The 115,343-nt window shown below is 49.5% G+C and carries 102 protein-coding genes, 1 other RNA gene and 1 riboswitch (1 of these 104 running past the window's edge); of the genes, 68 read left to right on the forward strand and 35 right to left on the reverse strand.

Annotated features, from left to right (window positions below; genetic code table 11):
• Positions 1-273 precede the first annotated feature (273 nt).
• Positions 274-1,215 carry a homoserine O-acetyltransferase MetA gene (gene metA / locus C942_RS07490; protein ID WP_007464248.1) on the forward strand — a complete coding sequence of 314 codons (942 nt, stop codon included), beginning with the start codon at positions 274-276 and terminating at the stop codon, positions 1,213-1,215.
• A gap of 76 nt (positions 1,216-1,291) precedes the next feature.
• On the opposite strand, the gene C942_RS07495 is transcribed toward metA, so the two are convergent.
• The gene (locus tag C942_RS07495; RefSeq protein WP_007464251.1) at positions 1,292-2,572 is read right to left on the reverse strand and encodes a cation:proton antiporter; all 1,281 of its coding nucleotides are present in this window, start codon (positions 2,570-2,572) and stop codon (positions 1,292-1,294) included.
• Between the two features lie 184 nt (positions 2,573-2,756).
• Here C942_RS07495 and metH point away from each other — a divergent pair, with 184 nt between their 5' ends.
• Positions 2,757-6,431, forward strand: a complete 3,675-nt coding sequence (gene metH / locus C942_RS07500) for a methionine synthase (RefSeq protein ID WP_007464253.1) — start codon at positions 2,757-2,759, stop codon at positions 6,429-6,431.
• 59 nt (positions 6,432-6,490) lie between these two features.
• On the opposite strand, the gene lysC is transcribed toward metH, so the two are convergent.
• A complete protein-coding gene (lysC, locus tag C942_RS07505; protein ID WP_007464254.1) occupies positions 6,491-7,873 on the reverse strand; it encodes a lysine-sensitive aspartokinase 3 in 1,383 nt (460 codons plus the stop codon).
• A 114-nt stretch (positions 7,874-7,987) separates the two neighbouring features.
• A riboswitch (Lysine riboswitch) is annotated at positions 7,988-8,178 on the reverse strand.
• A 294-nt stretch (positions 8,179-8,472) separates the two neighbouring features.
• On the opposite strand from lysC, the gene C942_RS07510 reads away from it, so the two are divergent.
• On the forward strand, positions 8,473-9,591 hold the full coding sequence (locus C942_RS07510; RefSeq protein ID WP_007464257.1) for a pyridoxal-phosphate-dependent aminotransferase family protein: 1,119 nt from the start codon (positions 8,473-8,475) through the stop codon (positions 9,589-9,591).
• A 64-nt stretch (positions 9,592-9,655) separates the two neighbouring features.
• On the opposite strand, the gene C942_RS07515 is transcribed toward C942_RS07510, so the two are convergent.
• Together C942_RS07515 and uvrA are read right to left on the reverse strand one after the other, a co-directional pair.
• Entirely contained in the window at positions 9,656-11,419 is a 1,764-nt protein-coding gene (locus tag C942_RS07515; protein ID WP_036799260.1) for a PglL family O-oligosaccharyltransferase, read from the reverse strand.
• 84 nt (positions 11,420-11,503) lie between these two features.
• Positions 11,504-14,341: an excinuclease ABC subunit UvrA gene (gene uvrA, locus C942_RS07520; RefSeq protein ID WP_007464262.1), complete on the reverse strand. Its 2,838-nt coding sequence runs from the start codon at positions 14,339-14,341 to the stop codon at positions 11,504-11,506.
• A 331-nt stretch (positions 14,342-14,672) separates the two neighbouring features.
• Here uvrA and C942_RS07525 point away from each other — a divergent pair, with 331 nt between their 5' ends.
• Positions 14,673-15,218: a single-stranded DNA-binding protein gene (locus tag C942_RS07525; RefSeq protein WP_007464264.1), complete on the forward strand. Its 546-nt coding sequence runs from the start codon at positions 14,673-14,675 to the stop codon at positions 15,216-15,218.
• Positions 15,219-15,290: 72 nt separating this feature from the next.
• On the opposite strand, the gene C942_RS07530 is transcribed toward C942_RS07525, so the two are convergent.
• The gene (locus C942_RS07530) at positions 15,291-16,172 is read right to left on the reverse strand and encodes a LysR family transcriptional regulator (RefSeq protein WP_007464266.1); all 882 of its coding nucleotides are present in this window, start codon (positions 16,170-16,172) and stop codon (positions 15,291-15,293) included.
• A 261-nt stretch (positions 16,173-16,433) separates the two neighbouring features.
• Here C942_RS07530 and csrD point away from each other — a divergent pair, with 261 nt between their 5' ends.
• From csrD to tldD, 26 genes are all read left to right on the forward strand, one after another.
• Entirely contained in the window at positions 16,434-18,365 is a 1,932-nt protein-coding gene (gene csrD / locus C942_RS07535; RefSeq protein WP_007464267.1) for an RNase E specificity factor CsrD, read from the forward strand.
• Between the two features lie 184 nt (positions 18,366-18,549).
• Complete coding sequence (locus C942_RS07540; protein ID WP_232428148.1) at positions 18,550-20,022, forward strand: PilN domain-containing protein; 1,473 nt, start codon at positions 18,550-18,552, stop codon at positions 20,020-20,022.
• On the forward strand, positions 20,019-20,654 hold the full coding sequence (locus tag C942_RS07545; RefSeq protein ID WP_007464269.1) for a hypothetical protein: 636 nt from the start codon (positions 20,019-20,021) through the stop codon (positions 20,652-20,654). The genes C942_RS07540 and C942_RS07545 overlap by 4 nt, the downstream gene beginning before the upstream one ends.
• Positions 20,647-20,970, forward strand: coding sequence for a hypothetical protein (locus C942_RS07550; RefSeq protein ID WP_007464271.1), 324 nt, complete (start codon positions 20,647-20,649; stop codon positions 20,968-20,970). Before C942_RS07545 ends, C942_RS07550 begins: the two co-directional genes overlap by 8 nt.
• 26 nt (positions 20,971-20,996) lie before the next feature.
• Entirely contained in the window at positions 20,997-22,685 is a 1,689-nt protein-coding gene (gene mshL / locus C942_RS07555; protein ID WP_036799223.1) for a pilus (MSHA type) biogenesis protein MshL, read from the forward strand.
• A gap of 3 nt (positions 22,686-22,688) precedes the next feature.
• Positions 22,689-23,531: an ExeA family protein gene (locus tag C942_RS07560; protein WP_007464275.1), complete on the forward strand. Its 843-nt coding sequence runs from the start codon at positions 22,689-22,691 to the stop codon at positions 23,529-23,531.
• 2 nt (positions 23,532-23,533) lie between these two features.
• Positions 23,534-24,772: a tetratricopeptide repeat protein gene (locus tag C942_RS07565; RefSeq protein WP_007464277.1), complete on the forward strand. Its 1,239-nt coding sequence runs from the start codon at positions 23,534-23,536 to the stop codon at positions 24,770-24,772.
• Positions 24,773-24,777: 5 nt separating this feature from the next.
• A complete protein-coding gene (locus tag C942_RS07570) occupies positions 24,778-26,493 on the forward strand; it encodes a GspE/PulE family protein (protein ID WP_007464278.1) in 1,716 nt (571 codons plus the stop codon).
• Positions 26,494-26,509: 16 nt separating this feature from the next.
• Complete coding sequence (locus C942_RS07575; RefSeq protein WP_007464280.1) at positions 26,510-27,730, forward strand: type II secretion system F family protein; 1,221 nt, start codon at positions 26,510-26,512, stop codon at positions 27,728-27,730.
• Positions 27,731-27,776: 46 nt separating this feature from the next.
• Positions 27,777-28,187: a hypothetical protein gene (locus tag C942_RS07580; RefSeq protein WP_157372587.1), complete on the forward strand. Its 411-nt coding sequence runs from the start codon at positions 27,777-27,779 to the stop codon at positions 28,185-28,187.
• A 28-nt stretch (positions 28,188-28,215) separates the two neighbouring features.
• On the forward strand, positions 28,216-28,806 hold the full coding sequence (locus C942_RS07585; RefSeq protein WP_269744763.1) for a prepilin-type N-terminal cleavage/methylation domain-containing protein: 591 nt from the start codon (positions 28,216-28,218) through the stop codon (positions 28,804-28,806).
• A gap of 13 nt (positions 28,807-28,819) precedes the next feature.
• A complete protein-coding gene (locus C942_RS07590; protein WP_007464286.1) occupies positions 28,820-29,317 on the forward strand; it encodes a type II secretion system protein in 498 nt (165 codons plus the stop codon).
• Positions 29,318-29,356: 39 nt separating this feature from the next.
• Positions 29,357-29,830 (forward strand): type II secretion system protein, encoded by a 474-nt coding sequence (locus tag C942_RS07595; protein ID WP_007464288.1) that lies wholly within the window; start codon positions 29,357-29,359, stop codon positions 29,828-29,830.
• Positions 29,831-29,939: 109 nt separating this feature from the next.
• Entirely contained in the window at positions 29,940-30,449 is a 510-nt protein-coding gene (locus C942_RS07600; RefSeq protein ID WP_007464289.1) for a prepilin-type N-terminal cleavage/methylation domain-containing protein, read from the forward strand.
• A complete protein-coding gene (locus C942_RS07605) occupies positions 30,446-31,069 on the forward strand; it encodes a type IV pilus modification PilV family protein (RefSeq protein WP_232428149.1) in 624 nt (207 codons plus the stop codon). Before C942_RS07600 ends, C942_RS07605 begins: the two co-directional genes overlap by 4 nt.
• Complete coding sequence (locus tag C942_RS07610) at positions 31,069-31,836, forward strand: PilW family protein (RefSeq protein ID WP_007464294.1); 768 nt, start codon at positions 31,069-31,071, stop codon at positions 31,834-31,836. Before C942_RS07605 ends, C942_RS07610 begins: the two co-directional genes overlap by 1 nt.
• Complete coding sequence (locus C942_RS07615) at positions 31,826-32,227, forward strand: hypothetical protein (protein ID WP_007464297.1); 402 nt, start codon at positions 31,826-31,828, stop codon at positions 32,225-32,227. Before C942_RS07610 ends, C942_RS07615 begins: the two co-directional genes overlap by 11 nt.
• The gene (locus tag C942_RS07620) at positions 32,203-35,721 is read left to right on the forward strand and encodes a DUF6701 domain-containing protein (RefSeq protein ID WP_232428150.1); all 3,519 of its coding nucleotides are present in this window, start codon (positions 32,203-32,205) and stop codon (positions 35,719-35,721) included. The genes C942_RS07615 and C942_RS07620 overlap by 25 nt, the downstream gene beginning before the upstream one ends.
• Before the next feature lie 125 nt (positions 35,722-35,846).
• The gene (locus tag C942_RS07625; RefSeq protein ID WP_007464301.1) at positions 35,847-36,890 is read left to right on the forward strand and encodes a rod shape-determining protein; all 1,044 of its coding nucleotides are present in this window, start codon (positions 35,847-35,849) and stop codon (positions 36,888-36,890) included.
• 40 nt (positions 36,891-36,930) lie between these two features.
• Positions 36,931-37,791 carry a rod shape-determining protein MreC gene (gene mreC / locus C942_RS07630; protein ID WP_036799228.1) on the forward strand — a complete coding sequence of 287 codons (861 nt, stop codon included), beginning with the start codon at positions 36,931-36,933 and terminating at the stop codon, positions 37,789-37,791.
• On the forward strand, positions 37,781-38,269 hold the full coding sequence (mreD, locus tag C942_RS07635; protein ID WP_007464305.1) for a rod shape-determining protein MreD: 489 nt from the start codon (positions 37,781-37,783) through the stop codon (positions 38,267-38,269). The genes mreC and mreD overlap by 11 nt, the downstream gene beginning before the upstream one ends.
• A gap of 98 nt (positions 38,270-38,367) precedes the next feature.
• Positions 38,368-38,940, forward strand: a complete 573-nt coding sequence (locus C942_RS07640; protein ID WP_007464307.1) for a Maf family protein — start codon at positions 38,368-38,370, stop codon at positions 38,938-38,940.
• 14 nt (positions 38,941-38,954) lie between these two features.
• Positions 38,955-40,424 carry a ribonuclease G gene (rng, locus tag C942_RS07645; RefSeq protein ID WP_007464309.1) on the forward strand — a complete coding sequence of 490 codons (1,470 nt, stop codon included), beginning with the start codon at positions 38,955-38,957 and terminating at the stop codon, positions 40,422-40,424.
• A gap of 21 nt (positions 40,425-40,445) precedes the next feature.
• The gene (locus C942_RS07650) at positions 40,446-44,336 is read left to right on the forward strand and encodes a YhdP family protein (protein WP_007464312.1); all 3,891 of its coding nucleotides are present in this window, start codon (positions 40,446-40,448) and stop codon (positions 44,334-44,336) included.
• 64 nt (positions 44,337-44,400) lie between these two features.
• The gene (locus C942_RS07655; protein ID WP_007464314.1) at positions 44,401-45,219 is read left to right on the forward strand and encodes a carbon-nitrogen hydrolase family protein; all 819 of its coding nucleotides are present in this window, start codon (positions 44,401-44,403) and stop codon (positions 45,217-45,219) included.
• Positions 45,220-45,241: 22 nt separating this feature from the next.
• The gene (gene tldD, locus C942_RS07660; RefSeq protein WP_007464316.1) at positions 45,242-46,687 is read left to right on the forward strand and encodes a metalloprotease TldD; all 1,446 of its coding nucleotides are present in this window, start codon (positions 45,242-45,244) and stop codon (positions 46,685-46,687) included.
• A gap of 88 nt (positions 46,688-46,775) precedes the next feature.
• Here tldD and yjgA read toward each other — a convergent pair whose 3' ends face one another.
• Complete coding sequence (gene yjgA / locus C942_RS07665) at positions 46,776-47,300, reverse strand: ribosome biogenesis factor YjgA (protein WP_007464318.1); 525 nt, start codon at positions 47,298-47,300, stop codon at positions 46,776-46,778.
• A gap of 234 nt (positions 47,301-47,534) precedes the next feature.
• Between yjgA and pmbA the strand changes: the two genes are divergently transcribed.
• A complete protein-coding gene (gene pmbA, locus C942_RS07670; protein ID WP_007464320.1) occupies positions 47,535-48,878 on the forward strand; it encodes a metalloprotease PmbA in 1,344 nt (447 codons plus the stop codon).
• Positions 48,879-48,958: 80 nt separating this feature from the next.
• On the opposite strand, the gene mgtE is transcribed toward pmbA, so the two are convergent.
• The 12 genes from mgtE to C942_RS07730 all read right to left on the reverse strand — a co-directional run bounded on the left by mgtE (position 48,959) and on the right by C942_RS07730 (position 58,429).
• Entirely contained in the window at positions 48,959-50,317 is a 1,359-nt protein-coding gene (gene mgtE / locus C942_RS07675) for a magnesium transporter (protein ID WP_007464322.1), read from the reverse strand.
• Positions 50,318-50,629: 312 nt separating this feature from the next.
• Positions 50,630-50,905: an HPr family phosphocarrier protein gene (locus C942_RS07680; protein WP_007464324.1), complete on the reverse strand. Its 276-nt coding sequence runs from the start codon at positions 50,903-50,905 to the stop codon at positions 50,630-50,632.
• A complete protein-coding gene (gene rapZ / locus C942_RS07685; protein ID WP_007464326.1) occupies positions 50,902-51,753 on the reverse strand; it encodes an RNase adapter RapZ in 852 nt (283 codons plus the stop codon). The genes C942_RS07680 and rapZ overlap by 4 nt, the downstream gene beginning before the upstream one ends.
• A 40-nt stretch (positions 51,754-51,793) precedes the next feature.
• A complete protein-coding gene (gene ptsN, locus C942_RS07690; protein WP_007464328.1) occupies positions 51,794-52,243 on the reverse strand; it encodes a PTS IIA-like nitrogen regulatory protein PtsN in 450 nt (149 codons plus the stop codon).
• 2 nt (positions 52,244-52,245) lie between these two features.
• Positions 52,246-52,533, reverse strand: a complete 288-nt coding sequence (hpf, locus tag C942_RS07695) for a ribosome hibernation promoting factor (RefSeq protein WP_007464329.1) — start codon at positions 52,531-52,533, stop codon at positions 52,246-52,248.
• A 27-nt stretch (positions 52,534-52,560) separates the two neighbouring features.
• A complete protein-coding gene (locus C942_RS07700) occupies positions 52,561-54,045 on the reverse strand; it encodes an RNA polymerase factor sigma-54 (RefSeq protein ID WP_007464331.1) in 1,485 nt (494 codons plus the stop codon).
• 103 nt (positions 54,046-54,148) lie between these two features.
• Complete coding sequence (lptB, locus tag C942_RS07705) at positions 54,149-54,874, reverse strand: LPS export ABC transporter ATP-binding protein (protein WP_007464333.1); 726 nt, start codon at positions 54,872-54,874, stop codon at positions 54,149-54,151.
• A 9-nt stretch (positions 54,875-54,883) separates the two neighbouring features.
• Positions 54,884-55,387 carry a lipopolysaccharide transport periplasmic protein LptA gene (lptA, locus tag C942_RS07710; RefSeq protein WP_007464336.1) on the reverse strand — a complete coding sequence of 168 codons (504 nt, stop codon included), beginning with the start codon at positions 55,385-55,387 and terminating at the stop codon, positions 54,884-54,886.
• Entirely contained in the window at positions 55,368-55,931 is a 564-nt protein-coding gene (gene lptC / locus C942_RS07715; RefSeq protein WP_007464338.1) for an LPS export ABC transporter periplasmic protein LptC, read from the reverse strand. Before lptC ends, lptA begins: the two co-directional genes overlap by 20 nt.
• The gene (gene kdsC / locus C942_RS07720; RefSeq protein WP_007464339.1) at positions 55,928-56,479 is read right to left on the reverse strand and encodes a 3-deoxy-manno-octulosonate-8-phosphatase KdsC; all 552 of its coding nucleotides are present in this window, start codon (positions 56,477-56,479) and stop codon (positions 55,928-55,930) included. The genes lptC and kdsC overlap by 4 nt, the downstream gene beginning before the upstream one ends.
• Complete coding sequence (gene kdsD, locus C942_RS07725) at positions 56,479-57,450, reverse strand: arabinose-5-phosphate isomerase KdsD (protein WP_007464341.1); 972 nt, start codon at positions 57,448-57,450, stop codon at positions 56,479-56,481. The genes kdsC and kdsD overlap by 1 nt, the downstream gene beginning before the upstream one ends.
• A 13-nt stretch (positions 57,451-57,463) precedes the next feature.
• Positions 57,464-58,429 (reverse strand): calcium/sodium antiporter, encoded by a 966-nt coding sequence (locus C942_RS07730; protein WP_007464343.1) that lies wholly within the window; start codon positions 58,427-58,429, stop codon positions 57,464-57,466.
• A 363-nt stretch (positions 58,430-58,792) separates the two neighbouring features.
• Between C942_RS07730 and mlaF the strand changes: the two genes are divergently transcribed.
• From mlaF to murA, 7 genes are read left to right on the forward strand one after another with little or no spacing between them, the layout of a single operon-like run.
• A complete protein-coding gene (gene mlaF / locus C942_RS07735; RefSeq protein ID WP_007464344.1) occupies positions 58,793-59,608 on the forward strand; it encodes a phospholipid ABC transporter ATP-binding protein MlaF in 816 nt (271 codons plus the stop codon).
• A 43-nt stretch (positions 59,609-59,651) separates the two neighbouring features.
• Positions 59,652-60,434 carry a lipid asymmetry maintenance ABC transporter permease subunit MlaE gene (mlaE, locus tag C942_RS07740; RefSeq protein WP_007464347.1) on the forward strand — a complete coding sequence of 261 codons (783 nt, stop codon included), beginning with the start codon at positions 59,652-59,654 and terminating at the stop codon, positions 60,432-60,434.
• Positions 60,435-60,474: 40 nt separating this feature from the next.
• The gene (gene mlaD, locus C942_RS07745; RefSeq protein ID WP_007464350.1) at positions 60,475-60,954 is read left to right on the forward strand and encodes an outer membrane lipid asymmetry maintenance protein MlaD; all 480 of its coding nucleotides are present in this window, start codon (positions 60,475-60,477) and stop codon (positions 60,952-60,954) included.
• An 8-nt stretch (positions 60,955-60,962) separates the two neighbouring features.
• Complete coding sequence (gene mlaC, locus C942_RS07750) at positions 60,963-61,607, forward strand: phospholipid-binding protein MlaC (RefSeq protein ID WP_007464352.1); 645 nt, start codon at positions 60,963-60,965, stop codon at positions 61,605-61,607.
• Entirely contained in the window at positions 61,600-61,911 is a 312-nt protein-coding gene (locus C942_RS07755; RefSeq protein ID WP_007464353.1) for an STAS domain-containing protein, read from the forward strand. The genes mlaC and C942_RS07755 overlap by 8 nt, the downstream gene beginning before the upstream one ends.
• Positions 61,912-61,931: 20 nt before the next feature.
• Positions 61,932-62,189 carry a BolA family iron metabolism protein IbaG gene (gene ibaG, locus C942_RS07760; protein WP_007464355.1) on the forward strand — a complete coding sequence of 86 codons (258 nt, stop codon included), beginning with the start codon at positions 61,932-61,934 and terminating at the stop codon, positions 62,187-62,189.
• 10 nt (positions 62,190-62,199) lie between these two features.
• On the forward strand, positions 62,200-63,456 hold the full coding sequence (gene murA, locus C942_RS07765) for a UDP-N-acetylglucosamine 1-carboxyvinyltransferase (protein WP_007464357.1): 1,257 nt from the start codon (positions 62,200-62,202) through the stop codon (positions 63,454-63,456).
• A gap of 59 nt (positions 63,457-63,515) precedes the next feature.
• Here murA and degS read toward each other — a convergent pair whose 3' ends face one another.
• From degS to zapG, 3 genes are all read right to left on the reverse strand, one after another.
• Positions 63,516-64,586 carry an outer membrane-stress sensor serine endopeptidase DegS gene (degS, locus tag C942_RS07770; protein WP_007464359.1) on the reverse strand — a complete coding sequence of 357 codons (1,071 nt, stop codon included), beginning with the start codon at positions 64,584-64,586 and terminating at the stop codon, positions 63,516-63,518.
• Between the two features lie 225 nt (positions 64,587-64,811).
• Positions 64,812-66,179, reverse strand: a complete 1,368-nt coding sequence (locus C942_RS07775; protein WP_007464360.1) for a Do family serine endopeptidase — start codon at positions 66,177-66,179, stop codon at positions 64,812-64,814.
• Positions 66,180-66,314: 135 nt separating this feature from the next.
• Positions 66,315-66,737, reverse strand: coding sequence for a Z-ring associated protein ZapG (zapG, locus tag C942_RS07780; protein WP_007464362.1), 423 nt, complete (start codon positions 66,735-66,737; stop codon positions 66,315-66,317).
• A 213-nt stretch (positions 66,738-66,950) separates the two neighbouring features.
• Between zapG and zapE the strand changes: the two genes are divergently transcribed.
• The 8 genes from zapE (at position 66,951) to sspB (ending at position 73,373) form a co-directional block, all read left to right on the forward strand.
• Positions 66,951-68,057: a cell division protein ZapE gene (gene zapE, locus C942_RS07785; protein ID WP_007464363.1), complete on the forward strand. Its 1,107-nt coding sequence runs from the start codon at positions 66,951-66,953 to the stop codon at positions 68,055-68,057.
• 275 nt (positions 68,058-68,332) lie between these two features.
• Positions 68,333-68,761 carry a 50S ribosomal protein L13 gene (gene rplM / locus C942_RS07790; RefSeq protein WP_007464365.1) on the forward strand — a complete coding sequence of 143 codons (429 nt, stop codon included), beginning with the start codon at positions 68,333-68,335 and terminating at the stop codon, positions 68,759-68,761.
• Between the two features lie 15 nt (positions 68,762-68,776).
• The gene (gene rpsI, locus C942_RS07795; protein WP_007464367.1) at positions 68,777-69,169 is read left to right on the forward strand and encodes a 30S ribosomal protein S9; all 393 of its coding nucleotides are present in this window, start codon (positions 68,777-68,779) and stop codon (positions 69,167-69,169) included.
• Positions 69,170-69,544: 375 nt separating this feature from the next.
• Complete coding sequence (gene petA, locus C942_RS07800) at positions 69,545-70,135, forward strand: ubiquinol-cytochrome c reductase iron-sulfur subunit (protein ID WP_007464369.1); 591 nt, start codon at positions 69,545-69,547, stop codon at positions 70,133-70,135.
• Positions 70,135-71,400 carry a cytochrome b gene (locus C942_RS07805; RefSeq protein ID WP_007464371.1) on the forward strand — a complete coding sequence of 422 codons (1,266 nt, stop codon included), beginning with the start codon at positions 70,135-70,137 and terminating at the stop codon, positions 71,398-71,400. The genes petA and C942_RS07805 overlap by 1 nt, the downstream gene beginning before the upstream one ends.
• Positions 71,397-72,134: a cytochrome c1 gene (locus tag C942_RS07810; RefSeq protein ID WP_007464373.1), complete on the forward strand. Its 738-nt coding sequence runs from the start codon at positions 71,397-71,399 to the stop codon at positions 72,132-72,134. Before C942_RS07805 ends, C942_RS07810 begins: the two co-directional genes overlap by 4 nt.
• A gap of 85 nt (positions 72,135-72,219) precedes the next feature.
• Positions 72,220-72,858 (forward strand): stringent starvation protein SspA, encoded by a 639-nt coding sequence (sspA, locus tag C942_RS07815; protein ID WP_007464375.1) that lies wholly within the window; start codon positions 72,220-72,222, stop codon positions 72,856-72,858.
• Between the two features lie 2 nt (positions 72,859-72,860).
• The gene (gene sspB, locus C942_RS07820; protein WP_007464377.1) at positions 72,861-73,373 is read left to right on the forward strand and encodes a ClpXP protease specificity-enhancing factor; all 513 of its coding nucleotides are present in this window, start codon (positions 72,861-72,863) and stop codon (positions 73,371-73,373) included.
• 81 nt (positions 73,374-73,454) lie between these two features.
• Here sspB and C942_RS07825 read toward each other — a convergent pair whose 3' ends face one another.
• Genes C942_RS07825 through C942_RS07840 form a run of 4 tightly spaced genes read right to left on the reverse strand, consistent with a single transcriptional unit; the run spans position 73,455 to position 76,667 of the window.
• Positions 73,455-73,997, reverse strand: coding sequence for a BON domain-containing protein (locus C942_RS07825; RefSeq protein ID WP_007464379.1), 543 nt, complete (start codon positions 73,995-73,997; stop codon positions 73,455-73,457).
• Positions 73,998-73,999: 2 nt separating this feature from the next.
• Entirely contained in the window at positions 74,000-74,590 is a 591-nt protein-coding gene (locus C942_RS07830; RefSeq protein WP_007464381.1) for a phosphoheptose isomerase, read from the reverse strand.
• Positions 74,591-74,593: 3 nt separating this feature from the next.
• A complete protein-coding gene (locus C942_RS07835) occupies positions 74,594-74,968 on the reverse strand; it encodes a YraN family protein (protein WP_036799235.1) in 375 nt (124 codons plus the stop codon).
• Positions 74,946-76,667: a penicillin-binding protein activator gene (locus tag C942_RS07840; protein WP_232428151.1), complete on the reverse strand. Its 1,722-nt coding sequence runs from the start codon at positions 76,665-76,667 to the stop codon at positions 74,946-74,948. Before C942_RS07840 ends, C942_RS07835 begins: the two co-directional genes overlap by 23 nt.
• A gap of 166 nt (positions 76,668-76,833) precedes the next feature.
• Between C942_RS07840 and rsmI the strand changes: the two genes are divergently transcribed.
• Together rsmI and rnpB are read left to right on the forward strand one after the other, a co-directional pair.
• The gene (rsmI, locus tag C942_RS07845; protein ID WP_007464387.1) at positions 76,834-77,694 is read left to right on the forward strand and encodes a 16S rRNA (cytidine(1402)-2'-O)-methyltransferase; all 861 of its coding nucleotides are present in this window, start codon (positions 76,834-76,836) and stop codon (positions 77,692-77,694) included.
• Positions 77,695-77,831: 137 nt separating this feature from the next.
• Positions 77,832-78,217: RNase P RNA component class A (rnpB, locus tag C942_RS24320), an RNA gene on the forward strand.
• A 78-nt stretch (positions 78,218-78,295) separates the two neighbouring features.
• On the opposite strand, the gene C942_RS07850 is transcribed toward rnpB, so the two are convergent.
• Entirely contained in the window at positions 78,296-80,206 is a 1,911-nt protein-coding gene (locus tag C942_RS07850; RefSeq protein ID WP_007464389.1) for a methyl-accepting chemotaxis protein, read from the reverse strand.
• 699 nt (positions 80,207-80,905) lie between these two features.
• On the opposite strand from C942_RS07850, the gene rsmH reads away from it, so the two are divergent.
• The 14 genes from rsmH to lpxC all read left to right on the forward strand — a co-directional run bounded on the left by rsmH (position 80,906) and on the right by lpxC (position 97,614).
• Complete coding sequence (rsmH, locus tag C942_RS07855; RefSeq protein WP_007464391.1) at positions 80,906-81,853, forward strand: 16S rRNA (cytosine(1402)-N(4))-methyltransferase RsmH; 948 nt, start codon at positions 80,906-80,908, stop codon at positions 81,851-81,853.
• The gene (gene ftsL / locus C942_RS07860; protein WP_007464393.1) at positions 81,850-82,170 is read left to right on the forward strand and encodes a cell division protein FtsL; all 321 of its coding nucleotides are present in this window, start codon (positions 81,850-81,852) and stop codon (positions 82,168-82,170) included. Before rsmH ends, ftsL begins: the two co-directional genes overlap by 4 nt.
• Positions 82,171-82,178: 8 nt before the next feature.
• Positions 82,179-83,948, forward strand: coding sequence for a peptidoglycan glycosyltransferase FtsI (locus tag C942_RS07865; RefSeq protein ID WP_007464395.1), 1,770 nt, complete (start codon positions 82,179-82,181; stop codon positions 83,946-83,948).
• Positions 83,935-85,452 carry a UDP-N-acetylmuramoyl-L-alanyl-D-glutamate--2,6-diaminopimelate ligase gene (murE, locus tag C942_RS07870; RefSeq protein ID WP_007464397.1) on the forward strand — a complete coding sequence of 506 codons (1,518 nt, stop codon included), beginning with the start codon at positions 83,935-83,937 and terminating at the stop codon, positions 85,450-85,452. The genes C942_RS07865 and murE overlap by 14 nt, the downstream gene beginning before the upstream one ends.
• Positions 85,449-86,840, forward strand: a complete 1,392-nt coding sequence (gene murF / locus C942_RS07875; RefSeq protein ID WP_007464400.1) for a UDP-N-acetylmuramoyl-tripeptide--D-alanyl-D-alanine ligase — start codon at positions 85,449-85,451, stop codon at positions 86,838-86,840. Before murE ends, murF begins: the two co-directional genes overlap by 4 nt.
• Entirely contained in the window at positions 86,837-87,919 is a 1,083-nt protein-coding gene (gene mraY, locus C942_RS07880) for a phospho-N-acetylmuramoyl-pentapeptide-transferase (RefSeq protein ID WP_007464402.1), read from the forward strand. Before murF ends, mraY begins: the two co-directional genes overlap by 4 nt.
• Entirely contained in the window at positions 87,920-89,257 is a 1,338-nt protein-coding gene (gene murD / locus C942_RS07885; RefSeq protein WP_007464404.1) for a UDP-N-acetylmuramoyl-L-alanine--D-glutamate ligase, read from the forward strand.
• Positions 89,257-90,468 (forward strand): cell division protein FtsW, encoded by a 1,212-nt coding sequence (ftsW, locus tag C942_RS07890; protein WP_007464406.1) that lies wholly within the window; start codon positions 89,257-89,259, stop codon positions 90,466-90,468. Before murD ends, ftsW begins: the two co-directional genes overlap by 1 nt.
• Positions 90,455-91,519 carry an undecaprenyldiphospho-muramoylpentapeptide beta-N-acetylglucosaminyltransferase gene (gene murG / locus C942_RS07895; protein ID WP_036799240.1) on the forward strand — a complete coding sequence of 355 codons (1,065 nt, stop codon included), beginning with the start codon at positions 90,455-90,457 and terminating at the stop codon, positions 91,517-91,519. Before ftsW ends, murG begins: the two co-directional genes overlap by 14 nt.
• A gap of 14 nt (positions 91,520-91,533) precedes the next feature.
• Positions 91,534-92,994, forward strand: a complete 1,461-nt coding sequence (gene murC, locus C942_RS07900) for a UDP-N-acetylmuramate--L-alanine ligase (protein WP_007464410.1) — start codon at positions 91,534-91,536, stop codon at positions 92,992-92,994.
• A gap of 265 nt (positions 92,995-93,259) precedes the next feature.
• Positions 93,260-94,015, forward strand: coding sequence for a cell division protein FtsQ/DivIB (locus C942_RS07905; protein ID WP_007464412.1), 756 nt, complete (start codon positions 93,260-93,262; stop codon positions 94,013-94,015).
• A gap of 70 nt (positions 94,016-94,085) precedes the next feature.
• Positions 94,086-95,342 carry a cell division protein FtsA gene (gene ftsA, locus C942_RS07910; protein WP_007464414.1) on the forward strand — a complete coding sequence of 419 codons (1,257 nt, stop codon included), beginning with the start codon at positions 94,086-94,088 and terminating at the stop codon, positions 95,340-95,342.
• 34 nt (positions 95,343-95,376) lie between these two features.
• Positions 95,377-96,576 (forward strand): cell division protein FtsZ, encoded by a 1,200-nt coding sequence (gene ftsZ, locus C942_RS07915; protein ID WP_007464415.1) that lies wholly within the window; start codon positions 95,377-95,379, stop codon positions 96,574-96,576.
• Positions 96,577-96,696: 120 nt separating this feature from the next.
• Entirely contained in the window at positions 96,697-97,614 is a 918-nt protein-coding gene (lpxC, locus tag C942_RS07920) for a UDP-3-O-acyl-N-acetylglucosamine deacetylase (RefSeq protein WP_036799242.1), read from the forward strand.
• A 142-nt stretch (positions 97,615-97,756) separates the two neighbouring features.
• Here lpxC and C942_RS07925 read toward each other — a convergent pair whose 3' ends face one another.
• Positions 97,757-98,227 carry a DUF721 domain-containing protein gene (locus tag C942_RS07925; protein ID WP_007464418.1) on the reverse strand — a complete coding sequence of 157 codons (471 nt, stop codon included), beginning with the start codon at positions 98,225-98,227 and terminating at the stop codon, positions 97,757-97,759.
• Positions 98,228-98,672: 445 nt separating this feature from the next.
• On the opposite strand from C942_RS07925, the gene secA reads away from it, so the two are divergent.
• The gene (secA, locus tag C942_RS07930; RefSeq protein ID WP_007464421.1) at positions 98,673-101,408 is read left to right on the forward strand and encodes a preprotein translocase subunit SecA; all 2,736 of its coding nucleotides are present in this window, start codon (positions 98,673-98,675) and stop codon (positions 101,406-101,408) included.
• Positions 101,409-101,526: 118 nt separating this feature from the next.
• Positions 101,527-101,928, forward strand: a complete 402-nt coding sequence (gene mutT / locus C942_RS07935; RefSeq protein WP_007464423.1) for an 8-oxo-dGTP diphosphatase MutT — start codon at positions 101,527-101,529, stop codon at positions 101,926-101,928.
• 72 nt (positions 101,929-102,000) lie between these two features.
• On the opposite strand, the gene yacG is transcribed toward mutT, so the two are convergent.
• From yacG to nadC, 8 genes are all read right to left on the reverse strand, one after another.
• The gene (yacG, locus tag C942_RS07940) at positions 102,001-102,222 is read right to left on the reverse strand and encodes a DNA gyrase inhibitor YacG (protein ID WP_007464426.1); all 222 of its coding nucleotides are present in this window, start codon (positions 102,220-102,222) and stop codon (positions 102,001-102,003) included.
• Positions 102,223-102,230: 8 nt separating this feature from the next.
• Positions 102,231-102,968, reverse strand: a complete 738-nt coding sequence (zapD, locus tag C942_RS07945) for a cell division protein ZapD (RefSeq protein WP_007464429.1) — start codon at positions 102,966-102,968, stop codon at positions 102,231-102,233.
• A gap of 25 nt (positions 102,969-102,993) precedes the next feature.
• Positions 102,994-103,599, reverse strand: a complete 606-nt coding sequence (gene coaE, locus C942_RS07950) for a dephospho-CoA kinase (protein WP_007464431.1) — start codon at positions 103,597-103,599, stop codon at positions 102,994-102,996.
• Positions 103,600-103,602: 3 nt separating this feature from the next.
• The gene (locus C942_RS07955) at positions 103,603-104,472 is read right to left on the reverse strand and encodes a prepilin peptidase (RefSeq protein WP_007464433.1); all 870 of its coding nucleotides are present in this window, start codon (positions 104,470-104,472) and stop codon (positions 103,603-103,605) included.
• Positions 104,473-104,563: 91 nt separating this feature from the next.
• Entirely contained in the window at positions 104,564-105,784 is a 1,221-nt protein-coding gene (locus C942_RS07960) for a type II secretion system F family protein (RefSeq protein ID WP_007464435.1), read from the reverse strand.
• A gap of 58 nt (positions 105,785-105,842) precedes the next feature.
• Positions 105,843-107,555, reverse strand: coding sequence for a type IV-A pilus assembly ATPase PilB (gene pilB, locus C942_RS07965; protein WP_007464437.1), 1,713 nt, complete (start codon positions 107,553-107,555; stop codon positions 105,843-105,845).
• A gap of 3 nt (positions 107,556-107,558) precedes the next feature.
• Positions 107,559-108,059, reverse strand: a complete 501-nt coding sequence (locus C942_RS07970) for a pilin (RefSeq protein ID WP_007464438.1) — start codon at positions 108,057-108,059, stop codon at positions 107,559-107,561.
• Between the two features lie 306 nt (positions 108,060-108,365).
• Positions 108,366-109,253: a carboxylating nicotinate-nucleotide diphosphorylase gene (gene nadC, locus C942_RS07975; RefSeq protein ID WP_036799265.1), complete on the reverse strand. Its 888-nt coding sequence runs from the start codon at positions 109,251-109,253 to the stop codon at positions 108,366-108,368.
• A 258-nt stretch (positions 109,254-109,511) separates the two neighbouring features.
• Here nadC and ampD point away from each other — a divergent pair, with 258 nt between their 5' ends.
• From ampD to aceF, 4 genes are all read left to right on the forward strand, one after another.
• Positions 109,512-110,066, forward strand: a complete 555-nt coding sequence (ampD, locus tag C942_RS07980; RefSeq protein ID WP_007464442.1) for a 1,6-anhydro-N-acetylmuramyl-L-alanine amidase AmpD — start codon at positions 109,512-109,514, stop codon at positions 110,064-110,066.
• A gap of 292 nt (positions 110,067-110,358) precedes the next feature.
• Positions 110,359-111,132: a pyruvate dehydrogenase complex transcriptional repressor PdhR gene (gene pdhR, locus C942_RS07985; RefSeq protein ID WP_007464444.1), complete on the forward strand. Its 774-nt coding sequence runs from the start codon at positions 110,359-110,361 to the stop codon at positions 111,130-111,132.
• An 82-nt stretch (positions 111,133-111,214) separates the two neighbouring features.
• Positions 111,215-113,878 carry a pyruvate dehydrogenase (acetyl-transferring), homodimeric type gene (gene aceE / locus C942_RS07990; protein WP_007464445.1) on the forward strand — a complete coding sequence of 888 codons (2,664 nt, stop codon included), beginning with the start codon at positions 111,215-111,217 and terminating at the stop codon, positions 113,876-113,878.
• A gap of 14 nt (positions 113,879-113,892) precedes the next feature.
• On the forward strand, positions 113,893-115,343 hold the 5' portion of the coding sequence (gene aceF / locus C942_RS07995; protein ID WP_007464448.1) for a pyruvate dehydrogenase complex dihydrolipoyllysine-residue acetyltransferase. 442 nt of this gene lie beyond the right edge of the window; 1,451 of the gene's 1,893 nt are visible here — the first part of the coding sequence; it begins with the start codon at positions 113,893-113,895; the stop codon falls past the right edge of the window.

A 115,343-nucleotide genomic window follows, 5' to 3' on the forward strand; every position in this document is an offset into this window, starting at 1 on the left:
CCTCCCCATGTGAGAGTAGGACATTGCTGAACTTCCATTCAAAAACCCAGCCTTCGGCTGGGTTTTTTCGTTTTTGCTTTATGAAAAACGATTTATCAAATTTTCTCATCTTTCCTATCTTGATTCTTAATTCTTTTTATCTTGTTTTTCTTGCGTGACTGACAAAACTTATATAGTTTTATTTAGAAATCTGGACGTCTAAACATCTTTTTGATTAGTTTAGCTTTCATTGAAGATGTTTCGTTCGGTATAACGTTTAAGGAGTAAACCAAGATGCCGATTAAAATTCCTGATCAATTACCTGCGACTGATATCTTGCGCCGAGAGAATATTTTTGTGATGTCGGAAGCCCGGGCTATCAGTCAGGAAATACGTCCGTTGAAAGTGCTGTTGTTAAATCTGATGCCAAAAAAAATTGAGACGGAAACTCAGTTCTTGCGGCTGCTTTCTAATACACCACTGCAGGTGGATGTTGAGCTGTTGCGGATTGATAACAGGCCGACAAAAAACACACCCATTGAGCATTTAGATACTTTTTACCGTCAGTTTGAGATGGTAAAAGAGCGTAATTTTGACGGCTTGATTGTAACCGGCGCACCGTTAGGTCTGGTTCAGTTTGAGGATGTGCTTTACTGGGAAGAAATTCAGGCCATTTTGAACTGGGCTAAGAAGCATGTGACATCAACAATGTTTGTTTGTTGGGCTGCTCAGGCTGGGCTGAAGCTGTTATATGATTTGCCTAAGCGCACCCGAAAAGAAAAGCTGTCCGGAGTGTATTCCCATAGGACACAAGATTGCTACCATCCTATCCTTCGCGGGTTTGATGATAGCTTTTGGGCTCCGCATTCGCGTTATGCAGATTTTTCTCCTGAATTTTTGGCTGAAAATACGGATCTGGATATTCTTGCGACCTCTGATGAGGCTGGAGTTTACTTAGCTGCCACTAAAGATATGCGTAATGTCTTTGTCACCGGTCATCCTGAGTATGATGTCAGTACTTTGCATAATGAATATGTGAGGGATTTGAGGGAAGGAATGGAGCCTAATTTGCCGGTTAACTATTATCCTGATGATAATCCTGATAATACCCCAATAGCCAGTTGGCGCAGTCATGGTCATTTATTATTTTCGAACTGGCTTAACTACTGTGTTTATCAGCAAACACCGTATGATCTGGAGCATTTCTCAGAAGAGAATTTTACCCGTGATGAGTAACCTCAATCACAATAAGAATATGTCATTTAAAAAGACCTGCAAATTGCAGGTCTTTTTACTTTCAGCAAAATGATCTTTAGCTGTTTTGAGCTTCCCAGGCTTTGGCTTTGTGGATTAATGGCGTGATTGTTGAACCCTGTACAAGGATTGAGAACACCACAACTGCGTAAGTCATTACCAAAATGATCTCTTTGACATCAATGCTTTTTTCCGGAATTACGATAACGCCAGCCGGGATTGCCATTGCCATCGCTAGTGCTAATCCTCCGCGCAGACCACCCCAGGTCAGAATTCTAACTGATAGAGGGTTGTAGTCGCGATAACGCTCGAAACCGAGATAGGAGAGCTTGATACTCAGGTAGCGGCTGAGTAAGACTAGAGGAACGGCAATTGCCATCAATACCCAGTCTTCCTGATGGAAGCTGAACTGAAGCATGCTCATACCGATCAGTAGGAACAGCACGCCATTTAGAAACTCATCAACCAGTTCCCAGAAGTGATCCAGATGGTCTTCACTCTCTTTTGAAAAGCCGATATAGCGTGTCCAGTTACCAATCATAATACCGGATACCACCATAGCCAGCGGACCGGAGACATGGATCAGATCGGCAAAGACATAACCTGCCGTTGGTATGCCGATAGTCAGTAGCAACTCCATTGAGTGGTCATTAGTCGAACTGATCAGATAATGAAATAGCAGGCCCAGTAGGAAGCCGTAAGCAATACCACCGATCGCTTCTTGAAGGAACAACTGGCCGACACCTAGGACTGTCGGGGTTTCATTGCCGAACGCAATCGTAAACAAGGTGACAAAAATTACCAGGTCGAAACCGTCGTTAAACAGGGATTCACCTTCGATTTGTGTTGAGATACGGCGTGGTGCATCAAGCTTTTTGACAATTGCGAGGACTGCGATAGGGTCGGTTGGCGATATCAGCGAGCCAAATAGCAGGCAGTAGATGAAATCGAACTGGATACCGATTAACTGGCATATCCCCCAAAGCGAAAAGCCGATAAAGAAAGTGGAAAACAGAGTAGCGGCCAGAGCCAAAACCGTGATTTCCCATTTCTGCTCTTCCAGATGAGGCAGTTTGATACCGAGCCCGCCGGCGAATAACAAAAAGCCTAAAATGCCTTTCAGCAAGAAATTCTCAAAGTTGATTTCACCAAGCTGCTCAGCAGCAATATCTTCAAGATGGAACCAGCCATTCTGACCTGCAATGACAATCCCCAGAGAAAGGACCAGTGCACCGGCTGTGATGGCAATGGTTGTCTGCATTTTTCCTATTTTGCTGTTTATAAAAGCAATAACCATTGCTGCGGCAGCAAGGAAGCAGAGGGTGCTATAGACCGACATGCGTCAACCTCGGTAATTGAAAAGAATCAGGGTTAAATTTGGTCAAAATATAAATGCATCTAGGGGAGAAAGGCTATAAAAAGTTTGAGGGAAAGCAAAAAAGAAAAGAGCTTTAGACGTCTAGATTTCCATTTGAGCTGTGGTAGGATGTAACTCAGCTGTAACATTATAGAAGGGAAGTGATGTGGTGTTAAAGGGCAAGGAATTACTACAGAAGCGGTTACAAGAGCAGATCCTGATCATTGATGGCGGGATGGGAACCATGATCCAGGGGTATAAGCTGGATGAGGGGGATTACCGTGGAAGTCGGTTTGCCGAGTGGCATAGCGATTTGAAAGGGAATAATGATTTGTTGGTGCTGACTCAGCCTCAGCTTATAAAAGAGATTCATGCGGCTTACCTTGAAGCCGGAGCGGATATTCTGGAAACCAACACGTTTAATGCCACGAACATTGCCATGGCTGACTATGATATGGAAAGTCTCAGCGCTGAAATTAATTTTGAAGCTGCCCGGCTGGCAAGAGAGGCGGCAGATGAGTGGTCTGCGAAGACACCAGAAAAGCCGCGCTTTGTTGCTGGAGTGTTAGGTCCGACTAACCGGACTTGTTCTATCTCTCCTGATGTTAACGACCCGGGATTTCGTAATATCACTTTTGACCTGTTGGTTGAGGCTTATTCTGAGTCAACTCGCGCCTTGATCCGTGGTGGTGTTGATATCATCCTGATTGAAACTATCTTCGATACCCTGAATGCCAAGGCCTGTGCTTTTGCGGTTGAGAGTGTGTTCGACGAGCTCGACATCACTTTACCGGTGATGATCTCCGGTACCATTACGGATGCATCAGGGCGAACGCTTTCCGGTCAGACGACAGAAGCTTTCTATAATTCACTACGTCACGTAAAGCCGATTTCCTTTGGTCTGAACTGTGCGCTCGGCCCTGATGAGCTGCGCCAGTATGTAGAAGAACTCTCCCGTATTTCTGAATGTGCAGTGTCGGCGCACCCTAATGCCGGTCTGCCGAATGCTTTCGGTGAATATGATCTCGGGCCGGAAGAGATGGCGGCTCATATTCAGGAATGGGCGCAAAGTGGTTTTCTAAATATGGTCGGGGGATGCTGCGGTACTACACCTGAACATATCCGTGCCATCGCGAATGTTACTCAGGACCTTATTCCCCGTCCGTTACCGGAAATTCCTGTGGTCTGTCGGCTTTCTGGCCTTGAGCCATTAATTATTGAGCCCGACACGTTGTTTCTCAATGTCGGGGAGCGGACCAATGTGACGGGCTCGGCTCGTTTTAAGCGACTGATCAAAGAAGATCTGTATGACGAGGCATTGGAAGTTGCCCGTCAGCAGGTTGAGGCTGGTGCTCAGATCATCGATATCAATATGGATGAAGGAATGATCGATGCCGAGGCGGCGATGGTTCGATTCCTTAATTTGTGTGCCAGTGAGCCAGAGATCTCGAAAGTGCCGTTCATGATCGACTCATCGAAATGGGAAGTCATGGAAGCGGGCCTGAAATGTGTGCAGGGTAAACCGATTGTTAACTCGATTTCGCTTAAGGAAGGAAAAGCGAAGTTCGTTGAGCAGGCAAGGTTGATCCGCAGGTATGGTGCTGCCGTGATCGTGATGGCATTCGATGAAACCGGGCAGGCTGATACCCGCGAGCGCAAAATTGAAATTTGTACCAATGCCTACCGTGTTTTGGTTGATGAGGTCGGTTTCCCGCCTGAAGACATCATTTTCGATCCGAACATCTTTGCTGTGGCGACGGGTATTGATGAGCATAATAACTATGCCGTTGATTTCATTGAGGCGGTTGGCGATATCAAGCGTACACTGCCACATGCGATGGTCTCCGGCGGAGTATCCAACGTATCATTCTCGTTTCGGGGTAATAACCCGGTTAGGGAAGCCATTCATGCCGTGTTTTTATATCACTGTATTAAACGGGGTATGGACATGGGGATCGTCAATGCCGGTCAGTTGGCTATCTATGATGACCTTCCGTCGGAGTTGCGTGATGCAGTAGAAGATGTTGTCCTGAACCGCCGTTCGGACAGTACTGAACGTCTGCTGGAAATTGCGGATAAGTACCGGGATAGCGGAAAAGCTGAAGAAGATACTTCAGCACAGGAGTGGCGGGGCTGGCCGGTAGAGAAACGACTTGAACACGCCTTGGTGAAAGGAATTACCGAGTTTATTGTCGAAGATACCGAACAGGCACGCCAGCAGGCAAGCAAGCCGCTTGAGGTGATTGAAGGCCCGTTGATGTCTGGCATGAATGTTGTCGGTGATTTGTTCGGTGAGGGCAAGATGTTCTTACCGCAGGTGGTGAAGTCGGCGCGGGTGATGAAACAGGCCGTGGCTTATTTGGAGCCTTTTATCAATGCCGAGAAAAAGGTGGGTAGCTCGAACGGAAAAATCCTGCTGGCTACGGTGAAGGGAGATGTTCATGACATCGGCAAGAATATTGTCGGTGTAGTACTGCAGTGTAATAACTACGAGATTATTGATCTTGGTGTGATGGTGCCGTGCGATAAGATCCTGAAAGTGGCCAAAGAGGAAAATGTCGACATCATTGGCCTGAGTGGCTTGATCACTCCGTCTCTTGATGAAATGGTGCATGTGGCTAAAGAGATGGAGCGACAGGGATTTGATATTCCTTTGCTGATTGGTGGTGCCACAACATCAAAAGCCCATACCGCAGTCAAGATTGAACAAAACTATCATGCGCCTGTGGTTTATGTTTCGAATGCGTCTCGTGCTGTTGGTGTTTGCAGTGCGTTGCTTTCTGATGAGCAGAAACCGGCGTTTGTTGCTCGCCTGGATCGGGAATACGAAATTGTCCGCGATCAGCATATGCGCAAGAAGCCACGAACCGAGCCCATATCATTGGAGGAGGCGAGGGCTAACAAAGTCAATCTTGATTGGGCGGCTTACACACCACCGGAGCCGGTTAAAGGTGGGGTTCATGCGTTCAGGGATTTTCCGGTTTCAACGCTTCGTCGTTATATCGACTGGACACCTTTCTTTATGACCTGGTCCCTTAGTGGTAAATATCCGGCGATTCTTGAGCATGAACTTGTCGGGGAAGAAGCGCGCCGGTTGTTTGAAGACGCAAATAACATGCTTGATGAGATTGAGCAGACCGGCATCATCCGAGCCAATGGAGTATGTGGCCTGTTTCCGGCCAATAATATTGGTGATGATATTGAAATCTATACCGATGATTCCCGCTCAGAGGTGAGGACTGTGCTGAGGGGGTTACGTCAGCAGAGCCGGAAACCCAAAGGTGCTAACTACTGCTTGTCTGATTATATAGCTCCGAAAGAGAGCGGTAAGGCGGATTGGATCGGCGCGTTTGCGGTGACCGGTGGTATCGGTGAGGCGGATCTGGCTGAGCAGTTCAAAGCCTGCGGTGATGATTACAATGCCATCATGATCCAGGCGGTGGCGGATCGCCTGGCAGAGGCTTTTGCTGAGTGTATGCACGAGATGGTGCGCAAGGAAATTTGGGGCTATGTGCCGGATGAAGCGCTGACTAACGAATCGCTGATCCGAGAAAAGTACCAAGGGATCCGGCCGGCTCCTGGTTATCCTGCTTGCCCTGAGCATACCGAGAAAGGTGAGATCTGGTCTTTGTTGGATGTGGAAGCGAATACCGGTATGACGCTGACCGAAAGCTATGCGATGTGGCCGGGGGCGGCGGTTTCCGGCTGGTATTTCTCTCATCCGGAGTCGCGCTATTTTGCGGTAGCACAAATTCAACCGGACCAGCGTGACAGTTATGCAGAGCGAAAAGGGTGGGATTTGGTTGAGGCAGAGAAGTGGCTTGGGCCGAATCTTCACTAATCATCCTGTGATATAAAAGGCGCTCATGGAGCGCCTTTATTTTTCCGGTCGTTTACTTGTTATTCAAACAGGGCGTGGTGGAGTGTTTTGACGGCTTCGCGTGATTCGTTGGTTTTGACCAAAAAGCACAGGTTATGTGTACTGGCTCCAAAGCAAATCATACGTGGGCTGTATTGCTCGAGCGTACCAAAGACTTGCGTTGCGGCTCCCGGAGCCTCACCCAGTTTGTTCCCAATCAGTGCTACCAGGCAAAGATCCTGTTCAACGTCGACCCGACATAATTGGTTGAGCTCTTCAATTGCTGCAACCGGTAGCGTCGGCGCACCACCGCCGGTGTCTGTTTGATCCAGAGTCAATGAAACGCTAACTTCGGAGGTGGTGATCAGATCAATCGATATTTTATACTTGGCTAGAATACGAAAGACTTCTGCCAGAAAGCCATAGGCATGGAACATATTCAGACTGGTCAGGGTTACCATTGTTTGGTTGCATCGCAATGCCAGAGCCCGGAATTTCGGAGGTTGCTCGACATGCTCGCGGATCCAGGTCCCGCCTTGTTCCGGTGCTTTTGATGAGCCGATAAAAACAGGGATCTGTTGGCGAATAGCTGGAACCAGGGTTGAAGGATGCAGTATTTTGGCTCCGAAATTGGCCATTTCGGAGGCTTCACAGAAGCTGATTTCCTTGATTGGCTGCGCGGTGGCGGCCAGTCGGGGATCGGTGGAATACATGCCCGGAACATCGGTCCATATTTCTAGGTTGTCGGCTTGAATGGCTTCTGCAATCAGGGCTGCACTATAATCACTGCCTCCGCGCCCCAGAGTTGTGGTTGTTCCATTGTCAGCTGAGCCGATAAAGCCCTGAGACACAATGATCTGATCGTTAGTCAGCAAGGGATTGAGTTGTGATTCGGCCTGCTGGCGGATCGCATCGGTGTCAGGTATGGCTTTACCAAACTGACTGTCGGTTTTCATTACTGAGCGAATATCAAAGCGCAGCGCACGGGCACCCATTTCATTAAGGATTTGGGCAAATAGGTAAGTCGACAGTAATTCGCCATGCGAAACAAGTTGATCGGTTAATTGTGCAGAAGGGTTGTGGACTGCTTGCGTAGCAAGGGCGGCAACATCGTTAAGCAAGCGTTGGATATCACCAGAAACCGTTTCCGGGTTGGAAAGTTGACTAAGAATGTTCTGGTGGATTGTCTGAAGTTGCTGTAGCCGTTGTGAGCGCTGTTCGCTATCGGCAATTCCATTTGCTAGCTCAACCAGCAGGTTAGTAACACCGGAACACGCACTGATCAGCACCACTTTGGCTGATGGATTTTCCTTAATAATCGACGCGCTACGGCTCATGGCGGCATGATCGGCTACGCTGGTACCGCCAAATTTCGCTACGGTGAGCGGAGGAGGAACAGTAAAGTTATTATCAACAAAGCTCAAAATGAGTCTCCCAGGATGAATAAATAAATTTCAATGCCCAGGGGGGAATATGCGGGAATAATCCCGACAAAAATGTCAGGAGAGCAACAAATAGTTAAGATATAAATCTGTACAACAACCAGAAGCCCTCCACCTACCGGAACCATTATGCCCGGTAAGGTGACAGCCAGAAGGATTCAACCTTCTAAGCCGATATGCCATGCCCCCTGTCATGTCATATCTCGGCGTTACACCCCCTCTCAAGGCTGCATTGGGGTGGGGCCCCGCAACCATAGATACCTGGGTAACGCACCTCTTCTGTTTTTCCCCTGATGTCAAACAAACATCAGGTTGAACAAAAAGTGTTCTTCATTGAAGCCGATTTTCCCGTGCATTGTCAATGTCTGTTTGAGAATTTATGCAAAGAAAATGCAATAGCTGATCTGAGCGTGATGTGATTGTTTGCTTAACATGAAGATTCTTCTGATACTCTTATGTTACGTCTATGAAAATGCAGGGGCCTTTGATTATTTGTCTTAGGTATCACTGTCTGAAAAAGCATTCCCGCCCTACCAGTATTTCTCAGGGAATCTCGAACTCTTACTCAGGGAGAAACAATAATGACTATCGGTAGTTTTTATCCGCCACAGCGAACTTTGATGGGGCCGGGCCCGTCAGATATCTATCCTCAGGTGCTTCAGGCATTAAGCCGTCCGACCATTGGCCATCTTGATCCTAAGTTCATCGGTATGATGGATGAGCTCAAACAGCTGTTGCAGTATGCATTCCAGACTTCCAATACTTTCACGATAGCGGTGTCTGCTCCGGGAAGTGCCGGCATGGAAGCTTGTTTCGTCAACCTGGTTGAGCCGGGGGATAAAGTCATTGTCTGCCGTAATGGTGTATTCGGTGATCGCATGCGTGAAAATGTTGAGCGTTGTGGCGGTGAAGCGGTCATGGTCGACAATGCCTGGGGTAAGCCGGTCGATCCTAAGCTGGTGGAGCAGGCATTGGATGATAACCCGGATGCGAAGATTGTTGCTTTCGTACATGCCGAAACATCGACCGGGGCATTGAGTGATGCCAAAGCGCTTTCTGAACTGGCCCGTCGGTACGATTGCCTGACGATTGTCGATGCGGTAACTTCGCTGGGCGGTGTGCCATTGCTGGTGGATGAGTGGCAATTGGATGCAGTGTATTCCGGTAGCCAAAAGTGCCTGTCGTGTGTGCCGGGCTTGTCACCACTGACGTTTTCCCAGCGTGCGGTTGATAAGATCCAAAGTCGTTCGACGCCGGTTCAGAGCTGGTTTCTGGATCAGAGCCTGGTACTGGGTTACTGGAGTGGAGAGGGTAAGCGAAGCTATCACCACACTGCGCCGGTTAACAGCTTGTATGCTCTGCATGAAGCTTTGGTTTTGCTGCAGAATGAAGGGCTGGAAAATGCGTGGCAACGCCATCGCGATGTCCATCTTGAACTCAGAGAAGGCCTCGAAAAACTGGGTATTGAATTTGTAGTTGATGAAGAACACCGTCTGCCGCAGCTAAATGCTGTGTACATTCCGGATGGTGTTGATGATGCGCTGGTTCGCCAGACTTTGCTGGAGCGATATAACCTGGAAATCGGAGCCGGATTAGGTGCGCTGGTCGGTAAGGCGTGGCGTATTGGTTTGATGGGTTATGCGGCCCGCAGTGAAAACGTAGCATTGTGCCTGAAAGCGCTGGAAACAACCCTGAAATAATTGGTAACAGGCTCGAACAGAATAAAAACGGCTACTTTTTGGTAGCCGTTTTTTTGATTCACCCTTACTGGGTTGCCAGTTTAGGTGTTGTGTCAGTGTTTGAGGCTTGGATGCTTTGCGCCTGGGTGGAGAAGCTAACGTCTGGAAACAGGAAGTTGGCTTCCTGTTTTATCTGCTCCGCCCGTTGTTCTTTCCCCAGAGCCTGATATGCAGTGATCAGGTTATGGTAAAGGGCCGGACGAGGCCATGTTGCTGCTTTCTTTGTTGCCCATTGGACATACTCATTAATCAGCGCCGGGTTATCTGTTGCTGTTCCCAGCTGAAGTTGGGTTAGATACAAATCCCACTCAAAACGGTTTTTCCAGGCCCATGGGTTATTGACCTGTTCAAGGTAATCAACATTAACCGGCACTGTCGTTTCATATTTGGTCAGCATGTGGCCGGAATAGAGAGTTGTCACCATAAAACCGGTGACGGCCAGTGGTAACGCCAGCACAAGCAGTCGGAAGTAACGGGCAAAGCCAAATTGTAGTTTGTAATATTTGGCTGACAGGTTATCTACCCAGTAGATGAGAATCATGAAGCCGGCCCAGTGTACCAGCGAGTGATAGAAAGGATATTCCAGCTGGGTATGCAGGGTAATTGGGAAGAATAGCCCGACCAGTGCTAACTGGGTTCCGGTACGCGCTTTTCTTACCCGTCCCAGAACAGCCCAGGCTGCAAGCAGCAGGGCAACAAGAGGGATGCAGCCACCTTCTGCAGCCCAGTAGGCAAGTTCGTTATGTGGGTGGTCTAAAGCCGCCATGCCATGAGGTTGCTCCGGATCGATTTGATGCCACTTAGCGGTCTGGGTTAGGTATGCTGATTCGAAAGTGCCGTAACCATAACCTGTCAGCGGCTCTTTCAGGAACATCCTGAATGCCTGGGGAATGTGGATGGAGCGAGCACTTTCCAGGCTGACTCTGTCTTCTTTCGGTGCCCAACCGGTTGTACTGCTGATGTTCCATGCTGTACTAAGGCCAAGGAAAACCATCAGCAGCCACATACGCATCTGTGCTTTGGCTGCAAAACGATGCAGGTATGGCAGCATCAGCAGAGTACCGATAACGGCACCCAGCCAACCTGTGCGCGAACTGACGACAACCAGCATGGGAACTGTCACAACAGGCGTGAGCAACGGTAGCAGTTGCAGCCAAGACCATTTGCCGCGGTACATCGGGATCCTCGCCAGCAGATAAGCTGACAGTATCAGACCGGTAGCCAGGAAGCTGGCCATCACATTCGGTTGCTGGAAAATACCGTAAGGACGGTTTTCTATAGTGTCATAGCCGATAGGGTTCCCCGGTTCCATCAGCAGGAATTGGTACCAGCCAAACAATGCCTGGATCCAGACGGCGAGCAGGATCAACCACAGCATGCGTTGGCGCTGTTTTACGGTAAACGAGAATTGCTGCAGGCCGACGAAAAACAAAAAGCCAGCCCAAAGCCCCAGCAGGCGGTTGGTTGTGTTTTCACCGTTCGCTTCCGGGTAGAAAACAGGCAGGGTCAGTAAGAGGCAGCAGGCAAGTAAGGTCAGGGTGAGACGTGAATAACGCCAGGTACGTTGACGGCAGATTTCCAGCAACCCGAAAGCAATAGCAAAGCTGAACGGGATCCAGCTCATGACATTGAAAGACAGCTCCAGTCCTGAACCGCCCGGGTTGTGCTGAAAGTAGTGCATTGCCAGCAGGAAAAGTACACCGAGCGAGATGAGGAAAGGCTTCACCATTGGTTTGCTTATCCTCTGTTTTTCTTCCAGCCTGGTGCCTTGTACGTATAACACTGTCATTATGGTTCCGAATTTACCCTGATCGTCCGATAACATTCAGGCCGGTTTCCCGGCCCAAAGCGATGTTTATACCTTATGAAAGTTTCACTTTTTTGTCGCTGGCAGTAACGGCTTGAGAAAGCGTGCTGTATGCGAACCTTCAACCTGTGCGACCTGCTCAGGTGTACCGGTTGCCACGATCTCACCGCCACCGCTGCCGCCTTCCGGACCCAGGTCAATAATCCAGTCTGCGGTTTTGATGACATCAAGATTATGTTCAATCACCACAATGGTATTGCCATGGTTACGCAGGCGATGGAGGACTGACAATAGCTGCTGAATGTCATGGAAATGCAGACCTGTTGTCGGTTCATCCAAAATATAAAGTGTCTTTCCGGTATCTCGCTTAGACAGTTCGCGGGCAAGTTTCACACGTTGCGCTTCACCACCTGACAGGGTTGTCGCCGCCTGGCCCAAGCGAATATACGATAAGCCGACATCCATCAATGTCTGCAATTTTCTTGCAATAGCGGGAACAGGGTCAAAAAATTCCCTCGCGTCCTCTACAGTCAGTTGCAGTACTTCATCGATCGTTTTGCCCTTGTAACGGATCTCCAGGGTTTCGCGGTTATAGCGCTTTCCTTTACATGAGTCACAAGGAACATAGACATCCGGCAGGAAGTGCATCTCCACTTTGATCACCCCGTCACCCTGGCAGGCTTCACAGCGACCGCCTTTTACGTTGAAGCTGAATCGGCCAGGTTTGTAGCCACGAGAGCGGGCTTCCTGGGTTCCGGCAAACAGCTCGCGGATCGGGGTGAAGATCCCGGTATAGGTGGCCGGGTTGGAACGTGGTGTTCGGCCGATCGGACTCTGGTCGATGTCGATCACCTTATCGCAATGTTCCAGATCCTGGATCTCACGGTATGGCGCCGCATCGGTAGCTGTGGCTCCGTTGAGGCGCTGGTGGGCAATGCGGAAGAAAGTATCGTTGATCAGGGTTGATTTACCTGAGCCGGAGACGCCGGTAATACAGGTAAACAGGCCGACCGGTATTTCGACATCCACATTTTTCAGGTTGTTACCGGTTGCGCCGAGCAGCTTGATAGTTTTTGCCGGATCATGTTCGATGCGTTGTTCCGGCACTGCTATGGACTTGGTGCCATTGAGGTATTGTCCGGTCAGCGACTCCGGTATTTTGATGATTTCTTCCAGCGGACCTTCGGCAATAACATTACCACCGTGGACACCAGCTCCCGGGCCGATATCAATAACATGGTCAGCGGTGCGGATGGCGTCTTCGTCGTGTTCGACGACCAGCACCGTATTGCCGAGATCACGCAGGTGGGTCAGGGTGTTCAGCAGGCGCTCGTTATCCCGCTGGTGGAGGCCGATCGATGGCTCATCCAACACATACATTACGCCGACCAGACCGGCACCGATCTGGCTGGCAAGGCGGATCCGCTGCGCTTCACCGCCGGAAAGAGTTTCAGCACTGCGTGACAGGTTCAGGTAGTTCAGGCCGACGTTCACCAGGAAGTTCAAGCGCTCACGGATCTCTTTGAGGATCTTATCGGCGATTTGTGCCCGTTGACCGGTTAGTTCGAGCTGATTGAAAAACTCAAGAGCTTCAATGATGCTCATTTCGCTGACTTGCGGCAGGGTGATATCGGTAATGAAAACATGACGCGCTTCAAGGCGAAGTCGGGATCCGTGACAGCTGCTACATGGTTTGTTGGAAATGTACTTGGCCAGTTCTTCGCGTACTGAGTTGGACTCGGTGTCGCGGTAGCGGCGTTCCATGTTGTTCAGGATCCCCTCGAAAGGGTGACGGCGGACGGTAATATCACCGCGGTCATTGATGTATTTGAACTCAATGTTGGTTTTGCCAGAGCCGTTCAGGATGACGTTCTGGATCTTTTTCGGCAGTGAGTCAAAGGGGGTATCAATATCAAAGTCGTAGTGTTCCGCCAGCGATGTCAGCATCTGGAAGTAATAGAAATTGCGGCGGTCCCAGCCGCGGATTGCACCGCCGGCCAGGCTCAGTTCCCCATTTTGTACCACGCGATCTGAGTCAAAGTACTGCTGGACGCCAAGCCCGTCACAGGTACCGCAGGCACCTGCCGGGTTGTTGAAAGAAAACAGGCGGGGTTCCAGCTCTTCCATGCTGTAGCCACAGTGCGGGCAGGCGAAGTTGGCTGAGAATACCAGCTCATCATGTTCGCCTGGTGTCATCGGGCTGACCACCACGTTACCACCAGTGAGTTCGAGAGCGGTTTCGAAGGATTCTGCCAGGCGCAGCTGGAGATCATCGCGGACCTTGAAGCGATCGACAATGACTTCAATGGTGTGCTTCTTGTGCAGTTCTAGTGTCGGTGGATCGGAAAGATCGCATACTTCCCCGTCAATCCGGGCACGGATATATCCCTGGGCAGCAAGGTTTGCCAGGGTTTTAACATGCTCGCCCTTACGCTCTTTTACGATAGGTGCCAGCAACATCATCTTGCTGCCTTCCGGTAGCTCAAGGACCTTGTCGACCATTTGGCTGACGGTTTGGGCCGCTAATTCGACATTGTGAGTTGGACAGCGGGGCTCACCAACCCTGGCATAGAGCAGACGCAGGTAATCGTACACTTCGGTAATGGTGCCGACGGTTGAGCGCGGGTTGTGGGAGGTGGATTTCTGCTCGATGGAAATGGCCGGTGAAAGTCCTTCGATATGGTCGACATCCGGTTTTTCCATCAGAGAAAGGAACTGACGAGCATAAGCTGACAGGGATTCGACGTAGCGTCGCTGCCCTTCGGCGTAAAGGGTATCGAAAGCCAGGGAAGATTTACCTGAGCCGGACAGGCCGGTGATCACGATCAGCTTGTCACGGGGAATGGTGAGATTAATGTTCTTGAGGTTATGGGTTCTGGCGCCCCTGACTTCGATTTTATCCATAGTGTGAGCTTATATGACTGACAAATTATTGGTCAGTCATTATGTCACAGCGAAGAAAAGCTGGAAAGATTTTTGCTGTATAAAGATACAGTGTTGTGTATATTAATTGAACGCGTTTTCTATGTGGCTGATGCTGAAAAATTTTGCATTGGGTCTCTGATGTCTGGAACTGGTATTCAGCCCGGGTGAAGGTTTATTTTGCATAGAATTACACAGTTTCAACCCTATTCCCCCGGGGGGAAAGCATGTTAGACTGCGCGATTAAGTATAAACTTTGAATATCGGTACTGGTGACTAAAAGCCATACCGTTATCTGAATCTGGAGTGAACTATGGCCAGTCGTGGCGTAAATAAAGTTATCCTGGTAGGTAACTTAGGTAATGACCCAGAAATCCGTTACATGCCGAATGGTGGCGCAGTAGCAAATATTACCGTGGCTACCTCTGAGTCATGGCGCGATAAAGCTACCGGCGAACAGCGTGAAAAAACGGAATGGCACCGTGTTGCTATCTTCGGTAAGCTGGCTGAAGTAGCTGGTGAGTACCTGCGTAAAGGCTCTCAGGTATACATCGAAGGTCAGTTGCAGACTCGTAAGTGGCAGGATCAGAACGGTCAGGACCGCTTCACAACAGAAGTTGTGGTACAGGGCTTCAACGGTACTATGCAGATGCTTGGCGGTCGTCAGGGCGGCGGTCAGGGTATGGGCGCTCCTATGGGTGGCCAGCAGCAAGGTGGTTGGGGTCAGCCTCAGCAGCCGGCAGCAGCTCCTCAGCAAAACTTTGCTCCGCAGCAGCAACAGCAGCAGGCACCACAGCAGTCTGCTCCTCAGCAGTACAATGAACCACCAATGGATTTCGACGACGACATTCCGTTTTAATCAACAATCGTCTTTGAAACATTGGAAAAAGCAGCGCCCGTCGCTGCTTTTTTGTTGCCTGAAAAACAGGAGTCAGGCCGGATTGGCCTTGGCCTTGATAAAGTCGATAAACAGTTTGGTTTTGACATGGTTGAAGTCGAGCTTCGGGTAGTAGGCATACGCTGAGCTGACCGGTTGTTTCAGCTCAGGCAGAACAGGCACCAGCAGGCCTTTGTTCAGCTCTTTTTTTACCGTGTTTTCGCCAACCAGAATGAGCCCCATTCCTGCAACCGCAGCGGCTAACAGCGCTTCCGGATTCTGGGTAGTAAAATTACCGCGCAGACGCAGGCGCAGGTTATTCTCGAAAATATGTTCCTGCTCATGACCATGAGTGCCGAACAACAGGCAATTGTGCTGGGTCAGCTGCTCCGGGGTTTCGATTGGCGGCTTGTCTTCGAGGTAACCCGGGGCGGCATAGAATCCGGGCTGGAAGTCAAACAGTCGGGTGGCGATATAGCTTGATGAGTTGAAATCAGTCAGCTCCCGGCTGATGAAAACATCTAAGTTAAGATCAGGCAGTTGGCCCGGTGTTATGGTGTGAAGTTCGACCTGAATATTGGGGTAGCTTTCGATAAATTCTGCCAGGTAGTGAACCAGCAGGCGGCTGCCGGTCGCCAGAGGGGCACCAATCCGTAACACGCCGCTGACTTCACCGTAGGCAGAAGTTGTTTCAGCCAGCATCTGATGCCAGTCATCAAGCAGCCGAGCACTGCGCTGGTAGAACAGCTTTCCAGCATCGGTGACGGTCAGGCTGCGGGTGGTACGTTTTAATAGTTGAACGCCCAGCTGTTTTTCAAGCCAGGACAATCGCTTTGACAGGGCCGAGCTTGAAGTATTGAGCTTGGTGGCGGCCTGGGCCAGTGAGCCCTGATCGACAACGGTGACAAAGCTGTTAGTACAGGTGATCCAATCCATATATATCGCTTAATCCGCAGGCTGTTACTGATACTGGTATGGCGATAATAACAAACCGGAAAGGTGAAGGATCAACAGACCGAAAAAGATTGCTGAAATAGCCGAATTTGAAGTCGTTAACAAAATATTAAATAATTGCGCTGAATACTGTCATCATGGCGTATTGAGTGATATTTTCCCCCTTGCGGACCCTCCGTTTTTCTTGGGCTGAGCTTATTTCCGGCCTGTTGAATATCAATAATCAAAAATAATCGGATCGCTATGAGAAAAGCCTCTGGCATGAAGTTGACTAACCGTCTGGTTGCCTTCGTTACCCTCATCGTTATAAGCGCTATATTTGTTATTTTCATTGGCGGCGCCATCAGTTTTCGTAAACTAGGGCAGGATTACCTGACTCATTATCTTGACGGCGTTGTTGAAGTGATTGATCAGGAACTGGCTGATCCTCAGGGGGCGCAGTCTTTGTCGCGTTGGCTACCCAAACTGCTTAAGGCCAGCAATGTTGTTGAACTTGAAGTCGGCAGCCCCGCCGGAGTTATTTATTCCTTCAAGGGATTACAGAAAGTTAATGATCCGACGGTTCTCCACCGGAACCGATATCCACTCAGTCATAATCCCGGTTTTTATATCGAACTTAAGTCGATCCCGCCTTATACCGAATTCACCTATTCGCTCGGTGCTATGTCTTCGATCAGTATTGCCATCATGATCATTATTATGGGGCTGGTCTGGGGAATGAACTGGTTACGGCAGCAACTTCACGGTTCCGAACTTCTTGAACAGCGTGGCAGACTGATCCTCGCAGGTAAAGTCGATGATAATGCGGTCGGTGATGAGATGGAGTGGCCGGCGACAGCTAGCCTGGCACTGGATCAGATGATTGCTGAGCTGAAAGATGCCCGTCAGGAACGAAGCCGCTTTGATACGTTCATTCGTACCCATACATTTCTGGATCAACTGACTGGTGCAGCCAATCGGGTGTTGTTTGATAGCCGGTTGCAGTCGATGGTGCAGGATCAGGAAACTCATGGCGCAGTGATTTTGATCCGGATTGCTGACTGGGATGAGCTGTTGGCAGAAAAAGGTAAAGATGTCGCAGATGAGCTGATCCAGGATGTGGGCATGGTGCTCTCTAACCTGATTCAGCGATACCCGGACACTGTTTTATCCCGCTACTTTGATGCTGAGTTTGCCATCCTGCTATCCCAGCAGCCGGTAAAGGAAGTGAAGCTGTTTACCGGAATGCTGATGAAAGCATTAGACCGGCTGGTCCCGTCATCCCCTTTACAGCCTGATAACTGGTGTCATATCGGGGTGACTTTCTGCGCCAGCGGGGATCGTCGCGGGCGGATCATGGATGAGGCTGATATGGCGCTGCGCAGTGCCCAGCTACAGGGAACCAATAGTTGGTATTTGTTTAAAAAAGAACAGCAATATGAAGATGCCCGAGGCAGTGTTCGTTGGCGTACTTTGCTGGATGCAGTTTTTAATAGTGGCGGCCCGCTGCTTTATCAACAGCCGTCGATTGCACTGGATGATCAGACTGTTATTCACCATGAATTGCTGGCCCGAATAAAAGATGAAAACGGAGTGCTGATTAAAGCCTCACGTTTTCTGACTGCCGTGGAACAGGTCGGCTTCAGTGCTCGGATGGACAGGCTGGTGGTTACTCAGGCGCTTGAATTACTAAAGCATCATCCGGTTGACGAGCCGCTGTCGGTCAATGTTAGTGTTGAGGCCTTGTTAGAGAAACAGTTTGTGCGCTGGTTGCGGGATGAGCTACTGCAGACGCCGCGTACGGTACTTAACCGCTTGTCATTTGAATTAGCTGAAGGTGCTTTGGTGAAGCACTTAGATGCGATGCGACCTGTTGCCCGTATGTTAGTAGGGCTGGGATGTAAGCTGGTTGTAGATCAGGCCGGCAGGACAATTGTTAGTACTCACTACATCAAAGACATCAAGGTTGATTACGTTAAGTTGCATCGCGGGTTGGTGCGTGAGATTAACCAGCGGCAGGAAAATCAGCTGTTCGTCCGCAGCATGTTAGGGGCTTGTGCTGACTCGAAAGCTCAAGTCATTGCTGTCGGAATTGAAAATGAAAAGGAATGGCGGGTACTTAAGCAACTTGGTGTTCATGGCGGGCAGGGGCGTTATTTCGCATCAGAGTTGCCTGTTAAGAATTTTGTTAAATGACCGTTTTAATTAATAAGGACATTGTCTGAAAATCAATCGACTTGATGGTCAAAAAGCATTAGGTTGTCAATAAAACCTAGGTATAATGGTCAAAATATTGACGCATGTTGGATTGTTTAAACTTTTCTTTAGCCTGCCAGGGGTTATTGGTCGGCAGTACTGATTTTTAGTGAGTTATAACCCTTTGTTTAGTAGATATTTCAAAAGAAAAGCTCGGAAACAGAGCGTAAGTGTCGCTGTATTTGCTGATTCGGTCACTTTAGCCTTCGAAACCGAACAGGAATGGATCACTGATGAAGTGGTTGTTTCTTCTTCGGCTGACTGGGGGAGTGCTATTCATTCTTTATTCGAAAAGCATCAGCTGACAGGTAGTGCTGTACGTGTGGTGCTGGGGCACGGTCTGTACCAGAGCATGCTGATCGAAAAGCCGGAGCTACCGCGGGAAGAATATCCGACGGCGCTGCCTTTTCTGGTGAAAGATCTGGTTAATGAATCTCCGCTGGACTTAGTCGCTGACGGTTTTCCGGCACCGCTGAAAGATCGTTTGCAGGTGTTCGTTACAAACCGGAAACAGGTCGAACTGCTAATTAAAGCGTGTTCAGACGCGGGATGTGAGGTGCAGTCTGTTTCGGCTGAAGAAGTCGTGTGGGGCCAGCTGGCTGAACCATCTCGTAGTCAGTTGATTTTACATCGCCGTCACCATTCGAATTTGCAACTCACCGCGTTTAAGCGGCAGGAAATCTGCTTTCAGCGTCAGTTACGCGGCTTTCCGATTCCCTTGCTGGATGAGCAAAAAGTCGGTGATCAGGGGGCAGCGCTACAGTTGGACAGTCTGGCTCTGGAGTTGCAGCGTTCTCTGGATTTTTTAAGTTCGCAGTTAAGAGAAGCGCCGATAACTCAGCTGCTGGTTTCATGTGATGATGATAATGACAGCGTTTTGGCCGATGAGCTTACCGAACGACTGAATGTGTCGGTGACGGCGCTGAAACCAGCTCATCCGGGGCTGGTGAGTAACAATGCCCGGATTGCTTATGCTGCGTTGCTGACTCCTGAAGATGCGGGCATCAATTTCTACAGTGATGTGCTCAGGCCGCAAACCCGTCTGATGACACTGCAGAATGTGGTGCTGAGTTGGGTGGCGATTGTGGTCGTGATGGCGTCTATAGCTGGCTGGTATCAGTGGCAGAATTATTTGGTACAAGAGCAGCTGGCTGCTGATCAGCAGCGGCTGGCAAGTAAAAAAGCTGAGCTGGATCGCGCTAAGGCGGCATTGGTCAGACATATTCCGAGTCCGCTGAAAGTGGAGCTAGCCGGTAACCTGGAACAGCACCTGGCGGCGAAGCAGGCTTCACTTCGGGCGATTGAAATGCATGACGACAGCTTGAAAGTGGGTTATGCCGGTATGTTGAAGCAGTTATCTGCGGCTGCCAGCGGGGATATATCGATCAGTCATATTCGGGTGAACGGTAACAAGCTGGATCTGGAGGGGCTGGCACGAAGCCCTGATTCGGTTCCGGCCTGGCTGCAGGCTTTCAGGAATTATCCGTTCCTGTCGGATAAACGCTTTGAGCAGATGGCGCTGGGCAGAAACAAAAAGAATATTGTGACGTTCCGGCTGCATGCTGAGCGGCGTGCAGTTAAAGAGGATCAATCATGAATGGCTGGCAGAAATTAAGCGATCGATTTGATTTGCTGACTCGCCGCGAGCAGTGGCTGATCCTGGTTTCCGGCTGGATAGCATTGCTTTTTGTCGGTTTTGTGGTGTTTGTTGAACCTCAGAGCAAGGCATTTGCGGCAATGAAGCGACAGATGTTGTCGGTTGCCAACGAAATAACGGCCAGCAGCAATCAGCTGATTGTCGCTGAGCGTAAGCTAAGGGCCGATCCGGATCTGCAAATCGAACAGAAAATTACCCGGTTGGAGCAGGAAAACGCCGAGCTGGATGAACAGTTGCAGGGACGAGTCGGAAGCCTTGTTAATCCTCTCCAGATGTCAGGCCTGATGGAGCAGGTACTGCAGCGCTCTGAGCGTCTTAAGTTGGTGTCACTGGAAACACTGCCACCGGTTCAGTTGATCAGTGGAGATGATGAAGGCTTTTACATTCACCCGGTGCGATTGAAATTACGTGGTCGATATTTTGATGTTGTCTCTTCTCTGGAGCAGCTCGAAGCATTGCCGGTGAAATATTACTGGCAAAGCCTGAACTATCAGGTCGATCAGTATCCGTGGGCTGATATTCAGCTGGATGTTTACACATTAGGCGAAAGTAAGGATTTCATCGGTGGTTAAGTCTGTTTTGATGGCTCTGACAATGCTGGTTGTAATGGCGGGTTATGCCAATGCATCTCAGGACCCGACAGCCCCGTTGGGATGGCAGGCCCCGGCAAAAAAATATACAACAAAAAAAGCTCGCTTACCGGATCTGCAGGGAATTGTATGCGTTGAGCGTGCCTGTACGGTGATATTGAATAATGTGCCTGTCGAACTTGGCGGGCGTGTTAGCGGTTATACCCTGACCGAAATTAAGGATGACTACGTCACGGTAACACGCGGCGGAAAGCAGTGGCGTCTGGTGCTTTTTGCTGACGAAGTAAAAACATATTAATAAATAAAAAGAGTAAAGTGGTTAGCATGCGTGGATTAGTTGTAGGTGTACTTGTTGCATCCCTGGTCGGGTGCTCGACAAATATGGGACATCGCGATCCCGTTGAGGTCAAAAGTGCACTGAATGAGGCGGTGAATGAAGCCGCAAGTCGGCCGTTACAGGATCTGCCTCCAGCGGTGAATGCCGATCTGATGCCGAGTCTCGACGGTACTGAATACGCGGCACATTCTGCGCTGGAAAAGCGTTTTCGGGTTAATGCCCGTAATGTAGATGCCCGTGCTTTTTTTGGCAGCCTGGTGAAGGGGACGCCATTTAATATCGTGCTCCATCCTGAAGTAAAAGGCCGCATTTCACTGACTCTGCGTGATGTAACCCTGGATGAAGTCCTTGATGTGGTATCAGATATCTACGGCTATAACACAATCCGTAAAGGTAACATCATTCAGGTATTCCCGGCGACTTTGCGCACTGAAGTGATCCCGGTCGATTACCTACAACTTAAACGCCGTGGTCTGTCTCTGACCTCGCTGACTACCGGCTCTATTACCGATAACGGTTCAAATTCCTCCGGCAGCAGTTCCGGTTCTGCTAACAGCAATAATAACGACGGTAACTCACAGAACAGTAATGATCGTTCGTCAAGTTCAGCCACGGGCGGAACTGTGATTGAGACGACCTCTGAAAGTGATTTCTGGCAGCAGTTGGAAAAGGCGGTGCAGGCAATGATTGGCAGTGGTCAGGGACGCAGCATCGTTGTCTCGCCTCAAGCCAGTCTGATTTCTGTTCGCGCTTACCCGAATGAGCTGCGCGAAGTGAAAGAGTTTCTGGGGGTATCCCAAAAACGCCTTAAGCGTCAGGTGGTGCTGGAAGCCAAGATTATGGAAGTGACCCTGAGCGATGGCTATCAGCAGGGGATCAACTGGAGCAATATTACCAAGACAATCGGCGGTACCGAGATCATTTTCGGCAGAGGTAACCTGACATCTGATGCGAACGGTAACCTTCAAATTCCGGCACTGCCAGGTGGCGGCGCGATTTCCGATTTACTGGGTGGCCAGACTAATATCACCATCTCTGACGGTAACTTTGATGCCGTGCTGAGCTTCCTGGATACGCAGGGCGATCTCAACGTTCTGTCCAGCCCGCGTGTCACGGCGGCCAATAACCAGAAAGCGGTGATTAAGGTCGGTGGTGATCAGTATTTCGTCACTCATATTTCCGGTGGTGAAGTGAACAGCGACGGTGGTACCGCTTCTCCAGATATTGAACTGACCCCTTTCTTCTCCGGTATTTCCCTTGATGTGACTCCGCAGATTGATGATGAAGGCGGCGTGTTACTGCATGTTCACCCGGCGGTTGTCGATGTGGTTACCGAGGTAAGAGATATTGAGTTGGGACAGACGTTCGGTACTTATAAGCTGCCTCTGGCCAAAAGCTCGGTGAGAGAATCGGATTCCGTGATCCATGCCCGAAGCGGTGATGTGGTGGTGATTGGTGGTTTGATGAAATCATCACTCAATGATCAGGTATCGAAAGTGCCGCTGCTAGGAGACATTCCTGTACTGGGCCACTTATTCCGTAACGTTAATAAGCTGGAAACCAAAACTGAACTGGTGATCCTGCTGAAACCAACCGTAGTTGGTGAGAATACCTGGCAGAAGGAACTGGAGCGTTCTCGTGCGCTGGTAACTGAATGGTTCCCTGAAGAGGGCTAAGTCATGTACCAGGCGCATTTCGGCCTCAGCGAGCTGCCATTTTCTCTTACTCCGAATACAGCTCTTTTTCATGCTTTGCCACCGCATCTGGAAGCCATCCAGACGACGTTGGCGGCACTGGAAATGGGAGAGGGGATCATCCAGATTTCCGGTGAGGTAGGAACGGGGAAGACTCTGGTCTGTCGCATGCTAATCAATCAGCTGCCGGAACATTTTGATCTGGCATATCTGCCGACGCCGGCTGCGAACGGTCATGAGTTGCGCCTGGCGCTGGCAAGAGAGCTGAATATTCTGGCTGATGGTGATAATACGACACTGACCGAGCACCTGCAGCAGGCACTGATTGCGCGTAAGGCAAAGGGGCGTTCTGTTGTTGTGTTGCTGGATGAAGCCCAGGCACTGCCGGATGATGCTCTGGAAGTGATTCGCCTGCTCGGCAATCTGGAAACGGAGCAGGAAAAACTGTTGCAGATCGTCTTGCTGGGACAGCCGGAACTTGACCTGCGACTGGCACAGCATCACATGCGACAGTTTCAGCAGCGTATTACATTTCGGGCTTGTCTGCGTCCGCTGGATTTAGCGGAAACCATTTCTTATATCGACTTTCGCCTGAATTGTGCGGGCTGCTCCCGATCGTTGTTTGAGTTGGCTCAGTATCGGGATATCTGGAAGGCGAGTCGGGGAATCCCCCGCCTGATCAACCAGCTGTGCCATAAAGCCCTGATTGCGGCCTGCAGCAGCAACACTCCGTCAGTTGAGCGTGAAGATATTTTAAACGCAGTAAAAGATACCTTAGGGGCACGTCAGCCGAGGTGGACGTTCCCTGTGCTTTGGGGATGGCATTGAGCATGAGTGAAATTAATAAAAAGCTCAATGAGTTGAGCCGTAAGAATAACAGTACTGCCGCAGCACCTTTGCAGGCTGCAACGATCAGGCCTGTACCGCGCAACCGGGCTCCTTATTGGGCCGGGTCGGTTGTTGTTATCGCGCTGGTCGCCGGGGCGGCCGGTTGGTGGTTTGGCTCTCAGAGTTTAGCCGGACAAGTGACACAGGCAGCGCAGCAGGAAGAAGAGCGGGAAGTACACGATGACTTCGTCGTACAGGTTGAGTCTGTAAGACAAAACACAGCTAAGCCATCGGTTGCAATGACTTTGCCGACGCAAGAGCAGCCTGTTGAAAGCCAGAAGGTTTCAGAACCGACTGTTGAGTCTGAAGTGGTAGAGCCGCTACAAACCGTGGAAAACAAAACACAGTTACCTGAGCCTAGTAAACGCACCGTAGTTCGAGTGAAGGCAGAGTCTAAAGCTGGGCCAATATCTGTTTCATCCGGGCCTGAGCAGAAACAACAGATGCCAGCTCCTGTCATTACGAAAGTAGTGAAGGCTAAGCCTTCTGCCAGTAAGCCTCAGAAACCGTTAAATACAGAGCCAGCCACTGTTAGTGAGTCGGCAGAAGTGATGAATACCGCTTCGTCTGACGAACAGCTGAGTATTGAAACGGTAGAGCTGGATGCGGGTCAGTTGGCGGAAATTGAATACGAAAAAGCCCATAAAGCCTGGGAGAATGGAGACAGTAAAAAAGCGATTGGTTACCTGGAATCTGCTGTGATTTACCAGCCTGAGTGGGTGAAAGCGAGGCAGAAGCTGTCGGCACTGTATTACGGGCGGGGAGAGGTGCGTGAAGCCATTGCGACCCTGCAGCACGGACTTGAGTTGGACAGCAAGCAGCTTGATCTGCGCCTGACTCTGGCCAAATTGCTGGCCAATGAATCACAGCCGCAGGCGGCGCTGAATGTGCTGAATCAGCTACCGGAAAAACACCACAGCGGTTACTTGGCGATGCGCGGTGCGTTGGCACAGCAGCTTAATAATAACAGGTTAGCAATGAGTAGTTACCGGATGTTGGTTAAGGATGAGCCTTACGACGGACGCTGGTGGATGGGATTAGGGATTGCGCTGGAGCGGGATGCGCAGGAAAGTAAAGCTCGTGATGCCTATCAGCAGGCGTTGCTGATGGGACGGATTTCATCTCAGTCACAACAGTTTATTCAACAGCGTCTGACGGCGCTTGATTCTCGGGAAGGTTAATTACCATGCAAATTCGTTTGAGAAAGCGCCTTGGCGACTTGCTGGTTGAAGAAGGTATTGTTGCTCAGGATCAGTTGGAGCAGGCACTGGACAAGCAGCGTTCAACCGGCCGTAAGCTGGGGGATACCCTGATCAGCATGGGCTTTTTGACGGAACAGCAATTGCTGTCATTCCTGTCGCGTCAGCTGGATATTCCGTTAGTCGATTTGACCCGGGTGAGTGTTGATATTGAATCCGTGTCCCTGTTGTCGGAAGTTCATGCCCGCCGCTTGCGTGCGCTGGTGATTGGCTGTCGCGGTGATACTGTCCGTGTTGCCATGAGTGATCCGGCGGACTTGGCGGCTCAGGAAGCGGTATACAACCAGTTGGCACAGTACCGGGTTGAACTGGTTATTGCACCGGAGCGCCATCTGATTGCTGCGTTCGATCGCTATTATCGCCGGACTCAGGAAATTGTGTCGTTTGCCGAGCAGTTGCAGGCCGAGCATCAGGACAGTTCTGATTTCAGTTTCGGCTTTGATGACAACGATAACGAGGAAGTGACGGTTGTTAAGCTGATCAATTCCTTGTTTGAGGATGCGATTCAGGTCGGTGCCTCGGATATTCATATTGAGCCGGATGCTGATGTGCTGCGGATCCGCCAGCGTATTGATGGTGTACTGCACGAAACCCTGCTCAATGAAACCAGCGTATCGGCCGCATTGGTGTTGCGCCTTAAATTGATGAGCGGACTGGATATCTCCGAGAAGCGTCTTCCACAGGATGGTCGTTTCAACGTCAAAGTTCGCGGCCACTCGGTTGATGTTCGTGTTTCGACCATGCCGGTTCAGCACGGTGAATCTGTTGTAATGCGTCTGCTTGATCAGTCGGCAGGGATCCTGAGCCTGGAAGAGATTGGCATGCCGGATGAGTTGCTGCAGCGCTTTCGCCGTCAGTTGAAGCGTCCGCACGGGATGATCTTGGTAACCGGTCCGACTGGCTCGGGTAAAACCACCACCCTGTATGGTGCCTTGAGTGAATTGAATAAGCCGGGCAAGAAACTGATCACGGCAGAAGATCCGGTGGAATACCGATTACCACGGGTGAATCAGGTACAGGTGAACAGCAAGATCGGACTGACTTTTTCATCGATCCTGCGAACTTTTCTGCGTCAGGATCCCGATATCATTCTGGTCGGTGAGATGCGCGATCAGGAAACCGTTGAAATCGGCCTGCGTTCAGCACTGACCGGTCACTTGGTTCTGTCGACGTTGCACACCAATGATGCAATCGACAGTGCCCTGCGAATGATGGATATGGAAGCGCCGGGATATCTGGTTGCCAGTGCGGTGCGTGCGGTGTTGGCTCAGCGCTTGGTGCGCCGGGTATGTAAAGATTGCGAAGAAAGTGACGAGCTGGATACATCTAAACAGCAATGGCTGATGGCGCGATTTCCACAGCATCAGTACCGTGATTTCCATCGTGGCCGGGGATGTCAGAGCTGTAACTTTACCGGTTACAAGGGACGGATCGGTGTATTTGAGCTGTTGGAATTGGATCAGCCGATGATGGATGCCCTGCGTGGTAATGATGCAGTGATCTTCAGTCAGATAGCCAGAAAAGCTGATGGATATAAGCCATTGATTGAATCAGCCATGGAGCTGGCCTTGGAAGGACACACCAGCCTTGAAGAGGTATTGATGCTGGGTGAAGGCGATTTCCACGATAGCATCTTGCTATAACTGTCAGGAGTAAATTATGCCGGTATTTAATTATCGCGGCCGTGGTAATCAGGGGGAACTTCAGCGCGGACAGATTGAAGCGGCAACTCAGGACGCTGCAGCTGATCTGTTGATCCGCCAGGGGATCATTCCGCTGGAAATTCGCCAGGGTAAGGCTCAGGGAGCTGGGTTGGATCTTCAGTCAATGTTTCAAAGTAATGTGCCTTTAGATGTGCTGGTGATTTTTTGTCGCCAGCTCTACAGCTTAACGAAAGCTGGGGTGCCGCTGCTCCGGGCAATTAAGGGTTTGAGCCAGAGCTCAGCCCACCCGTTGATGCAGGAAACGCTTGAAGCGGTATCTGTTGAGCTAACCAATGGACGAGCCTTATCTACGGCAATGAAGCAGCATCCTCGGGTTTTTGATGAGCTATTTGTTTCCATGATCCACGTTGGCGAAAATACCGGTCGTCTGGATGAGTCGCTGTTGCAGCTGGCCAACTATTACGAGCAGGAGATGGAAACTCGTCGCCGGATCAAGTCGGCAATGCGTTATCCGATCTTTGTGTTATCGGCCATTTTTCTGGCAATGGCGGTATTGAATATTAAGGTGATTCCGCAGTTTGCATCAATGTTTAGCCGCTTTGGTGTGGATCTGCCACTGCCGACTCGGATACTGATCGCAACATCAAACTTTTTTGTGCACTACTGGCCGCTGATGCTTGGTACGCTGGTGGTCAGTTGGGTCATGTTGCGGGCATGGCGACGAACGCCTGGCGGGCATGAAACGTGGGATCGCTGGCGTCTGAGAATGCCGATTGTCGGCGGCATCATTAACCGGGCACAGCTGTCACGCTTTTCTCGTACGTTTTCTTTGATGCTCAGAGCCGGGGTGCCACTCAACCAGGCGATTCAGATGTCTGCAGAAGCCCTGGGTAACCGCTTTTTGGAGAACCGTCTGATTGAGATGAAGAACGGCATCGAGGGCGGTAACAGTATTGCCAGTACAGCCAGCCAGTCAGGCGTATTTACCCCTCTGGTGCTGCAGATGATTGCGGTCGGGGAAGAGACCGGTCAGGTTGATAACCTGCTGCTGGAAGTGTCTGATTTTTATGATCGTGAAGTGGATTACGATCTGAAAACGCTGACTGCAAGAATAGAACCGATTTTGCTGTTAATTGTGGCTGGGATGGTGTTGATTCTGGCTTTGGGGATTTTCTTGCCAATGTGGAGTTTGCTCGATGTTGCCCGAGGTGTTTAAGCGGCAGCAAAAGCAACGCTTTCGGCTCTTTATTTGGTTCAGTGCTGTGTTGTTTATTGCCGGTGTGATGTTGGTGCAGTGGCAGAAAATAGAGAAAAAAGCCGAACAGACACAACTCAGACAACTGGAGCAGACTTTTTTTAAAAGTGCATCCAGCTTTAGACAAGAATGGGAATTACAAGATAAGCCGAAACAGCTCAATGTTGATGGCATTCAGCTTGGTTTTACTGCGCTGGGCTGGCCGATTGTGCTGCACAACGGGCAGGTTGACTGTGAGAGAATGTGGGAGCTTCTGGCTTCACGAGAAAGAAGTGTTCATTACATTCGGTTTTACACAGAAAAGGGAATGAGATCTGAACAGTATAATTCTTGTTTTTATCAAATAACTGGCAGTAACTGGCTGGAATTATTTTTCCAGCATGAGAGAATACGGCTGAACGACTTTTTGACGGATTAAGAGTCGTTTTTTTGACGTAAAGAGAAACATAATGAGAAAGCAAAGCGGTTTTTCCTTGGTGGAGTTGGTGATTGTCATCATTGTTGTTGGATTGCTCGCGGCAACTGCATTACCACGTTTTCTGCAGGTAACCGATGAAGCCAAAAAAGCCTCGATAGAAGGTGTGGCCGGCGGGTTTGCAACCTCCGTGTTATCAGCTCGTGCCCAATGGGAAGCCTATGGTCGTCCGTCGAATGCCAGTGGGCAGAATTTGGTGAATTATGACGGAACGGATTTTTGGCTGACCAAGGCTACCGATGATGGCACTGTGCGCGACGGTTACCCGTATGCACTTACCGATGGTGCACTGAACTTAAATGTTGTCAGTGAAACTGACTGCCTTTCACTGCTTGATAATCTGTTACAAAACCCACCCCTGGCCACAACCGATAAGACAGGTGCGGCAAGTGGTAACTACCTGTTTTACGTTAAAGCTGAAGGAAACGGTTCTGAAAAGCTTTGTCGTTACTACCAACTGGCCTCGGCCGGTAAGGATGGCTCTGGCTCGGTTAATGTTGAGGCAGGACATTCATTTACATATAAACCGGCACTGGGCCGGGTCGAAGTCTATTTAAAATAATTAGGAGTAAGTTATGAAACGTCAAGGCGGCTTTACGCTAATTGAACTCGTGGTTGTGATTGTTATTCTGGGTATTTTGGCGGTAACGGCTGCACCACGTTTCCTGAACCTGCAGGGGGATGCTCGTAATTCCGCTCTTCAGGGCCTGAAAGGGGCTATCAATGGTGCGGCTGGTATCGTTTATGGAAAGGCGGCTATTGATGGTGTTGAAACGAGTGACAAAGTTGTCGAGGTTGGTGAGTCTTCAAATAAAGTGAAGACACTGTTTGGTTACCCAACAGCGTCATCAGCCGGTATTGTTACAACAATCTCTAATTTTACTGATGATTGGGCGATAGTAAAAGGTAGTGAGGGTGATGATACTAAGACTGGCGAGATTCTATTAACGTTCAAGGAATATGCGAATACAGAAAAAGCTAAGATTCCTGATGAGTGTTATCTGATTTACAAGGCTGCAGGAGATGCAACAACTCCTGCTACAGTAACCATGTCAGACCAAGCTTGTAAATAAACTATTTAGTATTTTGAATAGATGAGAGAAAGAAAAGTTATGAAACGACAAAATGGTTTTACTCTGATCGAGCTAGTAGTTGTTATTGTCATTCTTGGTATTTTGGCAGTAACGGCTGCACCACGTTTCCTGAACCTTCAAGGTGATGCTCGCTCTTCAACACTGGAAGGTTTGAAAGGTGCCATTAATGGCGCAGCTGGAATTGTATATGGTAAAGCGGCTATTCGTGGGGTTGAGAGTTCTTCGACAGAAGCTGATGTTGATGGTATTAAAACAGTTTATGGATACCCGAAAGCAACGGCTAATGGTATTACATCTGCTTTACAGTTAGACACATCCAGTGAGTGGGTTGTGCAATATGATGGTAAAGCTAATAAAGCCGTGTTTACCCAAAAAACTAAAACAACTTATGCAGATGCAAAAGCTGTTCGTGATGGAGAGTGCTATATCGAATATAGTGAAGCGACGTCTAGTGCCGCTCCAACGATTACAATCGATAAGGATAAGTGCTAATTGTTAGTAAAAAATAGAGCTCTTCGGAGCTCTATTTAACAAAGGTGCTATCCTTTGGCATCTTTATTAAATAGAACCTCATTATCAGAATAATTCTTCAGGGTGGCTCATGCCCGGCAGTCAGCGCGGTTTTACCTTAATCGAACTTATTGTGGTGATCATACTGATCGGGATTGTCAGTGTGACAGCCGCTTCGCGTCTGATGGGGCGCAGTGGTTTTGATGCCTATCTGGCTCGCGATCAAGCCGTGAGTATTGTCCGCCAAATTCAAATTACCGCCATGCAAGCGACTGTTAGTCAAAGTACGGACTTCCCATTGCGTATCATTGCCGGCTTTGGTGAAAGCTCATCATGTATGGGGATGATTACCGGGGCATCTTGTCCGTCAGAATCAGAGGCTGGTGCTGTTAGCCGGATAGTGTCAGGGAAAACGATACATGTGCGTTTTTCGTCCCGGCAAAATACGATTTATTTTGATTTATTAGGGCGCCCAGTCGACAACAGTGGTCAGCGAATGTGTCAGGCTGGATGCCAAATAAATCTAGAGGCTCGTGACCGCAAAAGCTTGAGTATATGTATTAATAGTGAAGGTTTTATTGGCCAGGGGAGATGCAATTGAATTGGTCTCGACATCAAAAGGGCTTTACCTTGATTGAAGGTATCATTGCGATCGTCGTGATGGGAATTGCAATGGTAACACTGACCAGCTTTTTGTTCCCCCAGGTTGAGCGCTCTGCTGAACCTCATTATCAGGCGCGTGCCGCGGCATTAGCAAATGCGTTGATGACCGAGATATTGGCGCGGAAATTTGACCAGAATAGCGATGATAACGGTGGTCGCTCTCGGTGTGATGATACCGCCCACCCGGATCTACCCACAGAAATCCCCTTGTCGTGTAGTACTGTATTGGGGGTTGAAAAAGTTAATGGGGCAGATGAAAGCCGGATACAACTGGATGATGTTGATGACTATATTGGCTGCTGGAGCGGTAATAACCGCAGCTGTACTAAAGGAGCTCGCGGCAATATAGAGGATGTGCTCGGCGATGATGTTGCCCCGCCTTACAGCAATTTCACAGTGACAGTTGCAATATTTTATGACCCTGCTTTAGACAATACTCCGGCCACGGTTGAGCAGATTCGAAATAAAGCCAATCGTATTCATAAGCGGATCAACTTGACTGTCGATGCCGGTCGATATGGGAGTTATCAGTTTTCAGCCTATCGGAGTAATTATTGATGCAGAAACGTAATTACGTCCGAGGTTTCACTTTGGTCGAAATGGTGATGGCTCTTGTTGTGCTGGGAGTGATCTCACTTGGGATCGGCAGTTATTTGCAGTTGGGGGCTCAGGGATATGTGGATACCCGGGTTCGCGAGCAGATACAGTCTCAGGCTCGTTTCGCTGTTGAGCGACTTTCAAGAGAGTTGCGTCATGCTGTGCCAAACAGCCTGACTGTTTCATCGGATCATAAATGCATTACTTTTACTCCGATTGAGTATGCCGGCTTTTATATCGATTCGTCATTGGATGATGTTGATAAATTGCAGGGGATCATGTCTTCACCGGTTCAGGGGAAAAAAGCCAAAGTGAATAAACACCGGTTGGTGATTAATCCGGTGCAGCCCGCAGATTTAACTTCGGCTATGCGTTCAGCTGAGATTAAAAAAGTCAGGGGGCGTAAGGGACAGCCGTGGCTGATTACGTTAAAGAGCACAACCAGTTTTGAAAGTGAATCGGTTTCTGAACGGTTTTATATCTATGGCCTTGATGTTCAGTTTTGTTTGGCCGGGGAACAATTAACCCGAGCGACCCGAACAACGGGAAATGCCCTTTTTTCTACGCCGGTAACATTGGCTGAGAAGGTCACTTCTAAAGACAGCCATTTCACGTTGGAACATGCTGCGCTAAATCGCAATCAGCTTGTTCACTTCCAGTTGGTATTCAGTAATAACGGTGAGAAAACGCAATATAGCCATGATGTACAGGTGATGAATGTACCGTAGAAGACAACAGGGCAGCGCGCTGATAGTGGCGATATTTGTGATCACCGTAATGGCGGTAATGGCGGCGGCTTTGGTGAAAATTAACTGGTCGCAAAGTGATACCACCACCCGCGAGGTGCTGGGAACCCGTGCCTGGTTTGCGGCGAACAGCGGAATAGAATGGGGGCTCAACCGCCTGTTTCCGGTTGGTGACCCGAATGTGACTGGAAGGTGTGATAATAGCAATCCGTCATTTTCCAATTTTCATAACTGTCAGGTAGCAGTAAGTTGTCAGGCTATTGATGTAGACTCCGTAATTCATTATCACCTGGAAAGTACGGGCTCTTGCGGTAGTGGGGCAATAAAGGTTCAGCGAACTCAGGAAGTGTGGGCAAAGAGGCTAAAACCGTGAAATATTGTTATCGAATTGCTTTTTGTGCGGTGGCGCTGTTTTATAGTATGTCTGCCTTGGCTGAGTGTGGCCGTTTGCAGGTGAATAAAGGCTTTGATGTTGTTTTTCGCATTACTAATGTCCAACACCAGGAGCGGGTTATTCTAACCGGGCAGAATGGGAGCAAGAAAATATTATGGTCTAACGTATCCGGTGATGTTGCTGTAATTAATGATCGCTGGACGGTATCTGGACAGCATCATGATATTTGGTTGCACTATGAGCCAGGAAAAGGAAACAGACCAGGAAAGATTCGCTACTATTTCTATCGTTGGGATATTTACCCAAATGATTGGTACTTGGCGATGGAAACATCGGCGAGTATTTGGGGGCTAAGTAATAATGTTTACGTGTCCGGACAGAATACGGAAATTCTTAATTGCAACGGAACGATTGAACCATTGCCTAAACCTGAGCCCGACCATTGTGAGTTATTTCCCGGCCCGGTCCAAACTTGGCAAGGAAATTCGAATAATTTAGTCACAATTGATAGTGGGGCCAAAATAACGAACACTCAGTCGAGGATGATTGGTTTCTCGAATCAAATCGTTGGTAATCATTATGCGCCAGATCATACTCCTCAGGCCCCTTTGCTTGGCCAGTGCGACGGAAGCCATTGTGTGCTTGGTGGCAAGATGGCAAAAAAGAAAACTCTCAACTGGAATAGTTCCGGTGTTCATTCTGCATTAATTAAGTCTAACGTTGTTATTACAGATTACCAAAGTGCACGTTCCGATACCTATTTTCGGGCTGAGTCAGGTTGGACATTTGGTTTATCTGTTGAGCCTAGTGGTCATTTAATTTTGCCGGCCGGAGAGTATTGGCTTGATGCCGCAGATATTCGTGGACAACTGACGATTCAAGGGCAGGTGACGCTTCATGTCAGAGATAAATTGAGTATTGGCGGAGCTGTTAACACATCATCACCAACAGATAACCTGACTGTTTTCGCCTATAACTCTGGAAGAGCTTGCCCGCTCCCCGCTAATTATCCTAAAGGCCCGCCTCAGGTCGCCACAAATTATGCTGTGAACATTAATGTATCCGGACAGTTTAATGGTCGGATTTACTCTCAGGGGGCTGTCGCCTTGTCTAATGCTACCACACTGGTGGGCGCGGTGACTGCTTGTCAGCTTCAGCTCAGTAATGCGGCAAAAGTTACTGGAAAAAGTGAGTGCTTTTCTCCAACTCCGAAAGAATATTTGGAAATAACACCCACACAAGCTTTTGGTTTAACTTGTGAACGGATGCCTGTCACTTTTTCGGTTCGTAAAGAAGATGGCACATTAAAAAGTGATTATTCGGGCACTCTGAATGCGTCTGTTACATCGAGTAGTCCGGAAAAGAGTTGTTGGGCTCAATCAAAAGCTGCGACGCAATGCTTTCAGAGTGCGATATCTCAGCCTTTTTCTAATGGGCAGTTAACATTATGGCTGGAAAGCAAGAAGGTCGGTGATCTCTCAATTGAGGGTTCCATTAACGATCTATCTGATACCGGCGGTCCTTATCGTTTTTCTCCTTATGGTTTTAGAGTGAACCGAGGAAATCCTGTTTCGCTGGTGGCGGGTAAACCAGACCCGCGGGTATTGGTGGAAGTTGTCGCGGATACTGGCCAGGGGTGTGAAACGATTCAAGATTATAGCAGGCCGGCACCTGGCGCTTTGAAAACACTGACTTTTCAGGCGCTCAGTTATGTGCGCCCGACTACCAGAAACCATGATGTTGAAATTGATAACATAACGTTATCAGTTGGCCAAAAAAAAGAGCATGATCTTACTTTTATCAATGGTTGGGCATGGTTACCGGTGAAATATAACGATGCAGGTGAGATTTCTTTTGAGCTGGTTGATAAGACATGGCAGCCGAAAAAATGCGATAGCAGTATTCTGGATTGTAAAAATTTTGAAAGAGACTGGAAAGGACTGGCCGGGAAGGCTGTTATTCATTCGCGGCCCTATACCTTTGCCATGTGTGATGTTCGCTCTGCCATTGGTGTGACGGATTTTTCGGGAACAGCAAGTAGCGGAAATGCCTTCGCCAGAGCCGGCGAACAATTCAGTGTGACGTTTAAGCCTGTGGCTTGGTCATCTGTATTGGCACGGCGTCAGGCTGATTTCAGCAGAGATAATAAGGCCGATATCATTACAACCGATCCTGTATGGTGCCGAGAAGGGCAATCAACGCCAAATTATTATTCCGTAGCCGGTGAAATAACGGCTCCGATGGTGTTGAGCCATAATCTGGCTACACCAGCCGGAGGTCAACAAGGCCTGCTGCAAGGGAGTAGTACCTATCTTTTCTCGAACACTCGAGAGGCAAAGCATGGCTTGGCAGTCAATAACCTGAGCTGGAGTGAAGTAGGCAGTCTGTGGTTACAGGCCGATGCCGATTATCTGGGGATGACCGTAGACCAAGGCGTCGGTTCGCTCGGACGGTTTTATCCGCATCATTTTGCTTTAAAAAGTAGTCAATTAGTCGATGCCGTTCCTAATAAGTTTACCTATATGGATCGGGCTTTTACTGCAAGTTTTAAAGTTGAGGCGCAAAACCGTAGCGGAGGCGCTACTTTAAACTATAGTCGTTTAGCGGCTGGTTTTAAGGAGTCCCTGGATCTTGTTGCAACGGATGCAATCGTTACTGGTTCGGCAAAAAATGAGTTAACCCCTCGCCTAGATAAAGGAACATTAATATCGGGATGGGATAAAGCTGCATTGGAAGTAAAGTCACGCCAAGTTGGCTTTAAGCGAGATGTGACTAAAACCCGTCCGAAAACTACAACGCCTGATGGCCCTTATGCTGTTGCCATCGGGCTGATTGTTGATAAAGGGCGGACAGTTAATTGCAACGAGCGTGGTTGTACTGACTTTGATGCCAAAGATCTCGAGATTCGCCTGATTGATGGCAGCACGCCAGAGAAAGCAAAAGCGTTAGCTGGGAATATTCATGCTCGTTATGGCCGACTCAAGTTGGAAGATGTTAATACTCAGTTTGATAAACCGATAAGTGTACCTTTACGGGCTGAGTATTGGGATTCTGAAACGAGTTCTTTTGTTGTAAATGCCGATGATGATGTAAGTTCGTTTGATGGCCGTAATTATTGTAAACAGATAAGGTGGCCGACCGCTGCTGAAGATGTTGTGAAATCGAAATCTTTTACCCAAGGCTTGGGTACTTTGAGTCGTGGTGAAAGTTATGGTTTGGAGGCAACACCTGATCGCAGTGATTATTTCCGAGAGCAGGTACGTTTCTGGCAGCGAGTAACAACTGATGTGCCGACAAAAATAAATGATAGCGATAATGAAATAAAGTGCTTTGGTTTACATTCAAATCAACCATGGCTGACTTATAATTGGCGGGGTAAAGGTGATGAAAATCCTTCTGCGGTAGTAACTTTCGGTGTTTATCGAGGAAATGACAGGATAATTTACCGCGGAGAGAAGGGGATTAAGCCGTGACTTCATTAAATAAAATGCGGATCTGTGGCAGGTTTGACAAACCTTACCTTGTCTCGATCCTTGCCCCTTGATACATTTAGCCCAATTTAACGAATTTTGTGAGCTTGCAGGATTAGCCGAAGACTATGTTTAAAAAACTTCGTGGCATGTTTTCTAATGACCTGTCTATTGACCTGGGTACTGCCAACACCCTTATTTATGTCAAAGGACAGGGCATCGTTCTAGATGAACCATCAGTAGTTGCGATTCGTCAGGATCGTGCTGGTGCAACTAAGAGTGTTGCGGCCGTCGGTCATGACGCCAAACAGATGCTGGGTCGTACGCCGGGCAATATCGCAGCCATCCGTCCGATGAAAGACGGTGTAATTGCTGATTTCTATGTGACAGAAAAAATGCTTCAGCATTTTATCAAGCAGGTACATGACAACAGCGTCCTGCGTCCTAGCCCACGAGTTCTGGTTGCGGTACCTTGCGGTTCAACCCAGGTTGAGCGTCGTGCGATCCGTGAATCTGCACTGGGTGCCGGTGCCCGTGAAGTGTACTTGATTGACGAGCCAATGGCGGCGGCAATCGGTGCAGGTATGCCAGTTTCTGAAGCAACCGGTTCTATGGTGATCGATATCGGTGGTGGTACTACCGAAGTTGCTGTGATCTCTCTGAACGGTGTGGTTTACTCATCATCTGTTCGTATTGGTGGTGACCGTTTTGATGAAGCGATCATTAACTATGTTCGCCGTAATTACGGTAGCCTGATTGGTGAAGCAACCGCAGAACGCATCAAGCATGAAATCGGTTCGGCTTACCCAGGTGACGAAGTTCGTGAAATTGAAGTTCGCGGTCGTAACCTGGCTGAAGGTGTGCCTCGCAGCTTTACCCTGAACTCTAACGAAATTCTTGAAGCGCTGCAGGAGCCGCTGACAGGTATCGTATCTGCAGTTATGGTTGCACTTGAGCAGTGTCCGCCGGAACTGGCTTCTGACATTTCTGAGCGCGGTATGGTACTGACCGGTGGTGGTGCGCTGCTACGTGACCTTGATCGTCTGCTGACTGAAGAAACCGGTATTCCAGTGGTTGTTGCCGAAGACCCTCTAACGTGTGTAGCTCGTGGTGGTGGTAAAGCTCTGGAAATGATCGATATGCACGGTGGCGATCTATTCAGCGACGAATAATGCCAGCTCTGGCAATAGATAAAACAGGTTATAGCGTTAGATGAAACCTATATTCGGCAGGGGCCCCTCCCTGCAACTGCGCCTGTTTCTTGCCATCTTACTGTCGGTTAGTCTTATGCTGGCCGACAGCCGCCTAGATGCCTTCGCCAATGTACGTTATCTGTTGAATTCAGCGATTGCACCGCTTCAGTATGCTGCTAACTTGCCACGAGATTTGTTAGATGGTGTGTCTGGTCAGGTGAGCTCCCATCAGCGTTTGTTGGCAGAAAATAAAGCACTTAAGCGTGAGTTACTGGTTAAGCAGAGTGATGTGTTGCTGCTCGACCAGCTAAAGCAGGAAAACCAGCGTTTGCGGGAGCTGTTGGGCTCGCCGTTTGTCCGTGATGAGAAAAAACTGATTGCGGAAGTGATGGCTGTGGACTCTGATCCTTACAGTCATCAGGTGATGATAGATAAAGGTCGGACGGATGGCGTTTATGAAGGCCAGCCGGTGATCAACGAAAAAGGGATCGTTGGTCAGGTTTCGTATGTCGGAGCGCATAACAGCCGGGTGCTGTTGCTGATTGATCCGACTCATGCTATTCCGGTTCAAGTTGTTCGCAATGATATCCGGGTGATCGCCTCCGGCAGTGGTCAGATCGACCAGATCCAGTTGGAACACGTGCCAAGTAGTACCGATATTCAGGTAGGGGATTTGCTGGTAACTTCCGGCTTGGGAGGACGTTTCCCGGAAGGATATCCGGTAGGGCATGTCACCGAGTTTTCATTTGATAACAAACGGCCTTTTGCACAAATCAAAGCCAGACCGACGGTGCAGTTTGACCGCTTGCGTTACCTGCTGTTGGTATGGCCGACACCAAGGGAAACTTTAATCGCAGGGGAGATCAACAGTGGCGAATAGTCGACCGAATGGCCGCTTATTGATCTGGCTGTCTTTTATTGTGGCGCTGATCCTTCAGGCTGCGCCTTGGCCGGGGCAACTAGAATTGTTCAGGCCATCCTGGGTGCTGCTGGTCACCTTCTACTGGGTACTGGCTCTACCACACCGGGTAAATGTTGGTACGGCTCTGGCTCTGGGCTTGCTTTGGGATCTGATGCTTGGCTCGACCCTCGGCGTACGCGGACTGATGATGTCGGTGCTGTGTTATATCGTGGCGTTGAACTTCCAGGTTATGCGTAACCTGTCTTTATGGCAGCAGGCGATGCTGGTGGCTTTGCTTTCTCTCGGCGGTAAGCTGATTGAGTTCTGGGCCGAATACCTGGTCTCAGTGATCACATTTGAACCGCAACGGTTATGGGCGGTTTTACTAAACTTCCTGCTCTGGCCGTGGCTGTTTTTATTACTGCGGCGAATGCGTCGTAAGTTCTCAATTCGTTAAATAACTTTTCAAACAAGGTTCGTTCGGTGTTAGGTTGTGACGAAGTAAGTCCATCGCACCGAGTGGATCTTCTTGATATTTAAGTAAATGGTATCATCATGTCTGCAGTTCAGCTTTATCTGGCATCAGGCTCGCCTCGTCGTAAAGAGCTTTTAACTCAACTCGGTTATACCTTTGAACGGGTTGTGGTTGATGTCGAAGAATGTCATCAATCAGGTGAAAGCCCCGCTGATTATGTGCAGCGCCTCTCACAGGATAAGGCGATAGCCGGGGTGCAGGAAACCGATGGCCATATACCCGTGCTGGGTTCAGATACTATTGTTGTAGTAGATGACAACATTTTAGAGAAGCCGAAAGACTTTGCAGATGCGCAGCGGATGTTGAGGCTGTTGTCGGGGCGTAAGCACCAAGTGATGACGGCTGTAACGCTGGCAACATCGACCCGAAGTGAAACTAAACTAGTGGTTACCGATGTGTGGTTCAAGACTTTGTCCGAACAAGAAATAGAATCCTACTGGCAAAGTGGTGAACCGCAGGATAAAGCGGGCAGTTATGGTATTCAGGGGCTCGGTGGCAAGTTTATTGAGCGCATCGATGGCAGTTATTACGCTGTGGTGGGGTTACCGTTAATGGAGACCGACATCATGGTTCAGGACTTTTTAAGTTTGTAAATTCAGAGGCAACCATGAGCACAGAGCTGCTAATTAATGTAACGCCGAGTGAAACGCGCGTTGCAATGATTGAAGGAGGGAACCTTCAGGAAGTACATATAGAACGAGAATCAAAACGCGGTATTGTCGGTAATATTTATAAAGGCCGGGTAAGCCGGGTGTTGCCGGGAATGCAGGCGGCGTTTGTTGATATCGGTCTGGATAAGGCGGCATTTCTGCATGCTTCCGATATCGTGCCTCATACTGAGTGTGTGGCTGAAAATGAAAAGCAACAGTTCCAGGTTCGCGATATTTCCGAGTTGGTTCGTCAGGGCCAGGACCTGGTTGTTCAGGTAGTTAAAGATCCGCTGGGTACTAAAGGCGCGCGCTTGACTACGGATGTGACTCTACCTTCCCGCTATTTAGTCTTTATGCCGGGTGCCGGTCATGTCGGTGTGTCTCAGCGTATTGAGAGCGAAGACGAGCGCGAGCGCCTGAAGTCGATTGTCAATGAGTACTGCGATGAGCTGGGCGGCTTCATTATCCGTACTGCAGCAGAAGGTGCGACGGCTGAAGAAATGGCCCAAGATGCGGCTTTTCTGAAGCACTTGTGGCGTAAGGTGCTGGAGCGTAAGGCAAAATATAAACCAAAGTCCATGCTTTATGGTGAGTTGGGCCTGGCACAGCGTATTCTGCGTGACTTTGTCGGCACTGAGCTGGACTGTATTCAGGTTGATTCCCGCCTTGGTTTTGAAAACCTGAAAGAATTTACTGATGAGTTCGTGCCGGAGATCAGCGATAAGCTACTTTACTATGCTGGTGAGCAGCCGATTTTCGACCTGTATGATACCGAAAGTGAGATCCAGCGTTCTCTGGATCGTAAGGTTGAGCTGAAATCAGGTGGTTACCTGATCATTGATCAGACTGAAGCAATGACGACGGTTGATATCAATACCGGTGCTTTCGTTGGCCGACGTAACCTTGAAGAGACGATCTTCAATACCAATATTGAAGCGACCAAGGCAATTGCTCGTCAGTTGCGGCTGCGCAATCTGGGTGGGATCATCATTATCGATTTTATCGATATGGCCCATGAAGATCACCGCCGTCGAGTACTGTTGGCTCTGGAACAAGCGCTGTCTTATGATCGGGTGAAGACCAACATTAACGGGTTTACTCAACTTGGCCTTGTAGAGATGACCCGTAAGCGGACCCGGGAAAGTATCGAACACGTGCTGTGTGGCACCTGTCCGACTTGTGAAGGCCGTGGTACGGTGAAAACGGTAGAGAGTGTTTGCTACGAGATCCTGCGTGAAATCACCCGGGTGAACCGTGCTTATGATGCCGATCGCTTTGTGGTGTATGTGTCTCCAGCGGTGGCTGAAGCGTTGGCTGGTGATGAATACCATGCGCTGGCTGAGCTGGAAGTGTTTATCGGTAAACAGGTGAAAATCAAAGCCGAGCCTTTATACAGTCAAGAACAGTTTGACGTCGTAATGATGTAATAACCGATGCGAGGCTATTGAGTGACAACAGTTCCAGTTCGTCTGGCGCGTGGATTAATGTGGCTGGTACTGACGATGTTGGTACTGGCCGCTATTGCTATTAGTGGTCTGCGTTTTTTCCTTCCCCAGCTTAACGAATACCGAGAACCTATCCGGCAGTGGGCAGCGGAGCAGGCTGATATGCGCCTTGATGTTGCCCATGTGGAAGGTCATTGGCGAAATTTAGGTCCATCACTGCTGTTGCAGGGCGTAAGTGTGGCTGCCACTGACGAGCCGGATTCCATTGTTCAGGTCGGTGATGTTGAGTTGCAGTTTGATATGCTGCGCTCGGCATTTGAAATGCGCCCGGTCTTCAAAGGCATCCGGATTGATCGGTTGAGCCTGGATCTGACCCGCCTGCCGGGCTCTGTATTCAGTCAGAGCTCAGCGCCGGTTGCCGAAGATAATAGCCAAGCCAACACCATTGCCCGGCTTGAAGAGCTGATTTTTGTCCAATTGGGTAAGTTTTCACTTCGAAATTCCGATATCACCATGATATCGCCGGCTGGCCATAAGCTGCGTATTGATATCAGTGAACTGAAATGGGACGGCTCCGGTCGCCAGCACCTTGCTGAAGGTGTGATCAGTGTGGCTGATACCCATTTCAGCCAGATGCGAGTAATCGCTAACTTATCTGCCAAGCGTTCCCTGCCTGAGATGTCCGGCAGCATTTATGTTCAAACCCAGAACCTGTCAATTACCCCATGGCTGAACCAGCAGTTGCTGGGCGGCGCTGATGTTACCGGTAGTAACGTTAACGCTGAAGTCTGGCTTAATCTGCAAAGCGGCACTGTTGTGAACAGCCTGGCACGGCTTGATGACAGTTATCTTCGCTGGCAGCGAGGCAAAGAAAAGCATGAATTTCGGATCAGCCAGGGTCTGGTTGGCCTCAAGCCGCTGCCACTGGTAGATGGTAAAACCGGCTGGCGGATTGATAGTGAGCAGCTCACCTTGCAAACCGATAAAGTCTTGTGGCCGGTGTTCGATGTTGCCGCTCAGTGGCAGCCATCGCAATGGCAAGTGGCGATCAGCCGCCTGTCACTGGAACATTTGCTGCCTTTTATCAGCTTCTTGCCGGAAGACAGTCAGTTAGCCGACATCCTTTATACCCTGAGACCTTCCGGTGTGCTTGAAGATATCCGGGTTGCCGCAACGAATGGTCAGTCACCACGCTTTTCGGCTGAACTTAAGCAGTTTGGTATGAAGCAATGGGAGTTGTTGCCAGAAGTTCACAAGCTTGATGCTAGTGTGTCCGGTGACTTGGAAGGGGGCAAAGCAGAGCTGTACCTAGCTGATGATACCCTGCCATATGGTGATGTGTTCCAAGCGCCACTGATGATTAACAAAGGCGAAGTAACCGCTTACTGGCAGGTGAATGATGCCGGCTGGCGTTTGTGGAGCGACCACCTTTCTGTAACCTCACCGCATATCCGAGCCGATGGTCAGTTTCGACTGGACTTCCCGGTAGATGCACCGGCTTGGTTGTCTTTCTATGGTGAGGCGTCAGCCAGTGACGCCGGTGAAGCCTGGCGTTACCTGCCGACACTGGCGCTGGGAGAAGAGCTGACCGACTACCTGTCTGCAGCAATCCGGGGCGGTAAGGCTGATCGGGCCCAGTTGCTTTGGTACGGCGAGTTGGCGGATTTTCCTTACTCTAAACATGACGGTGTCTTCCAGGCATACGTTCCGTTGCGTCAGGGGCGTTTTAGTTTTGATACTGCCTGGCCGGATCTGACTGATCTTAAACTTAACCTGATGTTTGAAAATGACTTCATGTACCTCGATGCCAGTCATGCCAAAACTATGGGAGCGACAGCATCTCAGGTTACCGGTGGTGCGGAACTGAGTGAAGACGGTCATTTGAAGTTAACGCTGGATGTGGCGGCTGATGGACCTCAGATCCGTGATTATATGATGGCAACCCCTCTGGTTGATTCGGTAGGGGCGGCGATGACAACCGTGCAGGTCAGTGGCCCGGTCACTTCCCGTTTCAAATTGGATATCCCATTTGATGGCAGTGATGTGCGTGCCTGGGGTGCTGCGCAGTTTAAAGATAATCTGCTGGAAATGGATACACCACCACTCAGAATTGAGCAGGTTAACGGTAGCCTGAGTTTTGATAATGATGTGATTAAAGCGCAGGAGCTGAAAGGTGATCTACTGGCACAGCCTGTGAGTTTCGGTTTTGTCGGCAACAGTGTCGATACTGGTTATCGTGTTGATATTAATGTAACCGGTGACTGGCAGGTGGCTAAGCTACAACAGCAGATAGACGATCCGCTGCTGGCGCACGTATCCGGAAGGAGCCCATGGCGAGCCGGTATTGGCGTTAACCTTTACGATACCGGGTTTGACTACAGTGTTGATTTAAAAGCAAATCTTGCAGCAGTTGGCAGTGAGTTACCATATCCGCTGACATTACCTTTGGGTACTCAGGCGCAGGCACATGTGATGGCTGCCGGTAATGCCGAGTCACTGACCGGAAAAATCATGGTTCCGGATGCAAAATATCAGGCCGTTATTAATTTGCGACCAGAGCGCATGACGATTGATGCCAGTGAACTGGTGATGGGTGATGGAGAGCTTCGCAAGCTGTCTCTTGGTAGTCATGTCGCCCGTATTCAAAGTGATGCGGTGGATGCCGATCGCTGGTTGGAATTGGCTGATGACATTGAGAAAAAGGCCAATGAGCTGGCACAAGCCGGGAACCCGACGGTAATGCCCGAACTGCCTCTGCCTTCTAGGGTAAATGGTCGGATCAAGAAGCTGCAATTGGCGACTTTGGGCTGGAATGATGTGGATCTGGCGATTCGCAGGCAGCCTGAACGTTGGCACATGATCCTTGGAAGTCGCGAGTTGAAAGGTGAAGCCTTCTGGCCGGACGGTAAGCCATTAAATTTATTGCTGGAAAGCATGCACTTGAATTTGCCGGGTGTTGATTTGGAAAATGTCGACAACCCAATGGCGAAAGAAAAGTATGTGCCGCAGAGTGATATACCGCCGGCTACGGATTTCGATCGCAGTATGATGGCTAATTTGCCTGAGGTGGATTTGATGCTGGAAGATGCCTGGTTGCAAGGTTATCGTCTTGGTAAAATCACAGGTAAGCTTCGCCGGGAAGGAACGACGTTAGAGCTACTTAACTTTGTGGTGGATTCCGGTACGACCACGTTAAGTTTAGATGGGCATTGGACTCTGGACAGCGATCAGAATGAAACCCAGATCGCGTTTGATATTGAAGGCGAAAACAGTTCGGATTTGATGGGACGGTTTGGTGTTTCCGGCGGGATCCAGGGCGCGGAGTTTAGCAGTTATGCATCCATTCAGTGGAAAGGGGCACCATGGCGTATGCACCGTGAAACTCTGACCGGTGAGCTGAAAACAGAAACCGGCAAAGGGGTGATCAGTGATATAGGTGGTGCCGGACGACTGCTCGGACTGTTTAGCCTTGATTCTATTGTGCGTAAAATGCAGCTCGACTTCTCCGGGATCTTTGATGACGGCTTGGCATTTAACTACATTAAAGGCTCCGGCCGAATTGAAAACGGCCTGTTCGAATCCGATGATATTGAGATGCAAGCACTTGCTGGAGATATGTTTATTCAGGGAAGTGCTAACCTTGTAGATGAAACGGTTGATGCCAAAGTTAAGTTTATTCCAGACTTTACTTCTGGTATTCCGGTACTGACTGCTTTTGCAGTGGCTCCGCATACAGCAATCTATGTATTTGCTATCTCTACGGCACTTTCGCCGGTACTGGATGTATTCACCCAGGTTAACTATGCCGTAAAAGGTCCGATTGACTCGCCGCTCGTGACCGAGCAGTCCCGCTTCACCGGTGAATATACGGTACCAGAGAAGTTGAGGAAGTAAGAAAAACGACATTTTTCACAGTAATAATGGATTGGCACTAAACGTAATAAAAGGGATATGAAAGATGGCGAAAGTAGGTGTTGTACAAATGAATTCAGGTGCTGATCCGGAAGTGAATCTGCGGCGGCTGAAGAAAAAGCTTAAGGGATTGCAGCTGCAAGGGGCTAAGCTGGTGGTAACACCGGAAAACTGTTTGGTTTTTGGCTCCCGTGCTGACTACCATCGCCACGCCGAACTTTTGGGAGATGGCCCGTTGCAGGCTGAGCTGGCGGCACTGAGTAAACAACTTGGTATTTGGCTGTTGATTGGTTCAATGCCGATTCGCCAGCCAGATGGTACCATCACCACTACGGCATTGCTGTTTGATGAGCATGGGCAGTGTCGGGCGCATTACGACAAGCTGCATATGTTTGATGTCGAAGTAGAAGATCAACATCAAAGCTACCGCGAATCGGACACATTCCAACCGGGGCAGGAAGTCAAAGTTGTGTCGACGCCGTTTGGTAACATTGGATTATCAATCTGTTATGATGTTCGCTTCCCTCAGCTATATGCCGCGTTAAGAGAGAAAGGCGCTGATATTATTGTGGTTCCTGCGGCGTTTACCAAGGTAACCGGTAAAGCGCATTGGGATGTGTTGCTGCGTGCCAGGGCGGTTGAAACCCAGTGCTGGATTGTTGCAGCAGCTCAGTGGGGAGAACATAGCGACGGACGCGAAACCTGGGGGCATTCGATGATTATTGACCCTTGGGGACAGGTGGTAGCTTGTCAGAAAGAAGGGACAGGTGTCCTGACTGCCAATCTGGATTTAAGTTTAAGCCAGACTATTAGAACAAATATGCCGCTGGTCAAGCATGCGCGCTTAGGCGTTCACCAGCGATAAATACCTTACAAGAGCAAAGTAAATGACTCTGGAAACTGTAGAAAATACTATGTTGGCCCAGTCCGGGCTGGGGCGTGATGAATTAAGCCAAATTTTGGGGCTGATTGCGGCTCGGGATGTGGACTATGCCGATATTTATTTTCAGTCCTGCTGGCACGAATCATTGGTGCTGGAAGACAGTATTATCAAAGACGGCTCGTTCAACATTGACCGAGGTGTCGGTGTTCGAGCAGTGTCCGGTGAGAAAACCGGTTTTGCCTATTCCGATCAAATCAATCAGCTGGCGCTGACCCAGAGTGCCAAAGCTGCTCGGGGTATTGTCCGCAGTGGTGGTCACGGTAAGGTGCAGGCGTTCAGTCCAATTTCGCCATCCGGTATTTATGCCCCGGTTGATCCGCTAGCTAGTTTCGATAAACACCAGAAAATTGCGTTGCTGGAAGAGATTGACCGTTATATTCGTACTAAAGAGCCGTTGGTAAAAGAAGTTTCTGTCAGCATTAATGGTGTTTATGAGCAGGTGCTGGTGGCTGCACTTGATGGAACATATGCCGCTGATATTCGCCCGTTAGTTCGCCTGTCAATCAGTGTGCTGATTGAAAAAGGGGACAAACGTGAGCATGGCAGTGCCGGTGGCGGTGGCCGTTATGGTTACGAATATTTCCTGACAGAGGAAAACGGTAAGTCCATTGCCCTGAATTATGCCGATGAGGCGATTCGTCAGGCACTGGTGAATATTGATGCCGATGCTGCACCGGCAGGTACTATGCCGGTTGTACTTGGTGCAGGCTGGCCGGGCGTTCTGCTGCATGAAGCGGTCGGTCATGGCCTTGAAGGCGATTTCAACCGTAAGGGCTCGTCGATGTTTGCCGGTCAGATGGGTCAGCAGGTGACTTCATCTCTGTGTACTATTGTTGATGATGGTACGCTGGCAGATCGCCGAGGTTCGATCAACATTGATGATGAAGGCACACCAGGCCAATACAACGTGCTGGTTGAGAACGGTAAGCTTAAAGGTTATATGCAGGATAAGCTGAATGCCCGTCTGATGGGCGTGGCTCCGACTGGTAACGGTCGTCGCGAATCCTATGCGCATCTACCGATGCCACGAATGACCAACACTTATATGTTGCCGGGCGAGCATACACCGGAAGAAATTATCGGTAGTGTGAAGCAAGGTATTTATGCTCCGAACTTTGGCGGAGGCCAGGTTGATATTACTTCTGGCAAGTTTGTTTTCTCGGCATCAGAAGCTTACCTGATCGAAAATGGTAAAGTGACCCGTCCAATCAAGGGCGCGACCCTGATTGGTAGCGGTATCGAAGCGATGCAGAAAGTTTCTATGGTCGGTAATGACCTGGATATTGACCGCGGTGTCGGTGTTTGCGGTAAGGCGGGTCAGAGTGTTCCTGTTGGTGTCGGTCAGCCGACGCTTAAGATCGACTCTATGACCGTGGGCGGTACTCAGTAATGTTTTGCTTTTGTTAGAACAATAGTCCAAAAAGAAAATGCCAGCACAGATGCTGGCATTTTTGTATTCAGAAACCGCAAAGTGGCGATCAGTCTTCCATGTATAGTTCTTTCAGGTACTGGAAGATTTCACGGTAGGCTTTAGCCGGTTTGTTCTGCGCTTTCTCTTTGTTGGCTTGGCGTACCAGTTGGCGCAGGCGCTGGCGGTCAGCATCCGGGTGATCAACCAGGATCGCGTTAATCATGCTGTCGCCGTTTTCGATCAGCTTGTCACGCTTTTGTTCTAGCTTGTGTAACTGCACTGTTGCCTGTGAGTGCTTGTTGCGAAGCTTATCCAGCGCAGCCTGAATTGGCTCGACATCAATTTGACGCATCAGCTTACCGATGTACTGCAACTGGCGGCGGCGGGCTTCAGTCTTAAAACGCTGGGCATCACGGATAGCATCCAGCATAGCTTCGTCAAGCGGGATCTTTGCCAGGGCATTGGGCTTAAGCTCAACCAGCTCTTCCCCAATTTTTTGCAGTTCTTCCATGTCACGCTTCATCTCGGATTTACTTACCCAGATGATTTCTTCTTCCTCTTCCCAAGGGGCTTTTTTGTTTTTACGGCTCATAACGGGCTCACTAAAGAAGTTAATGGCTCTATTTTATCAGTTTAATCATGATTTGGGGCGCAAATTCCTGTCAGGCGGTGTTATCCTATAGGTAATACTAAATTGCGCATCCATCATTGAATGATGAATTGGTGCCAGGCATTTTCAAGATCCCCCGTCTCAATAAGTTACTTGTCAGATAGCATTTGGTAACGTATTGAAAGTTTATTGATATTCCCTGAGAAAGTAGAAGGTATGGACGTAAGAGAACAGGTCGCACAGCAGCGCGTTGAGCTTGAAGCTGCAGTTGCAAGAGCATTGGAGCTGGCAGGAAAACAGGCTGACGCCGCGGAAGTTGCTATTAATAAAACCACAGGCATCAGCGTGTCTACTCGTATGTGTGATGTTGAGAATGTGGAATTTAATAGTGATGGTGCGCTTGGTATCACAGTCTACCGAGGTCAGCGCAAAGGTAGTGCTTCAACGTCGGATTTGAGTGAAAATGCGATTGCTCAGACGGTTGCAGCTGCTTTGGATATTGCTCGCTACACCTCAGAGGATCCTTATGCAGGTCCAGGCCCGGCTGAGCTGATGGCAAGGGAGGTTCCGGATTTAGATCTGTTCCACCCGGATGAGCCAGAGCCTGATCGTGCTGCGTCGATTGCTGCGCGGGCAGAGCAGGCAGCACTGGATGCAGATCCTCGCATCAAGCAGAGCGACGGTGCCAGCTATGACAGCCATTATGGTATCAGGGTTTACGGTAACAGCCACGGTATGCTGGCCAGCTATGCTTCCAGTCGTCATAGCACCAGTTGTTGCGTGATTGCCGAAGGTAAAAATGGTGAGATGGAGCGTGATTACAGCTACACTTCAGCTCGTCGGGTAACTGATTTATGGACACCGGAGAAGGTTGGCCAGCATGCGGCAGAGCGAACCGTTGGTCGCATTGACCCGCAGAAGCTGACGACCCGTGAAGCGCCGATTATGTTCGCGGCTGATATTGCTACCGGCTTGTTCGGTCATTTGGTGATGGGGATCAGTGGTTCTAACCTGTACCGTAAATCATCATTCCTGCTTGATAAGCTGGGTGAGCAGATTTTCCCTGACTGGCTGGATATCAGTGAGCGCCCGCACATTCTGCGTGGTATGGCGAGTACGCCGTTTGACAGCGAAGGTCTGGCAACTCACGATCGCGAAATTATCCAATCCGGTGTGCTGCAAACTTACCTGATGACCAGTTATGCGGCGCGTAAATTGGGTCGCCAGCCTACTGGTCATGCTGGTGGTATTCATAACTGGTTGGTTAAGCCGACTGGTGAGAGTTATGAGCAGATGCTGAAGAAAATGGATCGTGGCCTGTTGGTGACCGAACTGATGGGGCAGGGAGTCAATATTGTCACCGGTGATTACTCACGTGGTGCTGCCGGTTTCTGGGTAGAAAATGGTGAGATCCAGTTCCCGGTCAGTGAGGTAACCATTGCCGGTAACCTGAAAGATATGATGCAGAATATTGTGGCGATTGGCACGGACACTGAAACCCGCAGCCAGATCCAGACTGGTTCTGTTTTGCTGGATACGATGAAGATTGCCGGCGAATAACAGCAATTACTGAACACATCAAAAAGCGAGAGCCACTTGGCTCTCGCTTTTTTGTATTTGAATCTGCGTCGCTTCTGTATCTATATTAAAAATATCGTTGCCATTCCGAGGAAGACTGACAGACCGATAATATCGGTGATGGTGGTCAGAGCCATCCCTCCGGCCAGGGCGGGGTCAATATTCAATTTCTTGAGCAGGACGGGAACGCAAACCCCGGCCACGCCAGCAACAAACAGGTTGGTCATCATGGCACCAGCGATAATCACCCCGAGCAGTAGGTTCTGCTTCCAGACCACGACTACTGTGCCGATGATTGTGGCCCAAAGGACACCGTTGAGCAGGCCGACTCGTGCTTCTTTACTCAGTAGCCAGCGGGTGTTGGTTTCACCGATATGGCCGACAGCAAGACCTCGGATCACCAGCGCGACAGTCTGGTTTCCGGCAACACCGCCCATCGACGGTACAATGGTCATTAGGATCGCGATGGCTGCCATCTGATCCAGCGTCTCTTCAAACATATTGGATACCGAGGCTGCAGCCAGGGCGGCCAGGACATTGACTCCCAGCCAGATGCTGCGGCGACGGGCTGATTTCAATACTGGCGCAAAGGTATCTTCGTCATCATCCATACCCGCCATACTCATCATTGAGTGCTCTGCGTCTTCACGGATGATATCAACTACGTCATCGATAGTAATACGCCCCACGAGCTGGTTGTCGGGATCTACAACCGGTGCTGATAGCCAGTTACGGCGTTCGAACAGGTTAGCCACTTCACTGTCATCCATATCGACCGGGATGGCTTCGTCTGCATCATCCATCACTTCCTGGATTTCGGTATCCGGCTGGGTGGTGATTAGAGTCGACAGAGACAGGTGACCGATCAGTTTTTCATTCTGATCCAAAACGTACAGGGCGTCAGTTGCTTCCGGTAATTCGCCTTTCATGCGCAGGTAACGTAATACTACATCAGCGGTAACATCGCCTCGGATAGTGATGAAGTCAGTGCTCATCATTCCGCCGGCGGTTTCCTCCGGATAGGCCAAAGCTTTCTCGACCCGGTGCCGGTCGGTGGCATCCATTTGCGACAGTACTTCCCGGTATTTATCGTCGGGCAGGCTACGCAGGACGTATGCGACGTCATCTGTTTCCATCCCTTCGGTCACCGCAGCCAGTTTGTCCGGTGCCATTTGGGCGACGATGCCGTCTTTTACATCTTCTGACAGCTCGTCAAGGATTTCACCCTGTTCTTCAGGATCGGTCAGTTGCCATAAAACCTGACGCTCCTTTGGGGGAGAGGCTTCCAGCAGGTGCGCGATATCTTCCGGCTCCATATCCTGGAGCATTCGGCGGACATGGACAAACATGCCGTTTTCAAGCGCTTGGTTGACTTCTTGCAGCGTCTGATGCGTCTGGTCTTGTTCTTGTATATCCGCCATTGGTCGTGATACCCCGAATTGCGTTGATGCCGGCCGCGATACCTATGATAGTAAGGTAGGGAATAGTGATGAAGCTCTGCTGGCTGCTGAACTGGGTTTCCCAGTTCGGTATGGCGGCGCAATAAATTGAATTTTAACGCAATACTTGGGCGGTTGTCTCATCCAAATCTGAGAGGAAATAAAGATTTCATCCGGAGTGAGAGATGGCTTAAGGAGAAGTAATGAAGAGAACGAAGATCTTCTGGGAATTTTTGCTTATTATCATTCCTGTTACACGCCAAATTGGCGACGTTTATGTTTACCGGTTTGGAATTAATTTTCTTCATCAAACCCGGCTTCAATGAGCTCGGAAACAGCAGCCAGGGCGGCTTCGGCGTCACTACCTTCGGCACTGACGTATACTTGTTGCCCTTGGGCTGATTCCAGCATCAGTAACCCCATCACACTGTCTGCAGTCGCACTTTTTTCATTATTGCAGATAGTGACGGTAGCCTCGAAGCTCTGAGCTAGCTCGACCAGTTTGATGGCTGCCCGGGCATGAAGGCCCAGGCGGTTTTTTATGAACAGCTTGCGGCTCAGGTTGCTCATGAGCTGGCTTCCAGGGTGCGGTGGCGGATCTGGATCTGATGACCTTCCGTGCGGAAGTGCTCGGCCAGTTGCTGGGCGACATAAACTGAGCGATGCTGGCCGCCGGTACAGCCGATCGCCACAGTAACGTAGCTACGGTTATTTTTTTCCAGCATTGGCAGCCAGGTTTCGATGAAGTTGCGGATCTGGTAGATCAGCTGGTTGACTTCTGTATGGCCAGACAGGAACTCTTTCACTCCCTGATCCAGACCGGTCAGCGGTTTGAGCTCTGGTACCCAGTGTGGATTAGGCAGGAAGCGGACATCAAACACATAGTCGGCATCGGTAGGCAAACCGTGTTTGAAACCAAAGGATTCAAATACCATCACCAGTTCGCGACTGCTGCGGCCAAGAACACGGCTACGGACGGTTTCGCTTAGATCGTGGATAGATTTATTGGTGGTATCGATCACCAGATCGGCATGCTCTTTCAGTTCTGCCAGCCGGGTACTTTCGGACTGGATTGCTTGTTCCAGACTCATGTTGTTACGAGACAGGGGGTGCAGACGGCGGGTTTCGCTGTAACGCTTTACTAGTTCTTTGTTATCCGCATCAAGGAAGATGACGTTGATATCGAGTTTATCGCTCAGTTTGTTGAGTGTCTGGCGGATTTCTTCCGGTCGGTCCGGCATGTTGCGGACATCAATGCTGACCGCGATATCCTGTTGGTTGCCTTCGACCGTGGTAACAAACTGCGGCAGTAGGTTAACCGGAAGGTTATCAACACAATAGTAGCCCAGATCTTCCAATACGCGCAGGGCGATAGATTTACCTGAGCCTGAACGTCCACTTACGACCATTAACTTCATGGTTGGCATACCTTAACGAAAGAGATAGCAGAAATTTTCATTATGAATCACAGGTAAGGATTTGATAAAGCTCTTCATCACTTTTTGCGGTGCGGAGCTGCTTGCAGACCTGTTTGTTGCTTAGTTTTTCAGCCATACAGGAGAGGGTTTTTAAGTGCTCCTGGCATTGCTCGTCGGGAACAAGCAGAGCAAAAAGGAGGTCGACAGGCTGGTTGTCTATAGCATCGAACTGGATAGGCTCCTGACATTGGAGTAGTACGGCAATAGCGTGGTCGCTGTTGTGAATACGGCCGTGGGGGATTGCGATGCCATTGCCTATACCAGTACTTCCCATTTTTTCACGGTTGAGCATACACTCGAACAATGGTTGGGGGTTCTGGTCCAGATGTTCAGCAGCGACTTCACTGATGATTTCAAGGGCGCGTTTTTTGCTGGAGCATTGGACTGCACTTTTGGTGCAGTCCAGGCTCAGTACATTACTCAGTTGCATGGTTAGTGACTATTGAGCTTGTCTTTGTGTTTGTTGAGTTGACGGACCAGTTTATCAGTTAATGCATCAATCGCGGCATACATATTTTCAGAATCCGCCTTAGCGTGGATTTCCCCTGCGTTAATATGCAGGGTGGCCTCCGCAACCTGCTGCAATTTTTCAACATTCAGGATCACATGGACATTATTAATCTTATCAAAGAAGCGTTCCAGCTTATCAAACTTAGTCATTACGTAATCACGTAGGGACGGAGTAATTTCGACATGGTGCCCTGTGAGATTAATTTGCATAGACATCTTCCTCCTGTTGGCGTCTGGTTAGAGCAGACGTTTTCGCTGATTAGAAGGCGGTATTCCCAGAGATTCACGGTACTTGGCGATGGTGCGTCGTGCCACCATGATGCCCTGTTCCGCCAGTAATGTCGCAATTTTACTGTCACTTAGTGGCTTCGCCTGATTTTCAGCGGCAACCAGTTTCTTCACCAGTGCTCGGATCGCGGTTGACGAACATTCGCCCCCGTTATCCGTACTAACGTGACTCGAGAAGAAGTATTTCAACTCAAAAATCCCACGTGGTGTGTGCATATATTTTTGCGTTGTCACACGTGAAATCGTTGATTCATGCATGTCCACTGCCAGTGCGATATCATTCAGCACCATTGGCTTCATCGCTTCTTCACCATATTCGAAGAAGTCCTGCTGGTGCTCAACGATGCAGCGGGCGACTTTCAGAAGCGTTTCATTACGGCTTTCAAGGCTTTTTATCAGCCATTTGGCATCTTGAAGATGAGAACGGATAAACTGGCTGTCAGCACTGTTGCGGGTATTTTTGCTCAGTGCTGCATACTGTTGGTTTACTCTCAGTCGCGGAACACTATCTGGGTTAATAGTCACAACCCATTTGCCGTGATCCTTGAATACAGAAACATCCGGGATCACATATTCAGTTTCAGAAGCCACTACACGGTTGCCTGGGCGAGGCTCCAGGTTATGGATCAACTGCATCACCTGTTTTAGTTCAGGCTCTTTCAGTTTAGTTTCTCGCATCAGCTGGCGGTAATCTCTGTTTGCCAACAGGGCTATGTAGTCATTAAGCAGGGTTTTGGCTTCGTTAAGCCAAGGGGTATCTTCCGGGTAGGTTGCCAACTGAAGTAACAGGCACTCCTGCAGGTTACGGGAGGCAACACCCAGCGGGTCGAACTGCTGGATACGTTTCAGTACCGCTTCTACTTCATCCAGTTCAACTTCATCATTGCCGATGCTTTCCAGGATTTCGTCTGTTGAGCAGGTTAGGTAGCCTTTATCATCAATGGCATCAATGATGGCGGTGGCAATGGTCAGGTCGGTTTCGCTGAATGGGGTCAGCTGGACCTGCCACATCAGGTAGTCTTGTAGGCTTTCGGTGGTTTCGCCTTGATAAACAGGCATGTCATCATCGATCGCAATACCAGTACTGCCGGTACCAGCGCTGTAGAAGTCATCCCAGGTGGTATCGACCGGGAGTTCTTCCGGCATTTCACGTTTTTCGATGGCATCAGAGGTATCGAATGGCTCCGGATCACTGGTGATATCCGGCTCAGCAGCAGAAAGCTCTGTAGTATCCTGACCGTTAGCTTTTTCATCTTCACCAGAGGCAACTTCGTTGAGGTTTTCGTCCAGCTCTAACAGTGGGTTAGCGTCCAGTGCTTCTTGAATTTCCTGCTGAAGATCCAAGGTTGACAATTGCAACAGGCGGATGGCTTGCTGCAACTGCGGCGTCATTGCCAGTTGTTGACCTAGTTTGAGCTGGAGCGAGGTTTTCATATATGTGTATGTACCTTGTTGTTATCTTTGGTGTTGATCGGCAAGCACGGTATAAACGTCACTGTTGAGTCAGTGCTTGCTTTTGGTACGTCCTTACCTATAACTATAGACGGAACTGGTCGCCCAGATAGACTCGTTTTACATGCTCGTCATTGAGAACTTCGCTTGGTGTGCCGTTGGCGATCAGGTGTCCCTGACTCACAATGTAAGCATGCTCACAGACATCGAGGGTTTCTCGGACGTTGTGATCTGTGATTAGCACACCCAGGCCACGATCACGAAGATGCTCAATGATTTTTTTTATGTCGATTACCGAAATTGGGTCAACACCGGCAAATGGTTCATCCAGCAAGATAAACTTCGGGTTAGCAGCCAAGGCGCGGGCAATTTCTACCCGGCGTCGTTCACCCCCTGATAATGCCATGCCTAAACTGTTACGAATGTGCTGAATGTTGAATTCATCCAATAATTCTTCCAGTTTATCCTGGCGTTCAGTCTTGTTCAGATCCTTACGGGTCTGTAGTACCGCCATCAAATTATCGTATACGGTCAGGCGGCGGAAAATAGAGGCTTCCTGCGGCAGGTAGCCGATCCCCATACGGGCACGGTTATGCATCGGCTGTAGGCTGATGTCAGTGCCGTCGATGGTGATCGAGCCTTCGTCACGGGCGACCAGACCTACAATCATGTAGAAGGAGGTTGTCTTACCTGCACCATTCGGGCCCAGCAAACCGACGATCTTCCCGGACTCGACTTCCAGGCTTACGTCCGACACGACTTTGCGGCCGCTATAGCTTTTTGCAAGATGTTCTGCTTTTAACGTTGCCATAATTGTCGCTTACTGCTTGTTACTGTTTAGCTGTTGTGGTTGCAGGATGGTTGTGACGCGTTTTTTCTTACCACTTTCTGCGACCAGTTTTTGTTCATCAATTTTGTAACTGATGACTTTACCCTGGATTTCGCTACCTTCCTGGATCAGGATGGCTTCATCTGTCATTTTCAGGAATTCGGTTGCGGTTTCGTAGCGCATTTTGCGTGCGGCACCGTCAATAGGCTTACCATTGTCCATTACCTGATGGAATGTTGCCGGGTTGCCGTAGGCATCAATGGTTTCTTTGTCGTCAGCACCGCTCGGGCGGGAAACCACCAGTTTGTCTGCACGGATATCAATACTGCCCTGGCGAAGTATGACGTTGCCGGTAAATGTGACGACATTCTTCTGAATATCCAGTTCCTGGTTATCAGAATTGATATAAATCGGCTGCTCTGTATCGTTACTTAGTGCCCAACTGGATGCACTAATACAAAGGCAGAGCAGGGTACTAATTTTGGAAAGCTTCATATCTACCTTTTACATTCTTTAATAAGGTCGCCACACTGCGGTCGATGTTTCCTTTCATCCCCGTACCTTCATTCTGGAAGGTGTTACCGGTAATAAATACCTGATCCGGGGTATCAAAATCTTTGTTGATTAGATCTAGTCGCAGGCTGTTTGTCTGGATCACTTTGATCGCAGATTCGGGTAACAGGTTATAAATACGGACGTTGCCGCTCATTTGCAGTACCTGAGTTTTATCCAGCCGTGCGGTGTTAGAACTGATCCGCCATTCTGTTTCAGAGCCGTTTCGGTAGATCCAGAGTACGGGCTGGGTAAAGTCGGTATCGCCACTTTTACTGAAGTGCTCCAGGTAGTCAGAATCTATCTGGTAGCTGCGTAATCCGGATTCACTATACGACGTATTTACAATATCACTGCCGGTAAACAGTGGCTTTTCTGCATCCGGCTCTACCTGAATATCATCCTGCCAGTATTTGCCCAGCAGGTAGTAGCCAGTCCATGCACAGATAATAATTAACAGGGCACAGATCAGACTTCGAAAGCTCATATACTTAAGCCCTTATGTTTATCTAATTCACCTTTGGCTTCAAGGATCAGGTCGCACACTTCTCTCACTGCGCCGTGTCCGCCAGGGATACGGGTAACAAAGTCGGCACGGCGAGCCAGTAGCGGGTGGCCGTCTTTAACGCAAACAGACAGGCCGACCTTTTCCATCACCGGCCAGTCAATCAAGTCATCACCGATGTAAGCGGTCGCTTCCGCTGCGATGTCCAGGTTTTTGGCTATGTCGGTGTAGGCGGCTAGTTTGTTGTCCTGACCCTGGTAGACATGTTTGATTCCCAGGGCCGACATTCGGTTTTCGACAATGGTGGATTTGCGCCCGGTAATGATGGCGATTTCGACACCGGCAGACATCAGGCTTTTTATTCCATAGCCATCGCGAGTGTGGAAGGTTTTCAGTTCTTCGCCGTCGTTGCCCATGTAGATGCGACCATCTGAGAAGACGCCATCTACATCACAAATTAGTAGTTTGATGTCTTTGGCACGGTTATATACGGTTTGACATACTGGTCCGTAAATAGTTTCGACTTGCATTACATTACTCCGGCTTTCAGAAGGTCATGCATGTTCAAGGCTCCAACCAGATGCTGATTTTCAGTCACCAGCAGGCCATTGATCTTGCGATCTTCCATCAGTTTCAAACCTTCTGCTGCCAGAAGGTTTGGTGTAATGGTTGCCGGGTTACGGGTCATTACAGCACCAATAGTTGTGCTGTGGATATCTGTGCGCTTGTCCAGAAGGCGGCGCAGGTCACCATCAGTGAAAATACCGGTCAGTTTCTGCTCTGCGTTAATAATTGCTGTCATGCCAAGGCCCTTGCGGGAGACTTCCAGCAGAGCATCTTTGATAGTGGCATCTTCAGCTACCATTGGTAGGGCATCGCCAGTGTGCATTACATCTGAAATGCGCAGCAGCAGTTTTCGACCTAGTGCTCCGCCGGGATGCGACAGGGCAAAGTCATCTGCGGTAAAGCCGCGAGCTTGCATCAGAGCAATGGCCAGAGCGTCGCCCATTGCCAGGGTTGCTGTGGTGCTGGAAGTCGGTGCCAAATTCAGCGGGCAGGCTTCCTGGTCAACTGTGATTTGCAGATGGATTTGTGCCAGCTTGGCCATGCTGGATTCCGGCTTGCCGGTCATGCTGATCAGCGGAATACCAAGACGTTTGATTACCGGAAGTAGAGTCAGGATTTCTGATGCTTCTCCGGAGTTAGAAATAGCAAGAACCACATCGCCTTTTTTGATCATTCCCAGATCGCCATGGCTGGCTTCTCCCGGGTGAACAAAGAAAGACGGGGTACCGGTACTGGCCAGGGTTGCAGCAATTTTGTTACCAATATGGCCTGATTTTCCCATTCCCATCACGATTACTTTGCCAGTGCAGTTGGCGATCAGGTGACAGGCTTCGCTGAAACTGCCGTTAATGTACTTGGTCAGCTTCTGTAGAGCTTCTGTTTCAATTTCAATAACTTTGCGACCGTAATCGCAGTAATCAAACGTGTCAGACATGTGTGGGCCTCCGTTAAGCCGCTAGATTATAAAACAGATAACCTTGATAGGCGACAAAGCTGCACACTAGAACTGCACCTTCCACACGGTTGATTCTGCGACGCTTTCCAAGAGCCATAAGTAGCAGGCCGATGGAAAGAGCCAGCATGACGTAAAAATCACGTCCCATAGCCAGCGGGCTCAGCACTGATGGATTCAGTAGGCCTGGGATCCCCATTACCGCGAGGATATTGAACACGTTGGAGCCGATGATATTACCAACGGCCATATCATCTTCATTCTTGTAGATACTGGCAATGGAGGCTGCCAGTTCTGGTAGGCTGGTACCGATGGCGATGATGGTCAGGCCGATTACCAGGTCGCTCATACCGAAGTATTTGGCAATGGTCACGGCTGAGTCAACCAGCATATTCGCTGCATAAGGCAGCAGAACCAAGCCGATCACAACCCAAACTAGGGCTGCGCCGTTGCTGACACCGTCAGGAATTTCTGATTCCTGTTCTTCGGCCAGAATATCACCGGATGCTTTTTCCTGACGGCTGATTTTGAGCATAGTCAGCAGGAATATGGCAAAAAGAATGACCAGCAGGATGCCTTCCATAAAGCCTAAGTAGTCATCCCAAAGCAGGAATCCTGCAACCATGGTAACGGCCAGCATAATCGGAAGCTCGCGGCGAATAATTCCTGAACTGATGGCTAGCGGTTTGATAATGGCTGTCAGGCCGAGGATAAGTGCAATGTTGGCAATGTTGGAACCCAGCACGTTACCAACTGCGGTGTCCGTTTTTCCGCTCAGGGCCGCTGTAGCTGAAACCATCATTTCCGGTGCCGATGAGCCCATAGCCAATATCGTCATACCAATGACCAACGGTGATACACCCAGGTTTTTTGCCAGCGCCGCTGCGCCAAAAACAAGTCGGTCTGCACTCCATACCAGTAAGGCTAAACCAATACAGAGCAACACAATGGCTTCGAGCATTCTTATCCCTTTTGTCGTAAATCTTTATTAAAGAAGTTAAGAGGACAATTTTGACGTTTCATTGACTAAAAAGAAAGAAAAAGCCGAGACAATTTCATCTTAGCGGCTGTTCCGATAACCAAAAGTTGTTATCCGGTCAGTTTAGCTTAATGAAACTTGGTTTATTCTGTCAGTTTTGTGCATTTTCAATGAACGAGGCAGGCTGTAAATTACAGAGTTCTTACAGTGTTTATCTTGAGTTGGTTGCGTAATGTACTTATGATCGATTTTTCCAACGGTTAAATGACTAATTATCTTCATTATTCGGTCTTCTATAACGGAGAGCCGAAGACAACAGAAGGCTGAGCGGCCGACAGGATGGCTATGGAACCGACTGAAGCGCTTGTTTCCATTAAAAACATGACGTTTTCGCGGGGTGACCGCAAGATTTTTGATGATGTATCTCTGGATGTACCTAAAGGAAAGGTGACTGCCATTATGGGGCCGTCCGGGATAGGTAAGACAACCTTGCTGAGATTGATCGGCGGGCAGATTCTGCCGGACAGCGGCGAGATATGGTTTGAACACTGGAATATTCCGGTATTAAAACGCAGTGAGTTGTATCAGGCTCGTAATCGGATGAGCATGTTGTTCCAGTCCGGAGCGCTGTTTACTGATATGACAGTGTTTGACAATGTAGCTTTTCCGCTTCGTGAGCACACGGATCTGCCGGAAGACCTTTTGCGTACATTAGTATTGTTGAAGCTGGAGGCGGTTGGACTGCGAGGTGCAGCGCAACTGATGCCGAATGAACTTTCCGGTGGTATGGCGCGTCGAGCGGCACTAGCCCGTGCGATAGCGCTTGACCCTGATTTGATCATGTATGATGAGCCGTTTGTCGGTCAGGATCCTATTACGATGGGCGTGCTGGTGGAGCTGATCCGCAGCCTGAATCAGGCGCTAGGGATTACCTCTGTGATTGTTTCGCATGATGTGCCTGAAGTGATGAGCATCGCGGATTATGTTTATCTGCTTTCCGGCAGTAAGATCATTGGCCGGGGAACACCAGATGAACTCCGGGCAGATCCGGATCCACAGGTTCGTCAGTTTCTTGATGGTGACGCAGACGGCCCGGTACCGTTTAAGTTTCCCGCCTGTGAGATCGGTGAAGACCTGTTCGGTGCTGTCGAGAAGCTTTAGTTGCCGGTCAGGCGTAAAATAGATAATAGGATTATTAACAATAATGATTGCGGATTTTATTGCGCGGCACGGACGCTGGGGTATTGAGAAATGCCAGACAGTAGGTCGTGCAAGTTTATTGCTTTACGGAGCCTTGGTCAGTAAGCCTCAGCCGAAGAAAATGTTTCCGTTGCTGATCCGGCAGCTTTATTCAGTTGGCGTGTTGTCCATTGCGATTATTCTGGTGTCTGGGCTGTTTATCGGAATGGTTTTAAGTCTGCAGGGTTATATCGTGCTGATTGATTTCGGGGCAGAAACCAGCCTAGGGCAGATGGTGGCACTTTCATTGCTGAGAGAGCTTGGGCCTGTTGTTACCGCTTTATTATTTGCCGGTCGGGCTGGTTCCGCGCTAACGGCAGAAATTGGCCTGATGAAAGCAACCGAACAGTTGTCGAGTATGGAAATGATGGCGGTGGATCCGTTGCGACGGGTGATAGCGCCGCGCTTCTGGGCCGGGGTGATCTCTATGCCGCTGCTGGCTTTGCTGTTCTGCGCAATTGGTATCTGGGGCGGCCAGCTGGTGGGTGTAGATTGGAAAGGCATTGATCACGGTAGTTTTTGGTCGGTGATGCAGTCATCGGTTGAACTGGGTTATGACGTTATCAACAGTATCATTAAGTCAGTGGTGTTTGCTGTGACGGTGACCTGGATCGCTGTGTTTAACGGCTATGATGCGGTACCGACGTCGGAAGGTATCAGCCGGGCGACCACCAATACCGTGGTGAACTCGTCGCTGGCAGTTTTGGGATTGGATTTTGTGCTGACTGCTTTGATGTTCGGCAACTAACAAGCGGTAATACTCGAACGGAACGTTGGGAAAATAACGGATGCAACAGATTAAGAAATTAGAATTGTGGGTTGGCAGCTTTGTTCTGGCCGGTTTTGCTGCCCTGTTGGTGCTGGTATTTAAGGTCGCGGATGTCCAGAGCATCGGTGGCAATGACTCTTATACCTTGCAGGCGCATTTCGACAATATCGGTGGGCTGAAAGTACGTTCGCCAATTAAGGTCGGCGGTGTGACGGTGGGTAAGATTACTGCCATTAACCTGGATACTGAAAGCTACACCCCGGTTGTCACTTTGGCTATTGAGAAAAAGTATGGCTACTTCCCGGAAACCAGTACAGCGTCAATTTTGACTTCTGGCCTTTTGGGCGAACAATACCTTGGTATCTCACCTGGGTTTGTGGATGAAGATATTGAAATGCTGGGTGAAGGTGATCTGATTGAAGACACCAAGTCGGCATTGGTACTGGAAGATATGATTGGCCAGGTGCTGTACAGCATTGGCGGTGATAGTGATAAATAGGTGATGTAATGAAATTCGTTCGATATGTACTGTTGATACTATTGTCATTGCCGCTGTTTGCTCAGGCGGCCACTATTGATAAAACAGATCCTTACCTGATGATGCGACAGGTCTCGCAAATGACCTTTGCTCGCCTTAAAGCAGAGCAACCTAAGATTCAGAATAATCCTGAAGTACTGCGTGATGTGGTGAGAGAAGAGTTACTGCCTTATATTAATACCCGCTATGCGGCGTATAAGGTATTAGGCCCTCAGCTGAAGAAAACATCGAAGCAGCAGCGTAACAATTTTGTTGCGGCTTTTACTGATTACCTGGTGGCTTCATATGCTCAGGTGCTGACTCAGTACACTGATCAGGATATTGAGATTGAGCCTCGTAAAAATGTACCGGAAAATCGTTCAATCGTTTCAGTTCGCGTTGATATTCTGGACACCAAGCGTCCGCCAATTCGCCTGGACTTCAAACTACGCAAGAATAAGAAGACCAATGAATGGCAGGGTTACGATATGGTTGCCGAAGGCGTCAGCATGATCTCTACCAAGCAGAGTGAGTGGAGCGGTCAGCTGCGTACTGAAGGTGTTGATGCAGTTACAGCAAACCTGAAACAGCTTGCGGCGAAACCTATTCGTCGTGAGGAAAAAGATAATGAGTAAGCCAAAGATTGAGTGGCGAGTTCAGAAAAATGGCTATTATTGCTTGTCAGGGGAACTGGAACGTGACACAGTTCCAGCCTTTTGGCAGCAACGACATGAATGGATGCCACAGGATGCCAAGGTAACGCTAGATCTGTCTGCTTTAGTTCGGGTGGATTCGGCGGGTATGGTGATGTTGCTTCATGTGTATCAGCAGCTGCGCAGTAATGGCTGCGAGCTGGTATTATTGAATGTGCCGGAACAGCTTAAAACGTTGCTACGCCTGAGCCATGTCGAATCAATGTTAGCTGCTTGTATTGACTGAGCAGTGAAAGAGGATTGCTTGTGGAAATCTCCGAAATTAAACAAATTCTGGAAAATGCCTTAGAACTTGATGAAATCATTGTGAAAGGTGATGGCAGCCACTATGAAGTGATTGCCGTTGGTGCCATTTTTGAAGGCATGAGCCGCGTGAAGAAACAGCAGGCAATTTATGCTCCGCTGATGGCAAATATCGCGGCTAACGATATTCATGCGTTAAGCATTAAGACATTTACGCCGGAAGAGTGGGCTCGTGACAAAAAGCTAATGTCACTGTCTTAAGAGGTTGATAATGCAAAAGTTTCGAATCCAGGGCGGTGGCCCTCTATGTGGCGAAGTCTCCATTTCCGGAGCTAAGAATGCGGCATTGCCGATTTTATTTGCTTCGCTGCTTGCTGAAGAGCCGGTTGAAGTAGCCAATGTACCTAGGCTGCGTGACATTGATACAACGATGGAGCTGCTGGGTCGCCTTGGCGCCAAAGTTAGCCGTAATGGCTCTGTCCATGTGGATGCTGGTGGCGTAAATAACTTCTGCGCACCTTACGAGCTGGTGAAGACAATGCGTGCTTCTATCTGGGCTCTTGGGCCGCTGGTGGCTCGCTTCGGTGAAGGTCAGGTTTCTCTGCCTGGCGGTTGTGCGATTGGTGCCCGTCCGGTTGACTTGCACATCCATGGCCTGGAGCAGTTGGGTGCTGAGATCACTCTTGAAGAAGGCTATGTAAAGGCTAAAGTTAATGGTCGCCTGAAAGGTGCCCACATCGTCATGGATAAGGTCAGCGTCGGTGCGACGGTGACTATTATGTCTGCTGCAACTCTGGCTGACGGCAAGACAGTGATTGAAAACGCAGCCCGTGAGCCGGAAATTGTCGATACGGCGGATTTCCTCAATACTCTGGGAGCTAAAATCTCAGGTGCCGGCACTGATACTATTACGATCGAAGGTGTTGATCGCTTAGGTGGTGGTTATCATGAGGTGGTAGCTGACCGTATTGAAACTGGCACATTTCTGGTTGCAGCTGCGGTATCCGGCGGCAAGATTGTTTGCCGTAATACCAAGCCTTCGCTGCTGGAAGCTGCACTGGCTAAGCTGGAAGAAGCCGGCGCTGAAATTGAGACCGGTGAAGACTGGATCAGTCTTGATATGACAGATCGTGAGCTGAAAGCGGTGAATATCCGTACTGCACCGCATCCGGGGTTCCCAACCGATATGCAGGCACAGTTCTCTTTGTTGAATCTGGTTGCTAAGGGAACTGGGATCATTACTGAAACGATCTTTGAGAACCGTTTCATGCACATTCCTGAGCTGATCCGTATGGGCGCTCATGCAGAGATTGAAGGTAATACCGTGATTTGCGGTGATACTGATGGCCTGAGTGGTGCTGAAGTGATGGCAACGGATTTACGTGCCTCAGCTAGTCTGGTGATTGCCGGCAGCATTGCTAAAGGCGAAACGATCGTTGATCGTATCTACCATATTGATCGTGGCTATGAAAAAATCGAAGATAAATTCAGTGCCCTTGGCATGAAGATAGAACGCTTCGAAGATTAATCGAAAAAAAACCAGCCTTCGAGCTGGTTTTTTTATGTCTTGAATTCGCTTTCCGGTACTTATTGATAGCGGTTCGGCTCATCGGCAATCAGTACTGAGAGAGTAACCGGCTTGCCATTGCGCAGTACTTTCATGTTGACGTAGTTGCCGGGACGAAGCTCGGTCACAATATCCAGTACATTACGGCGATCAGTTACGGGCTTACCATTAATTTCAATCAGGATATCTTGTACCTGGAAACCGGCTTTAGCCGCCGGGCCGTTTGGATCCATTCCTATAACAATGATCCCGCTGATTTGGTCTGCATCATATAAGCGGGCCATAACCGGATTAATATCCCTTGCCTCAATACCTATGTAACCGCGGATCACCCGACCGTCAGCGATCAGTTTGTTCATGATTTTCAGCGTCAGTTCATAAGGGATCGCAAAGGAGATCCCGTATGTTTCAATATCTGTTGCCTGCTGGTAAGAAGCTGTATTGATCCCGACCAGTTCCCCCCGGGTATTGACCAGTGCGCCGCCTGAGTTGCCGTCATTGATAGCGGCGTCGGTCTGGAGGAAATCCTGACGGCCATAGAAGCTCATGCCGGCGCGGCCGGTAGCAGAGATGATACCGTAAGTGGTTGTCTGGCCAAGGTTGTACGGGTTACCTATCGCCAGGACAACATCGCCGACTGCGGCTTTGTAATCCTGGTTGACCGGGATCACCGGCAGGTTTTCTGCCTGGATTTTAAGAACTGCAATATCAGTGCGGCGGTCTTTACCGATCAGTTGGGCGGTAAAGATCCGACCGTCCTGCAAGGCGGCGATAACCTGATCGGCTTCGGCTACCACATGGTAGTTGGTCACTATGTAGCCTTTATCACTCATGATTACCCCGGAACCCAGCCCTTGGGTGCTGAGTTTCAGACGGTCATTGGCATCATAGCGGCGGTTATAAATATTGACGACAGCAGGAGAAGCCCGTCGGACAGCATAGTTGAAAGATATCTGGGTCTGAGGTGTCTCGATGGGATTTAACGACACCGGCGTTTCGATCATTCCGTTGCGGAGTTCAGGAAAAACTGCAAGCAGAGCAACAGCCGTGACGACGCCAAGCAGAATGGATCGACTGATAAAAGCCAGCATGCATATACCCCTGAAACGAAATTACGTAAGTCCGCGGATCATATTTTTTTAAGATAATCCGGATGAGGATATCATTTCAGCGTCGGGATACCAAACAGAACGAAGGACTTAGAGGCCAGGGCGCGGCTTGCTTCAACTTTGGAGAGGAAGCAGAATTTTGCGGGTGGAAAAATAAGAAGCGAAGGTAATAAACCGGGCCGTCGCTGGCCCGGTCTAGCTTTAAGATTAACGAATGATCAGGTATAGAATATTGCTTCCGCGTTTGATCTCCAGGGCCAGGACGTTTGGCTGTTGATCCAGCGCTTTACGTAGTTCTCCTAGGTTGCGGATTGGCTGGCGGTTCAGACCAAGGATGATGTCACCTTTTTGCAGGCCATAACGGGCAGCCATGGATTTTTCATCAATATTGGTTACCTTGACACCTTTCACGCCATCTTGAGCAGTCGTATTTGCAAACTCAGCACCGGTCAGGCCGCGATGAAGCTTGGCTGCTTTCACCTTGTTCTGGCTGGATTCCTGCAGTACGACCTTGACCGTCATTTCATCGCCGTCACGGATTATCCCTAAAGTGGCTTTTTTACCTGCGCCCAGGGTTGCGATTTTGGCGCGCAGTTCATTAAAGCTGCGGATTTCTTTACCATTGACTGACACAATAATATCACCGGCTTTCAGTCCGGCTTTTTCTGCTGCAGAATCCGGCATCACCTGATTAATAAAGGCACCACGGTTTGTTTCATAACCGAAGGCTTCTGCCAGTTCTGAAGTCAGCTCACCACCTTGTACACCAAGGACGCCTCGTTTGACCTGACCATATTCCAGGATCTGCTCGGTCAGGTTTTTTACCATATTGACCGGAATGGCAAAGCCGATACCAACGTTACCGCCGTTCGGGCCCAGGATGGCAGTATTAATGCCGACCAGCTCACCGTTGAGGTTGACCAAGGCACCACCTGAGTTACCGCTGTTGATTGCGGCATCGGTCTGAATGAAGTTCTCGAAGTTTTCAATATTCAGGCCGCTGCGGCCCAGTGCCGAAATAATACCTGAGGTAACGGTCTGGCCCAGACCAAACGGGTTACCGATTGCCACGGCAAAATCACCGACACGAAGGTTGTCTGAATCTGACAGTTTAATTGCGGTTAGGTCTTTCGCTTTTTCCAGCTTTAACAGCGCTATATCAGACATTTCATCACTGCCGATCAGCTCGGCTGAAATTTCCCTGCCATCGTGTAACTGAACACGAATAGTGTCAGCCCCTTTGATGACGTGGTGGTTGGTAACGATATAGCCTTTGTCGGCATCAATAATTACCCCTGAACCCAGGCCTCGGAACGGACGTTCCTGAAGCTGCTCGGTCGGGAAATCCGGTCCGAAGAAAAAACGGAAGGTTTCGGGAAGGTGCTGTCTGGATACTTGCTTGCCTTCTACAGCAATGCTGACAACAGCAGGAGTGACTTGCTCCAACATTGGTGCAAGGCTGGGCAGTTGTTGGTTATTGACTGTTAGTGGAAGCGCGGCAGTTGCCGGGGCAGGAGCCATGACTGAGCTGATGCCAAGTGCCACTGCACTTAATACAAGCAAAGTTTTTTTCATTCTTTGAAACTCCGGTTTAACGAGTAGTTATACCATTCCAGGGTGACGATAAGTCTTTATGAATCAATCACCAGCAGAAGTAGAAGGTAATTGGTCAGACTCGTAAACCGGAGTTTAGTTCCACAAAAAAGACGATTAGCTCGCTTTAGGTTCTTCCACCCGTTCAGCTTCATCTTTTAACAAGCCTGTTGCGCCGCTGGCGTAATCCCTCGGTTGATCTTGAATGCTAGAGGCCGCGGTATGAACCGCTTCCAGTGAACTTATACGATGGGAAAACGGGTTGTCTTGTTCCGGTAGGTTCGGCATCAGCTCGGATGAGGTTTTTGCCATGTGTTCGTACAGTTTGCTGTAATCTTTGGCAATGTTATCCAGCAGTTCAGAGCTTGAAGCAAAGTGGTCAACCAATTCCTGGCGGAATTGTTCCAGCTCGTATTTTGATTTATCCAGCTCTTTCTTTAGCTCTTTTTGTTGTTTCAGGCTTTGGTTACCCAGACGAGCGCCAAAAGCGCCTACGATGGCACCCGCAGCAAAAATAAGAAGCGCATAAACCCAAGTCATGAAATACTCCTTGTGACTTAATGAATACCAAATTGGTCGGTCGGCATGGTTAGGGAGTCTTAGCCGACGCTACAGTTTCTTTGTATATCAGCAATATGAATCAGTGCTGAATAATGGGCAATTAATTGGTTACGTACAGATACTATACATGCACTCACGCTGCCATGATACTATCTGGATCTAAAGACGGAGCGAAAGGAGTGGTGCAAAGGAATGACCCCACAGCAGAAATATCAGCAAGATCTCGCGCAACCGGGTTTTCTGGCCGATAACGCCCAGGCAATGGCTGTTACTCATCTTGACGACCTCTATCATCGCTTGTTGGCTCCCGAACCAGAGTATAAGCCACAGATAAGCCTGTTATCCCGATTGTTTAAAAGGCCGCAAAAGACTGAACTTACACCGGTCAAAGGGGTGTATTTTTGGGGGGGGGTCGGGCGGGGTAAGACTTACCTGGTCGATACGTTTTTTGAATGCCTGCCGCTTCAGCGTAAGATGCGTATTCACTTTCACCGCTTTATGCACCGGGTGCACAAGGAGTTGCAACAGCTCGACTCCCAGTCTGACCCTTTGGAGTTGGTGGCGGATCGCTTCAAAGAAGAAACTGACATCATTTGCTTCGATGAGTTTTTTGTCTCTGATATTACTGATGCCATGATTCTCGGCACTTTGTTTGATGCGTTGTTTAAGCGTGGCATCACCCTGGTTGCAACGTCGAATATCCCACCCGATGAGCTTTATCGCAATGGCTTGCAACGGGCCCGTTTTCTGCCGGCGATTGATTTGATTAACCAGCATTGCACTGTGGTCAATGTTGACTCTGGTGTCGATTATCGGCTGCGAACACTGGAGCAGGCTGAAATCTTCCATTTCCCGCTTGATGAACAGGCTGAAGCTAACCTGGAGCAGTACTTCACTCAGCTCAGCGTTGAGCCGCGCACGCATGATAAAGAAATCGATATAAATAACCGGATGCTGCCGACCCGCCATGAGGCTGACGGTGTGGTACATTTCAGTTTTCATACCTTGTGCCGTACGGCTCGCAGTCAGAATGACTACATGGAAATTGCCCGGATTTACCATACCGTGCTGGTTTCCGGTGTGAGCAGGATGGGAGAGAAAGACGATGATGCGGCGCGGCGCTTTATTGCCATGGTTGATGAATTCTACGAACGCAACGTCAAACTGATCATGTCGGCAGAGTCAGAAGTGGCCGAGCTATACCAAGGAGGGCGGCTGGAGTTTGAATTCAAGCGCTGTTGCTCACGGCTTATAGAAATGCAAAGTCATGATTACTTGGCTCGCCCTCATCTGGCATAGATTTTCTGGTGAGAAAAGGGCCAGTTTGTGGCTTCAAGAGTCATGAAAAAACACCACTTTCCTGGCAAATTACGATAAAGAGAAAAAATCTCAATTTTTTTTGAAAAAAAGGTGATTTTTTCTCCACCCTTCCCTATAATCTTGCGACCCACCGTACCTGTAACGGCAAAAGCCGGGAGTGCCAACCACTCGAAGGGGTGATGACTGGGCTCTGTACAGAATGGAGCAATTTGCTCCAGTGAAGTGAAACTAATTAATTTTGGGTAAGAATTAGCATGAAAACTTTCGTTGCTAAACCAGAAACTGTAAAACGTGACTGGTACGTTGTTGACGCTGAAGGTAAAACTCTTGGTCGTCTAGCAACTGAAATCGCATCTCGTCTACGTGGTAAGCACAAGCCGGAATACACTCCGCACGTTGACACTGGTGACTACATCGTAGTTATCAACGCTGAGAAAGTTGCGGTAACTGGCGCTAAGCGTACTGACAAGATGTACCACCGCCACACTGGCTACATTGGTGGTCTGAAGTCTATCAGCTTCGACAAGCTGATCGCTAAGAAACCAGAAATGGTTATCGAAACTGCTGTTAAAGGCATGCTTCCTAAGGGTCCTCTAGGCCGTGCTATGTACCGTAAGCTGAAAGTTTACGCAGGTACTGAGCACAACCACGCTGCACAGCAGCCTAAAGTTCTAGACATCTAATTGGGGAAGATGACAATGGCAGAGAATCAATACTACGGCACTGGCCGTCGCAAAAGCTCAGCTGCTCGTGTTTTCATTAAGCCGGGTACTGGTAACATCGTAATCAACAAGCGCAGCATCGAAGAGTACTTCGGTCGCGAAACTGCTCGCATGGTTGTTCGTCAGCCTCTTGAGCTAGTTGAAATGACTGAAAAACTTGACCTGTACATCACTGTTAAAGGTGGTGGTATCACTGGTCAGTCTGGCGCTATCCGTCACGGTATCACTCGCGCTCTAATGGAGTACGATGAAACTCTACGTCCTGCTCTACGTGCAGCTGGCTACGTTACTCGTGACGCACGTCGCGTTGAACGTAAGAAAGTTGGTCTACGTAAAGCACGTCGTCGTCCACAGTTCTCTAAGCGTTAATTTACGCTGCCAGAATTTATTCTGGATACTGTGTGCAGAAAAGCTCAACCTTCGGGTTGGGCTTTTTTTTGTCCTGCTGATAACAACATGCCGAGTTTGTTATCCTTAGTTCTTCTCTTCCTAATCCTGCTTTTCCCTGTCTTTTTGTAATGTGACTCAAAGTTGAAACAAAAAGAACATACCTCTCACATTTGTTAAAGAAAAGTAGCTTTATCTTGTCAAAATGTGGGGTTTTATTTATCATTTGGCGCGATAAGCAGCAGTTTTTGATTGACCTAACCTGTTGTTTCTTTCATTGAAAGTTAGCCGCAAGCTCCAGGGACGCCAAGGGACATAATAATAATTCCAGAGCGGGAGCACATGGGAGAATGTTGGATGAGCAATGCGCCTGTAAGTAATGGTCGACGCCGCTTCCTGACTGCCACGACTTCAGTTGTCGGAGGCCTGGGTGCAGTCGCTGTGGCCGTGCCTTTTATCAAATCATGGAATCCGAGCGCCAGGGCGAAGGCTGCCGGTGCCCCAGTCGAAGTTGATATCAGTAAGTTGGAAGATGGCCAGATGGTTCGCGTCGAGTGGCGTGGTAAACCTGTCTGGGTCGTACGTCGAAGTGAAGCCGTTTTGAGTGAACTGGATGGTCATGACAGTCAGCTTCGGGATCCTGCCTCGGAGGAGCCGCAGCAACCGGAATATGCCCAGAATCCATATCGTTCGGTTAAGCCTGAGATCTTTTTGGCTGTGGGGATCTGTACCCATCTCGGCTGTTCCCCTACCTATCTGCCAGATACCTTCAACGAGCAGGTGAGCGGCATCACAGCCGGTTTCTTCTGCCCGTGCCATGGTTCTAAATTCGATATGGCCGGCCGCGTTTTTGCCGGGGTTCCTGCGCCACTGAACCTGGTGGTTCCACCTCACACGTTCCTGGATGACAACACCATTCTGGTCGGTGTAGATGAGGAGACAGCCTAATGGAAGCTTTACTCGGATGGATTGAAAAGCGTCTTCCGATGATGAACGCTTATCGGAAACACTTATCTGAATACCCGATGCCGAAGAATTTTAACTTCTGGTATTTGTTTGGCTCTCTGGCCATGCTGGTACTGGTGAATCAGATCCTTACCGGGATCTGGCTGACCATGAACTATGTGCCGTCGGGTGACGGGGCGTTTGCCTCAATAGAATACATCATGCGTGATGTCGAATACGGCTGGTTATTGCGTTATATGCATTCTACTGGCGCATCGGCATTTTTCGTTGTTGTGTATCTGCACATGTTTCGTGGCCTGATCTATGGCTCATACCAGAAGCCGCGCGAACTGCTGTGGCTGTTCGGTATGCTGATCTTCCTGGTGCTGATGGCTGAAGCCTTTATGGGCTATCTGCTGCCGTGGGGACAGATGTCGTACTGGGGGGCACAGGTAATCATTTCTCTGTTCGGTGCAATTCCGGTGATCGGCGATGATCTGACCCTCTGGATCCGTGGTGACTATGTGATCTCCGGTGCTACCTTGAACCGTTTCTTTGCCCTCCATGTGATCGCCCTGCCGATTGTGTTGTTGTTGCTGGTGGTACTGCACGTTCTGGCTTTGCATGAAGTGGGCTCGAACAACCCGGACGGTATCGAAACCAAGCTACCAAAAGGCACTAAGGGGGAGGGCTACAAAACCCAGTTCCCATTCCATGAGTATTACAGCAAGAAGTACGACATTATCGATTCCATCCCGTTCCACCCGTACGGTACGGTGAAGGATATGGTCGGTATAGCAGTCTTCGCCTTCTTGTTCAGCTATGTTATTTTCTTCAATCCTGAAATGGGCGGCTACTTCCTTGAGCCACCTAACTTTGAAGCTGCTAACCCGCTGAAGACGCCTGAGCATATTGCGCCGGTATGGTACTTCACCCCGTTTTACGCCATCTTGCGTGCGGTGCCGGATAAGTTGCTCGGTGTTATAGCGATGGGTGCCTCGATTGTAGTGCTATTCCTACTGCCTTGGCTGGATCGCTGCAAGGTTCGCTCTTACCGTTACCGCAGCAAAATCCACCTGATCAATATTATTCAGTTCACTGTTTGCTTTATTGCATTAGGAATTCTGGGCGCGTTGCCGGCCACGCCAACCTATACCATATTGGCGCGGATTTTCAGCTTCGGTTATTTCATGTTCTTTGTGCTGCTGTTCTTCTATAGCAAGAATGAAGCAACCAAACCGCTACCAGAGAGGGTGACATTCAAATGAAGAAGTGGATTGTAATGCTATTTGCACTGCTGCCTTCTCTGACTATGGCGGCGGGTGTATCGGTACCGCTGGATGAGGCCAATAACGACTTGTCGGATAAAGCTTCGCTGCAGCGCGGTGCCAAGACTTTCATGAACTATTGTTTTGGTTGCCATGCCACCCAGTACCAACGCTATGAGCGGGTAGCTACCGACTTGGGTATCCCGGCTGATCTGATGAAGGAGCACATGATCTTTGACCCCAATGCCAAGATCGGGGATCTGATGACTAATGCGATTTCAACGGATTATGCAGCAACTTCATTCGGTGCACCGGCACCGGATTTGACACTGGTGGCCCGGGTTCGTGGAACTGACTGGCTTTATACCTATCTGCGCTCCTTCTATGCCGACCCGAGTCGGCCATTTGGCGTAAACAACGTGGTATTCCCGAGTGTGGGTATGCCGCATGTGCTGGAAGAGCTTCAGGGGGTGCCGACTAAAGTGTACGAAACCCGCTTGGTTGACGGGGAAGAAGTGCAGGAATATGTCGGTATTAGGTCGGATGGGACAGGTGAGCTCAATGAAGAAGAGTATGATGAAGTAGTTCGCGACCTGGTTAACTTCCTAGAATATTCAGCCGAGCCTGTGAAGCTGGAACGTCAGCGTCTGGGTCTTTGGGTGATGGGCTTTATCGTCATATTCTTTGTACTAACATTACTGTTGAAGAAAGAGTATTGGCGTGATGTCCACTGATCGGGTAATCTAGTGGGTTAGTATCTCGCAATGGGGGCCCAAGCCCCCGTTGCTTTTTGTGTATTTAAGTATACTGGAGGGGTTAATGGCTGTTGCTGCCAATAAACGCTCTGTGATGACTCTGTATTCTGATGCCTCGGACATCTACAGCCATCAGGTGCGTATTGTACTTGCAGAAAAGGGTGTTAGTGTTGAAATCGAGCTGGTTGATCCAAACAACCTGCCTGAAGACCTAAAAGATCTAAACCCGTACCATACGGTTCCAACTCTGGTTGACCGTGAACTTGCTCTGTACCAGTCTAGCATTATTATGGAGTACTTGGATGAGCGTTTCCCTCACCCACCTCTAATGCCAGTTTACCCTGTTGCCCGTGGTAACAGTCGCCTGATGATGTACCGTGTTGAGCGTAACTGGTACACACTGGCAGAGAAAGTTAATAACGGCACTGCAGAAGAAGCAGACAAAGCACGTAAACAACTACGTGACGAGCTGCTGGCGCTGGCGCCTGTATTTGCTGAGTTCCCATACTTCATGAGCGAAGAGTTCAGCCTTGTTGACTGTTACCTGGCACCGCTACTGTGGCGCCTGCCTGAAATGGGTATCGAACTGACCGGTGCTGGTGCAAAAGAAGTGAAAGCATACATGACTCGAGTATTCGAGCGTGATTCATTCCTGGCTTCACTGACAGAAGCTGAGCGCGAAATGCGCCTTGCTGGTCAATAAGAATGGATATGGACAAAATGACGCCGCGCCGTCCTTATCTGGTGCGCGCATTTTATGATTGGCTGGTCGACAACGACCTGACCCCTCACCTGGTGGTGGATGCAACACTACCGGGTGTGAAAGTACCGATGGAGTTTGTCAGCGACGGCCAGATCGTGCTGAACATTGCTCCTCGTGCGGTTGGCAACCTGGAACTGGGTAATGAGGCTATCAGCTTCAACGCTCGTTTCAGCGGTCGCCCGCACTCGGTAATTGTTCCTCTTTATGCGGTATTGGCAATCTATGCCCGTGAAAACGGTGCTGGAACTATGTTTGAGCCGGAGCCGGCTTATGCTGCTGATATGGCAGACATCGAAGTGATCGATGATGAAGAAGAGAGCATGGGTGGTCTTTCTGAAGTGACTGGTGAGCCATTATCTCCGGTCGCTGATGTTGTTGATAACGATGATGACAACGGCCCAGATGATGAGCCGCCGCGTCCTCGTGGCCGACCAAGCCTTCGTGTCGTGAAATAAAAAAACGCAGCCCATCCGGCTGCGTTTTTCTTTTTGGGCTGCAATTCTCTAACAGGTTTATCTTGCTTGCTATTCGCATGGTTATTGTGATTGCGGATACTCGAATACCTTCACTACTTTCTTCACCCCTGAGACGTTTCGTGCGATCTCGGCGGCAATATTTCCTTGTTCACGGGTAACATAACCGAGCAGGAAAACTTCCTGTGCTTCCGTGACGACTGAAACCGAAACATCGGTGAGCTTCTTGCTGCCAATCAGCTGTGATTTTACTTTGGTGGTGATCCAGCTGTCTTTACTGACTTCGCTAAGTTGTGGCAGTGGGCGGATCTGAACTTGATCATAAACCGTTTCTACATTTGCCAATGTGCGGACTTTGTCCACCAGCTGTTGTCGGGTAGCTTGATCAACTGCCTGGCCGACCAGCAGCACCTTACCTTCGAGAGCAAAAGCATTGATACGGGATTGCTGCAGGAAAGGTGGTTTATTGGCAATGCCACCGACTTCCATCTCGATTTGCTGATCAAGCCATTGCTGCTTAGCCGTACGTGGATCCGACGGGGACAGCATTGAACAGCCTTGAAGAATCAGTAGCAGGGCAACAAGCAAAACACGGTAGAGTTTCATCATTATCCTTCGTGATGCGGGAACAGGACTTTATCAATCAGGTCACACAGGCAGTGGACCGTTAGTAGGTGACCTTCCTGAATGCGGGCTGTGCGCTGAGACGGGATACGGATTTCGACGTCCTGTATGCCCAGCAGTCCTGCCATTTCACCGCCGTCTTTACCGGTCAGGGCGACAATGGTCATGTCGCGGGTCAGGGCCGCTTCTATTGCTTTGATGATGTTTTTACTGTTGCCGCTGGTTGACAGAACAAACAGGATATCGCCTTTCTGGCCCAGCGCGCGGACCTGCTTAGAAAAGATTTCATCGTTGTGATAGTCGTTAGCGATGGCCGTCAGGGTCGCGGTATCTGCTGTCAGAGCCAGAGCTGGCAGGCTCGGACGCTCGGTTTCAAAACGATTAATCAGGCAGGAAGCAAAGTGCTGGGCATTAGCCGCAGAACCACCGTTACCGCAGCAAAGGATCTTATTGCCGTTAAGCAGGCTCTGTACCATCAGCTGGGCAGCCTGAGAGATTGCATCCGGCAGGGCTTCTGCGGCTGCAATCTGGGTTTGAATACTTTCTGTAAAGCTTTCTTTGATGCTTTCTAGCATGGTTCAACCTTCAACTAAGACATTGGTTAACCACTCAATTTGGTGCTCGTGTCCCTCAATGGCTACGACATCAAACCTAAATTCAGTGTGTTCGGCCGAAAGGCCTTGTTTCTGAAGCCAAAACAGAGCAGCTCGCTTCAGCTTCTGTAGTTTGTACCAGTTTACCGCTTCGGCGGCAGAACCGTAATGGTTACGCTGGCGAAATTTTACTTCGACAAATACCCAACAGCGGCCATCACGCATGATCAGGTCGAGCTCGCCGCCTCGGCACTGGAAGTTACGGCAAACAGGAACAAGGCCATGGCGGTGCAGAAATTGCTCCGCCATGGCCTCATAGGCTTGTCCCTGCCGGCGTTTATTGAACCGGTTCAATACCATTGCCGGAGAAAATAGCCCAGCTGAGCTGACGTTGAATCACACATTCATCATCAAGACTCAGGCGACCGGTTTTGCCCGAGGTTGAGTAATTGTCGACGACGCGCATTTGCGGTAGTTCGGCAATCATCTTATAGGCATCCATCCCGAAGGCATGGAGGCGGATATCTTTGTTCTGGGCGTTTGGCCACAGCTCATTATATCGCGCCATGAAGTTATGGTTGGCATCAACCAGCAGCGGGATATCGCTGAATTCAATACCGCGTAATTCATTTAAGTTGCTGCTGTCAGGATTGCTGCGTGAGCTGGCATACAACTTAGGCGGTTGGATATCCGGGTTGATAGCTACTTCAATAAACGGCTTAAGCAGGGTCAGCTCAGTCTTATTTGCTATCAGGTAAACGGCATCCGTGTCACGGCGGCTGCGTGGTTGGGCTTCCAAATCAATACCCAGCACCTGTTTCATTTGGTTGATGCGGGACTGGCTTTCAGTCAGGCCGAATACCGTCGCAATTTGCTGTTGGATTTGCTTACGGGAACTGAAGCTGCTGATTGCCGGAGATTTACCGGTCAGTTGCTGCCATTGTTCGATGAAAGCACTGCTCACACGCTGGCCGAAGTCATTTCCCGGAGCCAGTACCATCGGGTATTGATGGCCTTTTGCAAACAGGTGTTGGGCTGCCTGTGCGGCTTCCTGTTCCGGCGACAATGAGAAATAACAGGCATTGGCCTGAGTCATCGACAGTTGTTCCGGCTCATTGAGAGCCAGCATCGCGATATTGGTGCCGTTGCTGCGCTGGAATTCAGTGATTTTTTCTTTGCGTAGCGGACCGATCACCAGCTCAATACCATCTTGTTCCAGTTTGCCGAGGATCGCGCTGATTGGCTCGGCCTCGGTGTCATAGATAGTCAGCTCGGTGTCGGCATCGCGGCCGGTATCATCCAGCATGGCATTGATGAAGCCATCTCTGACCGCCTTGCCTGAGTTTTCGAAACGTCCGCTCAGTGGCAGTAGTAGGGCGACATTATTCAGCTGGATGATTTCCAGCTCCATGATGGCCTGCAGCTCGGCTGGCAGGTATTGATTGGCGGGATGGTAAGGGTTCTGGCTCAGCCATTCCTCGACCATCGCCTTGAGTTTACCCGGACGCTGGGAATAGGTGTTTTTCAGAATGCCCAATTGAACCCAGCCACGAAGTACGGTTTCATCACTGTCTAAACTCGCAGACTGTAACTGGTTATTGTTGTACTGAGCGATATCACGCCACAGGTTTTGCCAGTTGGCCGCTTTTTGTTCGTTTGCCAGGAACTGATCCAGCGCGGTTCGTTCGCGGGCAGCAAGGAAAGACTGACCTGTTTGGCTCAGGAGTTCGGCACGCAGCATGTGGTAGCGTTTATACTGGCTGTCAGCTAGGGTCCACCATGGCTGGAAGTTCAGGGTTTCCAGAGCCGGTTGAGGTTGTCCCTGCTGGTAGCGCAGAGTTGCGCGGGCAAGTTGCCATTCCGCCATCTGGAGCGGGTTCATTGTCATTCGTCCCAGACGGTTGGCTTGTTGCTCAGCCTGTATCCATTGACCTTCCTTGATCATTGCCTTGAGGGCAAGAATGTGCCAATCGATGCTTTGAGTGCCTTCACTCGACTCGGCTTTGAGCAGATAATTTGCAGCGCTGTCGGTGGTGGCAGCGGTAATATCAGCGCTCACAACTTGTTGTTGGGTAGGTGTAGAACAGCCCGCTAATATCAAAGCGAGGGCTACAGGCGCTAACAGTCGTGATACACTTTTACGCTTATGGGTAAAATTGAGCATTGATTTTATTCAACTGTGACAAATTACTCTCTATATTAATTGCAGATGAGATCTTAGACAAATGAGTGAGACCAATTCATGCGCGGTAGATGTCGCAACTTTGTACATCGTTCCGACACCAATCGGCAATTTAGCTGACATCACGCAGCGCGCATTGGATGTATTAGCTAATGTGGATTTAATTGCCGCAGAAGATACACGCCATACATCACGCTTGTTGACACATTTCTCTATCTCAACCCGCACCTTTGCGCTCCACGATCACAATGAGCAGCAAAAAGCTGATTATTTGATCGAGAAGCTGTTAGCAGGTACCAGCATCGCTTTGGTGTCTGATGCGGGTACGCCGCTGATCAGCGATCCAGGATACCATCTTGTTAACCGTTGCCGTCAGGCGGGTGTCAAAGTTGTTCCTCTTCCTGGCCCTTGTGCAGTAATTACTGCATTGAGTGGTGCTGGCCTTCCATCAGACCGCTTTAGTTTCGAAGGGTTCCTGCCGCCGAAGAGCAAAGGGCGTAAAGATCGTTTCCAGGAACTGGCTAATGATGAACGCACGATGATCTTTTATGAGTCTCCACACCGTATCATGGATTCACTGGCTGATATGCTGGAAGTGCTTGGTGCCGAACGTCAGGTGGTGCTGGCTCGCGAGCTGACCAAAACCTATGAAACTATTCATGGCGCACCTCTGGGTGAACTGATTGAATGGCTGGGTGAGGACAGTAACCGTATCCGGGGAGAGATGGTGTTGCTTGTGGCCGGTCACCGAGCACAGAAAGATGAGTTGCCGGCAGATGCCCTGCGTACTGTCGCGCTGCTGACAAAGGAGCTGCCGCTGAAGAAAGCCTCGGCACTGGCTGCTGAGATCCACGGTGTGAAGAAGAATGCGCTGTATAAGTGGGGACTTGAGAATCTCGATTAAATTGAGGTTTTGAGCAAGCTCTTGCGTTGGTTTCAGCCTTCCAGGCTTATGCGCAATTGCTTTATTTTCAGGCGTATCGGAATGTTGTAGGAATTTTCACTGGTAACTGTGAACCAAGTCCTATACAATCCGTCGCCTGAGTTGGCCAGGTAACCGCTGCCTCGTTGATGTCCTTTGGGAGACTGACGAGGGGGAGGAAAGTCCGGGCTCCACAGGGCAGGGTGCCAGATAACGTCTGGGGGGCGAAAGCCTACGACCAGTGCAGCAGAGAGTAAACCGCCGATGGCCGTTCTTCGGGATGGCACAGGTAAGGGTGAAAGGGTGCGGTAAGAGCGCACCGCGCGGCTAGTAATAGTTCGTGGCACGGTAAACTCCACCCGGAGCAAGACCAAATAGGTCCCTAATGGCGTGGCCCGCGTTGGGGACGGGTAGGTTGCTTGAGCCTGTGAGCGATTGCAGGCCTAGAGGAATGGTTACCACCGCGCAAGCGGGACAGAACCCGGCTTATCGGCCAACTCACCACTTTCAAGAAAACGGCCTCACATTCGTGTGAGGCCGTTTTTGTTTTAATCCTTTCTTCTTTGAATGTTATTTCTGAACATCAGAACTTAAACTGGTTAACCAGACAGGTTAGCTGATCAGCTTTTTGTTTTAGCTGGTTACAGTCGCTTGCCGTCTGTTCAACCATGTTGTCACTCTGATGAGCAATGTCAGCAATGCTGGCAACGTGAGGGGATATTTCATTCACCACATTGGATTGTTGGCTTGTAGCAGAGGCGATCTGCATGTTGATGGCATTCATTTCATTGACGCTAACGGAAATGGCTGTGAGCTGGTGTTCTGACTGGGTGGCTTCATTTTGGCAGCTTTTACCCAGTTCGAGGCTGGTGGTCAGTGCATTGACGACAGCATCCGTTCGCTGTTGCAGTTTCTCTATGATTTGGCGAATTTCCTCGGTCGACTCCTTGCTTCGCGACGCCAGGGTTCTGACTTCATCTGCCACCACTGCAAATCCGCGCCCCTGCTCACCGGCCCGTGCGGCTTCAATAGCGGCATTGAGCGCCAGCAGATTGGTTTGCTCTGAAACGCCGCTGATCACGTCAAGAACTGTGTCGATAGAGCCGGCATCATGAGCCAGTTGAGTGACAACCTCGTTAGTACTGCTCAGCTGTTGATTCATATTCTCGACGCTGGCCAGAGTTGCTGTCACTGATTGATGACCGGTTTCAATGGCTTGAGTAGCAGATTTTGCACTGGCAGCAGCACCGTCAGCACTCTGTGCGACTTCATCTGAGCTGGCTCCCATTTCGTGGACAGCTGTTGCAACCTGTTCAATCTGGCTGGTCTGGTTCTTGATTTCCTGCTCCATTGAACTGGCCAATTGATTGACGTTCTGAATGGAGTCTGAGATCTCCTTACCTGTCTCAGAGACGTTCTGTAGCAGGCCACTGAGGTATTCAACGAACTGGTTGTAACCTTTGGCTATTTGGCCGACTTCATCATGTCGCGCATCATCCAGTCTCTGGGTTAGGTCACCACCGCCGCTGCCGATATTTTCCAGTAGTTGCGCCACCCGGGCAAAAGGTGAGAGTAGCTTGTTGGTAGACCAGGCTACAACGGGAATGAAAACAGCCGCAATAGTCAGCGCCATTAGGATCATATTTAGGCTGAAGCTGTCCAGATAAGCCATTACTTCTTTTCTGGGTACCTGGCTGATCAGTGTCCAGCCGATAGATGGCATTGCTTTGGCACCAATGACCTGTGGATTGCCTTCGATATTCATTTCCAGCACCGTCGGGGTGTTGCTGTTAAGCAGGGACTGGTAATCGCGGATCCCCAAATCTGCGAGTGATTGTCCAATAAACTGCTTTTGCGGGTGGGCTTTGATGATGCCTTGTCCGTCGACCAGAAATACAATACCGCTGTCACCAATTCGGTACTGGCTGATCAGCTCTGCAATGCTATCGAGTGTCAGCCCGATGCCAGCTACCCCTATCCGGCGGCCATTACTGAGCACGGCATAATTGACAAACAGGGTCGGTATCCCTGTAGCCCCTTCGGTATCAATTGTCAGCTCGAAGGGCTTGTCCGAGAGGATGAATTGATAGAACCACTGTTCGCCGGCATTCGCCGGGTTCATGATTTTTAGTACACCGTCAGGGTAATAGTAGGTATTGTCATCGGCAGAGACAAAGTAAGCGCTAATCGCGCCGAACTCCCGCTTTATATCAGCCAGGAAGGCAGCAATATCCTCTGTTGCAGCCTGGCTTGTGTATTGAGTGAAAAGAGGTGAAACGGCGAGGGTTTGCGAGGCGGTAACCGGTACGGTGAGCTGGGCGTGTAAATCATTACTTACTTCTCCCATCACAGCGGGCAGTTCGCGGTGGAAGGTTTTGTCGATAAGAATGTTCCAGCTTGAAAGGTAGGAATAGGTTCCCATCGTGGTAATGATCACCAGGGCGGCAATGACTGTTGCCAAGATAGCTTTATTTCTTATTGTGAGCTTCACCATATACTCCTGTTATGGTTTGACTGAATGACGTGGCGATGTCTGAAGATTGCTATCGAAAAGAGGAGGATGGACTGACAGTTTGTGGTTCACTATTTGTTATTATTAAGATTGATGCGTGGCTATCACCGATTGAAGCATTGCTCTGCGACTTATCATGGACACCAGATAGCATATTCCTCAGTATTAGGTGCCAGAGAATATAGTGCGTTTTTTGTTCGAACCGAGACTGTATCGACACAATCATCAAAAAAGGAATGTCTGTATTTCCATACTGTGAAGTTGGTAAACTAAGATGGTGAATTGAATATCAATGTAAGCACATGAAGTTTTTTTACCGATATTGAAAAGTACACTACGGTTATTTCTGGATGTTGGTATGACAGAGATTTGACTAAAACAGCGGAAATTTAATTACTATTGTCGTATCTTTTTAATATCAAAACTAAATCTGTGCCCGGCAATATCATTTGTTTGTCAGAAAGCAGACCTCCTGCTTGACAACTTTTTTGTCTCATACGTACACTTTGCGGTGGGATTTTGCGGGATAAGCTGTTTAGTAACGATAAACATGTGTGCTTTATTGCTTAAAGCCTTTCGTTGGCAGGCAATCTCCTCCTTTAAATACACACTTTTTCAACTGGGGCTGCAATTTGCAACTGTGCACTCCTGGTGAGCTACATAACAGCTGAATTTATTTCTATGTCTGAACAATTTGAGCACGTTTCCGTTCTGCTCCACGAATCTGTTGATGGTCTGGCGATCAAACCTGATGGTATCTATATTGATGGTACTTTCGGACGAGGTGGCCACAGCCGTTTAATCTTGTCACAACTGGGTGAAAATGGCCGTCTGTACAGTATCGACCGCGACCCGCAGGCTATTGCCGAAGCACAGAAAATCGATGATCCGCGTTTTACTATCATTCACGGTCCTTTTTCCGGTATGGAAAAATACATGGAAGAACGCGATTTGATTGGGCGTGTTGATGGTGTTTTGCTGGATCTGGGCGTTTCGTCGCCCCAGCTGGATGATGCAGAGCGCGGCTTCAGCTTTATGCGTGATGGTCCGCTGGACATGCGTATGGATCCGACATCCGGCGTATCTGCGTCAGAATGGCTGGCTGAAGCGGATGCCGATGACATCGCCTGGGTGCTGAAAGAGTTCGGTGAAGAGCGCTTTGCCAAGCGTATCGCCCGTGGCATCGTGGCTTACCGTGAAAATGAAGAGAATGAACCGCTGACTCGCACTCTTCAGCTGGCAAAACTTATTGCTGAAGTCTCGCCGTTCCGTGATAAGCACAAGCACCCGGCTACCCGTAGTTTCCAGGCTATCCGTATTTACATCAACAGTGAGCTGGAAGAAATTGATACAGCACTACATGGTGCACTGAACGTACTGGCTCCAGAGGGGCGCTTGTCAGTGATCAGTTTCCACTCGCTGGAAGACCGCATGGTGAAGCGTTTTATCCGTAAGCAGAGTAAAGGACCAGAAGTACCTGCTGGTTTGCCTCTGACTGAAGATCAAATTAAAGCACTTGGTTCTGCTGCACTGAAGCCGGTTGGTAAGGCGATTAAACCGTCACAAAGTGAAATCGGCGACAATGCCCGCTCTCGTAGCTCAGTATTACGTCTGGCTGAACGTCTATGAATTCAGTACCAGAACCAACTGACAACCTTGCCCGCCAGATCGCACGGGATCTCGTGTCGGTTGGCCGGGTGCCGTTGATCCTGTTGGTTCTGGTGCTTATTTCTGCCCTGGGTGTGGTTTTAATCACCCATCATTCCCGACAGTTAATTGCTCAGCAGGAGCAACTGTTGATCGAACGGGATCAGTTGGATATCGAATGGCGGAACCAGATTCTGGAAGAAAACTCACTTGCGGAGCACAGTCGGATTGAACGGCTGGCAGAGAAGGAGTTGGAGATGAAACGTCCTTCCGTAGACAGTGAAGTCGTCGTGCAGTAAGAGATTTGATGAAGATATTCAAGCGTCAACAATCTAAGAATCAGCGTCGCCAGAAAGCGCCACCGGTTTTTATCCCGTGGCGCTTTGGTGTTATTTGCGCTTGCGTTGCTCTGGCTATGCTCGCGTTAGTCGGGCGCGCCGCTTACATTCAGGTTCTGGAACCGGGCAAATTGATTCAGGAAGGGGACATGCGCTCTCTTCGGGTCAAAGCAATGCCTTCTGCCCGCGGTATGATCTCTGATCGTAACGGTGAATCACTGGCGGTCAGTGTTCCGGTTCAGGCTGTTTGGGCCGATCCTGTACAGATTTTCAAAAACGGTGGCCTTGAACAGCAAGACCGCTGGTATGCGCTGGCGGATGTGTTGGGGCTGGAGCGTCGCCAGTTGTTGTCCCGCATTGAAAAGAACAAACAGCGTCGTTTTATCTACCTGCAGCGCCAGGTGAGTCCTGCTATGGCGGCCTACGTCAGTAAACTAAAACTGCCGGGAGTTGGCCTTAAAGATGAGTCACGCCGTTTTTATCCCGCCGGTGAAGTCAGTGCCCACCTGGTTGGGGTGACAGGTATCGACAGCCATGGCCTTGAAGGGGTTGAACGGACCTATGATGGTTGGCTGACCGGAGAGCCGGGACGCCGCACCGTACGTAAAGACCGCTATGGCCGGGTTGTTGAGAATATCTCCCTTAAGCAAAGAGAGCCGGGTAAGCCGCTGACATTGAGTATCGACCAGCGCCTTCAGGCTGTTGCTTACCGCGCCGTTAAACAGGCGGTTGCTGATTACCGTGCAACGTCAGCCACCATTGTGATGGTGGATGTTCGTACCGGTGAAATTATGGCAATGGTGAATGCTCCATCTTATAACCCGAATAATCGGGATCAGCTTCAGAGCTTCCGAATGCGTAACCGTGCCATTACTGATGCCATGGAGCCGGGCTCGACTATTAAACCGTTTGTGGTACTGGCGGCGATGGAAAATGGTGTCGCTGATGAGGATACCATTATCGATACTGGCAACGGCATTATGCAGGTTGGTGGTAGCCGGGTACGTGACGTATCTAAAGTCGGTAAAGCCAATCTGGCCAGGATCCTCCAGAAGTCCAGTAACATCGGGGTAAGTAAGCTGTCACTGGCGATGCCGGTCGATGCGGTGCTGGGAATGTACAGCAGTGTCGGGTTGGGGGATGCCTCTGGGATCAACCTTATCGGTGAAGCACAGGGCTTTTTCCCGGATCGTCGTCGCTGGTCTGATTTTGAGCGTGCAACTTTGGCCTTTGGTTACGGTATTTCGGTGACGCCGATCCAGCTGGCCCGAGCTTATGCCACGTTAGGCGCGGTAGGTGTTAATCGCCCGCTGTCGATCCTGAAAACAGAACAAGTTGTACCGGGGCGTCAGGTCGCATCGGTTGAAAATACCCGCAAGCTGTTGAGCATGCTGGAAATGGTAACCGGCAAGGATGGCAGTGCCAAACGTGCAGCCGTGCCCGGATACCGCGTTGGTGCCAAAACGGGTACCGCAAAGAAAGCCGCTGCCGGTGGTTACAGTGATGAATATGTAGCGATGACAGCCGGTCTGGCTCCGATCAGTAACCCGCGTATTGCGATGGTGGTGGTCGTCAATGAGCCGCAGGGCGATAAATATTATGGTGGTGCCATTGCAGCACCTATCTTCTCGGAAGTCATGGAAAGTGCACTTCAGATCCTGAATGTGCCGCCGGATGCCGGGACAAATGAAAAATTAAATATTGTACACAACAGAGGCAATACGCATGCCGGTACTTAATCAGAATAATCAACTGGGAACCTTGTTGTCTCCATGGATTGCAGCCGGGGCGTTGCCTGCCGGACTGGCCGAACTTGAACTGGCCGGTATGACATTAGACAGCCGCCAGGTTCGTAGCGGTGAAGTGTTTGTTGCTGTTAAAGGTCATGCGGTTGACGGACGCCGGTTTATTCCCGCAGCGATTGAATCTGGGGCCGCCGTAATACTGGCTGAGGCTGAGGGCGTTGCTGAACATGGTGAAGTAACCTGTCAGGATGGCATTGCAATCATTTATCTGCGTGATTTAGGGACGTTGCTATCGGCTGTGGCCCGCCGCTTTTATGGTATGCCGGATGAAAAGCTTAAGCTGGTTGCGGTAACCGGCACTAACGGTAAAACGACAATCAGCCAGTTGTTGGCACAGTGGGCACAGTTACTGGATTACCGCGCCGGAGTGATGGGCACTACTGGTAATGGTTTATTGGAGCAGCTAAAGCCTGCAGTAAACACAACCGGCAGTGCGATTGAAATTGCTCAGGTGCTGTCGGAGCTGGTCAATGACGGTGCGGATTTTGCTGCCATGGAGGTCTCTTCCCATGGCTTGGTTCAGGGGCGGGTTAAGGCCCTGAATTTTGCTGCCAGTATTTTTACTAATTTAAGTCGTGATCACCTGGATTATCACGGTGATATGTCCGCTTATGCAGAAGCGAAAAAATTGCTGTTTACCGAACATCACGCTGGCATTGCCGTGATTAATGCTGATGATTCTGTCGGGCGTGACTGGCTGGTAACCTTGCCTCAGGCGGTAGCTGTTGCGAGTGATAAAGCCTCTCTGGCGAAGCATCAGGGTCCGGCTCTGTGGCTGGGAAAAGTGGCCTACAGCACACAAGGTGTCACAGTCGCGTTTGACTCGACTTGGGGATTCGGGCAGTTTACCGCGCCTTTGGTTGGTTCATTTAATGTCATGAATCTGATGCTGGCACTGGCAACCTTGCTGGCAACGGGTCATCCGCTTGAGCGTCTGGTGGAAACCGCACCACAGCTTCAGGCGGTGATTGGCCGGATGGAGGTTTTTCAGAAAACTGACAAACCTATGATGGTTGTTGATTACGCTCATACACCAGATGCACTGGAAAAAGCGCTGCATGCCCTGCGTGTGCACTGCGACGGAAAATTATGGTGTATTTTCGGCTGTGGTGGTGACCGTGATACAGGCAAGCGCCCGATGATGGCGGCAATTGCTGAAAACCTGGCCGATGAAGTGATCCTGACCGATGACAACCCGCGCAGTGAAGACCCGGCGCTGATTGTTACAGATATGCTGGCGGGCCTGAAGCAGCCCGCATTAGCCAAAGTGGTCCATGACCGCCGTGAGGCTTGTCAGTGGGCACTAACTCAAGCTGGCTCTGAAGATATTGTTCTGGTGGCCGGTAAAGGTCATGAGGATTACCAGATTCTGGCGGATCGCACGATTCATTACTCAGATCGCGAGACAGTGCAGGCATTACTGGAGAATGACGCATGATTGAAGTTCAGCTTTCGCAACTGGCAAAAGTTTTAGGTGCCGAGTTGATCGGTGATGACAGAACGATTGCCGATGTCTCGACGGACACCCGTAAAATTGCTGATAAAACGTTATTTATCGCGCTTAAAGGTGAGCGTTTTGATGCCCATGACTTCTGCCAGACAGCAATGGACAATGGCGCTGACGCGCTGCTGGTAAGCAGGCACTTACCTGTTGCGTTGCCTCAGCTGGTGGTCGCGGATACCCGTTTGGCATTAGGTCAGCTGGGGGCCTGGGTGAAGCTGCAAATGGAACAGCAATGTGGCCTGAAAACCCTGGCGCTGACCGGCAGTTGTGGCAAAACTACGGTTAAGGAAATGGCCGCGGCTATCCTGGCTCGCAAAGGAAAAGTGTTGGCGACGGCAGGCAACTTCAACAATGATATCGGCGTTCCTTTGACTCTGCTGCGCCTGACTCCTGAGCATGAATTTGCGGTGATTGAGCTGGGAGCTAACCATCAGCATGAAATTTCCTACACCACGAATCTGGTGAAGCCTCAGGTTGCCTTAATTAACAACCTGGCAGCAGCACACCTTGAAGGTTTTGGTTCACTTAAAGGGGTTGCCAAGGCAAAAGGCGAAATCTTTGAAGGCCTTACACCGCTTGCTTCTGCTGATATCAGCCAGGCGACGGCGGTGATTAATCTGGACTCTAACGATCAGGCGCTTTGGCAACCATTGCTGGCTGAGCATAAGGTTGTGACGTTTTCAGCGACTCAGGCTGCGGCCGACTTCTCAGCTAGTGACATTATTATTAACAGTCAGGGGCGCGCTTGTTTTACAATGCACACCCCTTGCGGTGATGTATCTGTCGCACTGACTATGCCTGGCGTTCATAATGTGGCAAATGCCCTGGCGGCGGCGGCATTGGCTATTGCGCAGGGCGCGACACTTGAGCAGGTTAAAACCGGCCTAGAGCTGGTTGAAAATGTTAAAGGCCGGGTAGAGGTTACCCAACCTCGCGAAGGCTTGCGCCTGATTGATGATACATACAATGCTAGTGTGGCATCGGTAAAGGCGGCGATTGATTTGCTGGCGACTTTCTCCGGTCAGCGCTGGTTTGTGCTGGGTGATATGGCTGAGCTGGGAGAGGACAGCGCGGCTTTGCACCGTGAAGTTGCCGAGTACGCCATGGGTAAATCACTGGATCGTGTACTGACTTACGGTAAAGCCAGTGCAGTGGTCAGTGAGTTGAACCACGGCCTACATTTTGATGATAAGTCAGCGTTAATCCAACAACTGACTGAACAACTTAATTCACAAAAAACAGAAGTTACAGTGCTGGCAAAAGGGGCTCGCAGCTCCCGGATGGAAGACGTCATTGTCGCACTGCAGGAAAACACACAATGATTTATTGGTTAGCTGACGTATTACAGTCTACGTTTCCCTTTTTCCGCTTGTTTGAGTACCTGACGTTCCGCGCGATCATCAGTATCCTGACAGCATTGCTGCTCTCTTTGTGGATGGGACCGCGCTTGATCGCACGCCTGCAAATGTTGCAGATTGGCCAGGTTGTCCGTAACGAAGGTCCAGAGTCTCACTTCAGTAAGCGTGGTACCCCGACAATGGGCGGGCTTATGATCCTGGCTGCCATATCAATCACGGTTCTGCTTTGGTGTGATCTGTCCAACCCGTACGTTTGGGCGGTACTGACAGTCATGCTTGGTTATGGTGCAGTCGGTTTTGTCGATGATTACCGTAAAGTAGTGCGTAAAAATACTGATGGCCTGATCGCGCGCTGGAAATATTTCTGGCAGTCAGTGATTGCATTCGGTGTGGCGTTTGCCTTGTATGTGCATGGGCAGGATACCGCAGCGACTCAGCTGGTTGTGCCGTTCTTTAAAGATGTGATGCCGCAGCTTGGTCTGTTCTACATCATTCTGACTTATTTTGTCATCGTCGGTACCAGTAATGCCGTTAACCTGACAGACGGCCTGGACGGTCTGGCAATTATGCCAACTGTGATGGTTGCTGCCGGTATGGCATTTATTGCCTGGGCGACAGGTAACGTTAACTTCGCGAACTACCTGCATATTCCGTATCTGAAAGATGCCAGTGAACTGGTTATCGTCTGTACCGCGATTGTCGGTGCGGGCCTTGGCTTTTTGTGGTTCAACACTTATCCAGCACAGGTCTTTATGGGCGATGTAGGTTCGTTGGCACTTGGCGGTGCGCTGGGTACCATTGCTGTGCTGGTTCGTCAGGAACTGCTGCTGGTTGTGATGGGTGGTGTATTCGTAATGGAAACTGTATCTGTGATCCTGCAGGTGGGCTCTTACAAGCTGCGTGGTCAGCGTATTTTCCGTATGGCACCTATCCATCACCACTACGAGCTAAAAGGCTGGCCGGAGCCGCGCGTAATTGTCCGTTTCTGGATCATTACTCTTATGTTGGTTCTGATTGCCCTGGCAACACTGAAGGTACGTTAAATGAAAGGCTTGGATGGTGTGAAAAACGTTGTTGTAATCGGTCTGGGAATGACAGGCCTGTCGGTGGTGAAGCATTTGCTGTGTTTGCCACAGCCACTGGATATTAAAGTGATCGACACCCGCAGCACGCCACCAGGCCAGGATCAATTGCCGGAATCGGTAGCGCTTTGCAGCGGTCAGTGGAATATGGACTGGTTGCTGGCTGCCGATATGATTGTCGCCAGCCCAGGTATTGCGCTGGCAACACCTGAACTCGTGCAGGCAGCCGAAGCTGGCATTGAAATTGTTGGCGATATCGAGCTGTTTGCCCGTGCCGTAACCAAGCCTGTGGTGGCGATTACTGGCTCTAACGGTAAAAGCACCGTCACCAGCTTAGTTGGCGAAATGGCCAAAGAAGCCGGTATCAATGTCGGTGTTGGCGGTAATATTGGTTTTGCCGCCCTGGATATGCTGGCTCAGGATCACGACCTTTACGTACTTGAGCTGTCGAGCTTTCAGCTGGAAACAACATCATCCCTGAAACTCAAAGCGGCGGTATACCTGAACCTTTCTGAAGATCACATGGATCGTTATAACGGTCTGGAAGATTACAGTCAGGCCAAGATGCGTATTTTCTGCCATGCAGAACTGGCGGTATTTAATCGCGATGATTTGGCAACACGCCCGGTTGATTTTTATGGTGCTATGACCAGCTTCGGTTTTGATTCTGAAGCTTACGGTTTGATTACGGTAAATGACGAAGAGTATCTTGCCGTTGACCAGCAGCCGGTAATGGCGACAAGCCAGATCGCTCTGGTTGGCCGTCATAATGTCGCCAACAGCCTGGCGGCTTTAGCTTTGGCTGATGCTGCTGGTATCGGTCATGATGCCGCATGTCGGGCTCTTCAGCGTTATAATGGCTTGGCACACCGCTGTCAGTTGGTGGCAAATTATCAGGATGTGCGGTGGGTGAATGATTCCAAGGCGACCAACCTTGCCAGTACCCTGGCTGCCCTGAAAGGACTGAACCTATCAGGTAAGCTGCACCTTTTAGTTGGTGGTGACGGAAAAGGCGCTGATTTTTCTGAACTAAAGCTAGTATTGGCTAATCTTAACGTACAGCTTTACTGTTATGGCCGGGATGGCCATCATTTCGCTTCGCTTGTTGAAGCACCGTTATCGGTAGAAACCATGGAGCAGGCAATGCAAATAGCGGCAGATACAGCACAGGCCGGAGACATGGTATTGCTCTCACCGGCTTGCGCCAGTTTTGATCAGTACCCCAACTTTATGGCACGGGGCGATGCTTTTGTCGCGCTGGCTAACGAACTGCAGTATAAAGTCGCCGGAGCAAATTAATGCTGGAGCAGATCAAGGAGAATTGGTCTGCGGTCAGTGACTGGTTCACCCGTCCTGCAGCCCCATGCATGTATGATCGCCAGCTGGTTTGGATTGCGCTGGCATTAATGGTTACCGGACTGGTGATGGTGACATCGGCTTCAGTGCCGGTAGCAACCCGTCTTACGGATATGCCGTTTTATTTTGCCCTGCGCCACGGCGTATTTCTCCTTTGTTCGTTGGTTATTGCCAGTGTGATGGTACAGATCCCGCTGGCCCGCTGGCGTCAACTCAGTGTGCCTATGTTGCTAGTGTCCATTGTCTTGTTGATAGCTGTATTGGCGGTGGGGCGTTCTGTTAACGGTGCATCACGCTGGATCCCGCTGGGGATTTTTAACCTCCAGCCGGCAGAGGTTGCCAAGCTGTCGTTGTTTATCTTCCTGGCCGGTTATCTGGTTCGCCAGTATGATCAGGTGCGTGATAGTTTCTATGGCTTCATCAAGCCTCTGATTGTGCTTGGTATTCTCGCTTTCTTGCTGTTACAGCAGCCGGACTTGGGGTCGTTCGTAGTGATGTTTGTCACCACTGTTGGGATGCTGTTTATCGCCGGAGCCAGGTTGTGGCAGTTTCTTGCGATGTTGGCAATGGCGGTAATGGGAATTATCCTGCTGATCGTTTTCGAACCCTACCGTATGCGGCGAGTGACCTCATTTATGGATCCCTGGGAAGACCCGTTCGGTAGTGGCTATCAGTTGACTCAGTCACTGATGGCGTTCGGTCGGGGTGATTGGTTAGGTCAGGGGCTCGGTAACTCAATTCAAAAGCTGGAATACCTGCCTGAAGCACATACCGACTTTGTATTTGCGGTATTGGCGGAGGAAGTAGGGCTGTTAGGTGTTACGATTGTTATTATGCTATTGTTTGCACTTGTTTTTAAGGCCCTGTTTATTGGACGACGCTGTCTGCAGACCGGCCAGCTGTTTGGCGGTTTTCTGGCTTTCGGCTTTGGTTTCTGGTTTGCCTTCCAGACATTGGTCAATGTTGGGGCGGCGGCCGGGTTGGTGCCGACGAAAGGCCTTACTTTGCCACTGATCAGTTACGGTGGCTCCAGTTTATTTATTATGGCGACGGCGGTTGCCATTTTGATTCGAATCGATCATGAACAGCGATTAGCTGCCAGATATGGTCCTGCGGAAGATTTAGAAGAAAACGAAGAAAATGAAGAAGAATAAACGTTTACTGGTGATGGCCGGCGGTACCGGCGGTCATGTTTTTCCCGGGCTTGCTGTGGCCAAGAAACTTCAGGAAGAAGGATGGGAAATCCGCTGGCTCGGCACGGCTGACCGGATGGAGGCCAATCTGGTTCCTAAGCATGGTATCGAAATAGATTTTATCAAAGTGAAAGGCTTGCGTGGCCAAGGCGTTGCACGCCTGCTGGCAGCACCGTTCAAGATTATCGGTGCAATTATGCAGGCCCGGAAATATATCAAAGCCTGGCAGCCGGATGTGGTGTTAGGTATGGGTGGTTATGTTAGCGGACCGGGCGGCGTAGCAGCCTGGTTATCCGGTGTGCCGGTTGTCTTGCACGAGCAAAATGCAGTTGCCGGTTTGACGAACCAATGGTTGTCACGAATTGCAGCCAAAGTTCTGCAGGCATTCCCTGGGGCATTCCCAGGCCGTGAGGTTGTTGGCAATCCGGTACGTCGCGATGTTACTGTACTGCCTCTTCCTAATGAGCGCTTTGCTGATCGTCAGGGGCCGGTTCGTATTCTGGTGATGGGCGGCAGCCAAGGTGCGCGTATCCTCAATCAGACCATGCCAGAAGTCGCCGCTTTACTTGGCGAACACGTTACTATCTGGCATCAGGCCGGTAAAGGCAGCCAGAAGGAAACCGAGCAGACTTATGCGGCGAAAACCGATGCTCCGCATAAGGTGACAGAGTTTATTGATGATGTTGCCAAGGCGTATAACTGGGCTGACATTGTGGTATGTCGCTCCGGTGCACTGACAGTGTCAGAATTGTCTGCGGTTGGTGTTGGCGCCATTTTTATTCCTTTTATGCACAAAGATCGCCAGCAGGCCCTGAACGCAGACCATTTGGTCCAGTGTGGTGCTGCAAGGATGATTGAGCAGCCGGATCTGACCGTTCAAGGTTTGGCCGATGAATTAAAACAATTAGACCGTGATGCGCTTGTACAGATGGCAACGGCAGCACGCGATGCAGCGATCCTTGATGCTGACGTCCGGGTGGCCGATGTCATTAAGTCGCTGGTAAACAAATAAGACGAGACAGAGTGATGAGTAAACTGGATAACCAGCAGCTAGCCAAAATTCGAACCATGGTGCCAGAGATGCGCCGAGTTGAGCGTATTCACTTTGTTGGGATCGGCGGTGCCGGAATGAGTGGTATCGCAGAAGTACTGATTAATGAAGGCTACCGCATCAGTGGTTCAGATCTGGCACCGAATGCGGTGACAGAGCGTCTGACGGCAAAAGGAGCGGACATTTTCTTTGGCCATGCCGAGGATAATGTTCGTGGTGCCAGTGTGGTTGTCGTGTCGACAGCAATTGCCGCTGAAAACCCGGAACTACTGGCTGCACGCGAGCTTCGGATCCCGGTTGTCCGTCGGGCAGAAATGCTGGCTGAACTAATGCGCTACCGCCACGGTATTGCTATTGCCGGCACCCACGGAAAGACAACCACTACTGCGCTGGTTACCCAGATTTATTCTGAGGCAGATCTGGATCCGACATTTGTTAACGGTGGGCTGGTTAAAAGTGCCGGTACCAATGCGCGCCTTGGTTCAAGCCGTTACCTGATTGCGGAAGCGGATGAAAGCGATGCTTCGTTCCTGCACCTGCAACCTATGGTTTGTGTGGTGACCAACATTGAAGCCGACCATATGGAAACTTATGGTGGTGATTTTGAGGTACTTAAGCAGACTTTCATCGATTTCCTCCATAATTTGCCGTTTTATGGTTTGGCGGTGATGTGTATTGATGATCCGGTGATCCGTGAGTTGTTGCCGCAAATTGGCCGTCAGGTGATTACCTATGGTTTCTCAGAAGATGCTGATGTACGTCTGGTTGATTATGACCAGCGCGGGCAGCAGGGATACTTCTCAATACTACGTAAAGGGAAACCTGCGCTGAAGGTGAAACTGAATATTCCTGGTCGCCATAACGCCCTAAATGCAACGGCTGCCGTTGCCGTGGCTACCGAAGAAGGCGTTGAGGATGAGGCGATTATCCGTGCTCTGGCTGAGTTCGAGGGTACAGGCCGTCGCTTTGATCACCTGGGTGAGTATGAGACTGGCAACGGTAAGGTAATGTTGGTTGATGATTATGGTCACCACCCGAGCGAAGTGGATGTGACAATTAAGGCGGCACGTGCCGGTTGGGAAGAAAAACGCTTGGTGATGGTGTTCCAGCCTCACCGCTACAGTCGCACCCGTGATCTGTATGAAGACTTTGCGAATGTGCTTGAACAGGTTGATGTGCTGGTGATGCTTGATGTTTATCCGGCAGGTGAGAAGCCGATTGCCGGTGCTGATGGCCGCTCTCTTTGCCGCACTATTCGCGGACGCGGCAAGATCGATCCGATTTTTGTGCCGCACAGTGATGCTTTGCCGTCGGCACTGGCCAATATTATTCAGGAAGGCGACTTGGTATTGACACAGGGAGCCGGTGATGTCGGTAAAATTGCTCGAAAATTGGCTGAAATGAAGCTGGATATCTCAGTAATGAGTGAAAACTAAGGCGAAACCCTAAAAAGTTGCGTTAAAGGCATAAACTTTGCATGTTTTTCAGGCGGCAAAGTGTCCTGATCAGGAGCTATTATCTGATTTTGCTCGAAGGATATGTAAGGAAAAATCCAACAATAGTTGGAGTGCTGCGGGTTGGTCGGTATAATCGATCAACTTTGTGTACTCCTGCCTGATAGTCCAAAGCGCCAAAATCTGTTCTAAATGGTTAATTTGAGAAGAGAAAGCAGCTGCTAAGGTAAGGTAAACGTACAAAAATATGGCTGATGCAGTCTTGAATAAAGAATCCCTGCCATTTTCAATGACAAAAGGTCAGTGGGGGGGATTGGCATTTTTCCTGTTCATTATCGGGTTTATTGTCTGGCTGTTCAGTGCGGCAATAAACTGGATGACAGATGCTAACCGCTTGCCGCTTTCTCAACTAGTGATTCAGGGAGAGTTGCATTATCTGAGTACGGAGGACGTCCGTCAGGCAATATTGCAACTGGATCACATGGGAAGTTTCATGACCCAGAATGTGAATGAAATTCAGCATGTTCTGGAAGACTTACCCTGGGTGGCAAGGGCATCAGTTAGAAAACAGTGGCCAGAAACAATCAAAGTGTTTCTGGTTGAGCATCAGCCGGCAGCGGTATGGAACCAGCGATACCTGGTAAATACTAACGGTGATGTGTTTCAGGCTCCGGCACAGCAGGTTAACGGGCAAAATCTGGTTGAACTGACCGGGCCGGAAAACAGCAGCCGGGAAATGCTGGCTGCGCTGCAGGAGATGCAACCCAGATTACAGTTTGCCGGGTTTGATATTGCTACATTGGCGTTTAATGAACGTCGGGCCTGGCGAATATGGTTAACAAACGGAGTTCGGCTTGAATTGGGCCGAGAAGCCAGGATGGAGCGTCTGGAACGGTTTATCCGGCTGTATCCGGAATTAGAACAGCAAGGAAAAGCCATTGAGTATGTAGACATGCGCTACGATACCGGGGCTGCTGTAGGGTGGAAAGTGATTCCTGAATAATACCGGGCTGAAGCTGATCCGGGCGACAGCCTGGCGGTAATGGCGGGTATAACGATAAGAGCGTGCGCTAATGACGAAGGCGGCAGATAAGAAACTCATAGTTGGCCTGGATATCGGTACTTCCAAAGTATGTGCTTTGGTTGGGGAAGTGTTGCCAGATGGCGGCGTTAATGTCATCGGTGTTGGCAGCAGCCCGTCACGGGGAATGGATAAAGGCGGAGTCAATGACCTTGAGTCCGTGGTGAAGTCGGTTCAGCGTGCAGTCGATCAGGCTGAACTGATGGCTGATTGCCAGATTTCCTCAGTGTTTTTATCGTTATCAGGCAAACATATACGTTGCCAGACAGAGAAAGGCATGGTGCCTATTTCTGACAAAGAGGTAACGCAGGATGACGTTGATAATGTTATTCATACAGCGAAATCCGTAAAAATTAGCGACGAACACCGAACTTTGCATGTAATTCCTCAGGAATTTGCTATTGATTATCAAGAGGGAATTAAAAACCCTGTTGGTTTATCAGGCGTTCGCATGGAAGCAAGTGTACATTTGATTACCTGTCATAATGACATGGCTCGGAATATCGTCAAGGCAGTGGAGCGCTGCGGCCTTAAGGTCGATCAGCTGATTTTCTCCGGTCTTGCAGCCAGCCATGCCGTGCTTACTGCTGACGAGCGCGAACTGGGTGTTTGTGTGGTCGACATCGGTGGCGGGACCATGGACCTTGCAGTCTGGACTGGCGGCGCGCTTCGCCATGCTGAAGTGATCCCTTATGCCGGTAATGTTGTTACCAGTGATATTGCCTACGCATTTGGCACGCCACCGGGCGATGCTGAAGAAATCAAAGTAAAATACGGTTGTGCACTGAGTGAGCTGGTAAGCAAAGATGAAAAAGTGGATGTTCCTAGTGTAGGTGGACGTCCATCCCGCAGCTTGCAGAGACAGACTTTAGCTGAAGTCATTGAACCCCGGTACAGTGAACTTTTGGGTCTGGTTAATCAGAAACTGTTGGAAATACAAGAACAACTGCGTAATGCGGGCGTAAAACACCATTTGGCTGCAGGCATTGTCCTCACCGGAGGATCTGCGCAAATGGAAGGTTTGATTGAATGTGCCGAGCGAGTGTTTCGCAATCAGGTACGAATTGGTCAGCCGCTGGAGCTTAGTGGCCTGACTGATTATGTCCAGTCACCGCATTATGCAACTGCAGTAGGTTTGCTGCATTACGGAAAGGACAGTCAGACATTCGATGAGAATGATTTGGAGCCGAAACGTTCGGTTTCCGGTATCTTCTCAAAAATCAGTGGCTGGCTAAGAAAAGAATTTTAAAACCTGATGCGAACAGGAAAGACGGAGAGAACAAATGTTTGAACCGATGATGGAAATGTCTGATGAGGCAGTAATTAAGGTCGTTGGCGTTGGTGGCGGTGGCGGTAACGCTGTCGATCACATGGTACGTGAATCGATTGAAGGCGTTGAGTTTATCAGTGTAAATACCGATGCTCAGGCTCTTCGTAAGAGCAGTGTTAATACGGTTATCCAGATTGGTGGTGATATCACTAAAGGTTTGGGTGCCGGTGCTAACCCTCAGGTTGGTCGTGATTCGGCTCTAGAGGATCGTGAAGCGATCAAATCTGAGCTTCAGGGTTCTGACATGGTCTTTATCGCTGCTGGTATGGGTGGCGGTACAGGTACTGGTGCTGCGCCAATCATTGCTGAAGTAGCAAAAGAGCTGGGTATTCTGACCGTTGCGGTTGTGACTAAGCCATTCAGCTTTGAAGGCAAGAAGCGTATGGCGTTTGCTGAGCAGGGTATTGAGGAGCTTTCTAAGCACGTTGACTCTCTAATCACAATTCCAAACGAAAAACTGCTGAAGGTACTTGGCCGCGGTATTACGCTGCTGGATGCTTTCGCTAAGGCGAACGATGTACTGAAGAACGCAGTACAGGGTATTGCAGAGCTGATCACTCGTCCGGGTATGATCAACGTCGACTTTGCTGACGTTCGTACCGTGATGTCTGAGATGGGCCACGCTATGATGGGTAGCGGTGTTGCTACTGGTGACGACCGTGCTGAGGAAGCCGCTGAAATGGCAATCTCAAGCCCACTGCTGGAAGATATCGATCTGGCTGGTGCTCGTGGCGTACTGGTTAACATTACTGCTGGCCTGGACATGCGTCTTGACGAATTTGAAACTGTGGGTAACACAGTGAAAGCATTCGCTTCGGACAATGCGACCGTAGTTATCGGTACATCTCTGGATCCTGAAATGACTGATGAGCTGCGTGTAACTGTTGTAGCGACAGGTATTGGTAAAGAGACTAAGCCAGACATTACTCTGGTAACAAGCTCGAAGCCGGTTCAGGCTGTTGCTCAAGAAAAACCAGCAGCACCTGCAGCTCAGGCTGTAGAAGAGACTAAACCTGCACCGTTGACTCAGCCGTCACCTGCTGCTGAAAATAATGTGCAGTCATCGTCTTCTTCTGCTGCGCCGAAATCTAAGCCTCAGGCTGATCACGACTACTTGGATATTCCTGCATTTTTGCGTAAGCAGGCTGACTAAGCCCGCGCAAACTGTTTGGGTTATCAAGTAATCAGTGGTATAATATCTGCCCATTTTCGAATTTTTGTCGTAAATGGGCCGATGAATTGGCTATACGCTATAAATAGTTGAGAAGAGCAGATGATTAGACAACGTACACTAAAAAGCATTGTGCAAACGACTGGGGTGGGTCTTCACTCTGGGCGTAAAGTGACGCTTATTCTTCGTCCTGCCGCAGCAAACACCGGTGTTATTTACCGTCGTACTGACCTGAATCCGCCTGTCGATTTTCCGGCAAATGCTGATTCTGTTCGTGACACAATGCTGTGTACCGCCCTCGTTAACGAGGAAGGCGTACGAATCTCGACTGTTGAGCACCTGAACGCAGCATTGGCGGGCATGGGTATCGATAACGTGATTATCGAAGTCGATGCGCCTGAAATTCCGATTATGGATGGCAGTGCTAGCCCGTTTATTTATCTGCTGCAATCTGCCGGTATTGATACGCTGAACGCACCTAAGCGATTCCTGCGTATTAAGAAACCTGTTCGCGTCGAAGATGGCGACAAATGGGCAGAACTGCGTCCGCATAATGGTTTCCGCCTTGATTTCGCTATCGATTTCAATCACCCGGCGATTCAATCAGAGCAGCAGCGTTTGGTGCTGGATTTCTCCAGCCAGTCATTCGTAAAAGATATCAGCCGCGCACGTACTTTTGGCTTCATGCGTGATATTGAGTACCTACAGTCACAGAACCTGTGTCTGGGTGGTAGTTTTGATAATGCCATTGTTCTGGATGATTACCGCATCCTTAATGATGAAGGCCTACGTTTCGATAATGAACTAGTAACACACAAAGTACTGGATGCCATCGGTGACCTGTACATGTGTGGTCACAATATTATCGGTGAAATGTGTGCGTATAAGTCTGGCCATGCCCTGAACAACAAACTGCTACGCGCAGTGCTTGCTGATCAGGAAGCTTATGAGTGGTCTACTTTCCAGGAAGAGAACGAAGTACCGGTTACTTTTGCTCAGCCTGGTATGGTATTAGCGTAAACTTATTAGCATAAGCTCAACAGTGAATGCAGTTAAGCTGTCAGATTAAAAAACGCCGGACATTGTCCGGCGTTTTTGTTTTTGGGGTTTGTGCTATATGCGGTTGGAATGCTACCGCTTTTATTTGTCTCGCACTTCACACCTACCTTTCAGGGGTTTCTTTCTTTTTAGCCGAAAGCGCAGCCAGTCGCTCCAGCCTGGCTTTTACTTTAGCTGGTGCATTTTGTGCGGTGGAAAGCAGATACTGAGCGGCCTGCTGAGATATCGGCTTTTGTACAATATCCGGAGTTTTGTCTTGTGCTTTTTGTTCCACAGCCGCTAGGGCTGGGTTCACTTTTACTTCAATATCTGCCAGGTTAGGCAGCAGCTTTTCCCTAAGTTTATGGATCAGGTTATTACGCTCATAGTTTAACCGCATCGACCAGGCCGCAGAGGCAGTTTCGATGATAAGGCTTCCCTGGCGGTAGTTGGCAACCCGGCAGTGTTCTGCACAGTTCAAGTGTTCCTTGATGGCTTTGTTGAGTTTGCTCAACGCAATAGCACGTTGCTGGATGTTGCCTAACTGGCTGTCATCCAGCAGGCTGGCTGTCGATTGGGGACGATGATCGCGCATTACACTCTGTTCCTAATCAGGATTTAGGGCTAAGTTCTAATTTTTCGCATATGAAAAGCAAGTCACCTGCATTAACCATAGGCGGCTTCGTTAATATGCCTTATTATACCAAGTCTATTGAAAGGCTGGATAAAGAATGCCATCAGTAGCAATGGCATGTATGCCTGGCAGCCCAGGGCTGCTACTGTCGGTAAAGTGCCGCCACGAAGCAAATCATTAGTATTGTTTTTGGGTGCCCCTTGAAATTACTCAGGGCGACCACAATATCAACTGAATAACCCTTGTTTTTCGTGTCGGCTTCTGTTGTCACACTTGTGGCGGATTCAGACGGGACAGGGATGAGCATACCAGCAGAGTAAGCTTGGTATACACCCGGTTATGAAACCCAGATTAAGCGATTCAGCCAGTACTGAAGCTGAAATAACAAAGAGAAAACGGCATCGCCATGTTATCAAAACTACTGACCAAAGTTATCGGTAGCCGTAACGACCGCACCCTGCGTCGTATGCGCAAAATTGTTGACCAAATCAATAAGCTAGAACCTCAATTCGAAAGCCTGCAAGATGAGGAACTGAAAGCCAAAACCGTTGAGTTCCGTGAGCGTTTGGAACAGGGCGAAACCCTGGACCAACTTCTTCCTGAAGCTTTTGCCACAGTTCGTGAAGCGTCCAAGCGTGTCTTTGGTATGCGCCACTTCGACGTGCAGATGATCGGTGGTATGGTGCTTAATAACTGCCAAATCGCTGAGATGCGTACCGGTGAAGGTAAAACCCTGACCGCAACCCTGCCTGCATACCTGAATGCACTGACAGGTAAAGGTGTTCACATTGTAACCGTGAACGACTACCTAGCTGCCCGTGACGCCGAAACCAACCGTCCGCTATTTGAATTCCTGGGTATGACTGTTGGTGTTAACGTACCGAATATGCCGCCACAGACAAAGAAAGAAGCTTACGCGGCAGATATTCTTTACGGTACTAACAATGAATTTGGTTTTGACTACCTTCGTGACAACATGGCATTCCGTCCGGAAGATCGTGTTCAGCGTGAGCGTTTCTTTGCTGTAGTCGATGAGGTGGACTCCATTTTGATCGACGAAGCCCGAACTCCGCTGATTATTTCTGGCCCGGCTGAAGACAGCTCTGAGTTGTACACCAAGATCAATACCCTGATCCCTAGCCTTCAAAAGCAAGATCAGGAAGATACAGAAGAATATCGCGGCGACGGCCACTACACCGTTGACGAAAAGGCCAAGCAGGCTTACCTGACTGAAACCGGTCAAGAGTATGTAGAAGACCTGCTGAAGCAAAAAGGCATGATGGAAGAGGACGATACTCTGTATTCGCCAGCTAATATCAGTCTGCTGCACCACGTTCATGCTGCTCTGCGCGCCCATGTTCTGTTTGAGCGTGATGTTGACTATATCGTGAAAGATGATGAAGTGATCATTGTCGATGAGCATACAGGTCGTACTATGCCGGGGCGTCGCTGGTCTGAAGGTCTTCACCAGGCTGTAGAAGCCAAAGAAGGTGTGAAGATCCAGAATGAAAACCAGACGCTGGCTTCGATCACATTCCAGAATTACTTCCGTCTGTATAGCAAACTGTCTGGTATGACAGGTACAGCGGATACTGAAGCCTTCGAATTCCAGTCTATTTACGGTCTTGAGACTGTGGTTATCCCGACCAACAAACCTATGGTTCGTCAGGACATGGGTGATCTGGTTTACATGACAGAGCGCGAGAAGTTTGCTGCCATCATCGATGATATTGTCGAGCGTGTTGGACGCGGTCAGCCGGTATTGGTTGGTACTGTTTCGATCGAGAAGTCTGAACTGCTGTCGAATGAGCTGAAGCGTAAAGGTATTAAGCACCAGGTTCTGAATGCTAAATTCCACGAAATGGAAGCGGACATTGTTGCTCAGGCCGGTCAAACTGGCACTGTAACTATCGCTACCAACATGGCTGGTCGTGGTACGGATATCGTACTGGGCGGTTCATGGCAGAATGAAGTTGCGAAATTGGAAAACCCGACTGACGAACAGGTTGCAAAGATCAAAGAAAGCTGGAAAGAGGAACACGATGCGGTTCTTGCTGCCGGTGGTCTTCATATTATTGGTACTGAGCGTCATGAATCTCGCCGTATCGATAACCAGTTACGTGGTCGTTCTGGTCGTCAGGGGGACTCGGGTTCATCTCGTTTCTATCTGTCGATGGAAGATGGCCTGATGCGTATCTTTGCTTCTGATCGTGTATCTAACATGATGAAGAAGCTGGGTATGGAAGAAGGTGAAGCGATCGAGCACCCATGGGTAACCAAGGCGATTGAAAACGCTCAGCGTAAAGTTGAAAGCCGTAACTTCGATATTCGTAAGCAGCTGCTTGAATTCGATGATGTAGCTAACGATCAGCGTAAAGTGGTTTACGAACTGCGTGATGAGCTGATGAATGCGGAAGACATCAGCGAGATGATTGAGCAGAACCGTGATGATGTCATTCAGTCTGTTATCGATGGCCACATTCCACAGCAGTCGCTTGAAGAAATGTGGGATATTGCTGGCCTGGAAGAACGCCTGCGTAAAGATTTTGACCTTGAATTGCCAATCCAGGAATGGCTGGACAGCGAAGAGAAGCTTTACGAAGAAGCACTGCGTGAGCGTATTGTTGAGAAAGCAGTTGAAATTTATCGTCAGAAAGAAGAAGTGGTAGGTGCTCCGGTTCTGCGTAACTTCGAGAAGACGGTTATGCTGCAGAACCTGGATACGCTGTGGAAAGAACACCTGGCCGCGATGGATCACCTGCGTCAGGGTATCCATCTGCGTGGTTACGCTCAGAAGAACCCTAAACAGGAATATAAGCGCGAGTCGTTTGAACTGTTTGAAGACATGCTGGATAACCTGAAAGCGGACGTTATCGCGATCCTGAGTAAGGTGCGAGTACAACAGCAGGAAGAAGTTGAGCGTATGGAAGAAGAGCGTCGCCGTCAGGCTGAAGAGCTTGCCCGTCGCCAGCAGTTCCAGCACCAAAATGCGCAAAGCCAGATCGCTGATGAAAGCGAAGAAGGTGCGGAAGGTAAAGAGTCCACTCCGTACCAGCGTGACGAGCGTAAAGTTGGCCGTAATGAGCCTTGCCCATGTGGTTCTGGTAAAAAATATAAGCAGTGTCACGGTAAACTGAGCTAATTTGATTCGGCTTACAGCTTTGATACAGTAAAAAGGCCGCTTATGCGGCCTTTTTTACAATAATGAAAATAGGGGATGAATGTGTGATGTGTTTATCCCTCAAAAAAGCAGGCTTTAAATGGATAAAGAACGCGTTTGGATCTCGGCAGGGATTATTCTGAACGAGCAGCAGGATCAGGTTTTTATTACCAGGCGGGCTGCCAAAGCGCATAAAGGCGGATTTTGGGAATTTGCCGGTGGTAAGGTGGAATCTGATGAAACTGCTGAGCAGGCGGTGATCCGCGAGCTGGATGAAGAAGTGGGAATTCGCGTTACTGAGCTGGAACACTTTGTTTCCCTAGAGCACGATTACCCCGAAAAAGCGTTGAAGTTTGATTTCTTTCTTATCAAAGGTTTTGACGGTGAAGCCTACGGAAAAGAAGGCCAGCCAGGGGGATGGGTAAAGCTTTCTGAACTGCGAGATTACGCTTTTCCGGAAGCGAATGATGTTGTGTTGGATAAGTTAATGGAGCTTATGTAAGGCTTGAGTTATAAGTGAAAAGAAGCGAGAAATGATTTGAATCTCCTCGCTTTTTGTTTTTGGCTTACGGGATTAGTAGCCCATATCTTCTGACCAGCCATCAGCATCTGACATGTCAGGCGCGCCCGGGATGGCTTTTTCCTCTTCAGCCCATTCACCAAGGTCAATCAGCTGACAGCGCTTAGAGCAGAACGGACGGAACGGGCTTTTTTCGCTCCACTCAACCTGTGTCTTGCAGGTCGGGCATTTAACTATAGTGATCTGTGCCTGGGAAGGCGTGCTAGATTGCGTCACAATGAACCTCAGCAGATAGCTAGTTTAAACTCGATAGCTTCCGCGATGCTTGCACCTTCATCAAATGGCAGGAAGCGGATAGCAAAGCGGTTACGGTGGCCCGATATCATAGGGTAAACCCCGTAGCTAGGGCAAATATCCAGACGTAACAGGGTGGCATCCTCGGCCTCATGCTGGAAAAAACCTCTACGAGCAACCTGAGGCTGTAAATGGCCGGACTCGCGGGTCAGTCGTAGCCACAGGTTCAGGGCTTCAGTTAACTCTGCAAGTTGTTTCATCCAATTAGCCAAATCACTTTGTTTATGGGCTAATGGTAAGTGTAGCCAGTGATGCAGGGCTGGCAGGTCAAAGCTACAGTTGCCTCCCGGAATAGAAAATCGCTGTTTAATACCACTTAGAAAACGGTCTTCTCGGATATCCTGGCCCAGGCGGTTGGCGGCAATCAGCCTGTGATGGGCCATATCCAGGTTATCAAGAATTGCTAACAGGGCAGTTTGATCGACCCCATCAATGTTAAGCCAGTTTTTCAGCTTAGCTCGTTGTTTATCTAGATCTTTTGCCAGCTCAGACTTTACTTGGATCTGATCAAGAATTTCCAGAAGATCGAACAGGGCGCGGAAGAAGATCTGATGCTGCCACTGGTCATTGAGCTGACTGGAATGAGTCATTTGCCGGATCAAATACTCAAGCCGTAAATAGATACGCACTTTTTCATTCAACGGATGTTCAAAGCGGTTTGTTAGCATACTCGTATTATCCGATGTTAACTCGTTATTTGTATTGAAGGCTCATCGCTAAATACTGCTGGTGAAGCTTGGCCACTTTGGTGGCAAGTTCGCTGCTGTCACCATTGTTGCTGATCACATCATCGGCAGCCGCCAGCCTTTCGTCACGGCTTGCTTGGGCTGCCAGAATTTTTTGTACGTGTTCGGCATTGACCTGGTCCCGATGTTGGGTTCGGGCTATCTGCACTTTTTTGTCGACATCGACAACCAATAGGCGGTGAGCCATGGTCTGCAGGTTATTTTCAACCATCAGCGGAATGACCAGCAGACAGTATGGCGACTGCGCACGGGTAATATCAGCTTGCATTTTTTCCCGGATCATCGGGTGCAAAAGTTTATTTAGCCAATTTTTCAGACTGTTATCGTTGAAAATTGCTTCTCTAAGCTTACTGCGGTTGAGAGTGCCATCTGTCAACAGGATGTCAGAACCCAGTTTGTCAGCAATAGCATTCAGCCCCGGCGTTCCAGGCTCGACAACTTCCCGGGCGACAACGTCGGCATCAATAATATCAATGTCATATTGGGCAAACAGATCGGCGACAGTGGATTTTCCACTACCGATGCCACCAGTCAGCCCGACAACCATAGTCATTAATTACAGTCCTAAATATGAAGTCAGGTACCAGTTCAGGATATCTTCCCCCCACAGGATGCTTATCCAGCCAGCCAAGGCGAGGTAAGGACCAAATGAAAACGGGGTTTGGGAGTCTGAACTTTTTATACGCAACATGATGATGCCACAAATTGCCCCGACCAAGGAAGACAACAGGACAACAAAAGGCAATAATTGCCAGCCCAGCCAAGCACCTAGTGCAGCAAGTAACTTGAAATCACCGTACCCCATCCCTTCTTTTCCGGTCAGTAGCTTAAAGCTCCAGTAAAGGCCCCACAGTGACAGGTAGCCAGCCATGGCACCAATGACTGATTCGGTCAGAGATACTGGTCCCCACCCGAGAAGTGCAACCAGGATCCCGGTCCACATCAAGGGCAGGGTGATCTGATCCGGCAGGAGCATTTTGTCGATATCAATAAAAGTCAGGGCAATCAGGGCAAAGCTGAAAAAGATCACTGCCACAGACCATTCAGATGGTGGAATGACAGTTGCGACAGTGGCTGTAACAATGGCGGTAAACAGCTCGACAGCTGGGTAGCGGGCACTGATTTTTGCATTGCACGAACGACAACGACCTTTGAGCAGTAGCCAGCTAATAATCGGGATATTTTCCCACATGCTGATGGGGTGCTGGCAATGCGGGCAGCGTGAGCGCGGTACACTGAGGTTAAACGGCTGGCTGTCTTCCGTGTGACTGAATTCCGGGAAGCATTCGGCACAATCAGCTTTCCACTGCCGTTCCATCATTATCGGCAGGCGGTAGATCACGACATTGAGGAAACTGCCGATTAGCAGGCCAAACAGGGCTGCAAAGGCAGGAAAAAGCCAAGGGTAGTGTGTCAGCAGTTCCATGAAAAACATCTCATATTTCGTTGTATTGCTATTGTATGGGAATTAGGGACGAGATCATAGAATCGAGTCAGTTAGGAGCTCGGGCCCAGAGCTAACCAATCACGCTCATCAGCTTGAAGATCGGCATATACATAGCGACCAGTAATCCCCCAATTAGAATGCTGAGAAAAATGATGATAAGCGGCTCAATGATTTTACCTAGATTGTCGACGGTGTTATCGACATCGTTTTCATAAAGGCTGGCTATTTTGATGAGCATATCGTCGAGAGAACCGGATTCCTCGCCAATCATCGTCATTTGCAGCATCAGCTCGGGAAAGACGTTGCTCTGACGCAGTGCTATATGCAGTGGCATACCGGCAGCGGTGCTGACATAGGCGTCTTCGACAGCTTGCTGGATATGCAGGTTACCAGTGGTTTTGCTGGCAGATTGTAGGCCGTTTAATAATGGTATGCCCGCGCTGAACGTTGTTGCCAGGGTGCGGGCAAAGCGGGCTACGGTGGCTTTTAGCAATACGTTGCCAATGATGGGGAGTTTGAGGTTAAAACGGTGGACTGCCAGCCGGAAGTTTTGCGATCGCTTGTAGCTATAGCGTATCAACAGGAAGCTGAAAGAGAGTGTTATTGCAAGTAAACTACCACTATCAAGCATAAAATCAGAAGCTTTGATGATCTGACGGGTAAACCAGGGGAGGTCGGCGCCAAAACTGTTAAAGGTGCTGGTAAATTGAGGGATGACAAACAGCAGCATGAGAATGGTGACAACAAGGGTTGTTAGGGTGACCATGGTTGGATAGATCATGGCCTTGATCACTTTTTGCCGCGTCGCCTCACTTTTTTCACGATAAGTGGCCAAACGCTGAAAGATTTCTTCTAAGTGACCTGTTTGTTCACCCGTGGTAACCAAATCACAGTAAAAGTTATCAAAGAGCGGTGAACTGGTTTTTAGTGCCTTAGCCAGTGAGGCGCCGGATTCGACCTGTATAGTGACTTGGGTCAGTACGGCACGGGCCTCTGCATTGTGGTGGCTGTTAGACATCAGCTTCAATGCCTGTACTACAGGTACTCCGGCTGTAATCATGGTTGCCAGCTGGCGGGTAATAGCTGTGACATCTTTTGCCTTCATCTGGTTTTTGAGCTTGCTCAGCGTTGAAGGGTTGCGACGTTTTAACTTCTTAACCTGGATCATCTGCTCGCTCAGCCTGGCGCGAACTTCCTGCTCCTGAAATCCCAGCGTTAAGCCTGAGATTTTTTTTCCTGCCGGGTTTACGCCTCGCCAGTGGTAATAACGGACTTTACTGGCTTGTGACATGATAACTCCTTGTTGCTGTCATTCTTTTAATTGTTTTGAGGTCCGGAACAAAAACGGCCTAACTGAAATGCAGAACCCGCTGCAGCTCTGCCAGACTGGTGATACCTTCTTTGAGCTTTTCAATTCCGGATTGTTGCAGTGTCTGCATGCCCTGGCGGCAGGCAATGTCTTCAAGCTCCAGGGTTGTTGCTCCAGCCATCAGTGCTTCTGCTAACTCCCGGGTAAAGGGCATTACTTCATAAATGCCGACCCGGCCGATATAGCCTTTGTTACAGTCGTCACAACCACTCGTTCGGGCTTGGTAAATGGTGGTATCGGCTCCTATTTCGAGCTTTTCCCGGACAAAATCATCAAGCTGGTGGACTTCTTTGCAGTGGTTGCAGAGGCGACGGGCCAGGCGTTGAGCAATGATCAGGCTGAGTGAAGAAGCGAGGTTGAAGTCCTCCACCCCCATATTTGTCAGACGGGTAATGGTTTCGGCTGCGGAGTTGGTATGCAGGGTTGATAACACCAGGTGCCCTGTCTGAGCGGCTTTAATAGCAATGGAGCCAGTTTCAAGATCGCGGATTTCACCGACCATGACAACATCCGGGTCCTGACGAAGAAAGGAACGCAGGGCTTCGGCAAAGCCCAGTCCTATTTTGCTGTTGATCTGAACCTGATTGATACCGGGCAGGTTTATTTCCACCGGATCTTCGGCGGTTGAGATATTTCGCTCTTCGGTATTGAGGATTTTCAGTCCGGTATAAAGGGAGACTGTTTTGCCGCTGCCGGTCGGACCTGTCATCAGGATCATTCCCTGAGGTTGCTGCAAGGCATCCAGATAGGCTTGTTTTTGCAGCTGGTTATAGCCGAGGATATCAATATCCAGGCTAGCACTGGAGCTGTCGAGGATCCGCAGTACGACTTTTTCTCCCCATAATGTTGGCAGGGTAGAAACCCGTAGGTCTACGGCCAGTGTCGGTGTCAGCCTGAGCTTGATCCGGCCATCCTGGGGCTGTCGGCGTTCGGCAATATTCAGTTTGGACATCACTTTCAGGCGGGTCGACAGGCGCCGTGAAAGATGAGCGGGCGGAGTGGCATGTTGATGCAGGATCCCGTCACAGCGAAAGCGGATCCGGTAGTTTTCTTCATAAGGCTCAAAATGGATATCCGAGGCTTTTTTGCGCACCGCATCAAGCAGCACCTGGTTGATATAGCGGGTAACCGGGGCTGTGTCTTGGCTAAGATCGGTGGCATCATTGAGTAGCTCATCATCACTGAGATCAATCAGCTCACCTAAGTCAGCATCAGTAACACTGCGCTGGTAGGCCATTTCACCGTTGTGTGTGCTGTTACCGCTGATGTCACTACCATAGAGGCGCCGGATCGCAGCTTCAAGCTGTTTGGTTTCCAGCAATAGTGCTTCGATATTTTTTCCGGTCGTAAAGCGAAATTCATCCAGGGCATCGAATTGAGTCGGATCACACAGGCCGATATACAATGCATGGTCACTGGTTTGCAGCGGCAGGACTTTGTGCCTGAGAATCAAGTCGCGCAGGTTAAGGTTTTTACAGCAAGCGTCGTAGTTATATTGGTGGACATCAACTAACGCGATAGCAAAAATCTGCTCAAGATGACGAGCCAGCTCGGCACTGCTGAACAGGCCGAGCTGAATCAGAGCCGAAGGCACACTGGTGCCTTCGGCCTGTACCGTATCCACCACTTGTTGCTCCTGTACTGGGCTGATAAGCCCGGCCTGATGCAGGGTAGAGGCTAGGTTGGTATTCATTGATTAACTTTTAGGGCAGAAATTGCTTTGATCGTCTCCGCTACATGAAACAGTCCAGATTACACCATTAGCGTCGCTTTCAGGGGTAACTTTTACAACTGCATTTTTGGGTAGTGGACCTTTAGTTTTTCCGTTTGGTACTGAGGCCTTAACAAATTTTCCAGTAGTGACAGTGACCACTCCTTTGTCATTGATTGTTGCAGTGACATCAGACGATACAACAAATGCGTCACCGTTACCTTTTTCAAAAGTTTGCTTTGTTGGAACACCGTTCTTTCCGCTGGAGCAGTCAATGGTTTTTGATGAACCTGAAACATTGATATTGCCAGTAAGAAGGCAAACACCAACGGCGGTTTTAACCGCCGTTGTTGCATTTAACATTTCTGTTGCGTGAGCGCGTTTGGTGTAGTTTTGATATGCAGGCATAGCAAAAGCACTTAGCACTCCAATAATTGCTACCACGATCATCAATTCAATTAACGTAAAACCCTTTTGCCCTTTCATCTGTTTTTAACCTTTTTAGATACTTTGCCCGCAGGCATGAAAATAAAGTGGCTTCAGCATAGTTCCTATATATAAAGTACTGAAAACAGAGAGAAATGATTGTTGGGCACAGTTATAAAAATAATGTGCAAGGTTTCATTGTTTGCATACCGACTATCGGCGGACTACGAGTTTTGGTGATAAGAAATTGTCTGTTGAGGGATTGAGTTATAAGAGAGGAGGGGAATAGCTTGAGGTGCAAGGTGCGGAGACGCTGGATAAGAGGGGCGAACACTCGGTTATCGCCCCTTTAGATTCAAGACTGGGTTACTTAAACCGCATCGACAAGTCCATCGCTTTTAGATGCTTGGTTAGCGCACCGACAGAAATGTAATCGACGCCGGTTTCGGCGCATTCGCGGATGGTTTCCAGCGTGATATTGCCGGAGTTTTCCAGTGCAGCACGGCCCTTATTAATGGCTACGGCTTCTCGCATCATATCCAGGGTGAAGTTATCCAGCATGATGATATCAGCTCCGGCATCAATGGCGCGTTTTAGTTCATCAAGACTTTCGGTTTCCACTTCAACCGGTTTTCCCGGGTTCAGCTCTTTGGCCGTGGTAATGGCGGCTTCAATGCTGCCGCAGGCGATGATGTGGTTTTCTTTAATAAGGTACGCATCAAACACCCCTATACGGTGGTTGTAGCCGCCGCCGCAGGTAACCGCGTATTTCAGTGCACTGCGCAGGCCTGGAATAGTCTTGCGGGTGTCCAGCAGGCGGGTGTTGGTGCCCTCAAGCTGTTTTACGTATTTGGCGGTAACAGAGGCGCAGCCGGAGAGGGTCTGAATAAAGTTCATCGCATTGCGCTCGCCGGTCAGCAGGATCCGGGACGGGCCGCGCAGGGTACACAACGTCTGGTTCGGCTCAACGGTATCACCGTCCTGGACATGCCACTCAATAGATACCTCGCCCCCCAGCTGTCTGAATACTTCTTCTGCCCACATTTGCCCGCAGAAGATGCCGTGCTCGCGGGTAATAATGGTCGCGATACCTTGGCTGTCTGCCGGAATCAGGCTGGCAGTAATGTCCAGTGAAGGATCAATTTCACCACCGAGATCTTCTCGTAATGTATCGGCAACGGCACGGGTAATTTCCTGAGGAAGTTGCTGTTTGAGGTAATTCAGGCGCGAGGCGCTGTCGTGTTTCTTTTCCATCTGAGTCATGACATATCCGTAGCAAGATTCAACTGCTGATAAAGCGGAACATTATTTGTTCTGTCCGCTTTTTTGATGTCCGGGATCATACATGGAGAGTCAGGGAGATGCGAGATCCGGGATCTGAGTTCCAGGCAAAAGAATATAATAGCGATATGGTAACGAGATGCTGAGCGGGGAGGATAGTTTCAGGTGAAGAGACTTGATTCTTCTTTTGGCTTCAGGAAGGCTGTGACCTTCTACACTCAGGATTTACAAATGCTAACAATTAATTCCCGACACTGGCTCGAAGGGGTCAAACATGTGCCTTCACCGTTTTATGATCAGCGGCCGGACAGTGATGATATCTCGCTGCTGGTGGTACATAACATCAGTTTGCCGCCGGGGCAGTTCGGTGGTCCCTACATTGAGCAGTTATTTACCGGCAAGCTAAACCCGGACGAACATCCCTATTTCGAGTTAATTTCAGGCTTTCGTGTTTCGGCTCACTGTTTAATTAGGCGAAATGGCGATATTATTCAATTTGTTCCATTTGATTGTCGGGCATGGCATGCCGGTGTTTCGCAGTTTGCGGGGCGGGATAAATGCAATGACTTTTCAATCGGAATAGAGTTGGAAGGAACGGACACCCTCCCTTATACCCAGGCTCAATATGACACGCTTACTGAGCTGACCCGGGTTATTTTTAACTGTTATCCGAAAGTTAATTCCTCAAGGATCACCGGCCATGAATTTATAGCGCCGGGGCGAAAAACTGACCCTGGATTGTCATTTGATTGGCGGGCTTATAAAACCGCACTGCGGGAAAAATAACCTCTCAGGGATGGGAATCTATACTAAACCAAATTGGTCTGACCATTTATTCTTCGCCCATCCTTATTTCTCTTTCTTACTGTTGATGAATGATGTCAAAGATGTTTTAACAAGTTTTCATAAGTTGAAATTTGTGTTAAATGTCTCGCCATTCTATGATTTCCGTCAAGTTGTCGGTGGACATCCTAAAATATTTCTGTAAACTTTCCTTCCATAATTTAATTGGTAATACCAATTATCCGCAATTGGGTTTCCTGAAGCGTAAATAAGTACAAGAAACAAAACGATAAAAATGACTTATAAACGGATTCGTCAGCCAAAGCTCTCCGATGCCATTGAGCAGGAAATTGAGCGTCTAATCCTGGAAGGCACCTTGTCTCCGGGACAGCAGCTACCGCCTGAGCGGGAGCTCGCACGGCAATTTGACGTTTCGCGCCCGTCAGTCCGAGAAGCCATTCAACGTCTTGAGGCAAAACGCCTTCTGACCCGCCGTCAGGGCGGTGGCACCTTTGTAACAGAAAAGCTATGGCAGAGTTTTTCTGAACCTCTTTTGGAACTGATTAGTGCCCATCCGGAAACCCAGCTAGATTTATTGGAGTCTCGCCATGCCCTTGAAGGTTTGGCGGCGTACTACGCAGCATTGCGGGGAAATGAGGAAGATTTCAGCCGTATCCGTGACTGCCATAAACGGATACAAGATGCCCAGCAGCAAGGCGATATTAAAGCCGAAGCAAGTGCGGTTATGCAGTACCTGATTGCAGTAACTGAATCCGCCCACAACGTTGTATTGCTTCATATTATTCGCAGCCTTGCACCATTGCTGGAGCAAAACATATTACAAAACTTTGAACTCCTGAACCGTCGCCAAGAAGTGGTGGAGAAGGTGAGCAAGCACCGAGCCGATATCGTACAGGCGATAGTTTCTGGTGAGCCCGTGATGGCCCGTGAAGCATCGCATGCACACTTGGCTTATATCGAGGAAACCTTGTTGGATTTAAATCGTGAAGACAGCAGACGACAGCGCTCTCTTCGACGGATTCAACAACGCAAGGACGGGCTGGATTAGTACCCATCATATAAGCCGAGGCGGGTAGTAAACAGTCGCGACATTGTTAGTTTTGTAGATTATCAACAAAAGGATAGATCGCATGTCTGAAGTCATGAAAAATGACGTGGACGCACTTGAGACTCAAGAATGGCTAGAAGCCCTGGAGTCCGTCGTTCGTGAAGAAGGTGTTGAACGCGCCCAGTTCCTACTAGAGCAAGTTCTAGAGCAAGCACGTCTTGATGGCGTAGATATGCCGACTGGCATTACGACCAACTACATCAACACTATCCCATCAGATCAAGAACCTGCATATCCAGGTGACACAACGCTTGAGCGTCGTATCCGTGCCATTATCCGTTGGAATGCGGCAATGATTGTTCTGCGTGGCTCGAAGAAAGATCTTGAGCTGGGTGGCCACATGGCATCATTCCAGTCTGCAGCCGCGTTTTATGAAACCTGCTTTAACCATTTCTTCCGTGCGCCGAACGAAAAAGACGGCGGCGATTTGGTTTACTATCAAGGTCACATTGCACCGGGTATCTACTCTCGTGCGTTTGTTGAAGGCCGTCTGACTGAAGAGCAGCTGGATAACTTCCGCCAGGAAGTAGACGGTAAAGGTATTCCTTCATACCCGCACCCTAAACTCATGCCTGAATTCTGGCAGTTCCCTACCGTTTCTATGGGCCTTGGCCCAATCTCAGCTATCTACCAGGCTCGTTTCCTGAAATACCTTGAAGGTCGTGGTCTTAAAGATACGTCAGCTCAGCGCGTATACGCGTTCCTGGGTGATGGTGAGATGGATGAGCCAGAATCACGCGGTGCAATTTCTTTCGCTGCACGTGAAAAACTGGACAACCTATGCTTCCTAATCAACTGTAACCTACAGCGTCTAGACGGCCCGGTAATGGGTAACGGCAAGATCATCCAGGAGCTGGAAGGCCTGTTCAAAGGTGCTGGCTGGAACGTTGTTAAAGTTATCTGGGGTAACAACTGGGATTCTCTGCTAGCGAAAGATACCTCTGGTAAGCTGCTGCAGCTGATGAACGAAACTGTTGACGGTGACTACCAGACATTCAAGTCAAAAGACGGCGCTTACGTACGTGAGCACTTCTTCGGTAAGTACCCTGAAACAGCTGCACTGGTTGCTGACATGACTGATGACGAAATCTTCGCACTTAAGCGTGGTGGTCACGAGTCATCTAAACTGTACGCGGCATACAAAAACGCGGCAGAAACCAAAGATCGTCCAACCGTTATCCTTGCTAAGACTGTTAAAGGTTACGGCATGGGTGAAGCGGCTGAAGGTAAGAACATTGCGCACCAGGTTAAGAAGATGGATATGTCTTCTGTTATGCACCTGCGTAACCGCCTAGGACTGCAAGATCTTGTTTCTGACGAAGAAGTTAAGAACCTGCCTTACCTGAAGCTGGAAGAAGGTTCAAAAGAACACGAGTACCTGCACGCTCGCCGTAATGCTCTGCACGGTTACACTCCACAGCGTCTGCCTAAGTTCACTGAAGAGCTGGTGATCCCTGAAGTTGAAGAGTTCAAGCCACTGCTGACTGAGCAGAAGCGTGACATCTCTACAACAATGGCATTTGTTCGTGCGCTGAATATCCTGCTGAAGAACAAGAACATTGGTAAGAACATTGTTCCTATCATTGCCGACGAAGCTCGTACTTTCGGTATGGAAGGCCTGTTCCGTCAGATCGGTATCTACAACCCGCACGGCCAGCAGTACACTCCTCAGGACCGTGACATCGTTTCTTACTACAAAGAAGCGACTTCTGGTCAGGTACTTCAGGAAGGTATCAACGAGCTGGGTGCAATGTCTTCTTGGGTTGCTGCGGCAACGTCATACAGCACCAACGATCTGCCAATGATCCCGTTCTATATCTACTACTCTATGTTCGGCTTCCAGCGTGTTGGCGACATGGCGTGGATGGCGGGTGACCAGCAGGCACGTGGTTTCCTACTGGGTGCAACTGCCGGCCGTACAACGCTTAACGGTGAAGGTCTGCAGCACGAAGACGGTCACAGCCACATCATGGCTAACACTGTTCCTAACTGTATCTCTTACGACCCGACGTTCGCTTACGAAGTTGCTGTGATCATGCAAGACGGTATTCGTCGCATGTACGGTGAGCAAGAGAACGTGTTCTACTACCTGACGGTAATGAACGAAAACTACGGTATGCCAGCAATGCCTGAAGGCGCTGAAGAAGGCATCCGTAAGGGTATCTACAAGCTGGAATCTTACGTGGGCGATAAGTCTAAAGTTCAGCTGATGAGCTCTGGTACGATCATGAACGAAGTACGTAAAGCCGCTCAGATCCTGAGCGATGATTACGGCATTGCTTCAGACGTATTCTCTGTAACTTCTTTCAACGAGCTGACTCGTGAAGGTCAGGATGCTGAGCGTTACAACATGCTTCACCCAGAAGCTGAGCAGAAAGTACCTTACATTGCACAAGTAATGGGTACAGAGCCTGCAATTGCTGCGACTGACTACATGAAGAACTACGCAGAGCAGGTTCGCGCATTCATGCCATCAGAGTCTTACAAAGTACTTGGTACTGATGGTTTCGGTCGCTCTGACAGCCGTGCAAACCTGCGTCGTCACTTCGAAGTTAACGCTGGCTATGTAGTTGTTGCTGCACTGACTGAACTGGCTAAACGCGGTGATGTTGAGAAATCTGTAATTGCTGAAGCAATTGCTAAGTTCGACATCGACGCTGACAAGATCAACCCGCTATACGCGTAAGAGGCAAATTAAACATGGCAATCGAAATTAATGTACCTGACATCGGTGCGGATGAGGTTGAAGTTACTGAGATTCTTGTAAGCGTTGGCGACAAGGTTGAAGAAGAGCAGTCTCTGATCACTGTAGAAGGCGATAAGGCTTCTATGGAAGTACCAGCTTCTCAGGCGGGTATCGTTAAAGAAATCAAAGTTGCTGAAGGCGACACGGTTTCTACCGGTTCTCTAATCATGATTTTCGAAGCCGAAGGTGCAGCTGAAGCTGCACCTGCTCCGGCACCGGCAGCAGCTCCTGCTGCTCCGGCGCCGGCAGCAGCGGCTGAGCTTAAAGAAGTTCACGTACCGGATATCGGTGGTGACGAAGTAGAAGTTACTGAAATCATGGTTGCAGTTGGCGACAGCATCGAAGAAGAGCAGTCACTTCTGACGGTTGAAGGCGATAAAGCATCAATGGAAGTACCTGCACCATTTGCCGGTACTCTGAAAGAAATCAAAGTAGCTGCAGGCGATAAAGTATCGACTGGCTCTCTGATCATGATCTTCGAAGTGGCTGGTTCTGCTCCTGCGGCAGCTCCTGTTGCAGCTGAAGCACCAGCGGCGGCTCCTGCTGCAACAGTAGCCGCAGCAGCTAAAGAAGTGAATGTACCTGACATCGGTGGCGACGAAGTAGAAGTTACTGAAATCATGGTATCTGTTGGCGATACAGTAGAAGAAGAGCAATCTCTGATCACTGTTGAAGGTGACAAGGCTTCAATGGAAGTTCCTGCACCGTTTGTCGGCACAGTTAAAGAAATCAAAGTTGCTGAAGGCGACAAGGTTTCTACTGGTTCACTGATCATGGTATTTGAGGTGGCCGGCACTGCTCCTGCACCAACAGCGGCGGCTCCAACTCCTGCAGCAGCCCCTGCACCTAAAGCTGAAGCACCAGTTGCGTCGGCTCCAGCGGCAGCACCAATTGCGGGTGACTTCCAGGAAAACAACGAGTACGCGCACGCGTCTCCGGTTGTTCGCCGTCTGGCTCGTGAATTCGGTGTTAACCTTGCTAAGGTTAAAGGTACTGGCCGTAAGAACCGTATCCTGAAAGAAGATGTACAGAACTTCGTTAAAGATGCGCTTAAGCGTCTGGAATCTGGTGCTGCGGCAGCGGGTAAAGGCGACGGTTCTGCTCTTGGTCTGCTTCCATGGCCGAAAGTTGATTTCAGCAAATTCGGTGAGACTGAAACTAAGCCACTATCTCGCATCAAGAAGATTTCTGGCGCGAACCTGCATCGTAACTGGGTGATGATCCCTCACGTTACACAGTGGGATAACGCAGACATCACAGCTCTGGAAGCATTCCGTAAAGAGCAAAACGCGATTGAAGCGAAGAAAGACTCAGGCATGAAGATCACGCCGCTAGTGTTCATCATGAAGGCGGTAGCTAAGACGCTAGAAGCGTTCCCTGCGTTCAACTCATCTCTGTCTGAAGA

It is taken from the genome of Photobacterium marinum (genome assembly GCF_000331515.1).
GTDB lineage: Bacteria > Pseudomonadota > Gammaproteobacteria > Enterobacterales > Vibrionaceae > Photobacterium > Photobacterium marinum.

Bases quoted from the DNA above. Each gene is read 5' to 3' on its own strand.
- metA (WP_007464248.1), top strand. From the start codon at position 274: ATGCCGATTAAAATTCCTGATCAATTACCTGCGACTGATATCTTGCGC.
- C942_RS07495 (WP_007464251.1), bottom strand. From the start codon at position 2,572: ATGTCGGTCTATAGCACCCTCTGCTTCCTTGCTGCCGCAGCAATGGTT.
- C942_RS07510 (WP_007464257.1), top strand. From the start codon at position 8,473: ATGACTATCGGTAGTTTTTATCCGCCACAGCGAACTTTGATGGGGCCG.
- C942_RS07515 (WP_036799260.1), bottom strand. From the start codon at position 11,419: ATGACAGTGTTATACGTACAAGGCACCAGGCTGGAAGAAAAACAGAGG.
- uvrA (WP_007464262.1), bottom strand. From the start codon at position 14,341: ATGGATAAAATCGAAGTCAGGGGCGCCAGAACCCATAACCTCAAGAAC.
- C942_RS07525 (WP_007464264.1), top strand. From the start codon at position 14,673: ATGGCCAGTCGTGGCGTAAATAAAGTTATCCTGGTAGGTAACTTAGGT.
- C942_RS07530 (WP_007464266.1), bottom strand. From the start codon at position 16,172: ATGGATTGGATCACCTGTACTAACAGCTTTGTCACCGTTGTCGATCAG.
- csrD (WP_007464267.1), top strand. From the start codon at position 16,434: ATGAGAAAAGCCTCTGGCATGAAGTTGACTAACCGTCTGGTTGCCTTC.
- C942_RS07545 (WP_007464269.1), top strand. From the start codon at position 20,019: ATGAATGGCTGGCAGAAATTAAGCGATCGATTTGATTTGCTGACTCGC.
- mshL (WP_036799223.1), top strand. From the start codon at position 20,997: ATGCGTGGATTAGTTGTAGGTGTACTTGTTGCATCCCTGGTCGGGTGC.
- C942_RS07560 (WP_007464275.1), top strand. From the start codon at position 22,689: ATGTACCAGGCGCATTTCGGCCTCAGCGAGCTGCCATTTTCTCTTACT.
- C942_RS07565 (WP_007464277.1), top strand. From the start codon at position 23,534: ATGAGTGAAATTAATAAAAAGCTCAATGAGTTGAGCCGTAAGAATAAC.
- C942_RS07570 (WP_007464278.1), top strand. From the start codon at position 24,778: ATGCAAATTCGTTTGAGAAAGCGCCTTGGCGACTTGCTGGTTGAAGAA.
- C942_RS07575 (WP_007464280.1), top strand. From the start codon at position 26,510: ATGCCGGTATTTAATTATCGCGGCCGTGGTAATCAGGGGGAACTTCAG.
- C942_RS07590 (WP_007464286.1), top strand. From the start codon at position 28,820: ATGAAACGTCAAGGCGGCTTTACGCTAATTGAACTCGTGGTTGTGATT.
- C942_RS07595 (WP_007464288.1), top strand. From the start codon at position 29,357: ATGAAACGACAAAATGGTTTTACTCTGATCGAGCTAGTAGTTGTTATT.
- C942_RS07600 (WP_007464289.1), top strand. From the start codon at position 29,940: ATGCCCGGCAGTCAGCGCGGTTTTACCTTAATCGAACTTATTGTGGTG.
- C942_RS07610 (WP_007464294.1), top strand. From the start codon at position 31,069: ATGCAGAAACGTAATTACGTCCGAGGTTTCACTTTGGTCGAAATGGTG.
- C942_RS07615 (WP_007464297.1), top strand. From the start codon at position 31,826: ATGTACCGTAGAAGACAACAGGGCAGCGCGCTGATAGTGGCGATATTT.
- C942_RS07625 (WP_007464301.1), top strand. From the start codon at position 35,847: ATGTTTAAAAAACTTCGTGGCATGTTTTCTAATGACCTGTCTATTGAC.
- mreC (WP_036799228.1), top strand. From the start codon at position 36,931: ATGAAACCTATATTCGGCAGGGGCCCCTCCCTGCAACTGCGCCTGTTT.
- C942_RS07640 (WP_007464307.1), top strand. From the start codon at position 38,368: ATGTCTGCAGTTCAGCTTTATCTGGCATCAGGCTCGCCTCGTCGTAAA.
- rng (WP_007464309.1), top strand. From the start codon at position 38,955: ATGAGCACAGAGCTGCTAATTAATGTAACGCCGAGTGAAACGCGCGTT.
- C942_RS07655 (WP_007464314.1), top strand. From the start codon at position 44,401: ATGGCGAAAGTAGGTGTTGTACAAATGAATTCAGGTGCTGATCCGGAA.
- tldD (WP_007464316.1), top strand. From the start codon at position 45,242: ATGACTCTGGAAACTGTAGAAAATACTATGTTGGCCCAGTCCGGGCTG.
- yjgA (WP_007464318.1), bottom strand. From the start codon at position 47,300: ATGAGCCGTAAAAACAAAAAAGCCCCTTGGGAAGAGGAAGAAGAAATC.
- pmbA (WP_007464320.1), top strand. From the start codon at position 47,535: ATGGACGTAAGAGAACAGGTCGCACAGCAGCGCGTTGAGCTTGAAGCT.
- mgtE (WP_007464322.1), bottom strand. From the start codon at position 50,317: ATGGCGGATATACAAGAACAAGACCAGACGCATCAGACGCTGCAAGAA.
- C942_RS07680 (WP_007464324.1), bottom strand. From the start codon at position 50,905: ATGAGCAACCTGAGCCGCAAGCTGTTCATAAAAAACCGCCTGGGCCTT.
- rapZ (WP_007464326.1), bottom strand. From the start codon at position 51,753: ATGAAGTTAATGGTCGTAAGTGGACGTTCAGGCTCAGGTAAATCTATC.
- ptsN (WP_007464328.1), bottom strand. From the start codon at position 52,243: ATGCAACTGAGTAATGTACTGAGCCTGGACTGCACCAAAAGTGCAGTC.
- hpf (WP_007464329.1), bottom strand. From the start codon at position 52,533: ATGCAAATTAATCTCACAGGGCACCATGTCGAAATTACTCCGTCCCTA.
- C942_RS07700 (WP_007464331.1), bottom strand. From the start codon at position 54,045: ATGAAAACCTCGCTCCAGCTCAAACTAGGTCAACAACTGGCAATGACG.
- lptB (WP_007464333.1), bottom strand. From the start codon at position 54,874: ATGGCAACGTTAAAAGCAGAACATCTTGCAAAAAGCTATAGCGGCCGC.
- lptA (WP_007464336.1), bottom strand. From the start codon at position 55,387: ATGAAGCTTTCCAAAATTAGTACCCTGCTCTGCCTTTGTATTAGTGCA.
- lptC (WP_007464338.1), bottom strand. From the start codon at position 55,931: ATGAGCTTTCGAAGTCTGATCTGTGCCCTGTTAATTATTATCTGTGCA.
- kdsC (WP_007464339.1), bottom strand. From the start codon at position 56,479: ATGCAAGTCGAAACTATTTACGGACCAGTATGTCAAACCGTATATAAC.
- kdsD (WP_007464341.1), bottom strand. From the start codon at position 57,450: ATGTCTGACACGTTTGATTACTGCGATTACGGTCGCAAAGTTATTGAA.
- C942_RS07730 (WP_007464343.1), bottom strand. From the start codon at position 58,429: ATGCTCGAAGCCATTGTGTTGCTCTGTATTGGTTTAGCCTTACTGGTA.
- mlaF (WP_007464344.1), top strand. From the start codon at position 58,793: ATGGAACCGACTGAAGCGCTTGTTTCCATTAAAAACATGACGTTTTCG.
- mlaE (WP_007464347.1), top strand. From the start codon at position 59,652: ATGATTGCGGATTTTATTGCGCGGCACGGACGCTGGGGTATTGAGAAA.
- mlaD (WP_007464350.1), top strand. From the start codon at position 60,475: ATGCAACAGATTAAGAAATTAGAATTGTGGGTTGGCAGCTTTGTTCTG.
- mlaC (WP_007464352.1), top strand. From the start codon at position 60,963: ATGAAATTCGTTCGATATGTACTGTTGATACTATTGTCATTGCCGCTG.
- C942_RS07755 (WP_007464353.1), top strand. From the start codon at position 61,600: ATGAGTAAGCCAAAGATTGAGTGGCGAGTTCAGAAAAATGGCTATTAT.
- murA (WP_007464357.1), top strand. From the start codon at position 62,200: ATGCAAAAGTTTCGAATCCAGGGCGGTGGCCCTCTATGTGGCGAAGTC.
- degS (WP_007464359.1), bottom strand. From the start codon at position 64,586: ATGCTGGCTTTTATCAGTCGATCCATTCTGCTTGGCGTCGTCACGGCT.
- C942_RS07775 (WP_007464360.1), bottom strand. From the start codon at position 66,179: ATGAAAAAAACTTTGCTTGTATTAAGTGCAGTGGCACTTGGCATCAGC.
- zapG (WP_007464362.1), bottom strand. From the start codon at position 66,737: ATGACTTGGGTTTATGCGCTTCTTATTTTTGCTGCGGGTGCCATCGTA.
- zapE (WP_007464363.1), top strand. From the start codon at position 66,951: ATGACCCCACAGCAGAAATATCAGCAAGATCTCGCGCAACCGGGTTTT.
- rplM (WP_007464365.1), top strand. From the start codon at position 68,333: ATGAAAACTTTCGTTGCTAAACCAGAAACTGTAAAACGTGACTGGTAC.
- rpsI (WP_007464367.1), top strand. From the start codon at position 68,777: ATGGCAGAGAATCAATACTACGGCACTGGCCGTCGCAAAAGCTCAGCT.
- petA (WP_007464369.1), top strand. From the start codon at position 69,545: ATGAGCAATGCGCCTGTAAGTAATGGTCGACGCCGCTTCCTGACTGCC.
- C942_RS07805 (WP_007464371.1), top strand. From the start codon at position 70,135: ATGGAAGCTTTACTCGGATGGATTGAAAAGCGTCTTCCGATGATGAAC.
- C942_RS07810 (WP_007464373.1), top strand. From the start codon at position 71,397: ATGAAGAAGTGGATTGTAATGCTATTTGCACTGCTGCCTTCTCTGACT.
- sspA (WP_007464375.1), top strand. From the start codon at position 72,220: ATGGCTGTTGCTGCCAATAAACGCTCTGTGATGACTCTGTATTCTGAT.
- sspB (WP_007464377.1), top strand. From the start codon at position 72,861: ATGGATATGGACAAAATGACGCCGCGCCGTCCTTATCTGGTGCGCGCA.
- C942_RS07825 (WP_007464379.1), bottom strand. From the start codon at position 73,997: ATGAAACTCTACCGTGTTTTGCTTGTTGCCCTGCTACTGATTCTTCAA.
- C942_RS07830 (WP_007464381.1), bottom strand. From the start codon at position 74,590: ATGCTAGAAAGCATCAAAGAAAGCTTTACAGAAAGTATTCAAACCCAG.
- C942_RS07835 (WP_036799235.1), bottom strand. From the start codon at position 74,968: ATGGTATTGAACCGGTTCAATAAACGCCGGCAGGGACAAGCCTATGAG.
- rsmI (WP_007464387.1), top strand. From the start codon at position 76,834: ATGAGTGAGACCAATTCATGCGCGGTAGATGTCGCAACTTTGTACATC.
- C942_RS07850 (WP_007464389.1), bottom strand. From the start codon at position 80,206: ATGGTGAAGCTCACAATAAGAAATAAAGCTATCTTGGCAACAGTCATT.
- rsmH (WP_007464391.1), top strand. From the start codon at position 80,906: ATGTCTGAACAATTTGAGCACGTTTCCGTTCTGCTCCACGAATCTGTT.
- ftsL (WP_007464393.1), top strand. From the start codon at position 81,850: ATGAATTCAGTACCAGAACCAACTGACAACCTTGCCCGCCAGATCGCA.
- C942_RS07865 (WP_007464395.1), top strand. From the start codon at position 82,179: ATGAAGATATTCAAGCGTCAACAATCTAAGAATCAGCGTCGCCAGAAA.
- murE (WP_007464397.1), top strand. From the start codon at position 83,935: ATGCCGGTACTTAATCAGAATAATCAACTGGGAACCTTGTTGTCTCCA.
- murF (WP_007464400.1), top strand. From the start codon at position 85,449: ATGATTGAAGTTCAGCTTTCGCAACTGGCAAAAGTTTTAGGTGCCGAG.
- mraY (WP_007464402.1), top strand. From the start codon at position 86,837: ATGATTTATTGGTTAGCTGACGTATTACAGTCTACGTTTCCCTTTTTC.
- murD (WP_007464404.1), top strand. From the start codon at position 87,920: ATGAAAGGCTTGGATGGTGTGAAAAACGTTGTTGTAATCGGTCTGGGA.
- ftsW (WP_007464406.1), top strand. From the start codon at position 89,257: ATGCTGGAGCAGATCAAGGAGAATTGGTCTGCGGTCAGTGACTGGTTC.
- murG (WP_036799240.1), top strand. From the start codon at position 90,455: ATGAAGAAGAATAAACGTTTACTGGTGATGGCCGGCGGTACCGGCGGT.
- murC (WP_007464410.1), top strand. From the start codon at position 91,534: ATGAGTAAACTGGATAACCAGCAGCTAGCCAAAATTCGAACCATGGTG.
- C942_RS07905 (WP_007464412.1), top strand. From the start codon at position 93,260: ATGGCTGATGCAGTCTTGAATAAAGAATCCCTGCCATTTTCAATGACA.
- ftsA (WP_007464414.1), top strand. From the start codon at position 94,086: ATGACGAAGGCGGCAGATAAGAAACTCATAGTTGGCCTGGATATCGGT.
- ftsZ (WP_007464415.1), top strand. From the start codon at position 95,377: ATGTTTGAACCGATGATGGAAATGTCTGATGAGGCAGTAATTAAGGTC.
- lpxC (WP_036799242.1), top strand. From the start codon at position 96,697: ATGATTAGACAACGTACACTAAAAAGCATTGTGCAAACGACTGGGGTG.
- C942_RS07925 (WP_007464418.1), bottom strand. From the start codon at position 98,227: ATGCGCGATCATCGTCCCCAATCGACAGCCAGCCTGCTGGATGACAGC.
- secA (WP_007464421.1), top strand. From the start codon at position 98,673: ATGTTATCAAAACTACTGACCAAAGTTATCGGTAGCCGTAACGACCGC.
- mutT (WP_007464423.1), top strand. From the start codon at position 101,527: ATGGATAAAGAACGCGTTTGGATCTCGGCAGGGATTATTCTGAACGAG.
- zapD (WP_007464429.1), bottom strand. From the start codon at position 102,968: ATGCTAACAAACCGCTTTGAACATCCGTTGAATGAAAAAGTGCGTATC.
- coaE (WP_007464431.1), bottom strand. From the start codon at position 103,599: ATGACTATGGTTGTCGGGCTGACTGGTGGCATCGGTAGTGGAAAATCC.
- C942_RS07955 (WP_007464433.1), bottom strand. From the start codon at position 104,472: ATGGAACTGCTGACACACTACCCTTGGCTTTTTCCTGCCTTTGCAGCC.
- C942_RS07960 (WP_007464435.1), bottom strand. From the start codon at position 105,784: ATGTCACAAGCCAGTAAAGTCCGTTATTACCACTGGCGAGGCGTAAAC.
- pilB (WP_007464437.1), bottom strand. From the start codon at position 107,555: ATGAATACCAACCTAGCCTCTACCCTGCATCAGGCCGGGCTTATCAGC.
- C942_RS07970 (WP_007464438.1), bottom strand. From the start codon at position 108,059: ATGAAAGGGCAAAAGGGTTTTACGTTAATTGAATTGATGATCGTGGTA.
- nadC (WP_036799265.1), bottom strand. From the start codon at position 109,253: ATGGAAAAGAAACACGACAGCGCCTCGCGCCTGAATTACCTCAAACAG.
- ampD (WP_007464442.1), top strand. From the start codon at position 109,512: ATGCTAACAATTAATTCCCGACACTGGCTCGAAGGGGTCAAACATGTG.
- pdhR (WP_007464444.1), top strand. From the start codon at position 110,359: ATGACTTATAAACGGATTCGTCAGCCAAAGCTCTCCGATGCCATTGAG.
- aceE (WP_007464445.1), top strand. From the start codon at position 111,215: ATGTCTGAAGTCATGAAAAATGACGTGGACGCACTTGAGACTCAAGAA.